Source organism: Collinsella sp. LCP21S3_C7 (assembly GCF_052118485.1).
In the GTDB taxonomy this organism is placed as follows: Bacteria; Actinomycetota; Coriobacteriia; order Coriobacteriales; family Coriobacteriaceae; genus Collinsella.
On the sequence record NZ_JBQKHC010000001.1, the window covers coordinates 1 to 114829 of the forward strand.

Genomic DNA, 114829 nt, shown 5'->3' on the forward strand with positions numbered 1-114829 from the left:
CCGTGATCGACCGCATCGTCCACCACGGGAGGCTCGTCCAGTTCCGCGGCGAGTCCTACCGCGTCCGCCATGCCCTCATGCAGGAGGGCTAGCCGCTCAAAAAGCGTGCGCTTCCGATGCCCAGACTGCTCAATTTCCGATGCTCTTTTTGCTCAAATCCTCTTGACGAAACGCACGCAACGCCACACGACGCCGGGGAACTGGTTGGAGCAGTCGTCCACGGAGTCGTCGCCGTAGAGCTCCTCGCCGCACTGCATGCATTTCCAGAATCCCTCGTCGGGGTCGAAGCCCGCTTGGTCGCCGAGGTCGGCTCCGCAGTTCGGGCAGTAGTAGTCGCTCATGGGGCACTCCTTAGGGACACGTTGGCGCTATGATATCCGCATGGCCCGCGCGCTTGTGACCGCGACGCATCATTACCACATGAACGATGTCTAGTGATTGGTGCGCAGCATGAAAACGTTGATGAGGGTTACTGGGTGCTGGAGCGCGTGAGGGAGTTTCTGCGGGCGATGGGGTTTCGGTCGCCGTTGGAGAAGATGGGGCCCCGCAAAGCAAGCATGAAACGTGACCCAGATGCCTGATTCGGAGCCAATTTGACTAATTTGGTTCCTTTAGATGGTGGCGCGATTGCGGGAGGTGGATGTTAGGTGAATCTAAAGTATACGGACGATGGGACGCTACCCGAACTCGTGGCAAACCTCGCCAGCCTCAAGCGCGAAGGCATCTACTGGGATTTCAAGCGCGAATGGCACGACAACAAGGCCGATCTACTCCATGACATCATCTGCATGGCAAACAATCCCGCGGAGACGACGGGGTTGTTGATAATCGGCGTCGATGAAGAGGCGGGCTATGAGCCGACCGGCGACGCCGACGCCTTAGGCAAGCGATTGGTTACGCAAAACCTCGTTGATATACTGCGTTCCAAGAAATGGGCCGACGGAATGCCGAGAATTCGTATTGCCACAATCGACCTCCGTGGCGCCTGCGTCGATGTCGTCCTTGTCGACCACGACAAGGACGCCATGCCTTACTACCTTGTAGAAGACTACAGAGACGGCGGTAGCACCGTGCGCGCCGGCGCCATTTACACGAGAGACGCGGACAGCAACACACCTAAGAACGGGACGGCGACCCCTCTCGCTGCCGAGCGACTATGGCGCAGGCATTTCGGGTTGGACAAGACCCCCCTTGAAAGGCTTCCGCAGCTGCTAAAAGACCCCTCGAAGTGGAAGCACACCCTTCCCGTCTTGGCACGAGATGAGGAGTACTGCGGGTACTGCTTCCATCATGTCGACTTCCCTGAGTTCACTTTCGTCCGCAAGCCCGAGGAGGATTGGGACGCCGTTGAGTACTTCATGCTCGCCAGCCCGTTCTTCTCGCATCCCAGCTGGTGGACGTGCTACTTCTACTACCATCAGACCATGATTTACCAGATGCCCGGCGCGTACTCCGACCACCTGTGGATTCCGGCGCCGACCATTTCCACGCTTCACGACCACTGCTATGCGGTTCCGCCCGAAGACGCGCACTTCTACATGTATTACCTCGAAGGCTCCATCGAGCGAGCCGCGATGATGTTCGAACTCGATGAGAGCAAAGAAGGTCCCAGCGCTCTGGAGGAAGTCCGCTGGCTCGATTCGCTCGTCCCGACCTATAAGGACGAGGGCGAGCGGATTGCCTTCGAGAGATGGGTTGAATCGAATTGGGGCATGTTCCTCGAACGTTGTAAAAACCAGACGCTTTTCCGTCGTGTGTCCGAGAAGTTGCCCGATTCCATAAAACGCTACGAAAGTGTGGAGCGTCGTGCGAGGGAATCGGCGACTTTGGTGGACTTGCTGAAGGAATACCGCGCCCTTCATACGGAGGAGCGCTGAAGGTCGTTTAGGCTGGGAATATGTCTTAGCCGCAGCCTGCCTAAGCGATGCGGGCCTTGATTGACTCGCTCATGCGCTCTGCAATCGCGCCCGGTATCTTCGAATCGGCGTTGTCGCTTTTAATCCAGTACTGGCCGGTGAAATGGACCCATGCGTTGAAGTCGACGCTGAACCCCCATTCCGAGATGTTGCTCTGGGAACGCACCGTAAATCGGGCTATGGGTCCGTCGCAGCGGCACGAGACGACCCTTTTGATGGTTTTGGCGGCGGCGTCGGCCATCTGTGCGAACTCTTCTTGGGAAATGCCGTCTTCGAAGCTGAAGGGCGTCTTGGGGCGGTTGATGTTGCGCTGTATTTGGTTGCCGATGTCGGCGACGGTGCCGCCTATTCCACAGACAACGTCGACAGCGCCCTTCGCAACAGCGCCGCCCGCCTTTGCAACCACGTCGACGGCCCCTGCGGCGATGCCGATTGGGCTGAAATCCTTGTCGAATATGTCCATGTTCTGCGACCTGCCTTCCCTGCCTTGTTGCTTCGCATTATAGCCGGCCACCTTGGCCACCTGTTGCTGTGCGAGTTAGGTTTTGCGAGAAAAGTCGGCCGAGGACCTCGCCGCGGCGATGAGATTCGTGGCGCGTTCGGCGCTGCGGATGGCCGCATTCTAGCACGACCTGGCGCGGAAGCGTGCGTTCGACCCCCCCATTGTTCAGGTCGACGCCCAGTGCGGCGGCATCCAGCCAGATGAATCTGAATCTGAATCTGCCCCATTCCCGTTGACAAGTCAATTTCCGTTTCGCATGATGCGGGCAACGGAGGATAGGAGGCAGGCATGGGAACCCCATCGCCCAAGCACACGGCCGAGTTCAAACAGAAGGCGGTTGAGCTTTACAGAAAGTCCGGGACGACCTACGCCGAGGTGGCGCGCGGGCTCGGATGCGACCCGGGCAGCCTGTCGGACTGGGTCAAGAAGGCCGACGCCCCGCGCGGCGGAAACCCGTTCCAGGCGGCCGAGGAGAACCGCAGGCCCAAGCGTGTTAGCGTCAATGCATTTTTCACCATTTGGGGCTGCGGTGGAAATCCTGGACCGTTTCGGGTTAGGCGATCTGGACTGGGACAACATAATGGACACGGAGAATCGAGCGTTTCGATTGGAAAGGAGTTCAAACTATGCCAGGAAAACGCCGCGGCAGACAATTCAAGCTCTCCGCCGCGAGATTGGTTCTCGAGGAAGAGATCCCAGCCAAGGGGCTGTCCGACCGGCCAAACGTGCCGTGCCGCGTCCTCGGAAGGCGGGCGGCGGAATATGGGGCCGAAGGCGAGGACGCGTTTCCCGGAAGCGGCAACCCCGCCGCGAACAAGGATTGCGAGACGCTGAAGCTCAAGAAGGGGAACGAGGAGCTCCGCAAGGAGGTCGCGATACTGAAAAAAAAATTCCGGGCCTTTTTGAGGCGAGCCCAAGCGTGAGGTTCGAGTCCGTGAGGACCGGCGGGCATGGGATGAGCGTCAAGAAGGCATGCGGGGCGCTGGGCGCCAGCGGGGGCGGATGCTATGCCTTCCCGAACCGCCCCAAATCATCGAGCAGATAGCCCGCGGGGCGCTGGAGCCGTTCGTCGAGGACATCTCCTGCGCCAGCAATCGCAGATACGGGTCGAGGCGAATCGTCGTCAGCGGCGATATTCCCCATCAAGTCGAGCTTTCTGCTCTACCGTTACGCCATTGCGGCCATTAACCTGGGCCCAGCCTATTAAGCCTGGACGAATATCGTTTGCCCCGTAGCGATCGCGAGCCTGAATCTGGTCGTATTCCGCCAAAATCATGGAACGCGGGCCCACTACAGACATCCCTTTTGTCAAGACGAAAAAACGCTGAAGTCGCCGACAAGTTGGATTATTGGCTTGACCTGCAGGTTTCTGTATTGCCAATGGCACTGCGGACAGCGTATTGCGCCGGCGAATCGCGGCAACCGCTTTGCGCATAATAAAAAACGCCCGACGACAATTCGAAGGGTCGGGTCGAGCCCGAAAATGGCCTCTCTCCCCTAAGCCGAATCGTCCCATTGGGGCAAATTCCCAATGGGACGATTCTCCGCAGACGGCGCGCGGCTACATGAGCCTCGACAACCGAAGCCGGCAAATGCAGCCTTGCGCCAGGGTCGGCCGCCGCAAAGCCACGGCTTCTCGTTACTTTGCCACCAGGTACCTTCCCACGGAAGGCTTCAGCTTTGGGGGAATCCAAATCGGACGAACCTCGGAGTCGACCGCCTAGCTCATGAAAAGATTTGAGTCAGCCAGTGAGCCGTCGAGCGACGTCATAATGAACGCCCCATGCTGCGCGACGATTCTCGGCTCATAGCCCCACGGCATCACGAGCAGGGGGCGCCCGCCCCGGCAACGATCGGTCTCGGGCTCCTGACCGTCGGACTGTTCTCCAATAGAGACGCGCATATCGGAGTTAACCCTATAGGAATACACGACGCCAGTCACTTCGCCATGTCTGGATGACGCGAAGCAAAGCGCAACGTCGAGGCTCGAAGCCACATCGAGCAGACGCGTCGCACCGTCGTAATGCCGCATGCAGGCCATGAACCCCAAAACGGGGCCGCCGCAGCAAAGCGGCCCGTTGGCCCGCGCCTCTAGCCGCGGTCGGACACCGCGAGCCCCTTCTCGTTGGCGAGCTTGTCGACCTGATGATCGCACGAGAGAAGGCCCTTGGCCATGAGATTTCTCCTAGTTCCAGCGGGTGCGTTTTTCGTAGCACAGAACTTACCTACGTTTGCGTTTTGTCGCGACTTGCTGAGAAGCGTCGCAAATAACAAGCACATTTGCCCAGTTAACGAGAAGCAAAATCAGCTAGACACTCACCGCTTCCGCAGCAAAACGCAAACGTAGGTAAGTTTTCCCAAACGGCCACCAGAACAGCATGGTTGAGGCTTTGACGACGATTTTCCCGAAATCAATTAGTCCAGGTGAGGCAATGGAGGCACCAACTCCGCCCCCTTGTCTCACTCCCCCAGCTGGATGACGCGATCGCAGACCTCGAGTGCGGCAGGGCGGTGGGTCACGATGATGACGGTTTTGCCCAGGTCGCGAAGACGCGAAAGCATTCTATGCTCGATGTCCTGGTCAAGCGCGGAGGTGCACTCGTCAAGCAACAGCACAGGAGCATCGCTGTAGACGGCGCGCGCAACGGCCAGTCGCTGCATCTGCCCAACGGATAGGCCAGACCCGCCCTCCCCCAGCTGGGCGTCCAACCCCCCCTCGGGCAGCTCGCGCAGAAAGTCGTCCGCGCAGGCGGCCTCGCACGCCCGCCACACGCGCCCGTCATCGACGCTCCCCCGCTCGGACATGGCCACCACCTCGCGAACGCTGCCGCTCATGAGCATGTTGCCCTGCGGCACGTAGGCAAACGCGCCCGGCGCAAGGCTCGCCGCGTCAATGGCCACCCCGCCCGCAAATGCAACCGTAACGTGCCCCGCCGCAGGCTCCACCATGCCCAGAGCCAACGCCAGCATTGTTGATTTTCCTATGCCGGACGGCCCCGTCACCGCAACAAACTCGCCTGCACGGACCTCAGCCGAGAAGTCTTTCAGCACCAGACCGGGCTCCCCTTCCGCATAGCCAAAGTCCACGTCGTCGAAGCGCAACGCCTCAAAGGCGGCGCCCACAGGCGCGGCAAGCACTTCTCGACGTTCGGGAACCAGGGCCTGGATGCGCTCTCGGCTGGCAGAGATCACGGCAAGCTGAGGCACCACGCCGGAGAGGCTGGAGAACGGCGCCCTCACCTGTCCGACCAGCTGGACCAACGCCATGAGCGTTCCATAGCTCATGCGCCCGGTGAGGATGCCCCAGCACCCGTAGCAGAAGCCCGCAAGATACGAAAGCTGCATTGCAACGCTGAACACAGCCCCGCTTGCCACGCTCGCGCCAATGCGACGCTCATAGGCGGCCAGATAGCGGTCCATGAGCCCTCGCAGCGAGGCCATCACGCGGCCGGCGGCGCCAAAGGAGCGGATGACCACCAGGTCCTCGAGGCTCTCTTGCAGGTGCCCCCGCATGGTGGCCTCAGCCTCCTGGGCCTCGCGGTGAAGACGCTTGAGCCAGCGCTTCATGGCAAGAGAGATGCCCACACAGACCAAGCCGCCCACCGCAAAGAGCAGGCCCAACGGCGGTGCCACAGCAAACATGAGCACAAAGGCGGCAACGGCGCGCACTGCCATGGAGAGGACCTCCGGGGCCATGGCCACCATTCCATTGGCCACCACCGAGACGTCCGACGTCAGCACGCTCATGACCTCACCGGTCAGGCGTCCCTCGGGGAGTCGTCCTCCCTGCATGAGAAGCTGCGCCACGTGGGCCCGCAGTGCATTGTCCACGCGCACCTGGGCGCTGCCAGACAGCCACTTTGAGATGCAAGACAACGCGACCTGCAAAAAGATAGCAGCCGAGAAGAGCGCAAGCGCAGACCCAAAGGCCGCGGCGTCCTGCGAGGTCGCGGCGTCGATGGCACCGCTCATGAGCAGGGCAAAGCTCACGGCAATGACCGCCGACGCGCAGCGCGTCGCGCACAGCACCCACACGCGGGAGAGGTCCTTCCTGCAAACGGAGCGCACCCAGCGGAGCGTCTCGAGCGCGTGGCGGGGCGCACCGTCGGCGCGTTTTTCGCCAGAGGCCGTTGTGCCCACACATTTCTTATCGCTCATCGATCCGCATCCTTGAGGACGCGCAGCTCCGCCCTGAGGCGCCGCCCGTTGACGAAGGGCCTCACCACAATGCGGTACGCATAGACTGCCGGGAGCAGCCACGGGTGCCGCTTGAGAACGGGGTAGCCAAGCTGTAGCTTCTTGAGCGGTGGAAACACCCGGTGAAGCATGTAGCGCATCCTCGGACCCCGGCCCAAGTCCAACTCAGCCTCCTGGCGCAATCTGTTGGTGACTTGGTTCTGGAGGGTGCCGTAGGTGCCGCTCTCCAGCATGTAGGCAAGCATCTGCCCAAGCTCATCGGGAAGAGCGCCCGTCTCGCCCGCAAGTACGCGGCCGCAGGCGTCCTTGCCAACGACCGCCACCGCAAGGGCGCGAAGGGACTGCTCGAAGTCCGCCATACCCAGCTCTCTGAGCTGGGCTTCCACGTACGCACGGTCCATCTGCGCATCCCAGGCCTGCATGAGGACCCACTGGTCCGCAATGCCGCGAACGCCGTGGCCACTGGCTTCAAAGTGCTTGGACATGTGCGCAATGTGATAGACGTACGTGTCCTCGCGAGAAAGCTCAAAGTCAAGGGAGCCCTCGCGCGCGGGACGGGCACGCAGCCATGAGTTCTGGTAGTACTTCCACCAGTCAACCTCAGGCACGGCCAGCTGTCGGTGCATCTCCATATTAAAGACGGGCGGCTTGAGGTAGTTGTCGCAGTTGCCGGCCCCAAAGCCCTCGGCCTCATAGCCCAGGCCCTCCATGATGCGGCGCAGCTCAAGGGCGGTGTCTTCCTCGTCAACGGCCATGTAGCCACCCTGCGCAAGAGGCTCCACGCGGCCACAGAGGATGTCGTTGTCGCACATCCAGCGCATTTCCGGACGGGGGTATTCGCGCCCGACGACAAGCCCCTTGAGCGGTAGGCGAGAAATGCCTGCCTCGTCCATCTTCTGGAAGATTGCCTCGCGCTCTACGTCAAAAAGCGCGAGGCGCATGAGGTTAGCATCGACCTGGGCCTTCCAGCGGCTGACCTCCCCTGGGGTCACGCCCGGCACGCGGGAGACCGCAAAAGCACAAGTGGACGTCACGGAGTTTGCCGCGGCAAGCCGGAAGGCGCCCTCCCAGCTTGCACCCCCTGGCAGCGGCAGCGACACCGCCCCTGTGAGCGCGCAGGAGAGCAGGTGCGTGACGTAGGCCTCGTCGTCAGTGAGGCGCATGGCCTCGGTCAACTGCGTCATGCGAGCTCCCCCGCTCCGCGCCGGCCCAAGAGAATCCTCTTGCCCACCCTCTTGACCAGGCCCCAGGCTCGGCGAGAAGCCCTTCGGACAGGACCCAACGCCACCCAGAGCCTGGAGTAGGCCCGGTAGCTGCGCGACATGCCGCAGTCAACGTAGCGATCGTCTCGGTAAAAGCCCTTGAGCACGCCAAAGACCTGGTCAAAGGGAACTCGCTCCAGGGCAATGCAGTTATCGCCGCAGATGACGTAACCGTTCTCGTAGAGGCCCAGCACGCGATGGAGCACCATCATCTGGCCCCGTCGGTAGAGCGCCACGTCGTAGCGCTTGAGGCGCTCGGACGCCGGCACCACCAGTATTGCATCGCGACGGTTGCGCAGCATGGGCCACATGGAGACGCCAACCGGAGGCCCTACGTAGAAGCCCTCGGAATCGAGCAGCTCCTTGATGCCGGCGGCGCACGCGTCGGCCACAAGGGGCTCGGCTTGGGTTTTGGGATGCTCAGAGGACATGGGAGAGTGCCTACCTTTCGACCGGGAGACTAACCGTTTTATGATACGACATCGCACAGGCAGCCCGCCTCCGGGGTACGTGGCGATTGGCGAGAAGCGCGATCAGTCGCCGCCCCAGTCATTGAGAGGGTTGTCGCAATTGACAAAACCACCGTCTTGTGGCCCCGGGAATAGGGTGCCACCATCATCAACCTTGATGTCACAGCAGCTACCAATCGTCAAAGCGCCGACTTCCTCCTCCAGTTCCACGACCTCAATCTTGGGCGCAACGTAACTTCTCATGATCAAGGTGGAATCCTTCCTCGAGGTACCAAACCAATAAGAAAGGTTACATCCTCATTGAAAAATACCAGGCTGAAATTAGAAAGGTCCTCTAAGCTCCCATTTTGCTTTTCTTTGAGTTGTAAATTGAGAGCATATTGGCTTGTATATTAGCTTTTGCCAACACGATGGTCTCCGGCATGCACACGGCAGTGGCCGGACACTTCTTAAGTCTGATACAGGTTGGGTACTCAAAGCAGTCGGCGCATCGCGGCATGGGTTCGAAACGCTCGCGGAAGCTCTGAACCACAGCCCCGTCAAGCTCATCGGAGTCAATGCTACCAACGAAGTTGTCCTCGCTATAGTGTTCGCAAAGCCCGAGGTGACCATCAGGAAGTACCGTGAGAGAGCTTCCGCTGTCTGCCATGCACTGCGACATGGGAAGTTTGTTCTTGAGACGACGACGCTTGAGAAGTCCCACCGCTTCAAGCCTCTGATCAAGAAGTCTAATATTGGCAAAGAGCTCCCGAGTCGCTTCGTCCTCCATGGGAACGATGCCAATGCCTTCAAACTCGTGCATCACCGCACAGTAAACCGTAAGCAGCTCAGATCCGGCAAAGTGTGTCTTCAAATCATCTACTAAAGTAAGTAAGTTCTTGCAGTTTGTCTTGCTCACGTTGAGACGCACCATCACGCGGACGCCCGCGTCAAGCAGACCCCGGATGTTTGCGAGCACAACCTGGTAGGGGCTCTTCTCGCCGGCGTCAACGTAGCGCTTGACGGCGTTGTAGACGCCCTCGGCGCCGTCAAGCGTGATCTGAATCTGGCGAAGCCGCCAGAGCTCGGCTGCGCGCTTGATGAGCTTCTCGTCAAAGAGGAAGCCATTGGAGATCATGGAGGACTCGTACCCGATGCCGCGCTCAACGAGGTCGTTGCAGATGAGGTCAATGACCTGAGCGTTGTACAGGGGCTCTCCGCCAAACCAGGCAAGATGGACCTTGTTGCCCCCGCAGTGGCGCACGATGTAGTCGGCCGTCTTGTGGGCGGTCTCGACGCTCATGGTCGGGCGTGCGCGGCCCTTCTCGTAGCAATAGAAGCAGCGCGCGTTGCAGTCCATGGTGGTGAAAACGTGGTAGGTGGTGACGTGCTCGGGCCTCTGGTGGAGGGACTCCAGCACCAGGCGCACGAGGTCCGCCGAGCTCTTGTCGTCTGTGCTCGCCGGAACGCGGAACCAGCGTTCCTGCAGCTCAAGGCACTCGTCCGGGCTGCCAAACTCCTCAGGCGAGAGGAGCGCGAGCTCGCGCGTCAGCGTGTTGAAGGCAAGGATGCCCTCCCCGACCTCCTGGAAGACCAGGTGGTTGGTCCACCTCCAGCCGTCCGGCGCGGCCTTGGGCTCGCCCAAGATCTTGAGCACGTTGGATACCGGTTCTTGGATGGTCTCCACGAAAATCTGCCTTCCTGTTTTGTGGAACATGCCAGGCAGGCAAAACATCTACTTGCGCAGCATGCGAGAGGGGAGTAAATTTAGTTCAGTTCAAGTGTAAATACTAACGATGGGAGCTTCTCGAAATGGACAAAAAGAACAGAGGGTACGTCTCGCCGGAGATGGACGTGATTTTGTTGGAGCAAGAGGATGTTGCATGCAGTTTTAACTGGTGCGTCTCCGAGCCAGACGGCACCAGTTTGGGTGATCAGCCAGTCATTGAGTGTCCTCCGGACAATGATTGCGCGACTGACATTAACAATTGGTGATAACCAACCCCACTAGTAGCACCCCTGAGCGGCCAACCGAATCCTTCTCGGCTGGCCGCTCTTTTATGCGTCAGTCCTCAACAAAGCCCTGCTCGCGCATGCGGGCGAGAAGTGCCTCAACGTCAGCGAGGGCACGGCCGGTCTCCACGTCGTACTCGGCTACGAGGCGCTCGGCTATGGCCTTCACGTCCAGCCCCTCCTCCACGCCGTGCCAGACGACGGCTGCGGTCTGGTTGAGCTTGACCATGCCATGGAAGTCTCGGCTGGCGTCACCGGTGGCAATGACCACGGCCTGGCCGGCGACGTCTCGCATAACAAAGCCCTGCTTAATCCTCATGGGAATTCCTTTCATCATTGTTGACTAAACATGCGTCAAAGTCTTGGCCTGTCATAGCCTCGAAGCTAGCGCGAACTGCGGTTGGTTCCATGGTGCAGGAAAGCTCGTAGACCGGAACGCGCCGCAGCAGCACATCAAGAAACTCCAGCGTGAGGACTGCGGCGGAAGCATCCGAGGGAACGTGGAGCTGCCTAAGCGCACGCTCAAGGACATCCGCCGGCTCGATGCGCCGGCAGACGTCCTTCTCGCCGCGCGAGATGAAACAGAGACCGCCAAGTGGAACGCAGACGTTGCGCTGCCAGCCCTCCTTACCAGACCACGGGGTGCCGCAGGCCATCACCTCGGCGTCACTTGCGTACAGCAGGGGCTTGTCCCCGTTGACCGCCTGGACCGCATTGCCCAGTGTATGGTGCCAAAGTCGCAGGTGGGTGGACTTGCCCGTACCGCTGGAAGCGGTGAAGGCGTAGGCACGGCCATCGTACTCAAGCACGGCAGCGTGCATGAGGAAGCGTCCGACGGCAGGGCCCTTCTCGGCAAGCTGGCGAAGAAGGGCGAGCTGGGTCAGGTAGGTGTCAGAGAAGTAGGGTTGACTGGCGATCTCTCGCTCGGCCTGAACGAGTTCCGGGGTCACGCAGAGGCTGAGGTCCGCAACGGGCGCCGGAGAAGGCACAAGGTAGTCACCAAAGAAGCGAGAATCGTCAATGCCGTCCACGTCAACGAGGATGTCCGCAAGAGACAGCTGCATAGGCTTCAAAACCCTTCAGGAAGTAGGTTTGTAACGACCTTTGCATTATACGCAAGACCTCCGAGGGGGTACATTCAACTCGCAAACACAACAGATAGGAGCCGCAATGGGGCACCAGACCTGCACCTACGAGCAGCCCCAGATGGACGTTATCGTCACAAATCCAGGTCGACCCACTCGTCGAAGGTTATGGAGTCGCGGTTGCGACGGGTTTGCCAGCAGCAGGTCATACCCGGCTTCACTAGCAACCTCTGGCGCTGGTAGTCATTATAGGTCGCAACCTCAGCCGGCAACGCGGGACGTGGGCCCACAATGCTCATCTGGCCCAGGAACACGTTGAGGAACTGCGGGAACTCGTCGATGGAGTGCTTGCGGATGAACTTGCCGATCTTGGTGACGCGAGGGTCCTCCCTCATCTTGAACATAGCGCCGGCGATCTCGTTCTGCTCCTTGAGCTCGGCGAGGCGCTCGTCCGCGTCTTTGTACATGCTGCGGAACTTCCACATGCGGAAGGTGGAAAGGCTGCCGTCGCGGTGGGTCTGGCCCACGCGGATCTGGCTATAGAAAGGGTTACCTTCGCTTTCCAGGCGAATTGCGGCGGCGAGGACCAGGCTGGGAACTGCGATGATCGCAAGCACAGCACCGCTAAACACGATGTCGAACGTGCGCTTCACGGCACGATAGGCCAGGCGCGAACGATCCCAGTCCACGATGGATTGCATAGCCTTGTAGCGGCCGACGCCCTCGCGCCGGTCCATGGCCTGAGCAATCAACGCCGCCCCCACGGGCGCATTGCTCTCTGTCATTTCCTTAGCAGCCACAGTCAAACGTACGTCCCTGCCCCCAGGGATCCCCAATCGATAAATTCAAAATGCGAACAACTTGCCGGCGCAACGTCTCCCTTTAAGTTTTGCTGGGCACGTCGAGCGGAAGCACTTCCCTAAAGCTGGAATCGCCTTCGCCCACGTCTACCAGGCACCAGCGTTTATGACGGTCGATCTTTTTAACGCGGGCCTCTTGCCCCACCAAGGGACCCTGCTCTATGTGCAACACGCCGTCTTCTATGCGCGCCACGCTGTTGCGCACCACGCCGTCGTCATCCAGCACGCTGCGGTACCAGTCCTGCGCATCATCCGGCATGGGCATGTACGCCCGCTACCTACTGCCGGCGATGCGACAGCCAAAGCTCAACTGGGCCAGGGCCCTATCGAGCGCGGCGGCATCGTGCGTGGCGACGAAGAAATATTCCTTATACATGGGTTTGGTTTGGAGCGACCAGGCGCCGTCCCGCTTAAACCAGAACTCCTTTTGCATCACAAAAGCGTCCTGCATAAGGTTGTGCGGGATAATGCGGCGAACCTTTTCGCAGGTCTCGCGCTCTTTTCCATTGGGGGTGTGGACCAGATACCAGCGGACGCGGCCGTGCTGGCTATTGGTGGTGGCGCCGTTAAATGCGCCCGGCAGCTGCTCTTGGCGCCGTGCCGTCTGCTCCATGTTCTCGCCCCCTCTTTTTGGCTTTGCGATGCACGCAAATGCAGGGACGTTTAGAACAGGCTTCTCGCTCGCAGCTAGGCGCAGTCGCAAAAGTACAGGTTTTTGTATCTTTCGACACAGGTCATTATACGAGTTAATTCAGGCCGTTTTCCCAGATTACGCAAATTGCTGCGCAAGCAGACACATCTCCATACCCCTCTACAAAACCTGTACCTTTTTGTGCAAAAAACCGCTCATCCAGCGGCTTTTTTTGTTTGGGCATTAAAAAAGGCGACCGCCCTTTGTGGACGGTCGCCTTATACGTATTGTTGTTTTGTTCGCCTTAGGCGCGAGTCTTGATCTCCTCGGTCACCTTGGCCACAAACTCATCGACACTCATCTGAACGGTCTCGTTAGAGCGATCGCGGACGGAGATGTTGCCGGCCTCGACCTCCTTCTCGCCCAGGATGAGCATATAGGGCACGCGGTCGATGCTGCGGGCCTCGCGGATCTTGTAGCCGATCTTCTCGTCGCGGTCGTCGCAGACCACGCGAATGCCGGCCTCTTCCAGCTTGGCGCACACCTCGTGGGCATAGTCGCGGCTCTTCTCGGAGACCGGAAGCGCCTTGACCTGCACGGGAGCCAGCCAGGTGGGGAACTTGCCCGCAAAGTGCTCGATCAGAATGCCAATAAAGCGCTCGATGGAGCCAAAGCACACGCGGTGCAGCATAATGGGGCGCTTCTTGGTGCCGTCGGCATCCACGTACTCCAGATCAAAGTTGAGCGGCATCTGGAAGTCGAGCTGCACGGTACCGCACTGCCAGGTACGGCCGAGCGAGTCCTCCAGATGGAAGTCGATCTTGGGGCCGTAGAAGGCGCCGTCGCCCTCGTTGACCTCGTAGTCCATGCCCAGCTGCTCAAGAGCGGTGCGCAGACCCTCTTCGGCTCGTGCCCAGTCCTCGTCAGAACCCATGGAGTCCTCGGGGCGGGTGGAAAGCTCAACGTGATACTTAAAGCCAAACTTCTGGTATACGGAGTCGATAAGGTTGACCACGCCCACAATCTCGTCGGTCAGCTGGTCGGGGCGCACAAACAGGTGGGCGTCGTCCTGGTTAAAGCAGCGCACGCGGAACAGGCCGTGCAGGGCGCCGCGCAGCTCGTGGCGGTGCACCAGGCCAATCTCGCCGGCGCGGATGGGCAGCTCGCGGTAGGAGTGCGGCTTGGAAGCGTACACCAGTACGCCGCCCGGGCAGTTCATGGGCTTAATGCAGTACTCTTCGTCGTCGATGACGGTGGAGTACATGTTGTCCTTGTAGTGGTCCCAGTGGCCCGAGGTCTTCCACAGCTGCTTGTTCATGATGAGCGGCGTGGAGATCTCCACGTAGCCGGCCTTGTGGTGGATCTCGCGCCAGTAGTCCAGCAGCGTGTTCTTAAGGATCATGCCGTTGGGCAGGAAGAACGGGAAGCCGGGGGCGTCATCGCGCATCATAAAGAGGTCCATCTCGCGGCCGATCTTGCGGTGGTCGCGCTTCTTGGCCTCTTCCAGCATGTGCATGTGCTCGTCGAGCTCTTCCTTGGTGGCAAAGGCGACGCCGTTGATACGGGTGAGCATCTTGTTGTCCTTGTCGCCCTTCCAGTAGGCGCCCGAGACGCCGGTGAGCTTAAAGGCCTTGAGGGCCTTGGTGTAGCAGATGTGAGGGCCAACGCACATGTCGATGTAGTCGCCCTGCTGGTAGAAGGTGATGCGGGCGTCGTCGTCCAGGTCGCCGATGTGCTCGACCTTGTACTTCTCGCCGCGCTCCTCCATAAGGGCGATGGCCTCGGCGCGGGGCTTCTCGTACACGGTGACTTTGAGGTTCTCCTTGCAGATCTTCTTCATCTCGGCCTCGATCGCGGGGAAGTCGTCCTCGCTGATCTTGACGCCCTCGGGCAGGTCGACGTCGTAGTAAAAGCCGTTGTCGGTCGCGGGGCCGTAGGCAAAATCGGCCTGGGGGTACAGGCGCTTGATGGCCTGCGCCATGATATGCGCGGCGGAGTGGCGGATGACGTGCGTGACCTCGTCCTGCGGGAGCTCGGCCACCGAACCGTCATTGTAGAGTGCCTTCATGGGTATGTTTTCTCCTCTCGGATGCCTTGTGCAAGTGCTGCTTGGCGCCGTGCGGTGTGCATTGCGCTTGCCGGCGCGTGCGTTTTGACTTGCATCATTATAGGCAGGTTACCTAGGTATACAAGCGCCCGCCGCACCTGAATGGCACGGCGGGCGAATTTCTACGCATGCTTCATCGCGTGGGGCGCGTGCGGAGCGCGCGGCGTTCGCGTGGCGCGCGGCGTGCCCGTGGCTTGCGGCCGGCCCGGCGATGGATGCGCTACTGAATGCGAGTTCGGCAGTAGGGGCAGACCTTCCAGTGTGCGTCGAGCGGGCGATGGCAGCTGGGGCACACGTTGCGAACCTGGGTATCGCACACCGGGCAGACCACAAAGTCCTTCTCGATGGGCGCACCGCACTGCGGGCAGGTGCCGTACTGGGCAAGCTGGCGCTCGCGCAGGGCCATGTCCAGCTCCTGCTCCTCGCGGTCGGCCGCATAGGAGTGCGGGCGCAGGACTAGGTAGGCAATGAGGCCTACAAACGGGATGAGGGCAATAATGCCCCAGGCCACGTAGGCACTGGCGCCGCGGCGGCGGGCGTCAATAAACACATAGACGACCGACAGCACGTACAGGGCGATGATAAAGCCAACAAAGGCATAGATGACGCCCATAAGCTGCGGCGACATGAGCTCGGAGATGTACTTGGACATAAGGTGGGCCTTTCGGGGTAGTTACAACTCGAGTTAGTGTAACACGGGGGTTAACGATTTGGCAGGTCGCAGGCATGGGCGGATAGAAACATCTCAATCTGTAACAGGTGAGAGCGGAATCCGGGTCCAGATGTTACAGAATTAGACAAACCGTTCTCTCCCCGACTACAATCTCGATCTGTAACATCTTGGCTCCAGAATCAGTCCCTACTGTTACAGATTAAGATGAACGGTGAGCCCTCCGTTAAATATCTCAATCTGTAACAACTAGGGGCCAGAACCCCTTCTATCTGTTACAGATCAAGACAAAGGAAAATGTCCAATCTCAATATCTCAATCTGTAACAACAACTCGGCAAAAACAGGTCTAACTGTTACAGATTTAGACATTCGAAACCGACTGATGGGTTCATCTAAATCTGTAACATCTAGACCCCAAAACGGTCCCGAGATGTTACAGATCGAGACAGATGACCTCTCCCTGACTTTAAATCTCAATCTGTAACACATAGGACCGATTTTCTAATCTTACTGTTACAAATCAAGACAAACAGAGGGCCCGCCTGGCAAACGTCTCGATCTGTAACATCTGGAACCCAACTCTTCTGCTTACCGTTACAGAACGAGACAAACCTTTGACAACAGGGGTGCCAGACGAGGTCACCGATTGACCTGAGTCTCCCCTCGCCTGCCGTTGGCGGATGCAGCGGGGCTGTTCGCCGCATTGCCGCTGCGCGGGGGATGCGCACACCGTAGGATAGCCTTATTGACAGCCTGTCAACTCTTCTGGGAGGCACTGTGACAGAAACGTTTGATATCGCGATTGTGGGCGCGGGCATCACCGGATGCGCCATCGCGCGGCAGCTCGCACGCTATGACCTGTCCATCTGCGTGGTCGAGGCGGCCAACGACATTGCCCTGGGCGCGTCGAAGGCCAACGGTGGCCTGGTGCACGCCGGCTACGATCCGGCGCCGGGCACGGTTAAGGCCCAGGTCAACGCCCGCGGCTGCGAGCTATATGGCACGTGGGCCCAGGAGCTGGGCTTTTTGTTTTGCCGCACCGGGTCCATGGTGCTGGGCTTTAGCGACCAAGACCGCGCGCAGCTGGAGCAGCTGCAAAGCAACGGGCTGGCAAACGGCGTACCCGAGTTGGCGATCATCGGGGCCGAGCGCATCCACGAGCTGGAGCCACGCGCCAGCGCCCAGGCCACGTGCGCGCTGTGGTGTCCCTCGACCGGCTATGTCGATCCGTTTGAGGTCGCCATCGCCGCGATGGAGAACGCGGTCGCCAACGGCGTGACGTTTGTGCGCTCCGCACCGGTGGAGACGATCGAGGTAGCTCCCGGCGCTAGCGACAGGAGCGGTGACGGGACCGCTCGTTTTACGCTGGTAACACCGGCCGGTGATGTGCGCTGCCGCTATTTGATTAACGCGGCGGGCAACGGCGCCGCAGACATCTCGCATATGGCGGGCGCCGAGGAGTTCCAGATGGTCTGGCGCCAGGGCAACATTGTGGTGCTGGACAAGGAGCCGCGCGCACTCATGCCGCTCTACCCCGTTCCCACGCCGGTTTCCAAGGGCGTCATCGTTACGGGCACCGTCCACGGCAACACGGTGATCACCGCGACGGCCGCTGTGCGCGAGGCGGGCGACACGCAGACCTATGCGAGCGATGTCGACGCGCTGCTGAGCGGCGCGCGCAAGCTGGTGCCCGATCTGGACACGCGCCGCGTGGTGCGAGCGTTTGCCGGCGGGCGTCCGGTCATTAAGGGAACGAACGACTTTTTTATTGGACAGTCCGCCGTGGTGCCGGGGCTGTTCCAGGCGGCGGGCATTCAGTCGCCGGGCGTAGCGAGCGCTCCGGCCATTGCCGAGAGAATGGAGCAGGTGCTGCGCGAGGCGGGCGTTGCTTTGCGCGAGCGGGCCGATTGGGATCCGATTCGTCGCGCGCCGGACGACTTTGACCGCGCGCCGCTTGCGCGCAAGGAAGAGCTGATCGAGTCCGACCCCGCGTGGGGGCAGATCGTCTGCCGCTGCGAGACGGTGCCCGAGGCCGAGATCGTGGCAGCGATCCGACGCCGCCCGGGTGCGGTTTCGGTCGAGGGCGTCAAACGCCGCTGCCGTGCCGGCATGGGTCGGTGCCAGAGCGGCTTTTGCCAGAGCCGCGTGGTGCGGATTCTGGCCCGCGAGCTGGGCTGCGACTCCAGCGAGGTACCGTTGGAAGACGATGGATCCTGGCTGGTAGAGGGACCGTTGAAGGGGGTGCGCTAGGATGGCGACGAGTATCGATATGGGTGCGGTATCGGGCGTCGAGTGCACTTGCGCAGATGCCGACAGGGCATCAATTGCTGCCGGCGCCGTGCAGACGCAGGCGTTCGACGTAGTCGTTATCGGCGGCGGACCTGCCGGCATGGCGGCCGCACTTGCCGCACACAAGGCCGGAGCGCGCGTGGCCATCGTTGAGCGCGAACAGCACCTGGGCGGCATCCTGCGCCAGTGCATCCACCCGGGCTTTGGCCTCTCACACTTTAAGCAGGAACTGACCGGTCCCGAGTACGCACAGCGCTTTATCGACCAGGTGCGCAAAACCGATATCGCACTGTTCCTGGACAGTATGGTGATTGGGATCGACTCAAGCGAGGACAAAGTCGCAGGCGCGGGCGCAAGTGGCGCGGCGAGCGAAGCCTCGGCACACACCGTCACGCTCATGAGCCCCGCCGGCATGTTGCAGCTCACCGGGCGCGCCGTCGTCCTTGCCATGGGGTGTCGCGAGCGCACGCGCAGCGAGATCAAGATTCCCGGCAGCCGCCCCGCCGGCGTGTTTACCGCCGGCCTGGCGCAGCGTTACATCAACATCGACAACCTCAAGCCCGGCTCGCGCGCCGTCATTTTAGGCTCGGGCGACATTGGGCTCATCATGGCGCGTCGCTGCACGCTCGAGGGGATTTCGGTCGAGGGCGTGTACGAGCTTATGCCATACGCCAACGGCCTGCGCCGCAATGTGAAGAACTGCCTGGACGATTTTGGCATTCCGCTGCACCTGTCCACCACCGTCACGCGCGTGATTGGGCACGACCGCGTGGAGGCCGTCGAGGTGAGCCAGGTCGACGAAAATCTGGCGCCCATTCCGGGGACCGATCGCATCGTTCCGTGCGACACGCTGCTGCTTTCGGTAGGTTTGATTCCCGAGAACGAGCTTTCGGTAGGCGCGGGTGTTGAGCTTGACCCGCGCACGCGCGGCGCCGTGGTGGACCAGAGCCTGCAGACGGGCGTGCCAGGCATCTTTGCCTGCGGCAACGTGCTGCACGTGCACGACCTGGCCGATAACGTGACGACCGAGTCCGAGCGTGCCGGCGCAGCCGCGGCGACGTACGCGCTGGGGACCGGCGCGGATGTCGAAACGGGCGCTGGCTGCCAGCTCACGGTCTCCCCTGCCGACATTGCCGGCTACGCGCTGCCGGGACGCATTACGGCCGTGGCACTCACCAGGCTCAACTTCCGCGTGCGCCGGCCGGTCGATGCCGCCCGCGTGCGCATTCTGGCGGGCGACGAGGAACTGCTTACGGGCAAGGTCCGCGCGTTTAAACCGAGCGTTATGGAAAGCTTCCCGCTGCCGGCAAAGGTGATACAGCGAGCGCTCGACCTGGGTGCCAGCGAGATTATCCTTTCCGTCGAGCCCGTCGAGGAGGCATAGCCATGAGCACAAATGCGATCGAGACGCTACAGTTCAACTGCACCACCTGCCCATCCGAGTGCCTCCTTACGGTGGAAGTGGAGCGCGGGGCCGACGACCGAGTGGCGACGGTGCGCGCCGTGACCGGCAACAGCTGCCCGCGCGGCGATAAGTTCGCACATCAGGAGCTCACCTGCCCCATGCGCGTCCTCACTACCACCGTGGCAGTATCAGGCGGCGACGAGGCACTGCTGCCCGTTCGCACGGCCGAAGCCATCCCGCTCGAACTCCATGCCCAAGCCATGGACCTCATCCGCGGCCTAGTGGTCAAAGCCCCCATCCGCATGGGCGATGTAGTCCTCCCCAACCTCCTAGACACCGGTACCGACCTCATCGCCAGCATGGACATCGACCCGGCCTAAGCAGCTCGATTGGGACGGTGCTCTTTTAGCTACCCCGCCATCCACCCCGCCCCTCCTCAATTGCGGTGAAATAATTCCCGATTTCCGCCAAAACCCCGGCATCAAGGGACTATTCCACCGCAACTTGCCTTGGGATCGGTATTTAGCTTGTGCCTACTTTAGTGCCATTTCAAAACTATGCCGGATTACGGGGGTGATTCGGAGACTCCCACCCATACCGGCAATTTTCGATTTTTGATAAGCCTTCTACCTGCGGTTTTAATTTCGCGATTTTTCCCATGGTCAAGTAATACAGGTCCAGCCCCGTAATCCGCCATAGTTTTGAAACCAGCCCATTTGGGACGGGACCATATTGACTACTTTTACCTATCAGCTCGCATGTTTGACGCAGCTAAAATAGCCCCGTCCCAAATTGACTACCCTGGCATTGGGGATACCATGGTGGCAACCTAACGAAAGGACGATGTATGGCACATGTCGATGACCAGCGCGTGGCACGCGTGCTCGATGCGCTCGAGGCTCAGCACCCCGGCGCGCAGCTGCTCGTAAACGACCCGTGGTCGATTTATTACCTGACCGGCTTTTATGCCGATATGTTCGAGCGTTTTTGCGGCGTACTGCTCGCACGCGGTAGCGAGCCCGTGATCTTGGTCAACGCGCTGCATCAGCTGCCCGAGTATGACAATGCCCGCGTCGCGTACCACACCGATACCGACGTCGTGGCCGACGCCATCGCTCGCGAGGTTGATCCGACCAAACCGCTCGGCATCGACACCGTCATGCGCTCCGGCTTCTTGATGCCCCTCATGGAGCGCCATGCCGCGAGCGAATTCTTCCTAGGCGATTTTGCCGTGACCGCCGCGCGAACCTACAAAGACGCCGCCGAGCAGGAGCTTATGCGCGTGTCCTCGGCCGCTAACGACGCCGTGATGGCCGACGCGATCGAGCTCGTCCACGAAGGCGTGACAGAGCGCGAGATCGCCGACCAGATGCTCGGCCTGTATCGCAAGCACGATTGCGAGGGCTTTAGCTTTCCGCCCATCGTGAGCTTTGGCGCCAACGCCGGCGACCCGCACCACGAGCCAGACGATACGGTACTCAAGCGTGGCGACGTGGTGCTGTTCGACATTGGCGGACGTCGCCGCAACTATTGCTCGGACATGACGCGCACGTTCTTTTGGGGCGAGCCGGACGAGGAGACGGCACGCATCTACGACATCGTGCGCCGCGCCAACGAGGCCGCCGAGGCGCTCATCGCCCCGGGCGTGCGCATGTGCGACCTGGACCGTGCCGCGCGCGACGTGATTGAGGACGCGGGTTATGGCAAGTACTTTACGCACCGTCTGGGACACTCGATCGGCCTGCAAGACCACGAGCCGGGCGACGTCTCGCTCGTCAACGAGCAGGTCGTGGAGCCGGGCATGACGTTTTCCATCGAGCCGGGCATCTACCTCCCCGGCCGCACCGGCGTCCGCATCGAGGACCTTGCCCTGGTCACCGAGAGCGGCGTCGAGATTCTCAACGCCTACCCCCACGATCCGGTCCGCCTAGACTAGGCAATGCGGCAAAGGGACAGCCCCTTTGCCGCATCACATGAATGTCGCCACGAAATGGGCCTATCTACTACGTTTAACCCGCATGGGGCGACCATGCGGGTATTTTTTGAAAATTGGCAAGCCTTCTACCTGCGGTTTTGATTTTGCGATTCTCGGCATGGTTGAGGGTAGCCGGTCAAACGTAGTAGATAGGCCCATTTCGTGGCGAGCAGGCAAACTAGCTACCCTGCGGAAGGGATCTAGCGTAGCAGACCGGCAACTTCGCCGGCCAGGGTGATGGTGCCTGCTGCTATGAAGGGCTCGCCTGCGGCCTCAAAGGCTGCGAGGGCCTCGGACACGCTGGGGTACACGCCTGCGAGCTTATCGGAATCCACCAGGGCAGCAAGCTCCTCCGCCGGCAGGGCGCGATCGGAATCGGTCTGTGTGACGACCACGCGCGGGAAGGCCGGGATCAGCACGTCGACGATACCCGCCACGTCCTTGTCTGCCAGCGCGGCGCACAGCAACGTGGGGCGATTCTCTACGCACGGATCGATCTCGTCCAAGGCGCTCACAAAGTTCTCGCAACTCTGGGGGTTATGGCAGGCGTCGATCAGCTTGAGCGGGTCGGTTCCCAGCACATCAAAACGGCCCGGCGTGGGGCAGCCCATAAGCGAAGCATCAAGCGCCTCGTGGTCGAGCTCGCGACCCAGATACCCCTCGCAGAGCATAATCGCGCACGCGGCATTCTGCGGCTGATACGCCGGCTTAACCATGCTCGACGTATAAATCGCACGCGGCGTGGTGCAGCTAAACTCAACCGTATCGCCCACATGCGCCGGCACCTTGGTCGTGGCGTGGCTCACCACCAGCGGCACCACACCACACTCGCGACAACGGTTGTCCATAACGCGCTGAACGCTCGGCTCATGCGTGCCCTCGCCCAGCACAACCAGGCGTCCGGGCTTAATGACCGCAGCCTTCTCCCCCGCAATCGCCTCGAGCGTATCGCCCAGAATGCGCGTGTGGTCGAGTCCGATGCCCGTGATGGCAACGGCAACGGGATCGGTCGCGCTCGTGGCGTCCCAGCGACCGCCCATGCCGACCTCGAGCACGGCGACATCCACGCGAGCCTCGGCAAACACCACAAGCGCGGCGGCCGTCAGCAGGTCAAACGGCGTGATGGTATAGGCACGCTCCCCCGCCACCACGCGGCGCGCATTCACTCGATGCCCCGCCTCAACAGCAGCAGAAACGCCACGGGCAAACGCCTCATCGCTCACGACGTGCCCATCGACCTCCATGCGCTCGGGATAGCGAACAAGCTGCGGCGACGTATAAAGCGCAGCCTTGAGCCCCTCGCCGCGAAGGATAGCAGCCGAAAAACGCGTGGTCGAAGTCTTGCCATTGGTACCGGCAACCTGAATGCAATCAAAGTACTCGTCCGGCCGCCCCAGCTCATCGAGCATATCGACAACCGTCTCGAGCAGAGGACCAGCATCCCCAGAAATCCGCCCCGTATCGGCAGCAAGCCCCACAGCCTCACTAAACGAAAGCAACTCAAACGAGAAAGGAACGACATACGACCCAGAACGCTTAGCCATAACCCAAAGTCCCCTCAACATAAAAAGAGGCCCGAATCAACAACGAGCCCCTCCCATTCAAAATATCAGCCAAACACCGCTTTGCAGCAGAATCAAGGCCACAGCCAAGTGGCCTAACCCACCAGTTGCAAACAACCACGTAAACGACCTGGGAGCGGTTTGGGGCTTTGCTCGATACAAGTTCCGCACGAGCCGAAGGCCACTTAATGTGGCCTTCGTGCGAGCAGGACTGTCCGCAGTAGCGAGCAATGCCCCAAACCGCGTCCCCCAGTAACGCCTACGAGAAGTCAGCAACCTGAGCAGTCAGCGCCTCCAGGATCTCCTTGAGCTCAGCTGCACGGTCCCTCTTCTTCTGGACCACCGCGGGCGCGGCCTTGGCCACAAAGCCCTCGTTGGCGAGCGTCTTCTCGCAGCCGGCGAGCTCCTTCTGGGCCGCGGCAATCTCCTTCTCCAGACGTGCCTTCTCGGCCGAAAGGTCAACCTTGCCCTCGAGCACCACAAAGACCTCGACGCCGCTGTCGACCACGGCGATGCTCGCGGCCGGCTTCTCAACATCGGTACCCATGACCAGCGAGGCGGTATTGGCCAGCGGCTCGATGGTCGAGCGCAGGCTCTCGAGCTTCTCGATGTCCTCGGCACCGGCACGCACGACCACGTCGAGCTCGGCCTTGGGGCTCAAGCGATAACGCGAACGCGTGGCACGGGCGGCAGAAACGACGGTGCGACACAGCTCAAACGCGCGCTCGGCGTCCTCATCGACATACTTGACATAGTCGGCAGGCTCGGGCCACTTGGCGATCATGAGCGCCTCGGCGCGGTCCACGTTGCCCTCGGCGTCCAGGTCGAGCACGCTCGCCGGCATGTTGTCCCAGATCTCCTCGGTGACAAACGGCATGAGCGGGTGCATCAGGCGAATAGAGGTATCGAGCACAAAGATCAGGTTTCGCTGCGCCTGCAGACGGCCCTCGCCCTTCAGGCGCGCCTTGGTGACTTCGACGTACCAGTCGCAGACCTCGTTCCAGAAGAACTGCTGAACGCCGCGGGCCATGTCGCCAAAGGTGTAATTCTCGATGCCCTCGGTAACCATCTTGACGGCCTTGGCCAGACGACTGAACATCCAGGCGTCGGCCGGCGTCTCTACGACAGGCTCGCCGGGCGTGTAGCCCTCCATGTTCATAAGCAGGAAGCGGCTGGCGTTCCAGATCTTGGTCACAAACGACTTGGCCTGCTCGGTACGCGGGCTGTCGATAAGCTTCTTGGTCTTCTTATCGATGTTCGCGTCAAACTTGACGTCCTGGTTATTGGTGCAGAGCGTCAGCAGGTTGTAACGCATGGCGTCGGCACCGTACATGCCAATGAGGTCCATGGGGTCAACGCCGTTGCCCTTGGACTTGGACATGCGGCTGCCGTCCTTGGCAAGAATCGTCGGGTAGATGACGACATCCTTAAACGGCACCTCGTCCAGGAAGTACAGCGAACTCATGACCATGCGGGCGACCCACAGCGCGATGATGTCGCGCGCGGTGACGAGCGCCGTCGTGGGGTGATGTCCCTCGAGCAGCTCCGGCTTTTGGGGCCAGCCCTGCGTGGCGAAAGTCCACAGCTGCGAGCTGAACCAGGTGTCAAGCACGTTCTCGTCCTGATGCACGTGACGACCGCCGCACTTAGGGCACACGTCGGTGTCCTCGGTAAGGGCATCCTCCCAGCCGCAGTCCTCGCAGTAGAACACGGGAATACGGTGGCCCCACCAAAGCTGACGGCTGATGCACCAGTCCTTGAGGTTCTCCATCCAGGTGGTATAGGTCTGCGTCCAACGCGCGGGGTGGAAGGTCACCTTGCCGGAGTTGACGGCATCGAGCGCCGGCCCCTTGAGCTTGTCGACGGCCACAAACCACTGCTCGGACAGCCACGGCTCCAGTGCGGAGTCGCAACGGTAGCAGTGCATGACGGAGTGATCGTGATCCTCGACGTGATCGAGCAGGTCGTGCTCCTCAAACCACTTGATGACGGCCTCGCGGCACTCCTCGCGGGTCATGCCGGTAAACTCGCCGTAGCCCTCGACGACCACCGCATGCTCGTCAAAGATGTTGATCTGCGGCAAGTCGTGGGCCTGACCCATGGCGTAGTCGTTGGGGTCGTGGGCCGGGGTGACCTTGACAAAGCCGGAGCCAAAGTTGGCGTCGACATGCCAATCCTCAAAGATGGGGATCTCGCGGTCGACGATGGGGAGCTTGACGGTCTTACCCACAAAGGCGGCCTTCTCGGGGTCCTTCGGGGAGACGGCCACGCCCGTGTCGCCGAGCATGGTCTCGGGGCGCGTAGTGGCGACGACGATGTAGTCCTGGCCGTTGACCGGCTCGGTCAGCGGGTAGCGCAGGTGCCACAGGTGACCCTTCTCGTCCTTGTACTCGGCCTCGTCGTCCGAGATGGCGGTGGTGCAGTTGGGGCACCAGTTGACGATGCGCTTGCCGCGGTAGATCAGGCCGTCGTGGTACCAGTCGCAGAACACCTTGCGCACGGCCTGGGCGTAGTCCTCGTCCATGGTAAAGCGCTCGTTATCAAAGTCGACGGAGCAGCCCATACGCTTGATCTGCTCGACGATGATGCCGCCGTACTCGTGGGTCCAATCCCAGCAGGCGTCGACAAACTTATCGCGGCCGATCTCCAGGCGGCTGATGCCCTCGCTCTTGAGCTTCTTGTCGACCTTGGTCTGCGTAGCGATGCCGGCGTGGTCGGTACCGAGCACCCAGCGGGTGGACCTGCCGCGCATGCGGGCCATGCGGATGATGGCATCCTGGATGGAGTCGTCGGTGGCGTGACCCATGTGGAGCTTGCCGGTCACGTTGGGAGGCGGAATGGTGACAGTGCAGTCGCCCACGCCCTCGCGGCGCTTGTAGTAGCCGCCGTCGAGCCACTTCTGCAGGATCGCCGGCTCGTTGGTCGACGGATCATAGTTTTTGGGCATCTCTTCCATATATCTCTCCCGTCCCACCGGGGAGGAATGTAGGCCCGCCAGGGTCTGCATTCCTCCCCTTAGGTATCGATTACTTCAGTCTGATACGACTTCGCTGAGGCTTAAACAAACACACAGAATAACACAGGTAGTTGGGGTTATTGCGTATATATAAAATAGCCTCCGACCGCGGGTGGCGGAGGCTATTCAAATTCACATTTGCGAAACCTACCATTTAGGGACAGGTTTATTTTGGTCGGTTTTATATGGGCAAACGTCATTCTCCCTGATAAAACCTGCCAAAATAAACCTGTCCCTTTTTGGCAGGTTAGCCGTAGATGCGCTGAGGCTGTTCGGTGCCCTTTACGGAGGCTTCGGTCACGATGACCTTGGCGACTCCTTCCTCGCTCGGCAGGTCGAACATCGTCTGCTGCAGCACGTCCTCGCAGATGGAGCGCAGGCCGCGGGCACCGGTCTTGCGGGCAAGCGCCATGCGAGCAATCTCGTGCAGGGCGGCGTCCTCAAACTCAAGTTCAACGTCCTCGAGCTGGAACATCTTGCGGTACTGACGCACAACGGCGTTCTTTGGCTCGGTCAGGATCGACACCAGGTCGTCCTCGTCGAGCGCCTGTGTCTGGGTGACGACGGGCGTACGTCCCACAAACTCGGGGATCATACCAAAGGCGTTGAGGTCCTGCGGGAGCACCTGACGCAGCAGGTCGTTCTCGTCGACCGAGGTGGGGCCGGCGATCTCGGAGTTAAAGCCCACGCCCTTGTTGCCCACGCGATCGGCGATAATCTTGTCCAGACCCACAAAGGCACCGCCGCAGATAAACAAGATATTGGTCGTGTCGATCTGCAGCAGCTCCTGCTGGGGGTGCTTGCGGCCGCCGGTGGGCGGAACGCTTGCCACCGTGCCCTCAAGGATCTTAAGCAGCGCCTGCTGAACGCCCTCGCCCGAAACGTCGCGGGTGATGGAGAGGTTCTCGGCCTTGCGGGCGATCTTGTCGATCTCGTCCACGTAGATGATGCCGACCTGCGCACGCTCGATATCGCCATCGGCAGCATTGATGAGCTTGAGCAGGATGTTCTCCACGTCCTCGCCCACGTAACCGGCCTCGGTGAGTGCGGTGGCGTCGGCGATGGCAAACGGCACCTCGAGGATGCGCGCGAGCGTCTGGGCGAGCAAGGTCTTACCGGTACCGGTGGGACCGAGCAGCAAGATGTTAGACTTGGCGAGCTCCACCTCGTCCATATCGTCGTCGAGCCGCGAACCCGCACCCGAGGCCTCGTCAAAGGCCGAAAGCGCGGCGCCGCCCTCGATCACGCGACGGTAGTGGTTGTACACGGCAACCGACATGGCGCGCTTGGCGTCTTCCTGACCCATGACATAGGCCGAAAGCTCGTCATAGATCTCGTGCGGGGTCGGCACGTGCGTGATGACCTGACGCACGTCGTCCTCGAGCTCAAAGCCCTCGGCCTCGGGATCCATGGCAGGCTGCCCGGCAGCCTGACCGTGGTCGTTGAGGAAGCCCGGCAGCTTGCCGTTGCAGGCGGCATCCATAAAGTCCGAAGCCAGCGACTCCTCCAAGATCTCGGAGCAGGCGGCAACGCACTCGTCGCAGATAAAGATGTTGGTGGGGCCCTTTACAAGGCGGCGCACCTGACCCTGCTCTTTTCCGCAGAAGGAGCAGCGGATGGGGTTGCCGTTCTCGTCAAAGTTGTCCTGCATGTTACCGGCCATCCTAGGCGTCCTTCGCGGCAAGATCGCGCGAGGTAACGATACGGTCGATCAGGCCATAGTCAAGCGCCTCGGCAGCGGTCAGGTAGTTGTCGCGCTCGGTATCGGCCTGGACCTTCTCGATCGGCTGGCCCGAGGCGTCGGACAAGATCTGGTTGAGCTCGCGACGGGTCTTCTTGATCTCCTCGGCCACGATCTCGATCTCGGTCTGCTGACCCTGGGCACCGCCACTGGGCTGGTGAATCATAACCTTGGAGTGCGGCAGGCAGAAGCGCTTGCCCTTGGCGCCGGCCGAAAGCAGCACGGCGGCCATAGACGCGGCCATACCGACGCAAATGGTGGAGACCTGCGGCTTGATAAAGTTCATAGTGTCCAGAATCGCCAGGCCGGAGTAGACCTCGCCACCGGGCGAATTGATGTAGAGCGAGATATCCTTCTCGGCATCCTGGCTCTCAAGATGCAGCAGCTGGGCAACGACCAGGTTGGCGCTGACGGAGTTGATCTCCTCGCCCAAGAAGATGATGCGGTCGTTGAGCAGGCGCGAATAGATATCGTAGCTGCGCTCGCCGCGCGGCGTCTGCTCGATAACGTATGGCACGAGGGCGGAATCGAACTTAGCGATCATACGCATCTCCATTTCTCTCTTGCGGACCAAATTGGTTCTAGATAAACGTACGGTGCCCGCATGCTATGCATTGGCTGGCACCGTACGAAGCAACCGAATAACCGGTTTATAACTTTACCCCATCACGGGCGCCTGCATGCGCTCGCGGGAAAGGTGGCGAGAATTACTCGGCGTCCTTGGCGGTCTCGTCGACCTCGGTCACCTTGGCGTTCTCGACCAGGTGGTCGACGGCCTTGGAGCGACGGATGGACTCGCGGACGGCAGGCATGCGTCCATCGGCGATGAACTCGGCCTTGGAAGCCTCGACGTCCTTGACGCCGGCCTTCTCGAACTCGGCGTTGACGTCGTCCTCGGTGACCTCGATCTTGAGCTCACGGGCGAGGGCGTCGAGCGCCAGGGACTCGCGGGCAACGTCGTTGGCCTGCTTGTGCAGGTCGCCGATGAACTGCTCCATGGTCAGGCCGGAAGCGGGCAGCCAGGTGTCCAGCGTCATGCCGCGGGCAGCGAGGTTGGACAGGAAGTTCTGGCCAAGCTCCTCAAAGACAGACTGCTCGTAGTCGGCGTCCATCTCCTCGAGCTGCAGGCGCTCGGCGAGAGCGGCGACGCAACGGTTCTCCTTCTCGGCCGGAAGGCGGGAAGCCTTGTCCTGCTCGATCTCGAGCTTGATGGCGTCGCGCATAGCGTCGATGCTGTCGAAGCCAAAGTCGGACTTGACAAGCTCGTCGGTGAGCTCGGGGGTGTTGCGGACCTTGATGCCCTTGACGGTGACCTCGACGGTGTGGGTCTCGGCCTCCTCGCCATCCTCGACCTCGTCGGTCCAGGTGACGGTCTTGACGTCGTCGACGTTAGCACCGATCAGAGCCTCGTTGAACTCCTTGGGGTTGCTGTCGCTACCGGCAATGAGCATGCGGCCCTCGGCAGCGAAGTTGTCGGCGTTCTCGACGGCCTTGAGGTCGACGGTAACGTAGTCCTCGGCCTCGACGGCACGATCCTCGACGTCCTCGAAGGTGGCACGGTAGTTGAGGAGCATCTCGACCTGGTTGTTGATCTCGGACTCGGTGACCTCCGCGGGAGGCATCTCGATCTCGACGGCGTCGTAGGAGGAGAGCTCGGCGGCAGGACGCAGAGAGAACTCGACGGTGTAGGTGTAGTCCTCGTGATCCTTGGCGAGGTCGAGCTCCTTGTAGTCACCGTTCTTGGTGGGGACGATGTCCAGCTCGTTGAGGACGGCGGGCTCGTTGGCGGCGATCAGATCGTTGGTGGCCTGAGCGAGGGTGGCCTCGGCGCCAAGAGCAGCGTCGATGACCGGACGGGGAGCCTTGCCGGCACGGAAGCCCGGGAAGCGGTACTTCTTGGCGGTGTCCTTGTAGGCCTTCTTGATCGCGGCGTCGACGTCGGCGGCCGGGATGGTGACCGTAGCGGTGAGCTTGGCGTCCTTGACGTCAGAAGCGGTGATGTTCAACACGTTCCTCCTCATACTGCCCAGCTTATCTGAGGTGCTGGTACCTTTATGCAACAAAGTGTCGCGACGGCCGAGGCCGACGCAGGTGCGTTGGTGCGGGCGAAAGGACTCGAACCTTCACGGGAATCCCACCAGAACCTAAATCTGGCGCGTCTACCAATTCCGCCACGCCCGCATGAGCGCACAGACTAGGAATGATAGCAGATACGAACGGCAAGCGCACGCACACCTTTTTAGGCCCACGACCTCACCACGAGTTACAGCGGAACAGGGTAGCTAATTTGGGACGGGGCTTTTTTAGCTACCCCGCTTTTGGGGGTAGCTAAAAAAGCCCCGTCCCAAATTAGCTACCCCCATCGGCTATCTCCCGCAGCCCACAATTCGGTTGAAAAGTGGCCTGCAGTTTCCTCGGGCTTGCCAAAGAGCGGCGGCTGCCGCGCCTCGCCTACTCCCCCAGCAGGGCCTTCTCGGGCGTGATCGGCAGCGAGCGAACCTGGTGGCCGGTGGCGTGCGCCACGGCCGAGGCAACGGCGGCGAGCGGTGTGTTGATGACGACCTCGCCGATCGACTTGGCGCCAAACGGGCCCGTCGGCTCGTAGCTCGGCTCAAAGGCCACGCGAATGCTGCCGATATCCAGGCGCGTGGGCAGCTTGTAGCTCATAAAGTTACCGGTGCGCAGGCGACCGCGGTCGTCGTGCTCGACAATCTCGTAGAGCGCGTGACCGATGCCCTGGGCAATGCCGCCCTCGGCCTGGACGCGCGCGAGTGCCTCGTTGATCACGGTGCCGCAGTCCACAGCCGCCGCATAGTCCACCACAGTCACCTTGCCGGTGGCCTTGTCGACCTCGACCTCGGCAATGCCAGCCATAAACGGCGGAGGCGAAACGGGCAGGCAGGCAGAAGCATGCGAGGTGAGCGCGTCGCCGCCCGCGATGTTCTTGACGCACAGGTTGGCAAAGTCGCGCAGCGTGAGGTAGCGGCCGCACTCGCGAGCGGCGCGCTCGTCAGACAGACGCACGTACTGGCCATCAAAGACCACGTCGGCGGCGTCCACGTCCCACATCTGGGCGGCCTTGGCGCAGATCTTCTCGCGCAGCTCGGTCGCGGCATTCTTGGCTGCCAGGCCCGTCACGTACGTGCCCGAGCTCGCGTACGAACCGGCATCGAACGGCGAGACGTCGGTGTCCACGCCGCGCACCACGATAAGCGAGCTCTCCACGCCCAGCTCCTCGGCGGCAATCTGCGCCAGGATCGTGTCGACACCCATGCCGTTATCGGTGGCGCCGGTGCCGATGGTAATGAAGCCGTCCTCCTCCAGGCGCATGTCGATGCCGCCGATATCCACGTTGGAGATGCCCGAGCCCTGCATGGTGAGCGCGCAGCCCAAGGCGCGCACGCGGTCGCCCAGGTCCACGGCCAGCGGCTTGTCGCGCCAGCCGATCATGTCCATCGCACGCAGCAGGCAGCGGTCGAGCGCGCAGGCGTTGAGCTTTTCGTTGTAGTACTGCGGCATAATCTCGCCCTCGCGCACGATGTTCTTAAGGCGCAGGTCGGCGGGATCCATGTGCAGCATGTCGGCGAGCTCGTTGACGGCGCTCTCCACGGCAAACTGGCCCTGGGTGGCGCCGTAGCCGCGATACGCACCGCCGCGGTTGGTGTTGGTGTAGACGGCGTCCCACCTAAAGCGGCTCGCCTTCACGTGGTTGTAGATGGGCAGGCTCTTGTGGCCCGAGAGGCCGATCGTCGTGGTGGCATGTTCGCCATACGCGCCGGCGTTGGACAACGTGTGCAGGTCGATGGCCGTGATGGTGCCGTCGTTCATGGCGCCCAGCTTGACGGTCATCTGCATCTGGTGACGCGAGTTGCCCGCAGTGATGGTCTCCTCGCGGGTGTAGCAGCAATAGCTCGGACGGCCGGTCTGCTGCGTCACGAACGCCACGAAGATCTCGCAGCAGCCCGTCTGCTTGGAGCCAAAGCCGCCGCCGATGCGCGGCTTAATAACCTGCACCTGCGACTGCGGAATGTCGAGCGACTGCGCGACCATGCGGCGCACATGGAAGGGAACCTGCGTGGAGGTGGTCACCGAGATGCGGCCGAACGCGTCGGTCGTCGCGAAGGCACGGAAGGTCTCCATGGGCGCAGTCTGCGTGGCCTGGCTGGTGTAGGTGCGCTCAAAGACGATGTCGCTCTGGGCGAAGGCCTCGTCCAGGTCGCCAAAATCGCTGGTACCGCTGCACACCAGGTTGCGAGCAACGTCGCCGCCCTGCGGGAACATAAAGGTCACGTCGCCCTCGGGGTGGACCACGATGTCGTTATCGAGCGCCTGGGTAAAGTCGAGCAGGGGCTCGAGCACCTCGTAGTCGACCTTGATGAGCTTGAGTGCCTTGTCGGCGGCCTCCTCGGTCTCGGCGGCGACGATCGCCACCTCCTCGTTTTGGTAGCGCACCAGGTTCTCGAGGATCAGGCGGTCGTAGGGGCTCGGCTGCGGATAGCTCTGGCCGGCGATGGTAAAGCGGCGCTTGGGCACGTCCTCGTAGGTGTAGACGCCCACCACGCCGGGCACCTTCAGGGCGCGCGACGTATCGATGGAGCGGATCTTGGCACGGGCATACGGGCTGCGCTTGAGCTTGACGATCAGGGCGCCGGCGGGCACCAGGTCTCCTGTGTAGACGGGACGCCCCTCGAGCAGGGCCTTCGAGTCCTTCTTGGGCTGCTTATGGGTGATCTGCTTGTACGAGACGCCATCGCAGCTGGTGTCGTTGACCGGAAGCTCGGGCATCTCAAAGCCCACCTGCACACCGGACTCGTTAAGGAAGCGGACGATGGCGCGCAGCTGGCTCTCGTAGCCGCTGCAACGGCAGAGGTTGCCGGCGAGCTGGCGCGAGAGCTCCTCGCGCGTGGCGACGAGGCTCGGGTCCTCCTTGGCGGCGCGGGCAAGCGCCAGCACGTTCATGATGAGGCCGGGGGCGCAAAAACCGCACTGCTCGGCGCCTTCGGCAGCCATTGCGTGGGCGAGCGCCTCGGACTCGGCCTTGAGGCCCTCGAGCGCGGTGACGGAGCGGCCCTCGACGCGCGCAGCGGGAACCGAGCAGCTCAGCACCGGGTCGCCATCGAGCCACACCGTGCACAGGCCGCAGTTGGTGGTTTCGCAGGCGCAGCGCACCGACGCGCAGCCCTGCTCGCGCAGCAGCGCAAAGAGCATGGTGTCGGGGGCAATCTGAACCTTGACCTTGCGGCCGTTGAGCGTAAAGGAAAGATCGATGAGTTTGGCAGCCATTAGCGCACCTCGCTAGAATCGACGCCGGGCACGCGGCGGCAGGAATACTCGTCCGTGGCAAACTTAGGCACTTGCACGCCCTCGAGCTCGCGGGCAAGCGAGGCCGAAAGCTCGATGCCAGCGGCGCGGCGCACGGCCTGCACGGCAAGCGGCGCCGAGATGCAACGGCGATAGTCGGCCGAGCCCCACAGGTTGGTGCCGTAGCTCAGTGCGCGTACGGACGCGGCCAGGGCGCGCAGCTCGTCCTCGGAAGGCTGCTCGCTCACCAGGCCGCACGCCTCGCCCTGCAGCAGGGTCGCGCGCAGCGGGCGGGCGCCCACGGTGACATGCCAGCTGTTGTCCCACCAGGCAGCGGTGACGTTTAAGGAGGGGAAGTCGGTCGCGGCCTTGCGCACGGCCTCGTAGCTTGCGCGGTAATCGTGCTTAACGACCACCACGTACTCGATCACGTCGCGCACGTAGCCCATATCCACGAACTCAGCGAGCGGCACGCGGCCGGCACCCGTCAGCTAAACGTACGAATCGAGCGCCAAAAAGGCCGAGAGCACGTCCGAGAAACCAAAGCGACCGTAGATGCTGCCGCCCACCGTGGCGGTGTTGCGCAGCTGCACGCCCACGATATCGTGGACGGCGAACTCAAAGACATGGTTGACAAGCGCGTTGAGCTCGGCATGGCGCTCGAGCTGGCGCAGGGTGCACATGGCACCGATGCGAAACTCGGTCTCGGTCTCCTCGATCTGATCGAGTCCGCAGGCCGAAAGGTCAATCGCCGTCGCCACGCGACGCGAACCCAGGCGCATCCAGATGCCGCCGCCCACAATCTTGTTGTTGCGGTTCTTCTGTAAGAGCTCATAGGCTTCGGCCGCGTTTCCAACGCGAACGTAGGTACCGAACCTGAGCACGTTCTCCCCCATCTCTTCACTTGTCCAGTACCTCTAAGTGTACCAAACGAGGGCGCACAGCCCTCGCCACCATAGAAAAAGGCTCCCAACCGGATGGCTGGGAGCCTCATCACATGCTATGTCGAGCGAAGATTTAGCAGACGCCCTGGGCGAGCATGGCGTCGGCGACCTTCAGGAAGCCGGCGATGTTGGCGCCCATGACAAAGTTGCCCTCCTGGCCGTACTCCTTGGCGGTGTCGTCCACGTTGTGGAACATGCCGCGCATGAGCTGCTCGAGCTTGCCGTCGACCTCCTCGAAGGTCCAGGACAGGTGCTCGGCGTTCTGGCTCATCTCCAGGCCGGACACGAGCACGCCGCCGGCGTTGGCAGCCTTACCGGGCATAAAGGCGACGCCGTTCTCCTGGAAGTAAGTCGTGGCCTCGATGGTCGTGGGCATGTTCGCGCCCTCGCCGACCACCTTGCAGCCGTTGGCGACGAGCGCCTGGGCGTCCTCGAGCAGCAGCGTGTTCTCGCGAGCGCAGGGCAGCGCGATGTCGCAGGGCAGCTGCCACACGCCGCGGCCGTCGCCCTCGTGCCACACGGCGTTGGGCTTCTCGTCAACATACATGGCGAGCGTGACGCCCTTGTCGTGGCCGGAGCGCTTCTTGTTGTAGACGTGCTCGAGCACGGTGTAGTCGATGCCGTCGGGATCCTCGACCCAGCCGTGGGTATCGGAGCAGGCGAGCACCTTGCCGCCGAGCTGGGCGACCTTCTGGACCGCGTAGATAGCGACGTTACCGGAGCCGTGAACGACAACGTTCTTGCCCTCGAAGGAGTCGCCGCGGCTCTTGAGGTACTCGTCCACAAAGTAGACCAGACCGTAACCGGTGGCCTCGGTACGGGCGAGCGAGCCGCCAAAGGAGAGGCCCTTGCCGGTAAGGACGCCGGTCCACTCGTTGGTCAGGCGCTTGTACTGACCGAACATGTAGGCAACCTCGCGGCCGCCAACGCCCAGGTCGCCGGCGGGAACGTCGGTGTTGGGGCCAATGTGGCGATAGAGCTCGGTCATGAAGGACTGGCAGAAGTGCATGATCTCGTTGTTGGACTTGCCCTTGGGGTCAAAGTCGGAGCCGCCCTTGCCGCCGCCCATGGGAAGGGTGGTCAGGCTGTTCTTGAGGATCTGCTCCAGACCCAGGAACTTGAGCATACCCAGGGTGACCGTCGGGTTAAAGCGCAGGCCGCCCTTGTAGGGTCCAATGGCAGAGTTGAACTCGACGCGGTAACCGCGGTTGACCTGAACCTTGCCCTGATCGTCGACCCAGGGAACACGGAACATGACGATGCGCTCGGGCTCGACGAGGCGCTCCAGCAGGGCGGCCTCCTCGTACTCGGGGTGGGCATCGAGCGCCGGCTGGATGGTGCCGAGGATCTCGGTCGCGGCCTGGATGAACTCAGGCTGCTCGGGATAGCGGGCCTTGAGCTCTTCGAGAACTTTCTGCGTGTAGCTCATGCTTCCTCCAATGATGGGAAACGAAAATGTCGGTCACGGCACCCTATGCGCCGCGAACTTTATCGTGTATGGATAATATCGCACTGTTGCAGCAAAGTTTCGCATAAGCCGACGAGCAGATGTTTCGTTTTGATTACGATGCAGGTAGAAGCGTTTTTGAGCGCCCGACGTACAAATCGCGTGTTTCGAAGCTGTTTCGTCCACATGTTCCAAACCACCACATTGGGGACACATGATGCGCCCGGGCACACCGGCGACAAGACAGACGACACGGCGGACCCGCACAAAAACAAAACAGCGCCTTTGCGGCACGCAGCAAGACCGCGAACACAAAAGCGCTGGTGGCGTGTGGCGGGAACGTATGTGAATCGAACACATCCAAGACGTTTTGCACGCCTCGCAACGGTTTTGAGGACCGCGGAGCCCACCGGAGCCCATCCGTTCCCAAGTGCGGCGGTATTTTACCAAACCGAGCAGCCAGTCTAGCGCAGGGACCTCAGGCCACCGGCTTCCTTGTCGAGCACCGTAAAGCGCACGGCATCCAGGTGCTCCAAGATGCTGATGGCACGTTTGCGCGACACGCCCAGAGCCTCGCGCAGCACACTCGTGGTGGCGGCGCCGCCGGCTGCCTCAATAGCAGCGGCGACAAGCTCGCGCGCATGGACCTCGGCGGCGGCGGACAGGGCAACGTCGCGCTCGACCTTAACGATCGAGCGGTTGAGCGAAAGCTCGCGCAGGGCGCGCGTCATGGTGTCGCGGTCGAGCTGCAGTCGCTCACCCACCTCGGGCAGCGTCGGCGCATCGAGGCCGGCCCCGTCGAGCAGCGCCACAATGCGCTCACACGCCTCGCGCACCACACGCGCCGCGGCAGCAGCGGAGTGCGGGTCGAACACCTCGGTGCCCTCGGCGGCGCACACGCCACGCGAGCAGCCCGCGGCAATCAGAGCCGCGGCAACGCCTTCATCGGCGGCAGGCCACGCAGCATGGGCAACGGTGCCGGGCGTAAAACCCGTCTCCCTGGGAGCCGCCGCGTGCATGGCAGACAGGGTAGCCGCCAGCACGTCCATGGCGGCATCGAGCACGGCGCCATTCGCATACAACGTGCCGCCCGAGCCGGCAAGCTCGCAAACAACGCCTCGCGCCACCAACTCGCCCAGCGCGGCATCGGCCTCACCGGCAACAAGATCGAGCGCCTCGGCAACATCCGCCGCCGCAACCGGCAGCGCCTGCAGCGCCAGCCACGCGTCTACGCCAGCAACGGCATCGCCGGCTTCAAGCGCCGCAAACAGCGCACGCTCGCCGGCCGAAAGCTCGCGCGAGCGACGGCAACGCGAAAGCAGCACACGCCCGCCGCCGATGAGCATAACGGGCGAATACGACAGCACCACGGCATGGTCTCCGGCGCGCAGCGGCAATGGCTCCTCCAGGCGCACCTGCACGGTACGGGTCTCGCCCACCGCCATGGGGGCCTCTCCCTCCAAAAGCATGACGCGGCCGATGACCTCGGCCGTGCCGGCCATCACGTGCACGCGCGCGCCCGACTCGAGCACGCGCGGCTTGGCGCCCTCGCGGCCCAGGTAGGTAAACGTCATCATAAAGCGCAACGTCTGACCAAAGCGACCCTCCGCGCCCAGCATCTCACCACGGTCAAGCGCCGCGACACCGTCACCGACCAGGTTAAGCGCCACGCGTTGCCCAGGCAGCGCGCGCGGCGTATCGCCATGCACCTGAATCCCGCGCACATGACAGACCGTACGCGACGGCAAAGCCATCAGCTCGTCGCCCACCGCAACCGGCGCATCGTGCAGCGTTCCCGTAACGACGGTGCCGACACCCTTGATCGTAAAGCAGCGGTCAATCGGCAGGCGAGACGCGGCATCGCTCCAATCGGAACGGTCGCGGCAGGAATCCCAGCAAGCGGCAACCTGCTCGTCGAGCACCGCAAGCAGCCCGTCGATCCCCTCGCCCGTCTTGGACGACACGGGCACCATCGGCGCGCCCGCAAACACGGTACCCGACAAAAAGTCATCGACATCGAGCTCGGCAAGCTCGGTCATCTCGGCATCGGCCAGGTCGCACATCGTCAACGCGACCACCATATGCGTAACGCCCAGCAGCTCCAGCACATGCACGTGCTCGCGGGTCTGCGGCATCACGCCCTCGACGGCCGAAACCACCAGCACGGCCACGTCGATACCCGTGGCGCCCTGCACCATGGCGCGCAGGTAGTGGGCATGGCCAGGCACGTCGACCAGGCCGACAATCTTGCCACTCGGCAGCGCCAGCTCGCCAAAGCCAAGCTCAACGGTCATACCTCGACGACGCTCAACCTCCAGACGGTCGGGATTCTTGCCGGTCAGTGCCTCGATCAATGCCGACTTACCGTGGTCGACGTGGCCCGCCGTGCCAACGATAACGGGACACTCCGCCAGCGCCTGGACCTCACTCATCGAGCAATCGCCTTCTCAACGCATGCGGCAAGCGTCGACGCCGCCGTCTCGATATCGCGGTCGCCCACGAGCGTACGAACGTCAAACAAAATGCGATCGTGCGAGGTTCGCGTGACGACCGGCGTGTCGAAGTCCTGGACAAGCGAGCGCTTGAGCGCATCGACCGTCAGGCGCGCGTCAACAAGACGCACGGCAACGCACATCGTGGGCAACTCCATGGTAGGCAGCGAGCCGCCACCGGGGGTCGACGATTCCTCGACGATCTCCACCTGAACGGCGCACGGGCAACCGGCCTTATCGAGCCCGGCGACCATACGATCGCGCAGCTTGCGGGCACGTCGCTCCAAATGGGCCTGCGGCAGCGTAAGCATGCTGAGCACCGGAATATCGCGATGGGCAACATCGGCGCCGTCCATGTAGATACGCAGCGTGGCCTCGAGCGCCGTAAGCGCCAACTTGCCCGGACGCAGAGCGCGCATGAGCGGATGTGCGCCGCAGGCCTGGACCAGATCGCGACGGCCCATGATGATGCCCGCCTGCGCCGCGCCCAGCAGCTTATCGCCCGAGCACGACACGATATCGAGCCCCGCCGCGACCGAAGCCGGCGTGGGTTCCTCGCCACCGCGCACCAGGATGTCATCGGGCAGGAGCGCGCCCGACCCCTGGTCCTCATAGAACAGCAGGCCATGCTTGTGAGCAAGCGCCGCAAGCTCCCGAGAGCTCACTTCCTCGTGAAAGCCCTCGATGCGATAGTTGGAAGGATGGACCTTGAGAATCATGGCCGTATCGGGCGTGATGGCTTGCTCATAATCTGCTAGGTGCGTGCGGTTGGTGGCGCCGACCTCGACGAGCTTGGCGCCCGAAGACGCCATGACATCGGGGATGCGAAAGCTGCCGCCGATCTCGACAAGCTCGCCGCGGCTAACGATGACCTCCTTGCCTGCGGCATGGGTCGCCAGCACCAGCAGCACCGCGGCGGCGTTGTTGTTGACCACAAGCGCGTCCTCGGCGCCGGTGAGCGAGCGGATCAGCTGCGCGGCGTGTTCCTTGCGCGACCCGCGCGAGCAGGTGTCCACGCTGTACTCGAGCGTACTGTACCCGCGCGCAACCTCGGCCACGGCCTTTGCCGCCGACTCCGCGAGCGGGGCGCGGCCCAAGTTGGTATGGATGACCACGCCCGTGGCGTTGACGGCAGGGCGCAGGCTCGGCAGCGCGGAGCGGTGCGCACGCCACTCGATCGCCGAGGCCAGGTCGCGCTTAGAGCGCGGGGCGGCACCGGCGCGAATGGCGGCGCGTTCCTCGTCGAGCTCGGCCGTGACGGCGGCATGCACCACCGCGTCGCAGGTCTCCCCCGCCGCCTTCACTACCGGCCACTCGGCGAGCAGCTCGTTGACGGAGGGAATGGCGCGCAGGCGGGCGCGAACCTCATCGGACATGTTCTGGCTATCGCTCATGTGCGGCCTTTCAAAACCAAAGGTGAATCAATCGTTCGAACGTCAAACTATCAGCCGATTCGATCGGCTGAGTCAATCAATCGCTATTATCCTCGCACGGCGACGCCCCGCGGGAGGTCCAACGTCAAACAGACGGTACCCTACGCCTCAGACTTCTTGGCGTAGATAAACCAGTAGCCGAGCGCGACCAGAACCGCACCGCCCACGATGTTGCCCAGCGTGGCGGCGGACAGGTTAAACGCAATGCCCGCGGCATTGAGCGCATCGGCGCCGGCGACGTCGGCACCATAGCCGCACGCGTGCATCACGGCACCCATGGGCAAAAAGTACATATTGGCAACGCAGTGCTCAAAACCGCAGGCCACAAAGGCGGCGATGGGCAGCAGAATGCCCACGACCTTATCGACCACGGTCTTGCCGGCGGTACCGATCCACACGGCCAGGCACACAAAGATGTTACACAGGATGCCGCGGAAGAAGATCGTCAGCCAGTCGATCGTCACCTTGCCGGCGGCGACACTCACCATGGAATTGGCGACCGCCTCGCCGTTGAGCTTGTAAACGCCGGCCATGTACACCAAAAAGACGATGAACAGGGCACCGGCAAAGTTGCCAAGCCACACGACGACCCAAGCCTTGAGCATCTGGACCAGGGTGATCTTTTTGCTCTTGAGCGCGCAGACCATAAGCGAATTACCGGTGAACAACTCGGCGCCACACACCAGCACCAGCACCAGGCCCAGGCAAAAGCACAGGCCGCCCACGACGCGCTGGGCACCCCAGCCCATCGTGCTGTCGCTCAAAAACACCGTAAAGAACAGACCGCCGAAGGCGATAAACGCGCCGGCGAACATTGCCAACAGAAAGGCCTGAGCGACCGGCAGGTTAGCCTTAGTCACACCGGCGGCCTCGGTCTTGGCCTCGATCGCGGCGGGCGCCAGGCAATCGGGAGCAGGGTACTCCACCTTGGAATCTGCCATGTCAATCACTTCTTTCCTAATCACCAGGGACAAGCGCTGCTACAGCTCCTGTCCCAAGCGGACAAAGTGGGAAAAGTCGTTGGCGGCCACGGCGTCGTACACGGCGTCAACGGCGTCAAAGACTTCCGGGGACATGGGGTTGTAGAACTCCGTGTCGCCCGGCTGAATCCCTATGAAGAAGATATCATCGCACGATTGCTCGATTTCTTCGATCAGAATCGACAAAGGGAGCGAATGCGCGGTGAACATCGACTTGCGGGCCACGTCGCGTTTGTCGAGCAGGCGGATGGTGCCACCTGCTGAGCATGCAGGCCAAAGTCGTCGTCAAACACCGAGATGCCGGCCTTGGCCGACCCGCGAAAACCGCGTTCGTCGAGCAGCGCATCGCAGGCCTCGAGTAGCGACGGCACGTGCCAACCATAATCTGCCAGATAATAGCCGGCGTTTCCTGGCCGAGCAATCTCAACCTGAAGCGCAGGTGCAAGTTGCGGTGAAATACGGACTACATGGGCCATAAAAGCCGGAAAACAGTCCGTATTTCACCGCAACTTAGGAGGGGATGTGGGGTTCCCAGCATGTATATGGAAATGCTCTGCTTCCAAAAGGAAGCAGAGCCATTCATCAATCTTATGGAGCGGGCGACGGGAAGTCCAAGGGTTTGCTTCGCAAACCCTTGTTTCGCTGCGGGCCATTGGCCCTTGCGTGCTGCGCTGGAAAATGCTCACGCATTTTCTCAGCTTCGCACCCTGCCGGGTTCGATTCCCGTCGCCCGGCACGCTTATGCAAACGGCTCTGGCACCAAATGGAGCCAAAGCCGTTAAAACTATCCTATGGAGCGGGCGACGGGAATCGAACCCGCGTCATCAGCTTGGAAGGCTGGGGTTCTACCATTGAACTACGCCCGCAAGATATGGTCGGGACGACAGGATTTGAACCTGCGACATCCTGCTCCCAAAGCAGGCGCGCTACCAAACTGCGCCACGTCCCGAAGGTGTTGAGCAGCTAAGGTCTAAACCTTGCGTGTCCCAAAGCGAAGGAAATTATAGGGGAGACTTCTCTCCTGTGCAAGCGACGATACCCTAGCTCCTCGAATGTGTGACAAACTGGCTATGGAGCAGGCCAATCACAAACGCCACCACGGCGGCCGGCGCCCACGCGGCTCCAATATCCGCCAGCGGCAGCGCATCGAACGGCAGCCACGCGCCCGCAAAGAACGCGTCGCGGACCGAGGTGATCACGCTCTGCACCGCGACGACGCCGCCGACCCAGACCCACACCTGCGGATGCGCGTCGCAAAAGCCGTGCACCAGGCCCATAAGCACCAGCACGATGGCAACGGGATACAGGGCATTGAGCATAGGCACCGAGAACATGAGGATCGCGTCGAGGCCCACGTTGGAGAGCACGCAAGAAAACGCCGCGAACACAAAGGCGAGAACCGCAAAGGGACGGCGCATAGCCTCCTCGGGAGCCTCCGCTCCCCCTTCGACCACATACGTCTCGCAGAAGTAGCGCGAGCAGCAGCTGATGAGGCCGATGCACACGTTCATGCAGGCGAGGAAAAAGATCGCAAAGACCACGATCGTGCCGGCAAGACCAAAGTGTATGGAGGCAGAGCGGGCAAGGATGGCGGCGCCGTTGGTAGCGTCGGGTATAACCGTGCCGAGCTGCATGCCGGCAAGCGCCAGGCCGCAGTAGATGATGGCCATGAGCACACCGGCGATCACACCGGAACGCGAAATCTCGAAGGCCACGCGCTTGTCATCGGTCACGCCCAGCTCGTGGATGGTCTCGGCGATGATAATGCCAAAGGCGAGCGACGCAAGCAGGTCCATGGTTTGATAGCCGGTCAAAAAGCCCTGCACGGCAGCGCCTGCATCGTAGGGAGCCTGCGGCGCAGCAGCCGGCCCCAACGGCGAGACCACGGCGGCACCCACGACCAGCACGATGAGTGCAATGAGCGCGGGTCCCGTAATGCGGCCGAGCACGCGCGTGATAACGCCCGGACGCAGCGTGAGCGCAAACGCGACGACAAAGAAGCCAACGGCAAACACCAGACGTGCCGTGCCGAGCGAGACGCCCTCCGGCAGCAGCGGCACCAGCATCTCGAAGGCCGTGGAGCTCGTGCGCGGAATAGCCAGGCACGGGCCGATGGCTAGATACACCGCCGCAACGAAGAATTCGCCAAACTTAGGATGCACACGCCCGGCCAGCTCGCGCGCCGTTCCGGCAAGCGCCACGGCGATAAAGCCCATGACGGGCAGGCCGATGGCGGCGATGAGAAAGCCGAGCATGGCGAGCGGCGTGGCAGAGCCTGCCTGCAGCGCCAACAGCGGCGGAATAATGAGGTTGCCGGCGCCAAAGAGCATCGAGAACAGGGCGATGCCGACGGTAACGACATGGTCGGAGCGCAGGCCGCGCGGGGCGGATGAGGCCATGGGACCACCTTTCGGGTCGAAACAAAACGGGACGGGCAAAAGACCCGTCCCGCAAGTATATACGCTCTAGCAGGCTAAATCGCGGAGCGCGTCAATCGCGGTGTCGACTTCCTCGTCCGTGTTGAAATACCCAAACGAGAAACGAACGACACCCTGACGCTCAGTCCCGAGCGCGCGGTGCATGAGCGGGGCACAATGGGCGCCGGGGCGCGTCGCAATCCCCCACCCCTGCATGAGCGCGTCCGAAATCTGGGCAGAGTCGATATCACCCACGTTGAGTGAGACGATCGCCGAGCGCACGGGCTGGTCAAAGACACCGTAGAGCTTAATCCCCGGAATCTCGCGCACGCCGGCAAGGAAGCGCTCTGCAAGCGAGCGCTCATGCGCCGCAATCGCCTCGACCCCGCCTTGTGCCTCGATAAAGTCGAGGCCGGCAGAAAGGCCCGCGATACCGTGACCGTTGAGCGTGCCCGCCTCAAGGCGCGTGGGCCACTCAAGCGGCTGCAGCTCATCGAAGCTGTGCACGCCCGTGCCGCCCATGGCCCACGGCGCCACGTCAATGCCTTCCACCACGGCCAGGCCGCCGGTGCCTTGAGGTCCCATGAGCCCCTTGTGGCCGGTAAAGCACACCACGTCGAGCCCCATGGCATCCATGTCAATCTTCGCCGTGCCGGCAGACTGCGAGGCATCGACGATCACCAGCGCACCTGCCGCATGGGCCATGGCCGCCACGCGCGCAATGTCGACCGCGTTGCCGGTCACATTGGAGGCGTGCGTCACCACCACAGCACGCGTGTCCGGCGTGACCAACCGCTCGAGCTCGTCGTAGTCGAGCACGCCGTTCGCGTCGCAGCCCGCATGCTCAACCGCCACACCCTGTTCCGCCGCCAGGCGATTGAGCGGGCGTAACACCGAGTTGTGCTCGAGCGCCGTCGTGACCACACGGTCGCCGGGACGCACCACGCCACAGATGGCGGTGTTGAGCGCAGCCGTGGAGTTGGGCGTAAAGCACACATGGTCCGCTCTCGGGCAACCCAAAAGGCGCGCGAGCTTGGCACGGCAACCGTGAATCGTACGAGCCGCATCGAGAGCACCCGACGTGGCGCCGCGCCCGGCATTGCCGAGCGAGCACATCGCCTGCGTCACGGCATCGATGACCGCCTGCGGCTTGAGCATGGTCGTCGCCGCGTTATCCAGATAGATCATCGCACGACCTCCCACATGTCAATCACCGTAAAGCCCTCGGTGGGAACACCAGCTGCGGCAAGCTCGGCGCGCAGCAGCTCCTCATCGGCAGGCAACGCCTTCCACGCCAAGCCGCAGCCGGCAGCGACCTCCCCGGGCACGGGAATCGTGCGCCCGGGAAGGCCGCGCTCGATGCATAGAGACTCGCAGCCCATGGCGGCCGCCGTGGTGGGAAACGTGATGACAAGCGCCGGGCGCTTCTCCCTCATGGCAACTCCAACCAATACGCTACGGGCGCACGACGCGCACGGCCTGCTCCATCTTCTCCACGATCACGTACATGTTGGTGACCTCGCCCACCGCAAGCTGGTCTTTAATGCCAAAGTGGTCCAGGCAGGTACCGCAGGTGAGAATCTCGACGCCCTGCTCGGCCAGGCCCTTCAGGTCATCGAGCACCGGCGAGCCCTCGACGGTGAGCTTGGCGCCGCCGTTGTAGAACAGCATGGTCGCGGGCAGCTCCTCCTGCTGCGTCACGGCAAAGATGAAGGCCTTCATGAGCTTGTGGCCCAGCTCGTCGTCGCCGCGGCCCATGCAGTCGGTGTAGACGGAAATGACGAGTTTGCCCTTGCCGGCGCTGGCGTCGCAGAAAGCAGCACCGTCCTGCTCGGGGTCCGCAACGGCCACGGCACCGGCGGTCGCCACGGTCACGTGCCACTCGGCGTCAGAAACCTTCTCGACCGAGGCCGTGCAGCCCTTCTCCTGCGCCATCTTGGAGATATTCTTGACGGCGGTCTCGTTATCGACCGAGGTCACGACAACGCCCTCGCCATCGAGTTGCTTGAGCGCCTTAAGCGTCTTGACGACGGGCAGCGGGCAAGCATCGCCCACGGCATTAACTTCAATCTTGGTAGACATAGCATTTCCTTTCGAAAGAACCGTTCTAGAGAACGGTAAACAGTTACATAAACGTGCGGGCTAGCGGACAACGTGGACGGCAGGACCGCCCGGCACCGGCTCGCACACGAGGCCGACGACGGAGGCGATACGTCCTTCGGCATGCAGACGGCGCGCAAGCTCATCCACATCGGCAGCAGGTGCCGCGATAAGCAGGCCGCCCGAGGTCTGCGGATCGTACAGCGCGTCGAGCATCCCCGGCTCCAGACCATCGTCGACTGCCACGCGCGGGCCAAAAAAGTCCTGGTTGCGGTAGGCGCCGGCAGGGATAATGCCAAGGCGTGCCATGTCGAGCACCTGGTCAAAGAGCGGCACCGCCCCCGACACAAGCTCAATCTGCACGCCCGAGCCCTCGGCCATCTCGCACGCATGTCCGATCAGGCCAAAGCCCGTGATGTCGGTGCAGCCATGAAGCTCGAGGTCCTCGGCCAGACGAATCGGAGCCTCGTTGAGGGTCCGCATCGAGTCAAACATGGCTGCGGCCTCGTCCTGTTCGATGAGCTCGCCCTTAATGGCCGTAGTGATGATGCCCGAGCCGATCGCCTTGGTCAGCAGCAGAACATCGCCCACGCGTGCGCCGCTGTTGGCGAGCATACGGTCAAGCGCGACAAAGCCACTCACGGACAGGCCGTACTTGGGCTCGTCGTCGTTGATGGTGTGGCCGCCCGCGATGGCACAGCAGGCCTCGACGCACTTGTCGGCGCCGCCCGCCAGAATCTGGCCGGCAACCTCAACGCCCAGGCAACTGGGTATGCAAAGCAGGTTCATGGCATGGCTCGGCCGTCCGCCCATGGCGTAGATGTCCGACAGCGAGTTTGCCGCGGCGATCTGGCCAAACAGGAACGGGTCGTCGACCATCGGTGGGAAGAAGTCGATGGACTGCACGAGGCCCAAGTTATCGCCAACGCGGAAGACGCTCGCATCGTCGGAGGTATCGAACCCCACGAGCAGGTTGTCGTTATGCACATTGGGTAAGTCGCCCAGGACCTGGGCGAGGGCTCCAGGAGCCAACTTAGCGGCTCAACCGCTCGCGGCAGTCATCTGCGTGAGCTTCATGAGATCGTCAGCCATCGATACCTCCTCTCATCGGTCAATCAGTTCCTCCCAGTATACGCATGGCGGCGCCGAGAGCGGGCAATTTATCGCACCGGCCCCCTACGCGAGCGCCTGGGCTCGAATGGCCGCGCCGATGGCACCGGCAAAGCGGGCCTGGGGCGAGGTGGTGACCGGCGAGCCCACCAATGCGCCAAGACGCTCGACGACATAGGCATTTTCGCACAGACCACCGGTCAGATAGTACGGGGCGCCCGCGGCTTGCGAGGCCATGGTCGCCACACGCGACACGACGCTCTCGATCACACCGCGGGCAATGTTCTCGCGCGGCTCGCCGCGACCGATCAGACTAATGACCTCGCTCTCGGCAAACACCGTGCACATGCTGCTGATCTTGGTGGGCTCGCCGGAACGCGCCAGGTCGGCAGCCACGTCATAGCCAGCCGCTGCCAGTGCCTCGCGCAGCCGCTCGGAAGCATCGACCGAGGAGAACCCGGTTGGCTGCACGCAGGTCCACGTCACCGAATCCACCCCATCGACCACAGCGGCCTTAGCCGCCGTAGAAGCCCTCGAGCTCCTCCTTGAGCAGGCGGCACTCCTCGTACCAGCCTTCACGCTCGTAGGCGCGGTCGCGACCCTGAGGAAGATGCAGAATGTGCGTGCGCTTAAGCTCCCCCAGCAGCTCGTACATCTTCTTCTTGCCGTCGCAGGTGGTCTCGCCGATGATCATGTCGCTAAAGTACGTAAACGGGCACTTTTGCGAGTAGGCAAAGCCGTACGTCGACTTGATGAGCGGGCAGAGGTTTGACGGCAGCACCTTCTCGGCCTCGGGAATCACCTCGTCGGACGTACCGCACAGAGCCACGCTTGCAGCCCCCGCGGCATCGTCGTACGACAGCATCGTGTGCCGTCGTTTAATAAATAATTATCTTGATTGATAAGAGTTTGTCATCCCTCATTCGGCGAACGGCAAGGCAAAGCCGCCGAGACTTATATCCCCGACGGCATTACCCGGCGCTATCGACAGACCAAATGGATCCTACTGGCATCAAAATGCATGCGCAGCGTCTCGCCCGCTTGCGGCAGCCCGTCGACAGGCACGCCCACCTTGTTGACCTTCCACTGCAGGCGCGTGGGCGCATCGACGCGCGGCACGTCCAGCAGCACCAGGCGCTCAAAACGCGAATCGCTCACACGGGCCACGTGCAAATCATAGCTATTGCGGCCCCGCTCGGCACGGTTGTCCACATGGAAGTAACTTGCGCGAATGCCCAGGTACACCACATTATCGGGAACCTCGCGACCCACGTTAAAGGTCATGCCCCAGTCGAGGGCCTCAACTTCCTCGGGCCCGATCTTTCGTGCGCGGCTTGTGTTCTTACACCCCGTCAGGCGCAGCGCCGCCAGCGTCTGCGGATGGCGAACCACGTCCTCGATGGAGCCGATCTCCTCAACATACCCGTCGTGCATCACGCAGATGCGCTGGCAGAGGCGGCACGCTTCGTCGATGTCGTGGCTCACGTAGAGCACGGTGCGGTTGCACACATCGAACAGGTCGAGCATGTTCTGCTCGAGGGCGCTCTTAAGATAGGAATCGAGCGCGCTCATGGGCTCGTCGAACATAAAGATGCCCGGATGCGCCGCCACCATGCGGGCGAGCGCCACGCGTTGCTGCTGCCCGCCCGAAAGGCGCGCGGGGTAGCGGTCGGCAAAATCGGCCAGACCGAAAATACCCAGATAGCGCTCCGCCAACCTTTTGCGCGCTGCGGCGTCGCCCGCGTCCTTTACACCAGCGCATACGTTATCGGCCACCGTCATGTTGGGAAACAGCTGATAGTTTTGGAACAGCAGGGCACATTTTCGCTCCTGGGGCGACAGGTTGATGCCCGCCGCCGAGTCAAAAAAGGTCACACCGTTGACGACGATCTTGCCCTCGTCGGGCGTCTCCACGCCGGCAATGCAGCGCAACGTACAGCTCTTGCCGCAGCCCGAGGCGCCCAGCAGCGCCACACGCTCCTCGCCGGCCTCGAGCTGCATGTCGAGTGTAAACCCGGGATAGTGCTTTTTGATATCCAGAACGAGCGACATGGCCTATCGACTTCCCTCCGAGACGGCGTCATCGCGCATGAGCTCGGCCAGCGCCTCGCGATCGATACGCAAGGCATCGCCGCCCGCCGGGTCGAGTGAATCGCCCCGTCCGGCGAGATCTTTGGCCTGCTTGCGCTCCGCACGGGAAAGGCCCCGCTCGCGATACTTTTGCGAATGAGCGGTGTACATATTGATGAACAGAATGACCAGGAAACTGAACATGATAACGACGATGACCCAAAAGAGCGCCACCGACGTGTTGCCGCCCATCCATTCAAAGTAAATGGCGATGGGAATGATCTGCGTAATGCCGGCGTAGTTGCCCGCAAAGAACAGGGTGCAGCCAAACTCGCCCATTGCGCGGGCAAAGGCGAGCACCGTGCCGGCGGCGATGGAGGGCCAGCCGAGCGGCATCATGAGCTTGGCAAAGATGCGACGTTCGGACCATCCTAAGGTTCGCGCGGCGTCGAGCATCTGCGTGTCGAGGCTCTCGAAGGCACCAAGTGCCGTACGGTAGACCAGGGGAAACGACACCACCACGGCAGATATCACCGCCGCCGGCCACGTAAAGACAATCGAGATGCCGTGCGCAATAAGCCACTGGCCCACCCCGGTCGAGCGACCAAACAGCATGAGGAGCAGAAAGCCGCAGACCGTGGGCGGCAATACCATAGGAATCGTAAAGACCGAATCGAGCAGGCCCCTGATGCGGCTCGAGGTACCCATAGTCTTCCACGCGGCGAACAGCCCCAGCGCAAAGGAGATCAGCAGGGCAAGGCCGCTCGTTTTTATGGACACCCAAAACGGGCGATAGTCGATGTCGCCCAAGAAGGCTGCGGCGCGCTCCGCCAGCGACGGCGGCACCGTCGTCGACACGTCCGCATACCGCACGAGGGCGGCGTTATCGCTCCACAGGACGCCGTCACCCAAATCTAGCTCGGCATTCGCGGCGTCGGCGGCATTCACTACCGTGTAGTAATCGCCGTTGCCGCCCTTCACCTTAAACTGATAGCGGTAATCGCTCTGCACCAGCGCGTTATCCGAGGTAAAAACCCATTCGAGATTAGAATCCTCCAGCAACGCCCCACCCATGGAGTGCGACTTGTCGAGCCCCACGAGCATCTTCTTGAGCGCCTTTTGGTCATCTGCCTTTGAGATATCGAGCCCCGCGTCTTTGGCGGCATGGGCGTCGAGCCAGACCACGATGCTCTCAGGCGTCGTCACCGTCACGAGGGTCGTCTTCTTGTAGATAGGAAAACGGTAACCCTCGGGCTGACCCGCAAACGAACGGGCCGTGCCCTTGGCATTGCGCTCAAACGCGTTGAGGCCAAACCCGACGCCATCGATAAGCGCGGAATCTTCGGTCGCCTGGCGGCCATCGGCGGTGGTGAAGAGCGCCTCGGCCCGAGCAACCCCGGGCGGTGCGGTCAGCACGCACAGAACCGCAGCCAGCACGGCGAGCAGGCGAATCGTTTTCCTTGACACGGGCGACTCCTCAAACACAGGGCAACGGCGCGCGGACACGCCGGTTCAATCAAAAGGGCGGGCGATCGCGAGAACGCCCGCCCTCAAGCATATCGTTATGCAGCGATGTTGCGAACTACGCGGAAAGCTCAAAGCCGTACTTAGCCCAAATCTTCTGGGCTTTCTTGTTGGTCAGGCAGAAGTCGATGAACGCCTTGGCCTCGTCGGCGTGCTCGGAGCTATCGGCGACAGCGCCGGGATACACGATGGGCTTGTGCGAGTCCTCGGGGCACACGAAGGTCTCCTCGATGCCGTCGTAGCGGAAGATATCGGAGCTGTAGACAAAACCGGCCACGCAATCGCCCGTAGAGACGTAAGACGCAGCGGTGCCGACCTTGTCGGCCAGAGCCACCTTGTCGGCGAAATCGGGCGCATACTCGCCGTCGTCGCCCTCGGTGCCGGTGTAGAGGCCCACGGAGGCCAGGGCCTGGTTGGCGTACTTGCCAGCGGGAACGGTCTTGGCGTCGCCGATGGCGATCTTGCCGTCCAGGTTCGCGACGTCGGCGATGGCCTCTACCTTGATATCGGAGCCCTCGGCACGAATGACCACGAGGTCATTGACGAACATGTCCTCACGCGTGTCGGCGTCGACGAGCTCGGCGGCCTCGGCGTCATCCATGGCGCCCTTGGAGGCCGTGATGAGTACGTCGACCGCAGCACCGGCGCGCATCTGCTCGACAAGGTCGCCAGACGCCTTAAACTGCGTGTCGGCAAACGTGGTGCCGGTCTGGTCGGTATAGAGCTTCTGAACCTCGGGCAGGGCCTTCTCGAGCGAGTTGGCGGCAAAGACCTGCAGCTCGACAGCCTTCTTGGACGAAATCTTGGAGGAGCCGGCATCGGAGCCAGTCGGCCCAGACGTCTTGTTGCCGGAGCAGCCGGCAAGCCCAAGGCCGGCAGCGGCGACAGCAGAGAGCGAGACGAATCCGCGGCGAGAAACCATATCGAACATGTTCATCCCTTTCGAAGGCTACGCCCGGGCACCCCGCCGCAAGCTTTATTCTGTTACTAGATTATACTTTTGCGCGAATAGTGTTTGTGATAAATATTTCTCGTCTAATAATTTTCCTTTACCGATAACCACGAGACGGCCCGCACTGTCGCTGCATAAAAAAGGCGGAGCAGCCCGTAAGGTCACTCCGCCGCAGGTAATGCGCTTATTTGGCGTGCCCGCCCCCCGCCGTCATTTGAGCTGCGTGCTCCAGCTGGTCGCTCACAGCCTCCCAGCTTTCGCGGGCCGCTTTCGTTGATCCCGGAAAGTTGATGACAAGCGTATGCCCACGCTGCATGCACACGGCGCGCGAAAGCATAGCGCGGCGCGTCTTGGTCATGGAGTACGCACGGATTGCCTCTGCAATGCCCGGTACATCGCGGTCGCAGACGGCACGCGTCGCCTCGGGCGTCACGTCGCGCATCGAAAGGCCCGTGCCGCCGCAGGTGAGCACGACATTGGCGTGGCACTCATCGGCCGCTTCCACAATGGCATCACCGATCTCGCTGACGTCGTCGCGCACGACCACATGCGAGGCGACCGTCCAGCCCTGCGCCGCGATGAGTTCCTCGAGCGCAGCACCCGCCTCGTCCTGGGCAAGATCGCGCGTATCCGAGCACGTCACAATCGATATCTTCAGCTCCATAGCATTCCTCCTATAGCACCGCGCCCTCAGGCAAGTCGACACGCACGACATCCACGACGTCGCCCGCCCTGAGGTCACACGGGCCTTCGTCAATACGCAGCAGGCAGTTGGCCCGCTGCATCGTGCCGAGCAGCGCCGAATTCTGCGTCTTGGTCTCGGTCACCAACAGCTCACCGGTCTCGGGGTCGCGCAAAACCGTGGCACGATCGAAGAAGCGGCGATGCTGTCGCTTCTTCACGCCGTGTGTGAGCTTCGCCTGCTGCACGGGACGCACGCCCTCGGCAAAGCCGCGCATCTTGCGGATTGCCGGGCGGGCGAGCATCTCAAAGCCCACATACGCCGCCGCGGGATTGCCCGAAAGCCCGAGGTAGGGCTTACCTGCGAGCAAGCCAAACGTGATGGCCTTGCCGGGACGCATCGAGATGCGGTCGAACAGCACCTCGCCCTCGCGCCGAACGAGCGCCGTCACATAGTCGTAATCACCCGCAGAGGCGCCACCACTCGTAATGACAAAATCGCACTCCTGCGCGGCGCGATGCACCAACTCGGCAATCGCCTGCTCATCATCGGGCGCAATGCCGTAGAACACGGGCTCGGCTCCTGCATCGAGCGCCTCGGCCATCAACGCCGACGAGTTGGAGTCGCGAATCTGCCCGCGCGCCGGCACGTTACTCGGTGCGACCAGTTCCGTCCCCAGCGAGATAATGCCCACGCGCGGAGCGGCATGCACCTTTACACTCGCATACCCGGCGCTCGCCAGCAAGCCGGCGCCCGCCGGAGCCACAACCTCTCCAGCGTACATCACGACGTCGCCAGCATGCGCTTCCTCGGCAGCCGATCGAACGTTCTCCCCCACCTTGGCCGGCGCCGAGAATCTCACACGCGAACCCTCGTTGCCGTCACCGTCGAGCACATCGACGATCTCGTACTTCACCACGGCATCGGCACCTTCGGGTACCGGCGCGCCCGTCATGATACGAACCGTGTCGCCCGCGCCGATTGCGCCCTCAAAGACATGGCCCGCAGCCTCGTGCCCCACGACAGAAAGCGTCACGGGCGCATCGGTGGACGCTTTGGCGAGGTCGACGGCGCGTACGGCATATCCGTCCATAGCGCTGTTAGCAAACGGCGAAATGTCGATATCGGCCACCGCGTCCTCGGCCAAGGGAAGGCCGGCGGCCTGCCACACGGGAATCTCGACGAGATCGGTCGGAGCAACGTGCGACAGAACAATCGACTGCGCGTCCTCCAGCGGAATGAGTTTCTCTGCCATATGCACCTCTTAATGCCACAGCGCACAACGGGGGCGCCAATTCTTTATGCTTATCTCAGTATAATCCCCTGCCGCACGGCGGCGAAACGACCCACGTTCTCGAATACATCTGTCGGCCGCAAGCCGCGAAATAGAACCGAAACCAACCTGCCGGTTTGTCACGTTTGGCACGTTCTATAATGCTCGTGTTGCAACCTAAAAGAGGACCGTATGGCTTTTACCGACAAACCCGAAAGCGCAAACGAGGCGCAGGATCATTCCCAGTCGCTCGACAACGGCGGCTTTTTCTCCCTTAACGACGTCATCATGGCAGGCAGGCAACAGCTCACCCGCTCCGAGCATCTCTTGGCTGCCGACACGCGCCGCAATGCCCACAACCTACTCGCGAGCGCTAAATTGCTCGTGCTCGTCGTCATCGTCTCGCTCGCCATGGGCGTTGCCGCTTGGGCGTTTTTGGCCTCGTTGAATATCGCGACCGACTATCGCGAGCACCATACGTGGATCTACGCCATGCTTCCCGTTGTGGGCGTTGCCACCGCATGGGCGTACAAAAACCACGGTCTTGCCGCCAAACGCGGTAACAACCTGGTCATCGACTCCGCTCTGGGCACACGCCTCATCCATAAGCGCATGGCCGTCCTCACCTTCGTCTGCTCCACGCTCACGCACCTAACGGGCGGATCGGCCGGTCGCGAGGGAGCCGCGGTGCAGATTGGCGGCACCATCGCCAGCAACATCTCAAGCCTCGCCCACCTCAAAAAGCATGACCACCACGACCTCATGCTCGCCGGCATCTCGTCGGCCTTTGGCGCCGTATTCGGTTCGCCCCTTGCCGGAGCTTTCTTTGGCATGGAGATGTGCTTTATCGGCAAGATCGACTACACCGCAGGGATCTACTGCCTGGTCGCCTCGTTTAGCGGCTACTTTACATCACTCGCCCTGGGTACCGAGTACGAAGCGAATGCCATCGCCAGCGTTCCCGCCATGACACCCAAAACGGTCGTTATCGTTGTTATCAGCGCCATTATCTTCGGGCTGACGGCACGCCTCTTTGCCTGGTCGGTTCGAACCGTCAAGAGCCTGTACGGTCGCTTTATCACCAATTACCTCGTTCGCGCACTTATAGGCGCACTCGTGGTTTTGGCTGTCTATGCCCTCCTCGACGCCTGGGACTACGCCGGCCTTTCCACGTGGCTTTCGGGCGCCGGGTTTGCCGGCAACACCACCCTCGCCGACGCCGCCATCAAGCTCGTCGTAACGGCACTCACCCTGGGTGCCGGTTTCCAAGGCGGCGAGGTCACGCCCCTGTTTGGCATCGGTGCGGCACTCGGTGGCTGGATCGGTTGCCTTACCGGGCTCGACCCCAGTTTTCTGGCGGCTCTCGGCATGCTCGGCGTGTTCTGTGCCGGCCTTAACGTGCCCATCACCACCTGCATGATGGCCATCGACCTGTTCCACGGCACGGCCGCCGGGTTCTTTGTCATCGTGGCCTTTATCAGCTATCTCGCCGGCGGACACCGCGGCGTGTACCCTGCCCAGCGCATCATCTCACCCAAGCGCCGTTCGCTTATAGTGGATGAGGGCGGTACGGTAGCGGATGCTATCGAGCGCCACAATGACCTGATAGAGTAGACGTAAGTATTCGCCGTGCAGCCACAATCGGGGGGCAATTCGACCCGAGCGCGACCGCACCGTCACGCCATATGCCGGGAGTCGCCCATGCACGCAACTGATTTTGGTCGCACGCTCATCATCGCCAACCCAGCCGCCCAATCGGGTGCGGCGCGCGAAGTTGCCGAGCGCCTGCAACGCTTTTTGGACATGACTGCACGCGCATCCCAGTTTGACCTGGTATTGACCGAGCGTATGAGGCACGCCAAGGAGCTGGCCGCACAGGCTCAGGGCTATCGCACCGTTATCGCCCTTGGCGGCGACGGCGTGATCCACGAGGTCGTCAACGGGCTTATGGCACAAAAGGAGGACCCCCGCCCCGCTCTTGCCATCCTACCCGTGGGTTCCGGCAACGATTTTGCCCAAACGCTCGGTATAGAAAATTTCTCCGGCAAGGATTTTGGCGCGCTGCTCACCTGCGAGCTGCAGCGTCAGGACATCGGTCGCATTCGCTCATGGAACCCTGCAAGCGGTAGCGGCGAGGCTTCCGTTGAGTACTACGACCAGACGCTCTCCGTCGGTATTGACGCCGCCATCGGCCTGGGCACCACCGAGCTGCGCAAAAAGACGGGCCTCACCGGCGCTCCGCTCTACACCCTCTCGGGACTTGAACAGTTTGGCCTGCGCTATCGCAACTACCCCATGACAGTCAGCTTTGACGGCGCGCCCGCCGAGCGCGTGAGGGCGATCATCATGGCGATTCAGCTGGGCCCCACCTATGGCTCGGGCTATCGCATCTGTCCCGATGCCGACCCGTGCGACGGCATGCTCGACGTTTGCTACGCCTGCGGCCCCGTTCCGCGCGCGGTCGCGCTTCCCATGTTCCTTTCGGCCAAGGACGGCCACCATACCAAGTTGCCGCCGGTTTGCATGCGCCGCTGCCGCCATGCCGAGCTCACCTTTGGGGAGCCCGACTACCCCATCCAGGCCGACGGCGAACCTGTTATCGCCTCGCGCATCGAAGTCGACATCCTACCCGGCGCCCTCCAAGTCTGGCGCCCAACCCGCTAACCACCCCTAAGTTGCGGTGAAATAGGGACTGTTTATGCAGGTAAAGCCGCAAAACAGTCCCTATTTCACCGCAACTTATCGAGAAGATCACTCCTCCCCGCCCGGCTTGCGGCGGTTGACCTTTTTAATGGCGTTGAAGTGCTTGTCATTAAGTCTGCGCTGGCGAGAGCGCTGAGGCACCTTGGTCTTTACGCGTCGACGCGGTGGACGCCCGCGACGCTCAAGCTCAGCGCGTAGCTTACGCAAACAGCAGCTACGATTTTGGAACTGACTGCGACTCTCGCGCGCCGTCACGGTAATCCCCGTAGGGATATGTTTCATGCGCACCGCCGAGTCCGTCGTGTTCACGCCTTGCCCACCCGGACCCGTCGCGCGAAACACCTGCACCTCGCAATCGCGCGCCAGCTCCTCGACCGACATCTCGGCATAGCGCGCATACTCACGCCATCCCATCTTGTTCTCATCCATATCAACACCTCCCCTCATACAAAAAATGTGACAAAGGGACACCCCCTTTGTCACATCGCATACCAATCGCTTGTGTTGCGCGCTTAGGCGAAGGTGATCTCGCCGTTCTCACAGTCCATATCGGCGATACGGGCCAGGCTCTCAACACGGAAGCCGCGCTCGCGGAGCTTATCGCCACCGCCCTGGAAGCCCTTCTCCACCGCAATGCCAATACCAGATACCTCGGCACCCGCAGCCTCACAAATCTTGATAAGACCCTCGAGCGCGCAGCCGTTGGCCAGGAAGTCGTCGATAATCAGGACCTTGTCGCCCTCGGACAGGAAGCGCTTGCCAACGATAACCGGGTACTCCTTCTGCTTGGTAAAGGAGTAGATGGTCGTGGCATACTGCTCGCCGTCGAGGTTGATGGACTGTGCCTTCTTGGCAAAGACCACCGGCACGCCGCCAAAATGCTGGGCCGCAATGCAAGCCATGCCAATGCCCGAAGCCTCGATCGTAAGGATCTTGTTAATCTCGACATCCTCGAACAGACGGGCCCACTCGGCGCCCATGTGGTCAAACAGTTCAACGTCGCACTGGTGGTTGAGGAAAGCATCAACCTTAAGGACATTGCCAGCCTTTACGATGCCGTCATGGCGAATACGGTCCTCAAGCTCCTGCATGGCGCAACCCCTTCTCACGGCAACGATACCGCGCGATTAATAAACGTTGTTCGATAGTCTACCACGGACCGACCCCCGCCCGCCCCACAAGCCGCATCGCACCACAAAGCCGCAAGCAGATACACCGAGCTTACCAGCTGAATGCGATCGAGGACCACGCCCAGCCCCTTTTGCATCACGGGCAGCGCCACGGTCACGACGGTCGAATCCAGACACACCATAAACGTCATGATGAGCACCGTAAACAGAATCGCCCATTTGTTCTTGCCATGGGTGTCTCCCTCAAGAGCGATGTGTTCGCGGCGCAGCTGCTCTGCGGTTTTCTCCATATCCATCCTTTCGAGTGGCGCAACACAAAAAACGGGGCCCCAATCGCCTGCAAACAGTCGCGATTGGGGCCCCGCCTACGGTATCGGAGCTAAAGGTCGCCGAAGCTTTCTGCCGGCATCGGCGCCTTGCACGAACGCTAGCCTAGCACTGCTCAAGCGCCTGCTCAAGGTCGGCAATCATATCGGCCGTATCCTCGAGACCGCACGACAGGCGCACCATGTCGGCGGAGATACCACAGGCGATAAGCTCCTCATCGTTCATCTGGCGGTGCGTGGCGTTAGCGGGATGCAGGCAGCAAGTGCGGGCGTCGGCCACATGCGTGGCGATCTGAGCGAGCTTGAGGCTCTTCATAAAGGTCTCGGCCGCCGCGCGACCACCGTTAAAGCCAAAGCTCACAACGCCGCAGGTGCCGTTGGGCATGTACTTCTGAGCCAGGTCATAGTACTTGTCGCCCTCCAGACCCGGATAGCTCACGAAGCGCACCTTGGGATGGCTCTGCAGGAACTTGGCAACAGCCAGGCCGTTCTCGCAATGACGCGGCATGCGCACATGCAGGCTCTCGAGCGAGCTGTTCAGGAAAAACGCCGCTTGCGGGTTCTGCATGGGGCCGAGGTCGCGCATGAGCTGAGCGGTTGCCTTGGTAATGAAGGCGCCCTCGCGACCGAACTTCTCGGCATAGGTCACGCCGTGGTAGCTCTCATCGGGCGTGGTGAGACCCGGGAACTTGTCCGCATGGGCCATCCAGTCAAACTGGCCGTGGTCGACGATCACGCCGCCCAGGTAGGCCGCATGGCCATCCATGTACTTGGTGGTGGAGTGCGTAACGATATCGGCTCCCCACTCAAAGGGACGGCACATCACGGGCGTCGGGAAGGTGTTGTCGACCATCAGCGGCACGCCGTGGTCATGCGCGGCCTTGGCAAAGCGCTCAATATCGAGCACGGCAAGGGCGGGGTTGGCGATCGTCTCGCCAAAGACGAGCTTGGTATTGGGCTTAAAGGCTGCCTCGAGCTCCTCATCGGTGCAATCGGGGGCAACGAACGTGCAGGTAACGCCCATACGACCCATGGTATGGGCAAGCAGGTTGTAGGTACCGCCGTAGATGGCCGAGCTTGCGACCACATGATCGCCGGCGCCGGCCACGTTAAAGATCGCGAGGAAGTTCGCAGCCATGCCCGAGCTCGTGAGCATCGCAGCGGTGCCGCCCTCCATCTCGCAGATCTTGGCGGCAACCAGATCGCACGTAGGGTTCTGCAGACGGCTGTAGAAATAGCCAGACTCCTCCAGGTCAAACAGCTTGCCCATGTGCTCGGACGTGTCGTACTTCCACGTGGTGGACTGGTAGATGGGCACCTGGCGCGGCTCCGCATCTCCCGGGTGATAGCCGCCCTGAACACATGTAGTACCGATGGTCTGCTCGCTCATATCTAGCTCCCTTGCCTGGGTTACATTTTTATCCGGTTCACGATACCGCTACCCCGCACCCCTCTCAACCCATCCCCAAGGTAGGTTATGAGACAAATCAACCGGGGGCATTTATCGCAAATCTTGGCATTTATTCGATAGATAAAAATGAGGCATACATGAGGCTTTCGATGAACAAATGCATCGGCAAGGGTACCATAGGCGAGTACACCGTTACCGAGGAGACAACGATGAAGCAAATCGATACTGCCCAGCTCGACATCACCGCCTGTCAGGCTCAGGCTGCCGAATACCACGCCCGTGGCTTTAACTGCGCACAGGCCGTCGCCTGCACGCTCGCACCCGCCGTCGGGCTCGACCCCCAGACCGCCTTTATCCTCACCGAGGGCTTTGGCGCCGGCATGGGCGGCATGACCGAGACCTGCGGCGCTATCTCGGGCGCCGTGGCCATCATGGGCTTTGTAATGAGCGACGGCATGGATAACCCCAAGACCAAGGGCCAGACTTACAAGCTGTCGCGCGAAATCGCCAAGCGTTTTAAAACGAAAAACACGACGACCGTCTGCGGCACGCTCAAGGGCATCGGATCGGACAATGGTCCGCTCCGCAGCTGCCCCGGCTGCATCGACGACGCCATCGAGATCGCCTGCGATGTGCTAAAGCAGCTCGCCGAGTAAACGGCGGCAACAGAAAACGACGGCTGGCGTGCTTGGGATTCATCCAAAAGCACGCCGGCCGTCGCCGTTAGAACTCGGCAAATTTGGGAGCGCCGACCTCAATCTCCTCGCGCCCCGCCATAAGCTCGCGCATCTTAGCGCAAAAAGGCTCCTGCTCCCCCGCCTTAAACACCAAATGAATCGTCACGGCATCCGCGTAATCGGTATCCGAAACCTTGGCACCCGAATCCTGCGCCAAACGAAGCACCTGCTCATACTGCGGATAGGCCACGTGCACGTCAACAGGCACGACGCTCGTCATCTCAACGACCTGCCCTGCCTCCTGAGCAGCTGCCACCGCCGCCTGCGTCGCCGCGGTATAGGCGCGCACCAAGCCACCGGGCCCCAACAGCGTGCCGCCAAAATAGCGCGTCACCACGCAGCAAACATTTTTGAGCCCAGCGCCGCGCAACACCTCGAGCGTCGGCATGCCGCTCGTGCGGCTCGGCTCACCGTCATCACTCTGACGCTCGCGTCCATCGACCAAAATCCACGCGGGAACATTGTGTCGAGCGTCGTAATGACGCTTGCGAACCATCTCGATGAAGGCATTCGCCTCATCCTCGGATTCAATATGGACCAGCTGGGCAATAAACCGGCTCTTGCGATCCACAAACTCGCCAGAAGCCTCAATATTCGATCGCAGAGTAAAATAGCTGTCCAACAAAGCCCCTCAACAAAACTAAGCGCGGCAACAAACAGCCTCAATAATACGGCAAAGACAGCAACGTTGTCCTCGCCAACAAGAGCGAAAACGCCAATGATGCCGTCACCAACAGCGAGAACCCGTCAGCGCGAGCAAGGTGCCTTGAAAGACGAGATTGCAACAGAAATGAAGCTGCCGATGACCAGGCAAAAACAGCGAGATGCCAAGAACGGAACCGCCGATGATTCCGTCAACGAAAGCGAGAACCCGTCAGCGCGAGCAAGGTGCCTTGAAAGACGAGGGCATTGACCTTATGGTCATGCCCGAAGGCTTGAAAGGCAGATTGTCGCGCTGACGGGTTCGCAGCGTCAACAAAGTGCCGAGTGGGCCTATAAGCCGGGTTCTGTCGTGAACGGTCATTTATCTTGTCTGCACGTTACCGTGCAGCTCCACGCACGCTACCCGAACGCGGACCGGGCCGGCCCATAGCGTTCCTATTCGCGCTTGCTCCGGATGGGGCTTGCCAAGCCGCCGTGTTGCCACGACGCTGGTGGTCTCTTACACCACCGTTTCAGCTTTTCCCTTTACGCCTTGCGGCGCAGGTGGGAGTCTTCTTTTCTGCGGCGCTTTCCGTCGGATCACTCCGCCCGGCCGTTAGCCGGCATCCCGCCCTCTGGAGCCCGGACTTTCCTCACGCGTGCCGCAAGCAGCACATCGCGCGACCGTCTGGCCCACTCAGCAGTGCAAGAGTGTAACACACCGTTGCCGCAGGCAAAGGCACAACACAAGCGTTCGACACGATATACCAAGAACCATGCCATGCAGTACAATAGGGTTGTCGATGGGCAACGTCGCCAGTCGAGACGCGACCGCGCTCCGCACCCCTCCGTCTACTCGGTGCGTTCCCGCCTCCTCCCCGAGGCGGGATGTCGGCATTTTCATGCACCGACAACCCAATAGCCTGTGAACAGCCAGGACAGCATTGCGCACGAGTAGCATTGCGCACCTCACCGGCAAACGCAAAAAGGGACCCGTCCATTGCGGACGGATCCCTTAAAGCAAGTGATCGTCAAACCGATTTACTCGGCGTCGGTCTCCTCGTCCTTCTTCTCGGAAGGCAGCGGGGTAACCTCGATCTCGACGCCCAGAGTCTCAGCGGCGGACTTCATAGACAGGGAGATACGACGACGGTCGAGGTCGATCTCCATGACCTTGACCTGAACCTTGTCGCCCACGTGGGTGACCTGAGAAGGCTGGTCGACGTGCTTGTTGGCCATCTCGGAGATGTGCACCAGGCCCTCGATGCCCTCGCCCAGATCGACGAAAGCGCCAAACGGGACAAGCTTGGTCACAGTGCCCTCGACGATAGCGCCGACGGGGTACTTCTTGACCAGTGCGCGCCACGGATCCTCGGTGGTCTGCTTGAGACCCAGGGAGATGCGCTCGCGGTTGAGATCGACGTCGAGAACCTCGACCTCGACCTCCTGGCCGACCTTGACAACCTCGGAAGGATGGTTGACGTGGTTCCAGGAGAGCTCGGAGATGTGGATGAGACCGTCGATACCGCCGAGGTCGACGAAGGCGCCGAAGTCGACGATGGAGGAAACGGTGCCCTGGAGACGCATGCCAGACTTGAGCTTGGACAGGATCTCGGAACGCTCGGCCTTACGGGACTCCTCAAGCACGACGCGACGGGAGAGAACGACGTTGTTGCGGTTGCGGTCCATCTCGATGACGCGGGCCTCGATGCGGGTGCCCATGTAGGAGGTGAGGTCCTTGACGCGACGGAGGTCGACGAGGGAAGCGGGCAGGAAGCCACGCAGGCCGATGTCGAGGATCAGGCCGCCCTTGACAACCTCGATAACCTCGCCCTCGACGTTCTCGCCGGAGTTGAACTTCTCCTCGATGCGGTTCCAAGCACGCTCGTACTCGGCACGCTTCTTGGAAAGGACCAGACGACCGTCCTTGTCCTCCTTCTGGAGAACCAGGGCCTCGATGGAATCACCGAGTGCAACGATGTCTGCAGGGTTAGCGTCCTTGCGGATGGACAGCTCGCGGACCGGGATAACGCCCTCGGACTTGAATCCGATGTCAACGAGCACCTCGTCATGCTCGATCTTAACGACAGTACCGTTAACGAGATCGCCCTCATCAAAGTCGGTAATCGTACCGTCGATGAGGTTGTTCATCTCCTCCTCGTTGACATCGTCAAGAGAGAAAATGGACGAGTTCTGAATCTCACTCAAAGGTGGACCCCTTTCGAACTACGGGGCCCCGATTGCTAGGACCTACAGAAGGGTGCGACAAGCACACAACGTTTAGGAACACTCGGGAGCCGACAGATACTAATGTGACGCTTATGCAATCACGTTCGTATAGGTTACGTGGAAATCACTTCGATTTCAAGCGTGAACTGCGATTTTTTACTCGTATGGAGACTTTTTCGCAATCTTGTGAACGACCGTCTCCATAAGTTGACGATAAGCAGTTGAGTATACGGCTTTGGGGTAAAGTATCCGGAGCCAACGTTCTAAACGATTTTTCGAGAAAGGTGCCCGCGTGCTCAAAGCAGTCGTTTTCGATATGGACGAGACGCTTCTCAGCATCAATCTCAACGCGTTTATCCTTCGCTATTTTAAGGATGTCTCGTCAATGCTCGCGGATATCGGACGATGCAGCCGCGGTGGTACGATGGCACGCCTCGGCACCATCCTGGTCGACCTCAACGCCAATCGCCGAAGCGGCACGGACAATCGCACCAATCTTGAGTTTTACCGCACCGAGGTCGAGCGCAGGTGCGGCATCTGCCTCTCGGACCCACTCATCTACGAGGCGTTTACCTACTATGAACGCGAAGTTCTCCCGTACAAGAATGACGATGCCATCAATGCCCACGCCATGCCGGGTGCACACGCCGCACTCCAGGCTGTACGGGACGCAGGACTGCGTTGCGCACTCTTTACCAACCCCAGCTTTCCCCAGGGGGCCATCGAATGCCGCATGGGTTGGGGTGACCTGGCCGACGCCCCCTTTGAGCTCGTGACGCACATGGGAAACGCCACCCGTTGCAAGCCCGATGCCACCTATTACCTGGAGCAGCTGCAGGCCATGGGGCTCGAACCGCACGAGGTCCTTATGGTGGGCAACGACCCCAAGCGCGACTTCCCCAGCCCCGCCTGCGGTATTCAAACTGCCTATGTTGGCCAGGGAAAACCCAGTCGAGCCACCTGGCGCGGAACCATGGAAGACTTCGCCCGCGACTTTAACGCCGTAATCGATGCCTTCTACGAGCACCAAGTAGCCAACGAACTAAGCTAGTCCCCAAATCAGGAATGGGGCGCACGTTTGCCCCACGCTTCGTTACGTGGGCAACGGCTTGAGGGCAAGATGCGATGCCCCAGTGTCCTAGGCCGTGATCATTTTGACGCGTTCGCCGATCTTGGAGTCGCGCCTGTCGGAAATAACAGTAAAGCCCTCCAGGTCGCACACCTTTACATTTGAAAACACGTGGAACTTGGAGCTATCGGCGAGTACGCAACTCGCTTGGGAATTCTGCATCACGATACGTTTTTTGATAGCCTCGGGATAACCTGGCGTCATGATGCCGCGGTCCTCGTCCACCGCATTGACACCTATAAACGCCCGGTCAAAGTACAGCTCGCGCAGCGCGCTCTCAACCATAGGACCGGTGAGCGAGCAGGTAACGGGGTTGAAGTCGCCGCCAATTACCACCACCTTAGCAGCAAGCTCGCCCGTAAACCGACATGCATAGCCGTTGGTGGTGTAGATAGTCACCGGCTTGTCGACGAGCAGGCTCAGGAGCGCCGTCGCGGTGGTACCGGAGTCGACAGCGAGATGAGACCGTCACGCCCGAAGACCCCGCTTTCGCCGCCGAGGAGCGCGCGGCGCACGCGGCCCATGAGGAGCGGCTCGAGCATATCGAGGGGCTCCTTCCCAAGAAGGGAAACGACCCTGCGGGACGACACGGCGAAAACCATCGTTGATTCCGGCAAGAGACGCCGTTTCTCTGGTAGCTTCATCTTCAACCAAGACCGACAATGCCGGCCAGGCACTCAACCCAAAAGGAGACAGCATGCCCAACGAGCTCAGCTATGAGGTCAGCCTCGAGCGCAGCAACCAGATCCGCGCCGACCTGCCGCAGCACTCCGAGAAGTACACCATGCTCACCGGCGACCGCCCCACCGGCCGCCTGCACCTCGGCCACTACTTCGGCACGCTCAAGAGCCGTGTCGAGCTGCAGGACATGGGCGTCCACACCAACGTGCTCATCGCCGACTACCAGGTCATCACCGACCGCGACAGCACCGACAACATCTAGGACAACGTCTACAACATGGTCATCGACTACCTGGCCTGCGGCCTGGACCCCGACAAGACGATGATCTACACGCACTCCGCCGTGCCCGCGGCAAACCAGCTCATGCTGCCGTTCTTGTCGCTCGTCTCCGAGGCCCTGCTGCAGCGCAACCCCATCGTCAAGGCCGAGATGGAGGCCAGCGGCCATGAGCTCACCGGCCTTTTGCTCACCTACCCCGTGCACCAGGCGTGCGACATCTTGTTCTGCAAGGGCAACGTGGTGCCGGTCGGGCGCGACCAGCTGCCGCACATCGAGCTCACCCGCACCATCGCACGCAAGTTCAACAACCGCTACGGCAAGGTGTTCTCCGAGGTCGACGCGCTGCTGTCCGACACGCCGCTGCTGCCCGGCCTTGACGGGCGCAAGATGAGCAAGTCCTACGGCAACGCCATCAACATCTCCATGACCGCCGAGGAGACGGCCAAGCGCATCAAGAAGAGCCAGACCGACGGCGAGCGCATGATCACGTTCGACCCCGAAGCCCGTCCCGGTGTGTCCGGCCTGCTCTCCACCGCCGCGATCTGCACCGGCCGCTCCGAGGTCGAGATCGCCGAGGAGATCGGCATGGGCGGCGCAGGCGCGCTCAAGAAGTACGTCACCGACGACGTGCGCCCCCATCCGCGCGCGCCGCGAGGAGCTCGTGCAGGATATGGACTACGTCAAGGACGTCCTGCACGAGGGCAACCGCCGCGCTAACGAGGTCGCCGAGGCCACGCTCGCCGAGGTGCGCGAGGCCATGGGCATGGTGTACTAAGCCATCCGGCTCGCGGAAACGCGCCGCGACACGCGAATGGGCCATCTTCACGTGTCCACGCCTTCGACATAGCCAAGGTCTTACGAGGTGGGCGATAATAAGCCCGCCTCGTTTTTTACGTTGTATGGGGGATTGCATGTACCGACTTGTTGCCAGCGATATGGATGAGACGTTTCTCGATGCCGACCACGCCATCCCGGCGTCCAATCTCCGAGCACTCAAACGCATGAGGGAGCTCGGTGTGCTGTTCGTCCCTTCGAGCGGGCGATGGTATTCCTCTATCATGGACAACTTCTCGGGGGAGGCCCGCGAGCTGATCGAAGACGGCTATGTGCTCTCCTATAACGGCGGCTTCATCAACCGCGTGGGAGACCCCACCCCGCTCACCACCTGCGGCCTTTCCAACGAATGCGCGAACGCGATCTATGCAAAGGGGCTCGAACTCGGACTCTGCATGCACGTCAACGTCGCCGACGGCCACGTGTTCGTGAATGACGCACCCACACGGGAGCGCGACTATCTGGAATCGATCACCGGGGTCACTCATTTTCGCGGATCTGACCATCCCGACCTCTCATTCCTTGAAGGCCGTGGCATCGTGAAGATCCTGTACGTCGACTGGGACTTCGATGAGCTGCAGGAATTGGGCCGCAAGCTCGCGCCGATGGCCGAGCGACTCGGCGTTGACATCACCTTCTCCTCCAAGCGCTACCTCGAACTCATGCCCGCAGGCGTTGACAAAGGGACGGGGCTCACGCGCCTTGCCGATATGCTGGGAATTCCGATGTCCGAGGTCATCGCCGTTGGTGATTCCGCAAACGACCTCTCCATGATCAAGGCGGCGGGACTGGGCGTCGGCGTGGCGAATGTCACCGACGACGTGCGGCCGTATTGCGATGTCGTCCTTGAAACGGCTGGGACTGAGGGTGCGTTCTCCGAACTCATCGAGCGATTCCTTGAACCCCAACGACCACATGTCACTGTGTCTTTCTATTTGTAACCCTTGATTAACTTATGGAGAGGCTGTGTGCTCGTCGGTCTACGACTTGGGTCTCAGAGAATTAGCTACAGTTAACTTAATGAAGGCACAGGCGAATTAAAGACCTTCGACACGAACGTTGCGCCTTCCCTCCCCTCGCGCAACACCTCTTTGGAAAGGCGCCCCGCGCATGTGGGGCGCCTTTCTTGACTACAATGGCGATATCGATTGAAAGTGAGGGCGGCATGGCAGACCGGGACACCGACGGATTCTTCAACCGCGTATACGACATGGTACGCCAGGTGCCCTGCGGCATGGTTGCCACATATGGTCAGATCGCCAAGCTCGTTGGTGAGCCCCGTCGAGCCCGATACGTGGGATACGCCCTGCACGTCAATCCGGAACCCGGCACCATCCCCTGTCATCGCATCGTATTCGCCGACGGACGCCTCGCGGAGGGGTTCGCCTTCGGTGGGCCCGAGGCGCAGCGCACACTGCTCGAGGACGAAGGCGTTGCCTTCCTCGCCAACGGACATGTCGACCTGCAGGCCTCTCGCTGGCCAGCGGGCCTGGTATGACAAGGGGCGCCGACAGCGCCCCTTCCCGTTTTGGATCCTTGGCAGGCAACCCAATCAAACGGTCGCCTCGAGTGCGTCCCCCGCGCGGTCGAGTGTGCTTCTGACCTTGGCACCCTGTTTGAACCACGTGCGCAGGTCCTCGAGCGTGCTGCCCGCTTGCATACACCTTGATTTTGCGACCACCCCTCGTGGTCACCGTGCAGCGGTCGCCGCTCTCGCTGTTCTCGTGCGCCGTGATCTTCTTGAGGTAATCGCGGCGAAACGCCACGACGCGGGCGTTGCTGATCTCGATGAACCAATCGTCATCGACAAGCGAAGTACCCGTGGCACCTCGGCTTGCCATCTCCTCGGAGAAGGAGAAACCGAGCGCGCGCTCCTGCCTGCCGATCTCGAGGATGCCGCGGGCCGGCATGCCGAGCATGAGCAGGGGCAGGAACCCCCCTATGAACAGGAACAGGAACGGGATGAGCACGAGCAGGCGCGCACCCTCGTCGGTGAAGACCGCCATGAAGGCGAGGACGAGCGAGAAGACGAGGGCCATGCCGTTGAAAACAATCGTCAACGGCTTGATGGCAGACCAACACAGGCCCGCCTTGGTCATGGGACCGTCGACGGCGTCCGAGACTTCGATGCCCTCTTCCTCCAGACGGGCGAGGAGGTTGAGCGAGCACACCCCCTCGAGGCTTATCGAGCAGAACTTCCGGTCGCCCTCGAACAGGTCGATCCTCATCATCTGCGCGTGAAGCGTTGCACGGGTGATGTTGCCAAACGTCGTCTCCTTGCGGATGCCGAAGGCGTTACGCGAGAGAATGCGCCCACCGTCCACGTCGATACGCGGGATGCTCAGCAAGGCCCAGATAGCCATACCCGCGAGCGCCATGGCATGACCGAACCACACAAGTTCGTGGTCCCACTCGCCCAGCGAGACGCCCTGCCAGACGTAGACACCCAGCATGAGCAGTTCGAACGCGACGGCGCAGCAGGCGATGATCGTGCGGATGGCTGCGGGCATGCGCACCGTGAAGCAATCGAGGCTGTCCGTTGCCTCGCTGCGCTCGCTCGCGCCGCGGCGGGCGACCCATGCAGTGAGCGGGCCGACGATGAACACGGTCATACCGACGCGCAGAATGGATTCGAGCAGATTACTCATAGGGGCCACCGCCTCGAGCTCTGGAGATTAACTGCAGGAAACGCTGCCAGAACGATGGGATGCGCACAACGTAAGGAGCCGCGTATCGGCAAGCGGCGGCATCGCAATCGCCCGGCGAACAGATGATGATCGGCGCCGGGCCAGACGAATTAAACAAAAGGGTGGTCGACGGCGCCCTCGCAGGCGCACCGTCGACCACCCTTCACGTCGCAGCGACCCTACGAGCCGTCCGAAACGAAACGCACTCCGCCAGAGCGCTACCCAATCTTGCGGATGCTCGGGATCGCCCAGGTGATGCCTGCTAGGATCACCATTGCAGCACCGATGAGCACGAAGCACGCGCTTACGCCGATGGCGTCCGCGAACAAGGTCGATGCGACGAGCCCCACGGGCATAGCCCAGCTGCAGACCGCTCCGTACAGACCGAAGACGCGGCCCATGCACTCGGGATCGACGCGCTCCTGCATGAGCGCCATCTGCGGCGCGCTGTACAGCGGACTCGAGACCCCCATCGCGAACGTAAGCCCCAGAAACACAACGAGCGCGGAAGGGGGCACGAGGCCGCCCGCGAGCGCGGCGGCTCCGATGAGGCCGATGGCCAGCGTGCACGAAAGAGCGCGGTTCTTAAGGCCACCCGTCGCCCCGATCCAGCCGCTCGCCGCGATCATGCCGACCGAGAACGCGATCTCCGCGATAGCCGACTGCGTAGTGGTGCCCCCAAAATGGTCGAACACCATGAGCGGGAACAGCGCGGATATGGGCGAGAACAGGACCGAGAAGGCGAAGCCGATCCAGAGCATGGCGAACAGACCGTGATGGCGTTTGAGCTCGCGGTACCCGTTGGCCGTCTCCAATAGGAAGGCCCGCACCGCGCGGTGCGACGCCTCGGCGTTCTCCTCGGGCGTATGGCGCTCGGGCGCCGGCGTCTTGATGCCGGAGGTCGCCACCGCGATGCTCGCGAGCACCGCCCCGGCGACATCGAGCGCGATCATGAAAGTCAGACCAAACGCCGGGTAGACCGCCGCGGCGATGGCGTTGCCGATGATATAGCTACCCGACTGCATGAACTGCAGCATGCCCGCCAGCTTGCCGAGCACCTCGGGCGGGGCGATGAGCGGTGTGAGCGCGTTGAAGGCGGGCGTATGGAGCGTGCTGCCCAGCGCACGGACGAACAGCACCGCCGCCACAACGGCGACAGAAAGGTCGCCCCGAAGCGAGCCGAAGACAAGCGTGAGGCTCACGGCCGCGATGAAGAGATCGGCGCCGATCATGAGACGCTTGATGGACGTGCGGTCCACGATGGTGCCCGCGAAGGCGCCGAGGAGCGCCATGGGCAAGAAGGCCGCCAGGCTCACGAACGACAGGGCGCTCGCGGAGCCGGTGGTGAGGGTGACGTGCCAGATGAGACCCATCTGCAGAATGGAGCTCGTGAGCACGGAGAAGAACTCGCCGATCCAGACGATGGCGAGCGAGCGCTTCCAAGAAGCGCAGGGGTTCGGTTGTGTCATGGAATAATCCTTTGATGCGATCGGTGGTATGCAGCGAAGTACCGGTCGCTCACGCGACCGTGGCTAGAGCCAAATGGAAGCAAGCATGGTGCAGCTCCCCTTTCCAAATCTAGAGGTAAACCTTCAGCCGTGAGTGGAGCTATTATAGGGACTTGCGAGCCAAGATGCAACAGGAAGACCTCTACGGAGCGTAGATGCCGGGCGCCCCGAACCACTTATGCCATGAGAGACGGCATCCGATTCTCCTTGACTTGGTCTCAATGTGATATCACAATGCAATCAGCAGTCGCACGGACTGCTCGGGGACTCGCCTCCTCCCCATCGCAATCTGGAGCGCGGCGCCGGGGACGTCACGCAAACGCCGGCGCAGTCGTGAAAGGAACTCACAATGAGCGTGGAAAAGCAACTCAAGGCCAAGTCGGGCTACGGCATGCTCGTCGCCGTGGCGGTGGCGCTCATCGCCATCATCGGCCTCTTTATCTGGAGCACCATCGGGCTCGCGAGCACGCCCGACGGCGTCGACGCGCCCGCAGTCTACGGATGGGGGCTCGGCCTCAGCATCCTCGCGTTTTGCCTGTGGTTCATCCCACTCAACGGATTCTTCTCGCTGCAGCCCGGCCAGGCGCGCGTGTGCATCCTGTTCGGCAAGTACGTGGGCACCGTCCGCGACGAGGGCTTCTTCTGGGCCAACCCGTTCTTTAGCAAGAGCATGGGCGGATCGGCCGGGATCGGCGAGATGATCGAGCTCGAGATGAGCGATTCCAAGGCCGCCAAGGCCGCGGCGCAGAAGGCCGCCAAGGGCAACCCCACCACCATCTCCACCCGCGTGCGCACCCTGAATGGCGAGCGCCTGAAGGTCAACGACAAAATGGGCAACCCCATCGAGATCGCAACCGTCGTGGTGTGGCACGTCGCCGATACCGCCAAGGCGCTCTTCGACGTCGACGACTACCAGAGCTATGTCGCCATGCAGGCCGAGACGGCGCTGCGCCACGTGGCGAGCGTGTACGCCTACGACCACCTGGAGGACGAGTCCGATGCCGCCGGCGCCATCACGCTGCGCGCCAATGTGGAAGAGGTCTCCGAAGCCCTGCGCCGCGAGCTCGCGATGCGCCTGGCGCCCGCCGGCGTCGAGGTCGACGATGCACGTCTCACGCACCTCGCCTACTCCCCCGAGATCGCCCAGGCGATGCTGCGCCGCCAGCAGGCCGAGGCCGTCATCGCCGCACGCAAGAAGATCGTCGAGGGCGCGGTCTCCATGGTCGACATGGCCGTGAAGGAGATGGCTGCCGGCGGCACCATCGAGCTCGACGACGAGCGCAAGGCGCAGATGGCCAGCAACCTCATGGTGGTGCTCTGCGGTGAATCCGAGGCGCACCCGGTGCTCAACGCAGGCTCGCTGTACTAACCCCAACACCAATGAGTAATTTGGGGACGGGTGCAAAATTGCACATTCGACAAGAAGGCACGTCATGGCACGCAAGCAGTATCCACTTCGTATAGACCCCGCTATCTGGGAGGCCGTCCAACGCTGGGCGGACGATGAGATGCGCAGCGCCAACGGTCAGGTGGAATGGATCTTGCGAGACGCCCTCAAACGCGCGGGAAGGCTGCCAAAGAAAGAGCCCTCGTTCAAGGGCACGCCCAAAGGCGAAGAGGGCTAAGCCGGGAAGACAGGGCTCGGCCGCTGCCGACGTCGGGGCAAAGCCGCGCTCTGCCTCGCCAGCGCCGAGGCAGAGCTGAGCCCCGCCGCTCCAAAGTCGAGCCGAGCGGCGGGGCCAACACCAACCCAAAGCAAGCTCGCCCCCTCTATACGCACCAACCGGTCCCCGGAGGCATCCGCCTTTGGGGACCGTTCTTTTCCCAGCTAGATGTCGTATATAAAGCCTTTTGACAGCTCGATTTTGCCCCGTGGGGGTCAAATATAAAGACCTTTGATGGTACGATGCTCGCGTCAATGACATGGTGGCTCTCGACAGGGGTCACCCCGACCCTCTAGGGAGCAAACGCATGGAGCTGGGCTCGCACATCAAGGAGCATCGCACGGAGCTCGGACTGTCCCAAGACGATCTGGCGGAGCGCATCTACGTGTCGCGCCAGACCATCAGCAACTGGGAATGCGGCCGTACGTATCCGGATGTCCAGAGCCTGCTGCTGCTTTCCAACGTGTTCGGGGTGACCGTGGACTCCCTCATCAAAGGAGATGTGGAAACCATGGCACAGGTAATGAACAAAGCGGTCAAGAAGTACAACGCCCTCTCCACAATCACGGTCGTGAGCGCGGTCGTGTTTTTGGTGCTGAGCGCGTGGGCGGCGTTCCAGTTCGAATGGGGCTGGGGCATGCACATCGCGCCCACCGCGGCGTTTGCCGCCGTGGCGCTCGTCGTGATGCTCGTGGCGTTCGTGTATATGGAACGCATGAAGAAGCAGCACGACCTCGTCACGTACCGCGAGGTGTTGGCGTTTAGCCGCGGCGAGCAGGTCGATCGCGACACGCTCGAGGGGCGCCGTGAGCGCGAGATGAACCCTTGGGTCAAGGGCACGCGCAACGCGGTGCAGATCATCATCGGCGCCATCGCCGGCGGACTGGTGGGCGTCGGCATCGGCATGCTCGCCAAGATGCTGAGTTAAAAGCGCGGGTACGCACCCGTTCCCCGAAATGGTATCCCCCTTAGCCCCCATTCTGAAGATGTATGCCAGAATGGGGGCGATTCCCGTTAGGAGGTGCCCCATGAACGTCACCGTACGCGCGTCCCTCATCGCATTGATCGCAATCGTTGGCGCCTGCTGGGCAATCCCCGTCCTCCTGGTGAGGGTCGTCCCATCCGATGCCGGCATGATCGCCATGATGACGCTGATCTACCTCGTGCTCCCCGTAACTGCGATCGCCCTCGGCCTGCTCGCCGCGAACTCCGCGAGGACGCTCTTCTGGGTACCCGCGGCGCTCGGAATCGGACCCGCGGTCCTGTTTCCCCTCAAGGTCGAGGGCAGCCAGGACCTTGCGTTCCATGGGGTTGCCTATACCGCAATCGGCTACGCCTCCATGGGCCTGTACACTTGGATGACTGCTCGACAACATCGCTAAGCCATCGCAGCAACAATCATGCAGGTAAACCCCGTGCAAAACAGTTTTTGCAGCGCCCGGCAAGCCATGCCGCATATGATGTACAACAGATTCGATAGCGCACCCTACGTGTTCGCGGGATGCTCCTTCACGACCGGGAGGTGACGATGGACATCAGCAACCAGATCAAGACGCGGCGCGAGGCGATGGGGCTCTCCCAAGAACAGCTCGCCGAGAAACTCTACGTGTCGCGTCAGACGATCTCGAACTGGGAGCGGGACAAGACGTATCCGGACGTCCAGAGTCTGCTCATGCTGAGCATCCTATTCGGCACCTCCATAGACACGCTCGTGAAGGGAGACGTGACCGTTATGGAAGAGGCAGTCGAAAGAGATCGCAAGCGCATGGGAACGCGGATGCTATGGCTGGCCGTGCTGATGCTCGCGTTGCTGGCGGTGGCGTTCGCACTGATACTGTCGCCGGCGTTTAACTGGATGGAGGGCACCTGGGGCGCCGGCGTCGCCGCGGCTGCGGCGTTCCTGCCGGCGATAGCGGCGCTTGTTGTCGCGACCGTCCTCGAGCGCATCAAGCGCGAGAACGACCTGGTGACATACCGCGAGATCCTCGCTGTCCGCAATGCAGACAGGTGCTTTACAGCCACAAGCGCGATAGTTTCAACAACAAGATGCAGTGCCCCAGAGCCCCTAGCAGTCGACGATGGTCTTGCCGATCATGATGTTGAGGATCTCGACGTCGGTATCTTTCATGCCCACGCGGCCTACGTAGCCCATGCTGGCAATCGTCTGCTCGACGGTATCCTGGATCAGGCCCTCGCCGGCACGGAAGCCGCGGCCCTGCATGGCCATATCGTGGCCCAGAATCGCCGCATCAACGGCAGCCGAGATCTTGGCGGCACAGCTCGCCTTGGCGCCATCGCACACGATGCCGCCCACGTTGCCGAGCGTATTCGAGACCGTCGCGCCGATCTGATCACGCGTGCCACCGCACAGCCAGGTAATCGCAGCGCCGGCACCGCACGCGGCGCAAATAGCACCGCAAAACGCCGAAAGTGCACCAATATAGCTTTTGATATGCACGGCAATAAGATCGGACAGCATCACGGCGCGCACCAAGCGCTCGTGGTCGCAGCGCAGGTACTCGGCATATTCCATAACGGGCAATGCACAGGTAATGCCCTGATTGCCCGAGCCGCACACAATGGCGACCGGCAGTGCGCAGCCGTTCATGCGGGCGTCGGACCCGGCGGCTGCACGGGCACGGGCACGGCAGGCGACGTCATCGGCACGAGCGCCCAGCAGCGTACGGCCCACCTCGGCACCCCAAGCGTGCGCCAAGCCCTCTGCGCTAATGGCACCGTTCAGCTCGATCTGACGCTCAACGGCAGCGCGAGCACCCTCAACATCGCCGTCCTCAATAAAGTCGATGATGGTCTCAATCGACATGGGCGTGTCGGCGCTATCTGCCGTGCGCTCGGCCACCACGCGCTCGGCGCAGGCGGCACACTCCCCCACCGACTTGCCGCATACCGGAATACCGTCGAGTGTATGGCACGTGACATTGGTGTGGTGGTCGGTAATCTCAACGACCGCGGTATGCCCCCCGGCTGTGGCAGTCACCTTGATGTAGAGGTTGGGCACGCCCTCGACAAGCGACACATCGCAGTAGCCGGCATCGGCGAGGAGCTCGGCTACGCGAGCACGGTCTTTATCGTCAACACTCTCGAGCACCTCGAGCGCGCTCTTGGCGTCGCCGCCCACGGCACCCAGCACGGCCGCGGCTTCAATACCATGCATACCGCCCGAGTTAGGCACGGTAACGCTCTTTACGTTCTTGATGATGTTGCCCGAGCAGGCAACATCCATATGATCGGGTTCGCCGCCGAGCGTCTGGCTCGCCAGCGCCGCTGCATAGGCAACGGCAATGGGCTCGGTGCAGCCGAGCGCACAGACAAGCTCGCGGTTCAAAACATCGCAAAACGCGGTATCACGAAGGGAATCGGCAGGCATAGGTATCTCCTACTTGTATAACGGGCTGGGCTCTCAAAATAGTTCGCTATTTTATTTGATAACAATGCATCAAAAACCACAACCATGGTTCCGGCGGACGGCGCTCGAGCACAAATTAGCGGCATTATTCATGAGAAGCCGGTCTTATTGCATGCTAAAGCGTTTGAGCAAAAAACGCCCGAGCGTTTACACAAAAGTCGCGCTATCATGCAGTCGAACGCGGTAAAACCTTTAGCAATCTCGCCGCACAGACCAGAGAGGAAGCATCCATGAAGATCGGTATCGGTAACGACCACGCCGCCGTCGAGCTCAAGAACATCATCTCCGAGCACCTGAAGGAGCGCGGCTGCGAGGTCGTGAACTTTGGCACCGACACCTCCGAGAGCTTTGACTACCCCATCGCCGGCTACAAGGTGGGTAAGGCCGTTGCCAACGGCGACGTCGACCTGGGCATCCTCATCTGTGGCACCGGCGTCGGGATTAGCCTGGCTGCCAACAAGGTCGAGGGCGTACGCGCCGTCGTGTGCTCCGAGCCCTTCAGCGCCAAGCTCTCCCGCATGCACAACAACACCAACGTGCTCGCCTTTGGTGCCCGCGTCGTGGGCTCCGAGCTCGCCAAGATGATTGTCGACGAGTGGCTCGACGCCGAGTTTGAGGGCGGCCGCCACGAGCGTCGCGTCAATCTCATCAACGAGATCGACCAGACCCGCGGACTCAAGGTCGTCGACGAGGCCTAAAGACTTACAACACCATACGTTAACGACAGCCCCCGTCCGGAACACACATCCGGACGGGGGCTGTTTAGTAGATTTTTGGGATATACCTAGAAATCTACTGGAATAAAAAGGGCGCCGCGGATGGAATTCCGCGGCGCCAAAGCCACACGCTAACAGCTTTGAGGAGTCAAAGCTGGTTTAGCCAAAGAAGCGCTTGATCTCGATCTCGGCGTTCTCCAGGCAGTCGGAGCCGTGGATCACGTTGGCGTTGACATCGACAGCGAAGTCGCCGCGAATGGTGCCGGGGGCAGCGTCAAGCGGGTTGGTAGCGCCCATAAGGGTGCGCATCTTGGAGACAGCGGAGAGACCGGAAACGACCATCTTGACGACCGGACCGCTCGTCATAAAGTCGCAGAGACCGCCAAAGAAGGGCTTGTCGGCCAGATGGGCGTAGTGCTCCTCGACGGTAGCACGCTCGAGCGTGGTCATCTCCATGCGCTCGATGACAAGGCCGCTACGCTCAATGCGAGCGACGATCTCGCCGATCTTGCGATCGCGCACAGCGTCGGGCTTAATCATGATGAAGGTCTTCTCGATAGCCATAAGGTAGCCTTTCAAGTAGGTTCGCGCGTGCCCAAGTCCCATTCCGGCACCCGCCTGGACTGCATCGTAACAGAGTTTTAGCTGCAGTTAAACAAAAAACTGTTTATTGAAACACTACAATTTATTAAAACGTTCCATATGTGTCACTTCTGTTTCGAAGCCCGATTAGAGTACCATCCGACCGCGCATCAACCGCACCGAACCGAGCGGACGGTCGGTTGCCGCCCGTGAACGTACCCCCTTCACAACCTGCCCAAAGGTCCTACAGAAGTTCTCGACAAGCCCCTTCCCCATTACAACAAAATACGGGCGCCCGCAGCAACAGACGCCCGTAAAAGCAAAAACGATTTATCAATAAATGGCCAAAGCCGCTTCAACTAAACCCTTACTTTGCCCCGTGGCCCATCTCGACGACCTTGGTCAGCGATCCAAGCACACCTTCGTCGGCAACGAGTTGTGCCTGGGCACGCTGCAGCTGCACGGCAACGGCGGCAGGGGCGGTACCGCCCTCGGTCGTGCGTGCAGCGACGATCGACGGGATGTCGAGCGCCTCGGTAATGTCGTGCTCAAAGAGCGGGCTTGCCTCTTGGAACACCTCAAACGGCAGGTCCTCAAGATTGCAGCCGCGCTTCTCGCACATCAGGACCAAATGGCCCACCACGGCGTGGGCCTCGCGGAACGGCAGGCCACGCTTGGCCAGGTAATCGGCAACATCGGTGGCGGCAAGGTGCCCCACGCCGCACTCGCGCGCCATGGCATCCTCGTTGACGGTCCAGGTCGAAATCATACCGGCCATAACGGACAGGCACTGCATGAGCGTATGGGCGGTATCGAGCGCGCCCTCCTTGTCCTCCTGCAAGTCCTTGTTATAGGCGAGCGGCAGGCCCTTCATGGTCACGAGCAGCTGCACCAGGTTGCCATAGACTCGGCCGCTCTTGCCGCGGATAAGCTCGGCAAAATCGGGGTTCTTCTTCTGCGGCATGATGGACGAGCCAGTGGAATACGAGTCGGAAAGCGTGATAAAGCCAAATTCGGAGCTCGACCACAGCACGATCTCCTCGGAAAGACGCGACAGGTGCATCGCCATGACGGAGCCGGCGTAATGCAGATCGAGGAGGAAATCACGGTCGGAAACCGCATCGAGCGAGTTGGGAATCACGCCCGCAAAGCCAAGTTCGGCGGCCGTCATCTGACGATCGAGCGGATAGCTCGTACCGGCAAGCGCGGCAGCGCCCAGCGGGCAGTTGTCGGCAGCATCAAAGGCGGCCTTCAGGCGTGTAAAGTCGCGCGCGAACATCCAAGAATACGCCAGCAGATGATGCGACAGCAGCACGGGCTGAGCATGCTGCATGTGCGTGTAACCCGGCAGAATCACCTTGTTGTACTGTTTGGCCGCATCCACCAGCACGTGGCGCAGCTCAAGATTGGCCTCCATGAGCTCCTTGGCCAGCGCCTTGACGCCCAGGCGCGTATCGGTCGCCACCTGGTCGTTGCGCGAACGCCCGGTATGCAGGCGCTTGCCCGCCTCGCCGATGCGACGGGTCAGCTCGCTCTCGATGGACATATGAATGTCCTCGTCGTTGATATCGAAGGTGAAGTCGCCGGCATCGATATCCTGTTCGATTGCGGTCAGACCCTCGGCAATCGCCTGCTCGTCCTTTGCACTGATAATGCCCTGGGCCGCCAGCATCTTGGCATGTGCCTTAGAGCCAGCGATATCCTGCTTATAGAGATGTTTGTCGACCGGCAGCGACGCGCCAAACTCCTGCGTGACCTCGGCCACGCCTGCCTCAAAACGACCGCCCCAAAGAGCCATGGAACCGTCCCCTTTCTCTAAATACCAAAACAAGCGCCCAAAGCAAAGCGCCATGTCGCTAAAGCGATTTATCAACCGCTAGTTTTGCACATTCCCCACCGAGCGCGAGACCATGTGGCTAATTTGCAAAGAAGTGACGCACCAGGCACTTGGCGCCCATCGACTCCCGCCAGCCGTTGCTTGCCGAGCCGTCAATCCATGCCTTCAGGCTCATAGGGACATCCTCGACCTTTGCAGCATCGAACTCGGGCGCGAGGGCAAGTAAAGCATGCGCGATAGCATTGAACATAATGGATACTCCTCAGATATATATAGGCGCAGAGCCGCCAAATTGATAGAAGGAGCCCCGCCGGACAACCCCGGCGGGGCTCGGACTCAGCCGCAGACGCGGCATCATATATGCGGGCGGAATGTAGGGGCCACCGATGTTAAGAAGTGTCAGCAAGCATAACGAAAGGTAGGGACCCCATGCGCCCGTTATGTATCACGCGGATGGGCCGCGCGAATACCAAGGGAGAAAGACTTAAGCCTGAGCGGCAGCAGAGCTGGGACCCTGGACCTTGGCCCACGTCTTGAGCGACAGCGTGTCGATCTCGATAAAGCCGGCGCTGGCCTTCTCGTCAAACGTGGTGTCGCGGTCGTAGGTGGCCAGACCGTAGTCATAGAGGCTGAAGGGGCTCTTGCGGCCGACAACATGGCAGTTGCCCTTAAAGAACTTCAGGCGAACGGTACCGGTCACGAACTTCTGGGTATCGGCCATAAAGGCGTCGAGTGCGTTTTTGAGCGGGCTGTACCACTGGCCGTTGTACACGGCGGTGGCCCAATCCTGCTCGAGCTTAATCTTGGTCTTGAGCAGATCGCCCTCGACACAAATATCCTCGAGCGCCTTGTGGGCGGTGATAAGCGTCAGGGCGCCGGGAACCTCATAGCACTCGCGGCTCTTGAGGCCCACCAGACGATCCTCGACCAGGTCGAGACGACCAAAGCCGTTATCGCCCGAAATCTTGTTGAGGGCGATGACGATCTCGGAGAGCTTCATCTTCTTGCCGTCGACGGCGACGGGCTTGCCGGCCTCAAACTCAATCTCGGTGTAGGTCGGGGTGTCGGGCGTGTCCTCGGGATTCTTGGTCATAACCCAGGCGTCGTCGAGCGGCTCGTTCCAGGGATCCTCCAGGTGGCCGCACTCAATGGCACGACCCCACAGGTTGTCGTCGATGGAATAGGGGTTGTCGTTGGCACCCTCGGGAACCGGCACGTTGTGGGCGTGAGCATAGGCGACCTCGTCGGGACGGCACTTCAGATCCCACTCGCGAACCGGGGCGATAACCTTAAGCTCGGGGTCGAGGGCCTTGACGGCAGCCTCAAAACGAACCTGGTCGTTACCCTTGCCGGTGCAGCCGTGGGCGACGTAGGTCGCGCCAAACTCGTGGGCGACCTCGACAAGCTTCTTGGCGAGCAGCGGGCGAGACAGAGCGGAAAGCAGCGGGTACTTGTTCTCGTACATGGAATTTGCGGCGATGGCCTTGGTCAGGAACTCATCGGAGAACTCATCGCGCAGGTCGAGCACCTGGCAATCAAGAACGCCCAGGTCGAGCGCTTTCTGTTTCTTGGCATCCAGGCCGGTCTCCTCCTGGCCCACGTTGCCGCAGACGCAAACGACATCGAGATTCTTCTCGTCCTGGAGCCACTTGACACATACGGATGTATCAAGACCACCGGAATATGCGAGAACGACTTTTTCCTTGCTCATGGCTGTTTCCTTTCGCCCTTGGTAGCTAGTTAGAACATCGGTCAGTTGCAAGTCATTTCAAGGTCACGTACCGTGCAATATCAGGTTAAATAGCAAAAATCAGCACATACATGCCCTAGAAACATGCAGAAATGTCGTGCTAAAACCCAACGACCTTAAAATGACTCTGTTGAGGCAATTCGCCCCATGCGGACAGAGACGATTGTTATCGTCGTCGGGAAATTGCGCGCTGGCGTCGGAGGGCATTGTCTGCAGTGGTGATGATCTGTACGAACTGCATCTGCCTCTCCTTTCACACATCGCCGGGCGCAATTCTAATATCGCAAACGGTACCTTTTCCTCGGTAAGCGGCTCTTTTGCCGTCTCCGTTTTCGATGGTCGCTATATTACGCTAAAGTGCCTGCTGCACAAGCGACAAATTCAAATTTCTGAAAAGTTTTTTCATTAGTTTGTGAAATGCAGTGCAAATACGCTCCGTTCCTGCGAAAATACGCCTGGTTACGAGTTGTTGGTTATAACGTCTGAAACAATTTCGAAACGAAAGGCTCGCTTTTATGCAAACTTACGAATCGGACGCCAATATCGGAAACATTAAGCTCATCGCCGTCGACATGGACAAGACGCTGCTGACCGACGAGCGCGTGCTGCCGCAAGGCCTTGACGAACGCCTGGACAAGCTCGCCGAAGCCGGCATCGTATTCTGCCCCGCCAGCGGACGTCCCGCCCCCAAGCTCGAGGAGATGTTTGAGGACATCAAGAACCGCCTCGCTTTTTGCCCCGATAACGGCGCGTGCGTGATATATCGCGGCAACTATATCTATAAGAGCAATATCGATGTGGCGCTCTACCACAAGGTCCTGGCACATGCCGTGGAGGACCCGCGTGCCGTTCCCGTCCTGTGCTGCTATGACGATGCTTACGTTTTGGCGCGCGACCACAAGTACCACGACGAGATCAGCATCTACTATTCTGTCATCAACTACATCGACACCTTTGAGGGTCTTGACGTCGAATCCAACAAGATTTCGATCTTCTTCCCCGCCTACGACGCTGAGCCTGCGTTCCGCGAGACCTATAACCCCGCGTTCTCGGATCAGCTCTACGTCACCAATGCGGGCCGCGAGTGGATCGACTTTATGAACCTGGGCGTCGACAAGGGCGCCGGCGTCGCGCACCTGTGCGAGCACTTGGGCATCGATATCGCCGATGCCGCCGCCGTGGGCGACACCTACAACGATATCCCCATGCTCGAGCGCGTCGGGCATAGCTTTATCGTGGACAATGCCGAGGAGCATATGAATGCGCACGCCAAGTGGCGCATTCCGAGCAACAACGACGGGGGCGTACTGACGCTCATCGACGCCATCTTGGCGGCTCGGTAATCTATCTCATCGCCATGCCCGGGGCCGGCCGTTTGATTTTTGCTCGGTCAGGTCCTGGGCTCGCTCGAAGGCCACATTAAGTGGCCTTCGGCTCGTGCGGAATCTACAAAAATCAAACGGCCGGCCCCGGGCATGGCTATGTTGACTTGCTTGCCGCCTAGATGGCGTCTTGGGTGTCTAGATACTTGGCTGATTTTTTGGAATGAAGGGGGCTCCTTGTTGGCAAGGAGCCCCCTTCTGCCTTTAGTTACTTTGGAATTGTGGGCGCTTTCCTATTTCGCGTCGGCCCAGGTTATGCCGGTGCTGGCTTCGGCGATGAGGGGTACGCGGAGGTCTACGACGTGCTCCATGACGTCTTGGACCATGGCGGTGAGGCGCTCGACTTCGTCGACGGGGCACTCAAAGTCCAGTTCGTCGTGCACCTGCAAGATCATGTGGGCGGCAAAGCCCTCTTCTTCCAGGCGGCGGCTTACGCGGGCCATGGCGATCTTGATGATGTCGGCGGCGGTGCCCTGCATGGGGTGATTCATGGCCGTACGCTCACCAAAGCCACGGAGTTGCGGGTTTTTGGCCTTGAGCTCCGGAATATGACGCCGGCGACCGTACATGGTCTCGGCGTAGCCCGTCTGCTTGGCGCGCGCCACCACATTGTCGAGGAACGTGCGCACGCCCGGGTAGGCCTCGTAGTAGCGATCGATCATGCCACGCGCCTCGGCCATCGAGATATGTAGCGACTGCGACAGACCGTACGCCTGCTGACCATACACAATGCCAAAATTCACGGCCTTGGCGCGACTGCGCAGGTCGGGCGTTACCTCGGACACGGAAACGCCAAACACGCGCGCGGCCGTCTCGGCATGGAAGTCCTCGCCCTCGTTAAAGGCGCGCACCAGGTGCTCATCACCCGAGAGATGCGCGAGTAGACGCAGCTCGATCTGCGAGTAGTCCACCGCCAAAAAGACACTGCCCTCGCCTGCCGAAAACGCCGTCTTAACGGTACGGCCCAGCTCAGAGCGCGTCGGGATGTTCTGCAGGTTCGGGTCGCTCGAGGACAGGCGACCCGTTGCCGTGATGGTCTGGTTGTACGTGGTGTGCACGCGACCGTCACCACGGCGCAGCGGACCTAGCGTGTCCAGATAGGTCGACTTGATCTTGGACTTCTCACGCCAGTCCAAAATCAGGCGCACGATTTCGTGGTCACGGGCAAGGTCGCTCAGCACCTTGGCGTTGGTCGAATAGTACCCGCGCTTGGTCTTTTTGAGGCCCTTGGTCGGAAGCCCCATAACGTCAAAGAGCACGTGCGAGAGCTGCATGGGACTGCCGATGTTAAACGTCTCATCACCTGCCAGGTCGCGAATGCAGCGCTCGACCTCGGTGATCTGGGTCGCCAGGCCCTCGGACAGGCTGCGCAGCCGGTCGGGATCTACGAGCATGCCCGCGCGTTCCATCTTGGCAAGCACCGGCACGAGTGGCATCTCAATGCCATCGAACACGTTGGCGGCGTTCTCGCGGGCCATGCGGTCGCGAAGCGGCGCCACGAGTGCCAGCGTCAACGCCGCGGTACGGGCAGCAGGAGCAGGAGCGTCCTCGCCAGCACCATCCGCACCGCGCGCCGCAGGCAGCGCCATCTGCAGATAGGTATCGGCCAGATATGCCTCGTCAAACTCGGAACGGTCGGAATCCAACAGGTACGCGGCAACCACGGTATCAAAGATGCGCACGGAATCGACTGCCAGCGGGTCCATGAGCTCGGGCTCAGAAGAATCGATGGGCGAAAGCTCATGCAGCAACGCCTTCATGTCCGGGCTCGCCACGCGGCCCTCCATAAACAGGCGCGCGAGCACGCCAGCGATAACGCCGTGGGCAGAATTGAAGCCCTCGACAGCGGCAGGCGTGCCGTCATCGGCTTCCTCGAGCGCAAAGAGTCCCTTGGACGTCGCCAGCCACAGCGTACGCGTCAGGCCAAAGAGCGCACCCTCCTCCTTGTCATCGTCCACCACAGCGGCGACCCACTCGCCCGCATCAATCGCGCGAGAGATCTCGGCCGCCACAGCAGCAAGTGCCTCAGCATCGCCGGCGGCGGCACGCGAAACCGCGGGTATCTCGAACGCGCTGGCAGCGGGCACGACCCCGCCCTCGCCGCCAATCAGCGCCAGGAAGCGGTTCTGCATGGCCGTAATGCCAAGTGCGCCCAGCGCCGCGGACACCTCATCGGCAGAAAACGATGGGAAGGACGTCGCGTCAAAGTCGAGCTCGACAGGTGCATCGGTGCGGATGGTCGCAACCTTGCGGCTCAGCAGCGCATCGTCGATGTGTGCACGCAGGTTCTCGCCCATCTTGCCCTTGACCTCGTCAGCATGCGCAATGACCTCGTCCAAGCTGCCGTACTGCGCGATGAGCGCGCTCGCCTTTTTGGGGCCGATGCCCGGTACGCCGGGAATGTTGTCCGACGTATCGCCCTTCAGGCCGTAAAAATCGGGCACGAGCGCCGGCGTAATGCCGTGATACAGGTCGTCCACGCTCTCGGGCGTCATGATCGCCACGTCGGACAGGCCCTTGCGAGTCGAGACCACGTTGACGTGCTCGGTCACAAGCTGATACATATCACGGTCGCCGGTCACCAGCAGCATGTCGCAGCCGGCCTCCTCACCCAGGCGCGCCATGGTTCCCAGGATATCGTCGCCCTCCCAGCCCTCGGACTGCAGAATTGGCACGTTGATCGCCGTGAGCAGCTCCTTAATCATGGGAAACTGCGCATGCAGATCGGGGTCCATGGGCGGACGCTGCGCCTTATACTGCGGCAGCATCTCCATGCGCACGCGCGGCTTGCCCTTGTCAAACGCCACGACCACACCGTCGGGGCTAAAGGCATCGATCATCTTAAGAAACATGTTCAGAAAGCCAAAGATCGCGTTGGTGGGACGACCGTCCGGCGCGTTCATGGTCGGCGGCACGGCGTGGAAGGCGCGGTGCATGAGCGAGTTGCCGTCGATAACGGCAAAGGTGCGGCGCTTGTCAGACATATTGAATACCTCGCTTTGGACTGGGCACGGCTTGCTCACTCCAGTTTACACGCTCCCCGCCCCGCGGCCACCGCACATCAAGCTCCCCGCCACCGTGAGCCCGCGCGTGATACGATGGCTCACGGTACAACAACCGGCACGATCGATCCGAAAGGAGCCTGCGTCATGGAGCGTCCCTGCGCATGGAAAAAGTACACGCCACAGCAAATCGAGGAGCTCGAGGAGCTTTGCCGCGGCTATAAGCAGTTTTTGAGCGAGAACAAGACCGAGCGCCTGTGCGTCAAGACCGGCATCAAGATGGCCGAGGAGGCGGGATACGTCGACCTGGAGACCGTGATCGCCGAAGGCCGCGAGCTCAAGGCGGGCGACAAGGTGTACGCCGCCAACCACGGCAAGGATCTTATGCTCGTCAACCTGGGCACCGCCCCGCTCGAGCAGGGCTTTAACATCCTGGGCGCCCACGTGGACTCGCCGCGCCTGGACCTCAAGCAAAATCCCGCCTTCGAGGCCGGCGACATGGCCTACCTCGACACGCACTACTACGGTGGCGTCAAGAGCTACCACTGGGTGGCCTCCCCGCTCGCACTCGTGGGCGTCATCTGCAAAAAGGACGGCACCACCGTCGACATCAACATCGGCGACAAGGCCGACGATCCGGTCTTTACCATCTCCGACCTGCTGATCCACCTCTCGAGCGAGCAGATGTCCAAGCCCGCCAAGGACGCCGTCGACGCCGAGATCCTCGACGTGATCGTGGGCGGCCGTCCCGTAAAATTTGACGAGGACGACAAGGACGCTCCCAAGGAGCCCGTCAAGCAGATGTTCCTGGATATCCTCAAGGAGCAGTACGACGTCGAGGAGGAGGACTTCCTCTCCGCCGAAATCGAGGTCGTGCCCGCCGGCCCCGCCCGCGACATGGGCCTCGACCGCTCCATGATTTTGGGCTATGGCCACGACGACCGCGTCTGCGCCTACCCCTCCATGCTCGCCCAGATCAATGTGGCCAACGTGGAGCGCACGAGCATCACGCTCATCGTCGACAAGGAGGAGATTGGCTCCGTGGGAGCCACCGGCATGACAAGCCGCTTCTTCGAGAACACCGTCGCCGAGATCATGACGCTCGCCGGCGAGGGCAGCCCGCTGGCCCTGCGCCGCGCACTCGCCCGCAGCCGCATGCTCTCCTCTGACGTATCCGCCGGCTTCGACCCGGGCTACGCCGGCAAGTTCGAGACCAAGAATGCAGCCTTTATGGGTCGCGGCCTGTGCTTTAACAAGTACACGGGCAGCCGCGGCAAGGGCGGTTCCAACGACGCCGACGCCGAGTATATGGCCCTCATCCGCGACATTATGGACGAGGCCGGCGTGGACTTCCAGACCTGCGAGCTCGGTCGCGTCAACGCGGGCGGCGGCGGCACCATCGCCTACATCATGGCCAAGTACGGCATGAACGTCATCGACTCCGGCGTTGCCGTCCTGTCCATGCACGCCCTGTGGGAGGTCGCCAACAAGGCCGATATCTACGAGGCCTATCGCGGCTACAAGGCCTTCATCGAGCGCGCCTAACCAACCCTTCATCAGTTGCGGTGAGATACGGACTAAACTGGCCCATAAACGGCCAAAACAGACCGTATTACACCGCAACTTCCTTTTTGACAGAGGAGAGTCCATGCTGCAGGTCATCATTTCGCCCGCCAAGCAGATGCGCGCGGCCCAAGATGCTTTTGAAGTCCTGGGCATTCCACCTTTTGTGCGCGAGACGGCTCGCCTCCACCGCGCACTGCTAGATATCGAGCGGAATGAAGGCAGCGGCAGCCTGCAGGCGCTGTGGAACGTGAGTGACAAACTGCTGGGGCCCTGCCTCAACACCCTGCATGAGTTCGAGCCCATCTTGCAAAACGGCGATCTCGACAATCCCGCACTCGCCCGTCACCTCTCACCTGCCGTCATGTCCTATCACGGCATTCAATACCAAAGCATGGCGCCCGAGGTGATGGATTCCGCACAGCTCGCATGGCTGCAAGACCATCTGTGGATCCTCTCGGGCCTTTACGGATGCGTACGCCCCTTTCATGCCGTTGAACCGTATCGGCTGGAGATGGGCGCGAAGCTTGCCGTCGACGATGCCCGAGACCTCTACGCGTTTTGGGGCGACAAGCTCGCACGGGTCATCGCTCCGGCAGGCTCCAACGCCACGATCGTCAACCTCGCCAGCGCGGAATACGCCAAAGCCGTTCTGACCCGCCTCACCACCGACGCCACGGTCGTCACATGTCTCTTTGGCGAAGGCATCCGCAACGGCAAGCCCATCCAACGCTCGACCGCCAGCAAAAAAGCGCGCGGCTCCATGGTGCGCTGGATGGCAGAAAACAAGTTCGAGGATGTAAGCGGGCTCACCGCGTTCGACGTTGGTTATCGTTACTTTCCCGAGCTTTCAAATAAAAACACTTTGGTCTTCCTGAACGAACAGGCCTTGTAGGACTACCGCTACTTTTGAATGTGCTGCCTAGGCACGGCGTCTATTCCGCCTGGCCGTCGGCTTTTGCAATCTCGGTCGTCGAGCCATCTTGGTAGGTAACCTTAACGTGCTCCACCTCGGACGCCTCAACACCCGACGGAGGCTCCAGGCGCCATTCCGTCAGGGCTATATCCATGGTCGTGGGTACATCCCCCTGATCTTTGAGCTCGACCGACAGCGTCCTAAGCGACGCATCGAAGGTCACGCGCTCGATCTCTTCACCAGGAATGGAACCACCGCTCAGCTGCAGTTGCATAAACTTGTCGCGCGGATACCAATAGTCGCCCGGCGCGGCAACAGTATTGCCACCCGCGACCTTCGCCGTCATAATCGGCAGGCTATCGTCCGCCTCAAACGTCCAGGAAACTCCCCCACGCCCGCCAAACGTCCAGATACAACAGGCAATCACCATCACGACAAGAATCGCGAAACCAATTGCGACCAGCCCATGATGGGCGCGGCTCTCCTCGGCCGACACATCCCACTGCGTCTCTCGATACAGATGCTTGTCTTCCATGTTCGCCTCCCCGCGGGCATGCTCGTCGCGTCAATCGTACCCATTCGAGCTATACTTGAGCCCGCCACATAAACGGGGAGCTTGCAGGACAAGACGGCAGGCTGAGACTGGGCGCGCCCGCCCTGACCCGCAAACCTGATATGGGTAATGCCAACGAAGGGAGCCGTGCCAATGAGCACACAGACCGAGCCCAAGCTCGTCACGCAAATCGATTTCGCCCGCGCCGGGCAAATCACACCGCAGATGAAGGAGGTTGCCGAACGCGAGCATCGCGACCCCGAGTACATCCGCGAGCGCGTGGCCGACGGCCGCATCGCCATTCCCGCCAACATCGTGCATATCAAAAAGGGCATGCGCGCCTTTGGTGTCGGCGAGGGCTTGTCTACCAAGGTCAACGTCAACCTGGGCATCTCGGGCGACAAGGCCGATGCCGCCGAGGAATGGAAGAAGGTCAAGATCGCCGAGGATTTTGGCGCCGACGCCATCATGGACCTCTCCAACTCGGGCAAGACGCGCCAATTCCGCCAGCAGCTCATCGACGAGACGCCGCTCATGGTAGGCACCGTCCCCATGTACGACGCCATCGGCTACATGGAAAAGCCGCTTGTCAAGCTTACCAAGGACGACCTGTTCGAGGTCGTGCGCGCGCACGCCGAGGACGGCGTGGACTTTATGACCATCCACTGCGGCATCAACAAGTCGGTCACCAAAACCTTTAAGGAGACCGGCCGTCTCATGAACATCGTCAGCCGCGGCGGCTCACTGCTGTTTGGCTGGATGGAGGTCACCGGCAACGAGAACCCCTTCTACGAGTACTTTGACGAGCTGCTCGAGATCTGCCACGAGTACGACGTGACGATTTCGCTCGGCGACTCCTGCCGTCCGGGCTGCCTCTACGACTCCAACGACGCCACCGAGACCGCCGAGATGATCGAGCTGGGCAAGCTGTGCAAGCGCGCTTGGGCCGCCGGCGTCCAGGTCATGGTCGAGGGCCCGGGTCACATGGCGCTCGACGAGATCGCCGCCAACATGAAACTGCAGAAGCGCCTGTGCCACAACGCCCCGTTCTACGTGCTCGGGCCGCTGGTGACCGATATCGGCGTGGGCTACGACCACATCACCGCAGCCATCGGTGGCGCCATCTCCGCCAGTTCCGGCGCCGACTTCCTGTGCTACGTGACACCGGCAGAGCACCTATGCCTGCCTAACGCCCAGGATGTGCTCGACGGCCTCATGGCCACCAAGATTGCCGCACACGCCGCCGACATCGCCAAAAAGGTGCCCCACGCCCGCGACATGGACGACAAGATGGGCCAGGCACGCCGCAAGCTCGACTGGGACGCCATGTGGAAGTGCGCGCTCGACCCGGTCACCGGCAAGAAGCGCTACGAGGAATCCCCTGCTGCCACCGAGGGCACCTGCACCATGTGCGGCAAGATGTGCGCCGTCCGCACCGTCAACAAGGTGTTCGAAGGCACGACGATCGACCTCGGCATGGAGGACTAACTCGTCACCGGAGCCATAATCGGCCACAAGGCGTTCGTCAATTGTTGACGTGTGAACATTTTCTTACATTTACGTAAAGATTGCACCACCCGCCCGGGATCGGCATACAGCCGGCCCGGGCAACTTTATAATGTGGGCAGGAGACCCATTTGAATCCGACCGAACAAGGGAGCGAACATGGATCGCAGTAAGGTACCAGCCGTTCTATCCATCGCAGGATCCGATTCCAGCGGCGGTGCCGGCATTCAGGCCGACATCAAGACCATCACGGCGCACCGCCTGTATGCCGAGACGGTCATCACGGCCATCACCGCACAGAACACCCTAGGCGTCACCGCCGTGCAGAACATCTCCCCGGATATTGTCGCGGCGCAGATCGATGCCGTTTTTGACGATATCCGCCCCAGTGCCGTCAAGATCGGCATGGTTTCTTCTGCCGAGATTATCGAAGTCATAGCCGACCGCCTGAGCGCCTGGGACGCACAAAATATCGTCGTCGACCCCGTCATGGTCGCCACTTCGGGCGCTCGTCTCATCGCCGAGGACGCCGCCGAAGCGCTTACACGCCGCCTGTTCCCACTGGCAAGCGTTATCACGCCCAATATTCCCGAGGCCATGGCGCTGCTCGACTACGAGGTCGATTCCGAGCGCACACAGCAAAACGCTGCCATGCTCCTCACCCGCCGCTTTGGCTGCGCGTCCCTCGTTAAGGGCGGGCATTTTGTCAACGAGGCCAACGATGTGCTAGCAGAGCCCGCGCCGCTCGATGACGAGGGCAACCACCTGGGCGATCCGCTCACCACGTGGTTCCGCCACAAGCGCATCGAGACCGACAACACGCATGGTACCGGCTGCACGCTTTCGTCCGCCATCGCCTGCGCGCTGGCCCAGGGCATGGATCTTGCCGATGCCGTCAACGCCGGCAAGGCCTACCTAACCGGCGCTCTCGCCGCCGGCCTGAACATGGGCAAGGGCTCCGGCCCCGTCAACCACATGTGGCAGTACTAAAAAGCCAGCAACCAAAACCACCGCACAAACCACCGCAAAGGCGCCCGTCCCTTTGTGGTGGTTTGGGGCTGCGCTACTGACCGAGCATCTCTTGGAGCTTGGCTGCCACGGCGTGGCCCAGGCTCTCGTGGCTTTCGGGCATCATGTGCAGATAATCGATATCGCCCGGCTCGCGCTGGGCCACGCCGCACCAGCGCACATCGTGCGCATAGCGCACCGCGGTGCCATCGCGCATGCCCGCCGGCTCGTAGCCATAGGTATTGCTGTCACCAAAGCACAGGACGTTTTTCATCGCAAACCCCTCCTTCAGCAAAAAGCCGACGGGAGCAGCCCCTCCCGCCGGCTCGACCTATCTGTCAGCGCGCACCGATTACAGATACTTGCGCCAGTCGTCATCATCCTCGTCGTCCTCGGCAGCGGCATGAGCCTGCTCGGCGGCACGGGCGGCTGCGGCACGGGCGGCAACCTGGGCATAGGACTCCTCGTTGCGCTCGGGGAAGCTTGCCAGCACGTGCTCGAACTTGGCAAAATCCTCGTCCCAGCGCGTAGAGGGCACGGCAAAGAAGACCTGCTTGACCTTAAAGTCGCCCGATGCGAGCTCCTTGCGGAAGAGCTCGGCCACGGCCTCGGCGTCAAAGCCGTTGTTGTCACAGCCCCAGGCGCCCAGCACGAGCTTCTCGCGACCAAGCTCGTCGCAGATGGCCAGCACAAAGCGGATACGATCGCGCAGGGCGTCCAGCAGGGCATCGTCACCCACGCGATACTCCTGGCGAGCGCGCTTGGCGTTGGGCGCAGCGGCAACGATCACGTCGGCGTACGCATGCACGTGGTTGCGGTCGAAGCGCACCGCAGGCACCACCAGCGCGCGGTTGCGGTACAGCTCACAGTTGATGTTGCGGCGACGGTTCTCGCCGTACCATTTGCGCTGCTTATCGAGCACATTGTACAGATACGAATCGGCACAGAGCGTGGCCTCCTGACCCAGATAGCCCTGGATGTAGCCACCGCCCGGGTTGGTGAACGAGGCAAAGGCGAGCACGGCCATGTCGCAGAACTGCGCGTAGCCTCGGCCGTTATCCAGAATGGCCTGCGTGGCAGAGGCGTCGAGCACGGTGACCTCGGGCAGGACCGGAGCGGGCTCCTCGGCAGCAGGCGCGGGATCGGTCTCCGTGGCTTCCTCTGCGGGCACAGGCTCGGCCACGACCTCGGTCTCGGCAGGCGCAACCTCGGCGGCCTCAGACTCATCGGCAACCTGCTCTTCGGCAGCAGCCACCTGGGCCTTAGCCTTCATCGCCGCGACAAATCCGGCAGGCATGCCCTCGAACTCGCGCACGCCGGCAAGCGAGCGCTCGATATCCTTTGCGCACGCTTCGGACACAGTCGCCACGTGACGCTCAGCGGCCTTGGCACGGGCCTCGCGCTTGGGATTGGGCTGTCCCGCGCGGTTGGGCCTACGGTTACGGTTCCTGTTGTCGACGTCTGCCATAAGTGGTCACCTTTCTCGGTCGCTGCCGCTATCGGCTTTTCCCATCCATGATACCCCGCCGCGTACAAAAAAGGCGGCCCCGGAGAACCGCCTTTCGCATCGATTTGCGCGCGGCAAGCACCGCTGCAATCTGGCACTAGTCGCGACGACCAAGGATGTTCAGAATGCGCAGGAACACGTTGATAATGTCCACGAACAGGTTGGACGCCATGAGCACGGCGTTGGGCAGCGTGGGCGGCACCGTCGTCGCCACGTAGGTGTCGTAGCCAATAAAGCCGGCGAACACCACAATCACGATCAGGTCGGTGATGGTCTGCGAGACGCCCATGAACATCAGCACGATCTCGACCAGAATCGTGGCAAGCAGAATGCCAAAACCAATGCCGTACACACGCTGGAAGAATTTGGGGAAGGTCACGCCCAGTGCGCCAAAGACAAAGGTGATGGCGGCAGTGGCGATAAAGGCGGTGTTGATGGTGGGCAGGTCGTAGTTGGCAAGGCCAAACGACGCGGTCAGACCAAAGGTGCTCGCAAAGATCGCGTAACCCGCGAGCGACAGGCCCACGGACTGCTTGCTGGCGGCGGCCGACATCATGACGATGCCGACAATGGTCAGGATAAACGAGCCAAAGACCAGCGGCAGGGCGGCGCCACTCATCATCATGCGCGCAAACGACATGGTGCCCGTAAAGTAGGCGCCAGCGCCCATAGCGCAAAAACCCAAAAAGATCAGGGCAGACATGGCAAGGTTGTACGCGCGCGGCGACATCTCCTTGGCACGGCTTGCGCCGGTCTCGATGGGGCCGTTCTGATAGCCCTGGATATCGTTCATAATTTCGTCCTTTCAAAAAGCGCCGCGACAGCGCCGTAGGTGACAAGATTCCTGCCATTGTACCCGAATGGCGCGCGCTCTTACCCGCGGCGCTCACTCTCGAGTGTGCGGTCGAACGCCCACACCCACCACCGCATCAGATGAGCCTGCGAGCCATCCGGTCGCTCACGCGCCTGGTCTTCCAGATACAGCTCGGTCGTATGTCCGCCAAAACGAACCTTATAGGTTGCCGTACGAATGCCGTGAACCGTCAGGCCAAAACCGGTAGACGAGACAATCTCGTCAATCGTAAAGCAGCGACCGTCGACCCAGCAGACGGTAACCGGCACAACTTGTCCGCCCGCGAGGATGCGGGCCACGACGTCCACATACTGCTTGTGCACGCGCCGAGTTTTGCCATCTGTCTGTCGATATTCCATGCCCCTATTATCGAACGCATGTTTGTATATTGTAAAGCGAACAGACTGTGGTTTTGGGGTGTCGGAGCGAGCGCACGTGTCCTCACGGCGTGTTAGCAAAAAGAACACCCGCGGTCAACAGGGCTAATATTCAATTTTAGTGCCAAAAAATTCACTTCTCCCGTCAGAACTCGGTAAAGAAACCCGCAGGAGGTGATACGATTTATCATGTTTTTGTAACGTTTCTGCAAACTTCGAGAAAGCCCATATATGGACGTAACGTTCTCAGCCTTCCTCGGCCAACTTGTTTCGAACCCAGTCCTTGCCGTCACCGTGTTCCTCGCGCTCGGCGCCATCTTCGTCAACGGATGGACCGACGCGCCCAACGCCATCGCGACCTGTGTCACCACGCGTTGCATGCCCGCCCGCGCCGCCATTCTCATGAGTGCCGCGTTCAACTTTTTGGGCGTGCTCATCATGACGCACTTTAATGCCAGCGTTGCCAACACCATCTCCCATATCGTCGACTTTGGCGGAAACAGCACCATGGCGCTCGCGTGCCTCTGCGCGGCCCTGTTCTCCATCGTCGTCTACGGCGCCACGGCATCGCGTTTTGGCATCCCCACCTCGCAGAGCCACAGCCTCATCGCCGGCCTGACCGGCGCTGCCATCGCCCTCGGCGGCGCCAGCAGCGTCAATGTCCATGAGTGGATGAAGGTCATCTACGGCCTGGCGCTCTCCATCGGTCTGGGCTTTGTCATGGGCTGGGTCCTGTGCAAGCTCGTCTCGATTCTTTTCGCTGCCGCCAACAGGCGACGTGCCAACGTCTTCTTTAAATATGCTCAGATCGCGAGCGCCGCGGCCATGAGCTTTATGCACGGCGCGCAGGATGGACAAAAGTTCATCGGCGTGCTCTTTTTAGGTGTCGCCTTTGCCAACGGACAGACCGGCGTCGGCGACGCCGGCATCCCCATCTGGATCATGCTGCTGTGCTCGGCCACCATGGGCATCGGCACCAGCGTGGGCGGTGAGCGTATCATCAAGTCCGTCGGCCAGAGCATGGTTAAGCTCGAAAAGTATCAGGGCTTCTCTGCCGACCTGGCAGGAGCCGCAAACCTGCTGCTTGCCACGCTCACCGGTATCCCCGTGTCCTCCACGCACATCAAGACCTGCGCCATCATGGGCGTCGGCGCCGTCAAGCGCCTCTCGGCCATCAACTTCGGCGTGGTCAAGGACATGATGTTCACGTGGTTCTTCACCTTCCCCGCCTGTGGACTCATCAGCTTTGTCATGGCCAGGCTGTTCATGATGTTCCTCTAGTCAAACCGAACGTCCATCCGGACCGCATTACCTCGCCCACCCGTCTTCGCCCCGAAAGGATCACTCATGGCAAAGAAACCCGATTCGTTCTACTTTGACAACTACGTCGCCTGCGCCGACTTCGCCGTTCAGGCAGCCGAGCTGCTCACCAAGATTTTTGAGAACTTTGACCCCGCGCAGATCCACGACATGCTCGAGAAGATGCATGCGATTGAGCATGCAGCAGACAAGAAGCACCATGAGCTCGAAGACGCCCTACTCACGGCCTTTATCACCCCGCTTGAGCGCGAGGACCTTAACCTAATGAGCTGCTCGCTCGATACCGTGCTCGACCGTATTGAGGGCGTCGTGCAGCGCCTCTACTTCACCAACATCCAGAGCATCCACCCCGATGCCATCGTGATCGCCCACAAGGTGACCGACGCCTGCCGCGCCATGAAGGACCTGATGGTCGAGTTGCCCAACTACCGCAAGTCCAAAACGCTGCGCGAGCTCGTCATCCAGATCAACACCATCGAGTCCGAGGCCGACGAACTCTACATCAACGCCATGCGTAACCTGCACGTCAACGGCAAGGACCCGCTCGAGGTCATCGCCTGGCGTGACGTGTACGCCTTCTTGGAGTACTGCGCCGACTGCTGCGAGAATGTGGCCGATGTCGTGGATTCGATTGTCATGAAGAACAGTTAATTGGGGGTACGCGTCCCACCGGTCGCGGGCCCGACCACTGATAACCTTTTTTCACTCCGGCTGCAAGCAGAGTCGTTCAAAAGGTTATCAGTGGTCGGGCCCGCTCCCTTGTGTATCACCATTGGAACTTTGGCTGATAGTTTTAGCGCAATGGGGGTTTGGCTGAAAGGCCCTTTGGTACCCGCTCGGACACTTTGGCCCTTGGTGAGAGTTTGACTGATTGCTGCTTTGGGTACTCTTTGGGTTACTTTGGGTTTGTTTGATTTTTAATTGTTGGAGGGCTTGTATGTCGTATTTGGATCTGGCTCGGTCTCGGTATTCTTGTCGTGAGTTTGAGGATCGTTCTGTTGAGCAGGCTGTGGTGGATACCATTGTTGAGGCTGGACGCATTGCTCCTTCTGCTTGCAATAATCATCCAACCCGTGTGATGGTGTTGGATACGCCTGAGCTTCTGGAAAAGGCAGCTGCTTGTCAGCCTCGGTTTGCTCGTGATGGGTCCATCTTTGGCGCTCCGCTCATCTTCCTCGTTTGCAGCGTTACCAACAATGCCTGGGTGCGTCCCTATGACCAGATGAACTCCAACGCTATCGACACCTCGATTGTTTGCGATCAGATGATGATGGAGGCCGAGGAACAGGGCCTGGGAACGTGCTGGGTATGCCATTTTAAGCCCGAGCTAGCCCGCGAGCAGTTCAACCTGCCCGAGGGCGTTTATCCCTACCACATGCTCGTCTGCGGCTATCCCGCCGACCATATCGCCGAACCCGAGCATCGCGAGGCCCGCACCATTCCCCTATCCAATTTCCTCCTCAAGTAGTTTTTGGCCCATGCCCTAAAATCTACCTTTTACCGCTCAAACGTTCGCCGAGTTCTGCCCTATCGCACGCAGAGCTCGGCGTTATGTTTCCCAACCCGTATACAGCTAAAAAAAGGAGCTCGCAAGCGCGAGCTCCTTTTAAGAGCTAGATTGTAGTTTTGGCGCTAGTCCAGGTCGTCCGCGGCAAAGTTGTCAATCGGGGCGAAGGGGTCGGCCACGGGGACAACCGGATCAGCGACAGGCAGCGGCTCGGCGGCAGGCATGGTCACGGCAGGAGAAGCCGCGGAACCGACCGGCGTAGAAGCCAGCAGATCGGCCGGGAAGGAATTCTGAGCATCGTCCATAAAGTGCTGAATGAGCTTGAGATACTCGGCCTTGAACTCCTCGCGGGAAGCCTTCAGACGGTCAATCTCCTCGAGCTCGGCCTGCTTCTCGGTCAGGGCCTGACGGATGACCTCGCGGGCCTTGGCGTCGGCCTCGTTGCGGATGCGGTCAGCATTCTCGTTAGCGTCGTTGACAATCGCCTCGGCGGTCTGCTGAGCCGCAATGAGAGCGGCGGAAATCTGACGCTCCTGAGCGGAGAAATCGGGAGCGGGAGTGGCGACAGGGGCAGCCTGAGCGGCAGAATCCTGGGCCTGCGCAAGCTGAGCCTGCGTATCGGCAAGCTGCTGCTCGGTGGCGGTCAGGCGACCCTTAAGATCAACGATCTTGGCAAGCATAGCGTCGACCTCGGAGGACAGGGTCTCCAGGAAGACGTCGACCTCGGCGGGATCGTAGCCGCGCTTGGCCTCAGAGAAGGTCTGAGCCTGGATGTCAGCAGGGGTAATAGCCATAACAAGTTCTCCTTTATCATCGCCTTGGCGCTAAGCGCCCGACATAGGTTACTGAGCCAGTCCTATACGAGTATACCTATAAGTAGCTGCAGAATGAGCTTCTGCACCAACTGCAACGCAATAATCGCAACGACCGGTGAAAAATCGATACCGCCCATCGGCGGCATAAACCGGCGAAACAGGTTGAGCCAAGGGCCGCAAACGCTGTCGAGCACCGCCGCGATATCCTGTAGCAAACCACCCTGCTTCATGGGAATCCACGTCATAAAGCAGTAGACCACAATCAACGTGGAATAAAAATTAAACAGCGTGTTGACAAGCTGAACGATGGTGTAGATGTTGATGGGAATCTCCTCGCCTTGTCTTTACTTGAGATAGCCGTCGGCACGGAGCTTCTTGAGGTCGGAATCCTTGACCTCGCAGCCGGCGGGCAGCACCATAAACACGCGATCGCCCACTTCTTTGACCGAAGCGCCCAGGCCGCAGGCAAAGCCATAGCTAAAGTCCAGGACGCGTTTGGCGACCTCGGTGCGAACGCCCACAAAGATCAGCGCGACAGGCTGCTTGGTACGCACGCGGCGCACGACCGTCTCCACGTCGTCATAGCTCTCCGGACGAAGAACGTAGGCCGGCAACTGAGGCGTGGCGTTGATGATATTGCTCGCATAGGCAGAGGCATCGCTCGGCGTTGAAGCAGGAGCGGGCACAGCGGCAGCGCGGACCCGAGCGTTCTCGGCGTAGCTTGACGGCGTGTCATAGGCGCCGGGACGATAACCGCCCGCAGCGGCATCCTGAGAGCGCGAAGGCGGATTGTACGTCGTAGCGTGACGGGAGTCGTCGCCGATCAGTTGACCGGAACGCGTGTACACAGCAACCGACTCAGCCTCTCCGCGGCGTGTCTGCCCCAGCAGTCCATTGCTCGGTTCATCTTGCGTGTAGAAGCCCTCGCCCGAAGCACCGCTGTAGCCGTTGTTCTGATAGCCGTCGTCATAGCCGTCATCGTAACCGTAGTCATCATCCTGGCCATAACCCTGGTCATAACCCTGCTGGCCGCCTAGGTGCATTTTATTTTTTATTTCGTCAAGGAAACCCATGGTTGTGTCCTCTCACGGTCTAATGCAGGCGCTCTGACAATCAGCGCGCACTTCAGGCTCTTATTTTACTTCAAACTCCGGGCTGAATACTACCCTGCCCAGGCGAACAAGCGTCGAGCCTTCCTCAAGGGCAGGCTCAAAGTCCTCGCTCATGCCGCAAGAAAGCTCAGGCAGACACAGATCGGGGTGTGCCGTCTCCAGCTCATCCCTCAACTCACGCAGCCCGGCAAAGGTTCGGCGCGCCACATCCTTATTCCCCCGGGGTGCCATGGTCATAAGCCCCTGCACACAAATTCCCTCAAGTTCCGCAAGCTCGCCAGCCGCGGCACGAACCTCATCGGGCGAAAAGCCGCCCTTGGACTCCTCCCCGCTTACATTAACCTCTATCAGCACATGCTGAGGACCGGCAAGCTCGCCCGCCTCAATCTTGCGGACGGCACGGCTCGAGATAGCCTGCGCCAAATGAAGCGACCCCACCGAATGAATCAGCTCGGCCGCACCCAGCACCGCATTGATCTTGTTGGTCTGAAGATTACCGATCATATCGAAGCGCACCTTGGGCAGCTCCGGATGCTCCGCCAACCCCGCAAGCTTGCGAACAAGCTCCTGCGGACGGTTCTCGGCAAAATGACGATACCCTGCCTGGATGGCGGCAACGGTCTCATCGACGCCAACGGTCTTGGAGACGGCAATCAGACGTGCGGCATCGTGAGAACGGCCCGCGCGATCGAGTGCGGCATAAAAGCGTTCGAGAATCTGCTCGCGGCGAGCGCGCATCACGTTCAAATAATTATCCATTGCCAATCGCCTCCGCTAACAGCCATACAAGTAGTCCCATGCTAACGCAAGAGCGCGGCCCTGCATGTGCAAGGCCGCGCTCACTTAGGTATTTACAATCTTTCGACGAACGGAGCTACCCTACTCCTCGTCATCCTCGGTATCGTCCTCGTCCTCCAGGTGCTCGAGCAGGTAGCGAAGACCCTCGCTCACCTCGTTAGCGGGCACCTTGGCAACAAAGCGCGCATCGACAGCTGGCCTCATGATGACGCCCTCGCCCGAAGGTACGCGCATGCTCTCGAGCTCATCCTCGTCCGTACGGGCGATATCGCCGGCGTTCATGCGCTGGCCGGTCAAAAGGAAGGTCAGACGGCAGGCGGCATCGATGGAAATCGAGGCGATGCGATCGAGGTAGCGTGAAACCATGATGGCGCGGCGCAGATCGTCATAGTTGCTGTCGTCGTCCATAAACTCGCCCGCGTCCATGCGGTTGAAGGTACGGAAGAACTTCTCATAGGCCGCATGCACCGGCTCGTCCTCGACGGCCAGGTTGCAGATGATGGACATATCGTTGGTGACGAGCGCGGAAAGCGACGAGCCCAGCACCTGGTATACGGCTTCGGCCTCGGCCTCAACCGTACCGACGAGCTCCTGGGGCAGCGAGATATCGGCCTTGACCATATGACGCGTGGCGCGGCAGATCTGGCGAACCTTATCGGTCATGCGCTGCAGGTTAAAGTCGACGTAGATGATTGTCTGCAGCAAGCGGAAGTCGGAGGCGACCGGCGACTGCGTAGCGATCAGGTTGTAGCACACGGCCTCCAGGTTGGCGCAGCGCGCGTCAATCGAAAGCGTGCGCTTCTTGGTCTTGGTGGCGAGCTTGCGGTCGTCGGTCACATAGGCCTTCACGGCGTCGTGAAGAGCCAGGTCTACAGCCTCGTAGATGCTCAACATCTCGTGACGAGCCTCGACGAGCTGACGGGAAAACAGTTTGCGCATGGTTCACTCCAATCAGTTGGGTGCGGTCATGCCGCCCGCACAGTGAATACGCACCGGACCAGGTCCGATCGGCTTGGGACTAGTCGCACCGATCAGCCAAAGCGGCCGGTGATATAGTCTTCCGTCCGCGAATCCACCGGGCTGGTGAAGATCGCGTCGGTTTGACCATACTCGATGAGCGTGGCGGGCTCGCCGGCAACCTCCTGCAAGAAGAAGGCGGTGTAGTCGCTAATGCGAGCTGCCTGCTGCATTGAATGTGTGACGATGATGATCGTCATCTCGGGCGCCAGCTCGGCCATCAGATCCTCGACCTTGGAGACGGACGTGGGGTCGATGGCGGAGCAGGGCTCGTCCATCAGAAGGACATCGGGCTGCACCGCGAGCACACGCGCGATGCACAGACGCTGCTGCTGACCGCCCGAAAGCGCCAAACCATCCTTGTTGAGCTGATTGGATACCTCTTTCCAGAGGTTGGCGCGCTTGAGCGATTCTTCCACGATGTCATCGAGGTCGCTTTTGCTAGTCACGCCCTGCAGACGAGGGCCAAAAGCAACATTCTCGTAGATGGATTTAGGGAACGGGTTGGGCTGCTGAAAAATCATGCCCACGCGGCGGCGAAGGTCGACCGGGTCGACGCCCTCGGCATAGATATCGTTGCCGTCGAGCGTCATGGTGCCCTCGACGCGCGTGCCCTCGATAAGGTCGTTCATACGGTTGATACAGCGCAAAAACGTCGATTTGCCGCAGCCCGAAGGGCCGATAAACGAGGTAATGGCGTTTTTGGCGATGTTGAGGTCGAGACCCGTCAGCGCATGAAAGTCACCGTACCAAAAGTTGAAATCCTTGGCCGTGATGGCCGCTTGCTCCAGCGTGGGAGCGGACTGATAGACGGACATGGGACTCCTTAACTAGCGGCGTTTGCGCGACAGATAACGCGCAAACAGGTTGAAGGCCAGAATAATCGCCATCAGCAAAAGCGCGGTGCCGTAGGCTGCGTTCATGTTGATGCCGTCATTGGCAAGCAGATAAAGGTGAACGGTCATGGGGCGGCCGGAATCGAGCGGCGAAATAGGCAGGTTGATGGCCTGGCCCATGGTGTAGAGCACCACGGCGGTCTCGCCGATGGCGCGGCCGATGGCAAGTACGATGCCGGTGGCGATGCGGCCAAAAGCCGAAGGAAGCACGATCTTGGAGACGACCTGCCACTTGGTGGCACCCAGGCCATATGCGCCCCAACGGATATAGCGCGGAACGGCGCGGATTGCCTCCTCGGTGGTACGCATGACAATGGGCAGCATCAGAAGTGCGAGCGCCAGGGCGGCCGAAACCATCGAAAGACCCAGGCCCATGGCCTCGACAAACAAGGCGTAGCCAAAAAGGCCCATAACAATGGAGGGCACCGAGGCCAGGGCATCGGCAGCATAGCGAATGATGTCGACAACCTTGCCCTGCTTGGCATACTCGGCCAGATAGACCGCAGCCAAGACGGCAACCGGCGTGCAGATGAGCATGGCGAGCGCCGTCACGTAGACGGTCGAGACGATAGTGGGCCAAATGCCGCCCTCGGCGTTTACTCCCTGCGGCCAGCCAAAGATAAAGTCGAGCGAGATGTGCGGCAGACCGTTGATAACTACATAGGCGATGATGGCGACCAGCACCAGCGTGGTGATATAGGCCGCGGCGCGAAACACGCCGAGCATAATCTTGTTGGACAGATCCTTGTTGATGCGGCCCTTCTTACCATGGGAAAGGGCACGCTTGATGCGTTCGCGCGACGAGGTCGTATCGACCGTCGTGTCAACGGAATCGGACATAGCCTACCCCCTCTTCTTCTTGGAAATCAGACGGACGATGCCCACCAATGCGGCGGAAATGATAAACAGGACCACGCCCATGCCAAACAGAGCCGAGCGGTGCAGGCCCGAGGAATAGCTCATGTCGAGCGCGATCTGGCTCGTGAGCGTCGAGATGGGGCTCGAGATGCTGTCCGGGATGACCGGAGCGTTGCCAACGACCATGAGCACGGCCATGGTCTCACCGATGGCACGACCCATGCCCAAGACAATCGCATCGACGATGCCCAACTTGGCTGCAGGCAGCACGACCTTGTAGATGGTCTGCCACTTGGTGGCACCCATGGCATAGGATGCCTCGCGAATGCCCATGGGAATGGAATTGAGGGCATCGATGGTGAGCGTGGTGATGGTGGGAACGATCATGATGGCGAGCACGAGCCACGCTGTCAGCGCACCAAAGCCAAGACCGCCGGTCAGCTGCGCGATAAACGGACGGATGATGACCATGCCAAAGAAACCGTAGATGATGGAGGGGATACCCGCCAGCAGGTCGACGGCGGGGCTGATGAGACTGCGCACGCGCTTGCCGGCGATCTCGACCAGATACACGGCCGTGCCCACACCCAGGGGCACACCCATGGCGAGCGCACCGACCGTCACCAGACCAGAGCCCGCCAGCAGCGACATAATGCCGTAGTGGCCCTCGGAGGGCGCCCACGTAAAGCTAAAGAAGTCCGCCAGACCGATGTCGGTAAAGACGGGCAACGCCGAGTACGTGGTAAAGACAAAAATCAGGATGACGGTGACGACCGCCAAGAACGCGCAAGCAAAGAAGATCCACTGCAGCGCCTTCTCTTTGAGATAGGTGCTGCGCGACACCAACGCCAACTCACGCTTTTTGGGCGCCTGAGCCTCTCGCTCAATCTGGGGGGTTTCCTGTGCTTCCATGCTACTCACTCCCCTTTCCGTCGTTGGTGACGGGAATAAAGCCCGCCTCGCGAATCTGCTTGTCCATCTTCTCCGACGTCACATAGTCAATGTAGTCCTGTGCACGCTGCGAAGGCGTACCCTTCACAAAGAAGTAAAGGTCGCGCGAGATGGGGTAGCCGCCACTTGCGACCGTCTTCTCGGATGCCTCGACATGGTTGACCGAAACAGCCTTAACCGAAGTCTTAGCGTTGAGGCTCTCGACAAAACCCAGCGAGATGTAGCCAATAGCACCACGCGAACGGGACACGACATCGCGTACCTGGCCCGTGCCCGAAAGAACGGCAGAGCGACGATCGAACGGCGTGCCGTCCATCACGATGGTACGGAAGGCCTCGCGCGTACCGGACGCCTCATCGCGGTTAATAACCTGAATCTTCAGGTCCTCTCCGCCGACTTCCTTCCAGTTGGTAATCTTACCGGCGTATATGTCGCGAAGCTGCTCGGTCGAGAGGTTGTCGACCGGATTATCGTCGTTCACGATGACTGCGATGCCGTCGTGCGCGATTACAATCGGGGTCAGGCCCAGATTCTGCTCGTCGGCATTGAGGCCACGAGACGAGCTGGCGATGTCAGCCGTGCCGTTGCTGACGGCCTCGATACCGGCAGAAGAGCCAAGGCCAGAGACGAGCACGTCGGTGCCGGTCTCCTCCTTAAAGCCCTCGGCCGCAATCTCGGCAATGGGAAGGCAGGTGGTCGAGCCGGCCACGGTGATAGAAGACGTGGAAGATCCCGAGGAGCAGGCACACAGCGTAAGCGTGAGCACTGCCGCGCTTAGGACCGATGCGATCTTTCTCATAGCATCACGCCGATCGCAGCATGGCGCCCACAGGTGCCGCCCTCGTTGCGGTAGGAATAAAAGAGGTCGTTCTGACGAACGGTGGAGAGCTTGGTGTCCACAATGCCGTTCGCTTCGACGCCGGCGTCTATCAGCGCCTCGCGAATGGCGGCGGAAAGATCGAGCATACGAGAAGCGGCAGCATCGATGCACGCGAACTCGGAGGCAAAGCGGTCCATAAGTTCTTGGGACACCTCGTACTCGTCACCCAGGATATGGGGCCCAATATAGGCAGAGATGTCGTCTGGCTTGCAGCCAGCCGCCTCGCAGAGCGCTTGGCACGCTTTGGCGGAAATGCGCGCAATCGTGCCCTTCCAACCAGAATGCACCACGGCAAAGCCGCCGGGAGCCACCAGCACAACGGGAACACAATCGGCAAAGCAAAGCATCACGGGCACCTCATGCGCCGTGCAGACGAGGGCATCGCAGCCCTCGGCAATCTGCTCGCGAATGTTCTCGAGATCATCGGCGCCGTTCGAGGTCACCGTCACGACATTGTCACCGTGTACCTGATTGGGGACAAGCAGGTTGTGCTCGCACTCGGCGGCACCCATGGCCTCGAGTACGCGGCGACGATTTTCTTGAACGGCAAAGGGGTCATCGCCAACATGCGAGCCCAGATTGAGTGAGGAGTACGCATCTTCGGAAACACCGCCAGTGCGTTCGGTGAAGGCAAAGCGGACATCGTGCGTCGCGCCCTCTACCAACGTAACTCCATCATGGTCGACACGCGAAACGTTGTCCGCACGTGCTGCCATACTAAAGCCTCCTAATAACACGAGTATCGCGGCCAAGCCGCAGCAGTCCGTGCCATACGGCTGCCATACTTCTACAAAAGGATACCCACAGCGGTAGGGACCAAACGTAAGGGGAACGTAAAGAGATTGGAGACTTTCGTTTACAAACGAGAAACAAAACGGGGTGCATCCAAATGGATACACCCCGTGCAGGTCGTTGGGAAAAACGAACTAGAAGCTACCACGCTTAAGGAAGTCGGGAAGCTCAAACTGGTCGTTACCAAAATTGGGAAGCTCCGTACCGCCGACGTTGCGGGTCGGGGCAGACTGAGCAGAGCTTGCAGCGGGAGCGGTATGCTGAGACTCGGCAACGGAAGCCTTGCTCTGGGACTGCTGAGCAGCGAAGAGCTCGTCCTGACGGTTGACATTAGAGTCGGAGAAGCCCGTAGCGATAACGGTGATGCGCACCTGATCGCCCAGGGACTCGTCGACAACGGTACCGAAGATGATGTTGGCCTCGGGATCGACGGCGTTGGCGACAACGTCGGCAGCGTCGCTGATCTCCTGGATGCCCAGATCCTTGGAGCCGGCGATGGAGAGCAGGACGCGCGTAGCACCATCGATAGAGCTCTCGAGCAGCGGGCTGGAAATAGCCTGCTGGGCGGCGTCGACGGCACGGGTGTCCCCAGAAGAAGTACCGATACCCATCATGGCGGTGCCGGCCTGCTTCATGATGGTCTTAACATCAGCGAAGTCCAGGTTGATGATGCCCGGGACGGTGATGAGGTCGGTGATGCCCTGGGTACCCTGGGAAAGGACGCCATCGGCAATCGCGAAGGCCTCGAGCATGGTGGTCTTCTTCTCGGCGATGTCGAGCAGCTTGTCGTTAGGGATAACGATCATGGTGTCGACGCAATCGGAAAGGGTCTTAATGCCCTCTTCGGCGCTCTTCTTACGCTTGCGGCCCTCGAAGGTGAAGGGCTTGGTCACGACGGCGACGGTCAGCGCACCGACCTCGTTCATCGCGATATCGGCAACGATGGGAGCGGCGCCGGTGCCGGTGCCACCGCCCTCACCGCAGGTGATGAACACCATGTCGGCGCCAGCGAGCGCCTCGGCGATGTCATCGCGGGACTCATCGGCAGCCTTGCGACCAACCTCGGGGTTGGCGCCAGCGCCCAGGCCGCGGGTAAGGTCGGTACCGATGTGGACCTTGATATCGGCATCAGAGATCGCGAGCGCCTGAGCATCGGTGTTGATGGCAACAAACTCGACGCCACGAATGCCCTCTTCGATCATTCGATTGACCGCGTTGGTACCGCCGCCGCCGACGCCGACCACCTTAATGACGGCAAGGTAGTTGTTGATCTCTGTCTCGTGCATGTCGGTCCTCCGAACAAAGGTTATAGCCATAGCATGGGTTGACCCCTGCGCACATTAACCTTCAGGTTGAAAGTAAATGCAAAGGTAAACCGTATTATGTTTGCACATTATGAACGTATCAGTCAAATAATTGACCGTGAAAACCAAACAAACCAGATAAACGGCGTGGTATGGCCCCTCAACAAAGCCACGCACCGACGCTAAGCGGTCGGTGCGTTTCTAAACGTATAGTTGCCGGGAGACCGAACGTTAATGTAGGTTACGCCCTCTACCTGCGACAGAAGCTTGGTCACGACGCGTTCCTTCTTGGCGATATCATCAGAATCGCCCAGCGAGACCTCAACGCCATTATCAAGATTCGCCGAGATGGCCTCGACCGAAGGTATAGAAATATCCTTGATCTGCGCCAAGAATTCGCCGGAAAAACCACGCACGTAATCCAGGCCCGCTTTAACGGCCTTGGAAGAAACAGCCCGCCCCGAGACCGGCTCGACATCAGCCGAGACATCGGTAAGCAGCACGGCCCCGTAGTGCTTGGCCAGCGCCAACGCAGCATCGATACCGCTCAATGTGTTGGCGCCCTCACCCGAAGTGACGACATTTCCCTGGTCGTCCACCTCCACAGAGGTCGAAAGCGGTGCGATCCAGGTGTCATCGTCGCCGATGGCCCAGGCAAGATCGTCGGAACTTATATAAGCGATCGCGGTGACCTTGCGCTCCGTCGGCGTAATGACGAGCGTGTGGGGAAACTGCCGTTGAACGTCCACGCCCGAAACCCACGGGTTCTGCTTGAGATCTTCGGTAATCTGGTCGGGATTTACGTTGAAGAGCGATGTGTTCTCGGGCAGGCTGATCAGCTGCATGGCATCGTGCTTGGTCACATGCTCGCTGCCCTCGATCTGAATATCGGTAGCGGCAAACAGGCCGGAATTGATAACGACGATGGCAACGACGGCAAGCACGGCCACAGCCGCCAAGATTCCGCCCACGATTTTGCCCTTGCCCTTAACGGCAGAGGCGGCCTCGGACGTCTTACTCGCCATGGCGCCAAGCGACGACAGCGGATTGATACCCTTATTGGTCGCAGGTGCCTTAGTGGCGGGTACCGACGTCAACGAGCGCGGCTTGGCAGCGCCCAACGTACGACCGGGATGCGTCGCTTTAGCCCCCAGCGAGGGCTTGGGCGTCACTATGGGGCGAGAGGGCTTGGCACCCATCGCCGACTTAGACGTCACCGAGGGGCGCGGAGCCGGGTGAACCGTCTTTTTTGCGGCAGGGCGTCCACCAAGTTGCGAGCCGACGACCGGACGTTTGGCGGACCGTACGGATCCAGCGGACTTGGAGGACACAGGGGGCTTGCGTTGAGGCTGGACGGGTGCGCCGGAACGCCCTCCGGCGCGGCGGAAGGTAGGTTTCGATGCTCTAGAAGCCGAGGAATTTGACTTCCGGTCTGAGCTCGATGCCATACGCCTCCCTCACCTTTCCGTGCACATGCCTGATAACCGCGGCCACGTCATCGGCCGAGGCGGTACCGTTATTAACGATAAAATTAGCGTGTACGGGCGAAACTTCCGCACCGCCAACCGAAAAACCCTTTAATCCACAATCCCCAATCAGCTTGCCAACGCTCGCGTCGGGTGGATTGCGAAAGACCGACCCGCAAGAAGCGCGACCCATGGGCTGCGTGCGTTTGCGCCTCGTCAGGTACCGCTCCATACGCTCGCGAATGTCGGCCTTAGGCGCAGGCTTGAGCTTAAGCACGCACTCGAGAATAATCTCGTTACGCGGCAGGCTGCACTCACGGTAGCCCCAGGCAATCTCGGACCCCGCATAATGCTTAATGCCGGATGCCGGGTCAAACGTGACCACATCCTCGACAAGCGAACCTATCCACTCGGTACGCGTACCGGCGTTCATAGATACGGCGCCGCCGACCGAGCCGGGGATGCCAACCGCAAACTCAAGGCCCGAAAGCCCGCGCGACAGGGCATCGTTGACCAAACGTGCGAACATAACGCCCGCGCCAACGGTCAGCGTGCAACCGTCCTCGGCAACAACGGTGCGCTGAAACTCACGCCCCAGCGAAATGACGGCGCCGCGATAGCCCGCATCGGCAACGAGCAGATTAGATCCCTTGCCGATAATGACCCACGGCACCTGCTCACGGTCGAGTACTGCCACGGCACGACGAAGGGCATGATAGCTATGGCACGTCACGAAGAGGTCGGCCTTGCCGCCGATACGATAACTCGTATGACGCGCAAGGCGTTCATCCTCGACGACATCCGTGTCAATCATGCCCGAAAGCGCCATGACGGCGTTAAACAGACCCATAGGGGCTAAGCGTCTTTCTTGGCAGTCAGATACTCGATGAACTCAGGGCCAACGGTCGTAACGTCGCCGGCGCCCATAGTAAGCAGCAGATCGCCCTCACCTACCATTTTCTCGAGCTCACGATTGAGCTCGAGACGGCTGGAGCAGTACACGACCTCCTTGCCAGGGTGCTTGGCGCGCACAGTATCAGCGAGCATCTTGGAGGTAACGCCCGGAATCGGCATCTCGCCGGCAGAGAACACATCGATGAGCAGCAGCTTATCGGCATTGGCGAAGGCATCGGCAAAGTCATCGCACAGCGCCTGCAAACGCGAATAGCGGTGCGGCTGGAACACGACGTCAACATGCTTATAGCCCAGCGACGAGGCGGCGGCAAGCGTCGCCTTGATCTCGGTGGGGTGATGGCCGTAGTCATCGACCACGGTGATGCCGTCAATATCGCCCACATGGGTAAAGCGGCGGCGGACGCCCTCAAAGCTCGAAAGCGCCTCGGCTGCGGCATCGACGTCGAGACCCAGGACATGGGCAACGGTTAGCACTGCCGTGGCGTTGAGCATGTTGTGGCGACCGGGGTTGCTCTTGATCTCGACAGCATGCTCGGTCCCATCCTCAAAGCGAACGATAAAGTCGCTCTGAATGCCCTTGACATCCGGATGCACGCAGACGACGTCGTTGGTTTCGGCAAAGCCATAGGAAAGCACGTGGCGACCCGTCGACTTGGCGAGTTCGACCAGATGCGGGTCCTCACCGCAAACGATGACGGTACCGCTCTCTCCAACCAGGCCCATAAACTTGGCAAAGGTGGCCTCGATCTCCTCGATGCCCGAGTAGTGGTCGAGATGGTCGGCCTCGACGTTGGTCACGATGACCACGTTGGGGTTCAGGAACAGGAACGAGCTGTCGGACTCATCGGCCTCGGCGACAAAGTAGTCACCCGAGCCGTTCTTTCCGTTGGTATCGTAACCCTCGACGATACCGCCGATCAAAAAGCTGGGATCCAGACCCATGCGGTCGAGCATGGTGGCACACATCGAGGACGTCGTGGTCTTGCCGTGCGTACCGGCAACAGCGATGGTGGTGTAGCCGTGGCCCAGAGCCGAGAGCATCTTGGCGCGGGGCCACACAGGAATACCGAGCTCGCGAGCACGCACAAGCTCGGGGTTGGACTCGGGAATAGCGGTAGAGACCACGACCACGTCGGGCTTGACCTCATCGATCGTGGCGGCCTCGTGGCCCACATGAACCTTCACGCCAGCACGGGTAAGCTGACGAATGTAGCGCGAGGTCTTAAGGTCGGAACCGGTAACGGCATAGCCACGCTCGTGCAAAACGAGAGCGATGCCGCTCATGCCGGCGCCACCGATACCGATAAAGTGGGCGCTCTTGAACTCGGGCGCGGAGGTTGCAGTCTGGGAATCAGCCATGTGCTCGTGTACTCCTTGCGTAAACACTGCCTGTAACCCGTTAACTGTACCGCACCTACCGCATCCGCGCGAGCGCAAGCTCGATATCCCGTCTAACTAACGCAAACCCTCTACCGCATCGGCCAAAAGTGCGGCGGCGCGGTCCTGAGCCAACCCGCGCGCCGCCTGACGCATGGCATCGCGCGCTGCAGCGTCATCGACCAGATGCAGCAGCTCCTCGGCAAACGCCGGAGCATCGATATCGGCATCGGCACAAAGCACGCCGGCACCGGCATCGACCAGATAACGCGCATTGGTCGTCTGGTGGTCGGCCGTGGCATGCGGATACGGCACGAGCACCGAAGGCACGGCGAGGGCGGCAATCTCGGCCACGCTCGAGGCGCCGGAGCGCGAGAGCACCAGGTCAGCTGCAGCTAGCATGTCGCCCATGTCGTCAATGTAGGGCTGGACGCGATAGCGCTTCATCTCATCGGACGTCAGCGCCAAAGCACGCTCGGTGTCCTCAAAGCCGTCGGCACCCGTCGAATGCAAAATGTAGAGATTCTCGCGGGTCAGCAGCTCACTCTTGAGCGAGGCTACGCGCTCGTTGAGATGCTGGGCACCGAGCGAACCGCCAAAGACGAGCAGCAGCACAGCGTCCTCGGGCACGCCAAGTGCCTCGCGGCCGCGGGCGCGATCGCCCTCAATGACCGAGCGGCGCACCGGATTACCGGTCATGAGCACATGCTCGGGGTCGCCCCCGCGCTCAAAGACAGAGCGCGCAGCCGGCACCGAGATGCACACGCGGGCGGCATGGGAGCTCATCATCTTATTGGCCAGGCCCGGAACAGAGTTCTGCTCGTGCAGCAGATACGGAACGCCCGCATCCTTGCACCAGCCCAGCAGCGGGACCTCGACGTAGGCACCAAAACCGATAGCCGCATCGGGCTTGCCAACCTTTGAGAAATGGCTGGCGAGCGAGCGCTTGGCCTTATTGACGCGCCACAGCGAGCTCAGCGCGGTCCAAGGACGGGAGCGGTCGAAGCCCGTGACCGTGATAGGTACAAAATCGAACCCGGCCTCGGGAACCAAACGACCCTCGAGCTTGTGCGACTGGCCCACGAACACAACATGATGTCCGCGGTCGCGCAACTCCTCAGCCAAGGCAAGCGCAGGGTTGATATGTCCCGCCGTGCCGCCGGCTGCGATAGCAACGGTCATCTTATCGGTCATGAAAATCCCTTCGTACGCGCGGTCCCTGATCGTCGGTGCGCAGACGCGCCGACGGGTCCGAATTCAAATTGATTCGATTATATCCGCCGCCCGAGCTTCGGGGGTTCGGGCGTTGGGGACGCCCCTGCGGAGCCGTTCGCGGGCGCGGACGAACCGCCGGCTCGGACGCAGAGCCATCCAAGACGGTAAAACCGTTGCGCGAAGGGCGATCGCCGCGCACATGGGGCACGCCGGCGGTGCTCTCGTCCATAACGGCAAAGCTCTCGCGGCGACGGTCGTACTCATCACGACGGGCGCTCTCGTGCGAGACGCGCAAGATCAGCCCCGCAAGCATAAGCGATACGATAATCGACGAACCGCCGTAGCTGATAAATGGCAGCGGCTTACCCGTCATGGGAAACACGTTGAGGATGCCCAGCGCATTGATCAAAAACTGTACCGCGAGAATGACTGCGGAACCCGATGCCATGAGCGCTCCGCGACGGTCCGCAGCCTGTTCGGCAATGCGAAACGCTGAGTAAATCAGCATCGCAAAGACCAGGAAGAGCAGCGCGGTCCCGACAAAACCGACCTCCTCTCCGATAATGGCCAGAATATAGTCGTTGTGTGCCTCGGGCAGATACGAATACTTCATGGTGGAGTTACCGATGCCGCGGCCGAACAAGCCGCCCGAAGCAAACGCCATGATGGCAAGCGTTGCCTGATAGCCATCGCCATACTCGTCGGCCCAAGGGTTCAGGGCAACCTGAACACGCACCATGCGGTACGGCTCTGCAACAAGCGCAAACACACTCATGACAATGACGAGAATGATCACGCCGATGATAAACTTGGGGTCTAGGCCCGCAAATAACGCCATACACATGAGGGTCAGTGAGATGATCAAGACGGTGCCATAATCGGGCTGGATAAAGATCAAAAAGAGCGAAATGCCCAAGTAGACGACCATCTTACGAAGGAACTCGTTGATGTTGCCACCGGGCGAAAAGAAACGGTCGAGTATGATGGCCGAATACGCGATGGCAAACGGCTTTAAAAACTCAGACGGCTGGAACTGAATACCGGCGATGTTGAGCCAGCGCGTGGCGCCACGGCTGCCACTGCCGACAAGAAATACCGCAAACAGCAAGAGAATCATGCCGATAAGGAAGACCCTAAGTACATCTTCCCCAAACCAGCTGTCCGGCAAGACGCGAACGATCGCAACCATGGCAAGCACGCCAACCCCGGCAAAGGTAGCCTGTCGAACCAGGAAAAACGTCGCCGAGCCGTTCTCGTGCAATGCCTCGACCGATGACGCCGAGTACACCATCAGCAGACCAAAGCACACTAAAGTAAACAGGCACGCCATGAATATCAAACGAGGGCGCATGATGCGGGCGGGGACGCCGGCAATATAGCGTTCGCTGAGCGTCTGCCCGCCGCGACCGGAACGCGGCGTACTGCGCTGCGAGGAAGCACGGTCCGAGTCGGGCCTCCTCATACCTTGTCGGGGGCTCTCCTCTCTCACCGGCGGCCCCTATTCCATTTGCGATTTCGCTGCGGCGGCAAGCTGGGCCACGTAGTCCTTAAACACGCGGCCGCGCTCCTCGTAGCCCGAGAACTCATCGAACGAAGAACAGGCGGGAGAAAGCAGGATCACGTCGCCTCGGCTCGACAGCGAACGGGCAACGTCGACGGCGTCGCGCAGGTCGTCAGCCTGAGCGATATCAACGTCACCATCGACATCGGCCTCGTCCATAGCGGCGGTAAAGCGCTCGCGCGCATCGCCAAAGCAGACGACCGATCGCACGTTGTCCATGACAACGCGGGCGAAGGACTCGAGTGGCGTGCCCTTATCGTGACCACCGAGCAGCAAGATCACGTCGTCGTCGGGAAACGCCGTCAGGGCCTTTTCGACCGCATCGGTGTTCGTTGCCTTGGAATCGTTGACGAAGCGCACGCCATCGATCTCGCCACAGGGCTCAACGCGGTGCTCCAGCGGCTGGAATGAGGCCAGGCCGCGACACACACCGTCGACATCGGCACCGACGGCCAGGGCAGCCGTGGCAGCGCACAGGGCATTGATGACATTGTGATGTCCGGAGATTTTGAGCTCGGACGTGGCGATGAGCGGGGTCTCGACGCCCTTCAGGCGAATGACCATCTTGCCATCGCGCACAAATGCGGCGTCCTCGCCCGCAGGCTCGTCAAAGGCGACCTTGCAGATGCGACGACCCGGCGTGTAGACATACTCATCGAATTCATGGATACCGGCATCCTCGACGTCGATAACCACAAGGTCATCATCGACCATATTCTCGAAGAGCTTAATCTTGGCGAGCGCATAGTTCTTATGGCTCTTGTGCCAGCCCAGATGGTCGGGGGTGATGTTGAGCAGCACCGCCACACGGGGGTGAAGCTCCTGGGTCGTTGCGATCTGATAGCTCGAAAGCTCAGCTACAAACCACTCGTTATGCGCGCGGTCGTCGATTTCGTTCACCGGAGGCTCACCGATATTACCGACAGCAACGCTCGCCTCGCCCGCTGCCTTAAGCAGGTAGTCGGTCAGCGACGTGGTGGTCGTCTTGCCATTGGTGCCCGTAATGGCGATCCAATTTTTGGGAGACAGGCGGTAGGCAAACTCGGGCTCACCCATGATCTGGGCAGCGTGATCGCGGCCAGCCTTAAAGAATGCCGAGAACTCCGAGATGCCCGGACACGTCACACATACATCAAACGCGCCCTCGACCTGCTCGGTTCCGTAGACAAACGATACCCCGCGCGCCTCGAGCGAGCGCGTGGCATCATTGGGCTCGGACGTGCCGCCACCGTACACGGTAACGGTACTCACGCGCTCGGGGTGCGCAAGCGCCCAGCGAGCGACATCAAGACCGGACTTACCCTGGCCCAAGACGAGCAGGCTAAAGGAATCTGCAAGAGGCATGAAAAACCACTATCCCAACTGGAAAAACAGGGCAAGGCCCAGAGCGCCAAAAGCGGCAGCGACAATCCAAAAACGGATGACGACCTTAGTCTCGGCCCATCCCTTCTTCTCGAAATGATGATGAATGGGCGCCATAAGGAAGACGCGCTTATGCGTAAAGTGGAAGTAGACGACCTGAATCATGACCGACAGGGTCTCGACGATAAACAGGCCGCCGATGATGAGCGAGACGACCTCGGTGTTGGTCATAATGGACGTGCAGGCAAAGGCTGCACCCAAGGCAAGAGAGCCGGTATCACCCATAAAGATGCTCGCCGGATAGCAGTTGAACCAAAGGAAGCCCAGGCAAGCACCAGCACATGCGGTACAGAAGATAGACAGGTTTACGTCACCGTGCAAAAACGCCATGGCAGCCATGGCAAGCATGGCAATCATAGAGGTGCCACCGGCAAGGCCGTCCAGGCCATCGGTCAGGTTCACGGCATTAGAAAGACCGGCGATCATCAGCCAGCAAAAGACGATGTAGAGCCACGGAAAGGTAAGGCCACCAATGGTGGTCGAGAAGATACCGAGGTCAATCGTCAGACCGCCGGGAAAACGAATCTCGGGGGCAACGCCGCACCAGCTGACGGCAAGCACGGTAAACGTGACGCAGATGATGGTGAGACCGATCATCTTGGCGTGGGGCGTCAGGCCGAGCGAACGACCGTGCGTGACAGATGTCAAATCGTCGATAAGGCCCAGAACGCCGGTTGCAAGCGTGGCAAGCAGCACGAGCACAAGCTCGGTGGTGAGCTTGCCCATCAAAAGGCACGTCAGCGAAACGGCTACGAGAATGACAACGCCGCCCATGGTGGGCGTGCCCTGCTTAATCAGGTGGCGTTTGGGTCCATCGGCGCGGACCTGCTGGCCGATACCCTCGACCTTAAGAAGCTTGATCCACCACGGCATGAGCAGCAGCGCAATGGCGGCGGCGATGCCAAGTCCCAAAAAGGCCTGGTATGTAGGATACGCGGGGTTCCCGAACATGGGCTAGCACACACCTTCCACAAAGCGGTCGAGCTCGACAAAGCGAGAGCCCTTGACCAGCACAACGTCATGTTTCTCAAGTGCGCCGGCCATACGGTCGAGCACCTGCTGATAATCGGAGAACACCTGGATGCGGTCCTCGTCCATGCCCATCATGCGCGCGGCTTCGGCCATACGAGCGGCCAGCTCACCGCCCACGCACGCCAGCATATCGAGCTTCTTAGCCGCGGCATAGGCGCCCACCAGCTCATGCATGCGGGGGGCCTCGTCGCCCATTTCGCCCATCTCGCCCAGAATCGCCATTCGAGAGCCAGAACACGAAAGCGAGCACAGCAGGTCAAGGCCAGCAGCCATGGATTCGGCGCTGGCGTTATACGAGTCGTCGATAATGCGGGCACCGCTCTTGGCGTGTTTGATCTCCTGACGATGACCGGTAATCGCGATACCCCTAAAGGCAGCGTCGATCTGCTCGGGGGTCACACCCAAACGATAGGCAACTGCGGCGGCTTTAACGGCATTGGGAACGGACTGGACGCCGGGAATGGCGAGCATGGTGTCAACGGACTCACCCATGCCAAAGTCAAGCGTAAAGACCGGGCGGCCCTCGTCATCAATGTGAATGCCGCGGGCGCAAACCTCATCAACATCCGAAACACCCGCCAGCATCACGTCGATACCCGCGGGCTCGGCAAACGTCTCACGAATGAACGGGGTGAAGTCGTCTTCGCCGCCCAAAACCAGCAACGGGAGAAGGTCGTCGGCGGCACACATGCCCCCAACAATCTCGGACTTAGCGCGGGCGATATTCTCGCGACTTCCCAGGATTCCAATATGAGAGGTGCCGATCTTGGTCACGATGGCAAGGTTGGGATTGGCGGACCGAGAAAGGCGCTCGATCTCGTGAAAATGGTTCATACCCATCTCGAGAACCAGCACCTCGGTGTCGGCAGGAGCGGCCAAAACCGTGAGCGGCATACCGATCAGATTGTTGAAATTACCCTTGGTGGCCCAAACGCGATAGCGCTTGGCAAGCACTGCCGCAAGGACATCCTTGGTCGTCGTCTTACCGATAGAGCCGGTAATGCCAACCACGAGGCAGCCAAGCTGCGTGCGATAGGCATGTGCCAGGCGCAGCAAAAATTCCTCGGGATCATCGGTGTGTAGGATGGCGCAGCCCTTACGCTGAGCCAGCGATACAAGCTCGGCATTGGGCTCGCGCGTCATCACAACAGCGCCGGCGCCCGATTCGATGGCGCGGGAAGCAAAATCGTTGCCGTCGACTTTTTCACCCGGAAAGGCAACAAAAATCGTGCCTTCCTCAACCTGGCGCGAGTCGATAACGCACCCACGGCATACCCGATCGGCTTCTCCCGTCACGGTCCGGGCCCCTGTTGCGGCCGCGAGGTTGTTGACGGCGATCTCTATCATTGCAGCTCCCCTGTAAACCTAATAATGCTATCGGCGTATTGTATCCCAGCGCCGCGCATGCGTGGTGCAGGGCATGTGAACACCCTCCAGATTAATCGACAGCCCTTTTCAGGATTGTAACCCCCTACTTGGTGCGTGGGATACCCAACACATCGAGCGCGTTAGCCATAATGATCTGGAACGGCACGGCGGCAGCATCCGAACCGCTCGGCGTTCCGTCGAGCGTGATATAGCACAAAACCTTGGGTGCTTGCGCCGGGGCAAACCCCATAAAGGACGACATATAGCTCGCTTTGAGGTAGCCGCCTTTTTCATCGGCGCGCTCGGCCGTACCGGTCTTACCCGCCACGTCGTAACCGTCGACGGCGCCCCCGACACCCGTGCCCTCGGAAACGACCGTCTGCATGCACGATATCACCTGGGCGGCGGCGTCCTCAGAAATCGCCTGCTCGCCCTCGCCCCAGTCCTTCTCCTCGCCTTTGCTGGATTTATAAAAGTGCGGCGTCATCATCACGCCGCCGTTGGCAATGCCGCCCACGGCGCGCGCAATCTCGATCGGCGAGACAGACAGCGCTTGGCCAAAACTCATCGAGCCCAACGTGGCACCGTCATACTGGTCACGCTCCTTGACAATGCCAAGGCTCTCGCCGGGAAAATCGATGCCCGAACTGTGTCCAACGCCCCATTTGTCCACGTACGCGGCAAAATCGTCCGCGCCGATCTTACGCCCGACCAATACAAAGCCAACATTGGATGAGCGGCGCATCATCTCGCGCACATCCATGGTCATGGCGTAGTCACGCTTATCGACATCGGTGACGGTATCGTCGCCGACCTTAATGCTCGCCGGCACCTCAAACGACGTACTCGAGCGCACGACGCCCAAGTCGAAACCCG

Annotated in this window: 106 protein-coding genes, 4 tRNA genes, 1 other RNA gene and 4 pseudogenes (1 of these 115 cut by a window edge); 29 read left to right on the forward strand and 86 right to left on the reverse strand. The window is 61.0% G+C overall.

The genetic code is table 11. The features are described 5' to 3' along the window. Positions 1–92 (forward strand): annotated as a pseudogene (locus tag ACTQ1E_RS00005) (ATP-binding protein); the annotation flags it as partial. Between the two features lie 60 nt (positions 93–152). On the opposite strand, the gene ACTQ1E_RS00010 reads toward ACTQ1E_RS00005, so the two are convergent. Then, positions 153–341 carry a hypothetical protein gene (locus ACTQ1E_RS00010; protein WP_441564326.1) on the reverse strand — a complete coding sequence of 63 codons (189 nt, stop codon included), beginning with the start codon at positions 339–341 and terminating at the stop codon, positions 153–155. A gap of 306 nt (positions 342–647) precedes the next feature. On the opposite strand from ACTQ1E_RS00010, the gene ACTQ1E_RS00015 reads away from it, so the two are divergent. Next, entirely contained in the window at positions 648–1877 is a 1230-nt protein-coding gene (locus ACTQ1E_RS00015; protein ID WP_441564327.1) for an AlbA family DNA-binding domain-containing protein, read from the forward strand. 40 nt (positions 1878–1917) lie between these two features. Here ACTQ1E_RS00015 and ACTQ1E_RS00020 read toward each other — a convergent pair whose 3' ends face one another. Further along, entirely contained in the window at positions 1918–2430 is a 513-nt protein-coding gene (locus tag ACTQ1E_RS00020) for a hypothetical protein (protein ID WP_441564328.1), read from the reverse strand. A 276-nt stretch (positions 2431–2706) separates the two neighbouring features. Between ACTQ1E_RS00020 and ACTQ1E_RS00025 the strand changes: the two are divergent. After that, positions 2707–2889, forward strand: a pseudogene (locus tag ACTQ1E_RS00025) (transposase); the annotation flags it as partial. A 155-nt stretch (positions 2890–3044) separates the two neighbouring features. Beyond that, complete coding sequence (locus tag ACTQ1E_RS00030) at positions 3045–3341, forward strand: hypothetical protein (protein ID WP_441564422.1); 297 nt, start codon at positions 3045–3047, stop codon at positions 3339–3341. Between the two features lie 200 nt (positions 3342–3541). Here ACTQ1E_RS00030 and ACTQ1E_RS00035 read toward each other — a convergent pair whose 3' ends face one another. The 14 genes from ACTQ1E_RS00035 to ACTQ1E_RS00100 form a co-directional block, all read right to left on the reverse strand. Continuing rightward, entirely contained in the window at positions 3542–3934 is a 393-nt protein-coding gene (locus ACTQ1E_RS00035; RefSeq protein WP_441564329.1) for a sugar transferase, read from the reverse strand. A 204-nt stretch (positions 3935–4138) separates the two neighbouring features. Next, on the reverse strand, positions 4139–4459 hold the full coding sequence (locus tag ACTQ1E_RS00040; RefSeq protein ID WP_441564330.1) for an FRG domain-containing protein: 321 nt from the start codon (positions 4457–4459) through the stop codon (positions 4139–4141). A gap of 419 nt (positions 4460–4878) precedes the next feature. After that, the gene (locus ACTQ1E_RS00045) at positions 4879–6576 is read right to left on the reverse strand and encodes an ABC transporter ATP-binding protein (RefSeq protein WP_441564331.1); all 1698 of its coding nucleotides are present in this window, start codon (positions 6574–6576) and stop codon (positions 4879–4881) included. Next, entirely contained in the window at positions 6573–7799 is a 1227-nt protein-coding gene (locus ACTQ1E_RS00050; RefSeq protein WP_441564332.1) for a nucleotidyltransferase family protein, read from the reverse strand. Before ACTQ1E_RS00050 ends, ACTQ1E_RS00045 begins: the two co-directional genes overlap by 4 nt. Then, entirely contained in the window at positions 7796–8308 is a 513-nt protein-coding gene (locus ACTQ1E_RS00055; RefSeq protein WP_441564333.1) for a hypothetical protein, read from the reverse strand. The genes ACTQ1E_RS00050 and ACTQ1E_RS00055 overlap by 4 nt, the downstream gene beginning before the upstream one ends. 102 nt (positions 8309–8410) lie before the next feature. Further along, on the reverse strand, positions 8411–8590 hold the full coding sequence (locus tag ACTQ1E_RS00060; protein ID WP_441564334.1) for a hypothetical protein: 180 nt from the start codon (positions 8588–8590) through the stop codon (positions 8411–8413). A 91-nt stretch (positions 8591–8681) separates the two neighbouring features. Further along, positions 8682–10013 (reverse strand): radical SAM protein, encoded by a 1332-nt coding sequence (locus ACTQ1E_RS00065; protein WP_441564335.1) that lies wholly within the window; start codon positions 10011–10013, stop codon positions 8682–8684. 378 nt (positions 10014–10391) lie between these two features. Further along, complete coding sequence (locus tag ACTQ1E_RS00070) at positions 10392–10658, reverse strand: PqqD family protein (protein WP_441564336.1); 267 nt, start codon at positions 10656–10658, stop codon at positions 10392–10394. Further along, positions 10648–11403 carry a hypothetical protein gene (locus ACTQ1E_RS00075; RefSeq protein ID WP_441564337.1) on the reverse strand — a complete coding sequence of 252 codons (756 nt, stop codon included), beginning with the start codon at positions 11401–11403 and terminating at the stop codon, positions 10648–10650. The genes ACTQ1E_RS00070 and ACTQ1E_RS00075 overlap by 11 nt, the downstream gene beginning before the upstream one ends. 155 nt (positions 11404–11558) lie before the next feature. Next, positions 11559–12209 carry a sugar transferase gene (locus ACTQ1E_RS00080; RefSeq protein ID WP_441564338.1) on the reverse strand — a complete coding sequence of 217 codons (651 nt, stop codon included), beginning with the start codon at positions 12207–12209 and terminating at the stop codon, positions 11559–11561. A gap of 97 nt (positions 12210–12306) precedes the next feature. Beyond that, positions 12307–12549, reverse strand: a complete 243-nt coding sequence (locus ACTQ1E_RS00085; RefSeq protein WP_441068048.1) for a hypothetical protein — start codon at positions 12547–12549, stop codon at positions 12307–12309. Between the two features lie 9 nt (positions 12550–12558). Further along, complete coding sequence (locus ACTQ1E_RS00090; protein WP_441068050.1) at positions 12559–12897, reverse strand: hypothetical protein; 339 nt, start codon at positions 12895–12897, stop codon at positions 12559–12561. A 322-nt stretch (positions 12898–13219) separates the two neighbouring features. Then, positions 13220–14983 carry a threonine--tRNA ligase gene (thrS, locus tag ACTQ1E_RS00095; RefSeq protein WP_441564339.1) on the reverse strand — a complete coding sequence of 588 codons (1764 nt, stop codon included), beginning with the start codon at positions 14981–14983 and terminating at the stop codon, positions 13220–13222. Between the two features lie 259 nt (positions 14984–15242). Next, positions 15243–15674, reverse strand: a complete 432-nt coding sequence (locus ACTQ1E_RS00100) for a double zinc ribbon domain-containing protein (RefSeq protein ID WP_006234085.1) — start codon at positions 15672–15674, stop codon at positions 15243–15245. Positions 15675–16471: 797 nt separating this feature from the next. On the opposite strand from ACTQ1E_RS00100, the gene ACTQ1E_RS00105 reads away from it, so the two are divergent. The 4 genes from ACTQ1E_RS00105 to ACTQ1E_RS00120 all read left to right on the forward strand — a co-directional run bounded on the left by ACTQ1E_RS00105 (position 16472) and on the right by ACTQ1E_RS00120 (position 21324). Further along, a complete protein-coding gene (locus tag ACTQ1E_RS00105) occupies positions 16472–17944 on the forward strand; it encodes an NAD(P)/FAD-dependent oxidoreductase (protein WP_441564340.1) in 1473 nt (490 codons plus the stop codon). A gap of 1 nt (position 17945) precedes the next feature. Then, entirely contained in the window at positions 17946–19367 is a 1422-nt protein-coding gene (locus tag ACTQ1E_RS00110; RefSeq protein ID WP_441564341.1) for an NAD(P)/FAD-dependent oxidoreductase, read from the forward strand. Positions 19368–19369: 2 nt separating this feature from the next. Next, entirely contained in the window at positions 19370–19768 is a 399-nt protein-coding gene (locus ACTQ1E_RS00115; protein WP_441564342.1) for a DUF1667 domain-containing protein, read from the forward strand. Positions 19769–20235: 467 nt separating this feature from the next. Continuing rightward, on the forward strand, positions 20236–21324 hold the full coding sequence (locus ACTQ1E_RS00120; protein ID WP_441031795.1) for a M24 family metallopeptidase: 1089 nt from the start codon (positions 20236–20238) through the stop codon (positions 21322–21324). A gap of 239 nt (positions 21325–21563) precedes the next feature. Here the strand turns inward: ACTQ1E_RS00120 and ACTQ1E_RS00125 are convergent, their stop codons facing one another. The 30 genes from ACTQ1E_RS00125 to ACTQ1E_RS00270 all read right to left on the reverse strand — a co-directional run bounded on the left by ACTQ1E_RS00125 (position 21564) and on the right by ACTQ1E_RS00270 (position 52389). Further along, positions 21564–22907 (reverse strand): bifunctional folylpolyglutamate synthase/dihydrofolate synthase, encoded by a 1344-nt coding sequence (locus tag ACTQ1E_RS00125; protein ID WP_441564343.1) that lies wholly within the window; start codon positions 22905–22907, stop codon positions 21564–21566. 277 nt (positions 22908–23184) lie between these two features. Beyond that, on the reverse strand, positions 23185–25881 hold the full coding sequence (locus tag ACTQ1E_RS00130) for a valine--tRNA ligase (RefSeq protein WP_441564344.1): 2697 nt from the start codon (positions 25879–25881) through the stop codon (positions 23185–23187). 307 nt (positions 25882–26188) lie between these two features. Further along, positions 26189–27604: an ATP-dependent Clp protease ATP-binding subunit ClpX gene (gene clpX, locus ACTQ1E_RS00135; protein ID WP_154515377.1), complete on the reverse strand. Its 1416-nt coding sequence runs from the start codon at positions 27602–27604 to the stop codon at positions 26189–26191. A 1-nt stretch (position 27605) separates the two neighbouring features. Beyond that, positions 27606–28226, reverse strand: coding sequence for an ATP-dependent Clp protease proteolytic subunit (locus tag ACTQ1E_RS00140; protein WP_022095182.1), 621 nt, complete (start codon positions 28224–28226; stop codon positions 27606–27608). A 163-nt stretch (positions 28227–28389) separates the two neighbouring features. After that, entirely contained in the window at positions 28390–29691 is a 1302-nt protein-coding gene (tig, locus tag ACTQ1E_RS00145) for a trigger factor (protein ID WP_370450562.1), read from the reverse strand. An 88-nt stretch (positions 29692–29779) separates the two neighbouring features. Continuing rightward, positions 29780–29863: transfer RNA gene (locus ACTQ1E_RS00150), tRNA-Leu, on the reverse strand. 270 nt (positions 29864–30133) lie between these two features. Then, positions 30134–32965 carry a molybdopterin-dependent oxidoreductase gene (locus tag ACTQ1E_RS00155; protein WP_441564345.1) on the reverse strand — a complete coding sequence of 944 codons (2832 nt, stop codon included), beginning with the start codon at positions 32963–32965 and terminating at the stop codon, positions 30134–30136. Next, the gene (locus ACTQ1E_RS00160) at positions 32965–33456 is read right to left on the reverse strand and encodes a hypothetical protein (protein ID WP_441564346.1); all 492 of its coding nucleotides are present in this window, start codon (positions 33454–33456) and stop codon (positions 32965–32967) included. Before ACTQ1E_RS00160 ends, ACTQ1E_RS00155 begins: the two co-directional genes overlap by 1 nt. 18 nt (positions 33457–33474) lie before the next feature. After that, positions 33475–33867 (reverse strand): FAD binding domain-containing protein, encoded by a 393-nt coding sequence (locus ACTQ1E_RS00165; RefSeq protein WP_441564347.1) that lies wholly within the window; start codon positions 33865–33867, stop codon positions 33475–33477. 133 nt (positions 33868–34000) lie between these two features. Continuing rightward, complete coding sequence (gene gdhA / locus ACTQ1E_RS00170; RefSeq protein ID WP_154515369.1) at positions 34001–35356, reverse strand: NADP-specific glutamate dehydrogenase; 1356 nt, start codon at positions 35354–35356, stop codon at positions 34001–34003. A gap of 349 nt (positions 35357–35705) precedes the next feature. Then, positions 35706–35802, reverse strand: a tRNA-Sec gene (locus ACTQ1E_RS00175). Positions 35803–35838: 36 nt separating this feature from the next. Then, a complete protein-coding gene (gene selB / locus ACTQ1E_RS00180; RefSeq protein WP_441536936.1) occupies positions 35839–37806 on the reverse strand; it encodes a selenocysteine-specific translation elongation factor in 1968 nt (655 codons plus the stop codon). Beyond that, complete coding sequence (gene selA / locus ACTQ1E_RS00185; protein ID WP_441564348.1) at positions 37803–39260, reverse strand: L-seryl-tRNA(Sec) selenium transferase; 1458 nt, start codon at positions 39258–39260, stop codon at positions 37803–37805. The genes selB and selA overlap by 4 nt, the downstream gene beginning before the upstream one ends. A 140-nt stretch (positions 39261–39400) precedes the next feature. Beyond that, entirely contained in the window at positions 39401–40240 is an 840-nt protein-coding gene (locus tag ACTQ1E_RS00190; RefSeq protein ID WP_441564349.1) for a formate/nitrite transporter family protein, read from the reverse strand. 39 nt (positions 40241–40279) lie between these two features. After that, positions 40280–40489: a hypothetical protein gene (locus ACTQ1E_RS00195; RefSeq protein ID WP_441048643.1), complete on the reverse strand. Its 210-nt coding sequence runs from the start codon at positions 40487–40489 to the stop codon at positions 40280–40282. Next, positions 40453–40650, reverse strand: coding sequence for a hypothetical protein (locus ACTQ1E_RS00200; RefSeq protein ID WP_441562726.1), 198 nt, complete (start codon positions 40648–40650; stop codon positions 40453–40455). The genes ACTQ1E_RS00195 and ACTQ1E_RS00200 overlap by 37 nt, the downstream gene beginning before the upstream one ends. A 421-nt stretch (positions 40651–41071) precedes the next feature. Further along, positions 41072–41145 (reverse strand) — tRNA-Gly (locus ACTQ1E_RS00205). A 6-nt stretch (positions 41146–41151) separates the two neighbouring features. After that, a tRNA-Pro gene (locus ACTQ1E_RS00210) sits at positions 41152–41228 on the reverse strand. Positions 41229–41319: 91 nt separating this feature from the next. Further along, positions 41320–42678: a branched-chain amino acid transport system II carrier protein gene (gene brnQ, locus ACTQ1E_RS00215; protein WP_441564350.1), complete on the reverse strand. Its 1359-nt coding sequence runs from the start codon at positions 42676–42678 to the stop codon at positions 41320–41322. A gap of 66 nt (positions 42679–42744) precedes the next feature. Next, positions 42745–43884, reverse strand: a complete 1140-nt coding sequence (locus ACTQ1E_RS00220; RefSeq protein ID WP_441564351.1) for an aminotransferase class V-fold PLP-dependent enzyme — start codon at positions 43882–43884, stop codon at positions 42745–42747. Beyond that, complete coding sequence (locus ACTQ1E_RS00225; RefSeq protein WP_427727546.1) at positions 43881–44132, reverse strand: DUF3343 domain-containing protein; 252 nt, start codon at positions 44130–44132, stop codon at positions 43881–43883. Before ACTQ1E_RS00225 ends, ACTQ1E_RS00220 begins: the two co-directional genes overlap by 4 nt. Positions 44133–44151: 19 nt before the next feature. After that, positions 44152–44778: a sulfurtransferase-like selenium metabolism protein YedF gene (gene yedF / locus ACTQ1E_RS00230; RefSeq protein ID WP_441564352.1), complete on the reverse strand. Its 627-nt coding sequence runs from the start codon at positions 44776–44778 to the stop codon at positions 44152–44154. A 60-nt stretch (positions 44779–44838) separates the two neighbouring features. Beyond that, on the reverse strand, positions 44839–45888 hold the full coding sequence (gene selD, locus ACTQ1E_RS00235) for a selenide, water dikinase SelD (protein ID WP_441564353.1): 1050 nt from the start codon (positions 45886–45888) through the stop codon (positions 44839–44841). An 84-nt stretch (positions 45889–45972) separates the two neighbouring features. Next, positions 45973–46413, reverse strand: a complete 441-nt coding sequence (locus ACTQ1E_RS00240; protein ID WP_427747749.1) for a BadF/BadG/BcrA/BcrD ATPase family protein — start codon at positions 46411–46413, stop codon at positions 45973–45975. A gap of 7 nt (positions 46414–46420) precedes the next feature. Beyond that, a complete protein-coding gene (locus ACTQ1E_RS00245; RefSeq protein WP_441031830.1) occupies positions 46421–46771 on the reverse strand; it encodes a 2-hydroxyacyl-CoA dehydratase in 351 nt (116 codons plus the stop codon). A 116-nt stretch (positions 46772–46887) separates the two neighbouring features. Further along, complete coding sequence (locus ACTQ1E_RS00250; protein WP_441564354.1) at positions 46888–47958, reverse strand: sulfate/molybdate ABC transporter ATP-binding protein; 1071 nt, start codon at positions 47956–47958, stop codon at positions 46888–46890. 3 nt (positions 47959–47961) lie between these two features. After that, positions 47962–49443: a molybdate ABC transporter permease subunit gene (gene modB, locus ACTQ1E_RS00255; protein WP_441564355.1), complete on the reverse strand. Its 1482-nt coding sequence runs from the start codon at positions 49441–49443 to the stop codon at positions 47962–47964. Positions 49444–49558: 115 nt separating this feature from the next. Continuing rightward, complete coding sequence (modA, locus tag ACTQ1E_RS00260) at positions 49559–50431, reverse strand: molybdate ABC transporter substrate-binding protein (RefSeq protein WP_441564356.1); 873 nt, start codon at positions 50429–50431, stop codon at positions 49559–49561. A 205-nt stretch (positions 50432–50636) separates the two neighbouring features. Beyond that, positions 50637–51116, reverse strand: coding sequence for a MogA/MoaB family molybdenum cofactor biosynthesis protein (locus tag ACTQ1E_RS00265; protein WP_427794485.1), 480 nt, complete (start codon positions 51114–51116; stop codon positions 50637–50639). A 10-nt stretch (positions 51117–51126) separates the two neighbouring features. Further along, positions 51127–52389, reverse strand: a complete 1263-nt coding sequence (locus ACTQ1E_RS00270) for a molybdopterin molybdotransferase MoeA (protein WP_441564357.1) — start codon at positions 52387–52389, stop codon at positions 51127–51129. 210 nt (positions 52390–52599) lie between these two features. On the opposite strand from ACTQ1E_RS00270, the gene ACTQ1E_RS00275 reads away from it, so the two are divergent. Beyond that, positions 52600–54021 carry a chloride channel protein gene (locus tag ACTQ1E_RS00275; protein WP_441564358.1) on the forward strand — a complete coding sequence of 474 codons (1422 nt, stop codon included), beginning with the start codon at positions 52600–52602 and terminating at the stop codon, positions 54019–54021. 87 nt (positions 54022–54108) lie between these two features. After that, positions 54109–55071 carry a diacylglycerol/lipid kinase family protein gene (locus tag ACTQ1E_RS00280; RefSeq protein WP_441564359.1) on the forward strand — a complete coding sequence of 321 codons (963 nt, stop codon included), beginning with the start codon at positions 54109–54111 and terminating at the stop codon, positions 55069–55071. 87 nt (positions 55072–55158) lie between these two features. On the opposite strand, the gene ACTQ1E_RS00285 is transcribed toward ACTQ1E_RS00280, so the two are convergent. The 4 genes from ACTQ1E_RS00285 to ACTQ1E_RS00300 all read right to left on the reverse strand — a co-directional run bounded on the left by ACTQ1E_RS00285 (position 55159) and on the right by ACTQ1E_RS00300 (position 57956). Next, complete coding sequence (locus ACTQ1E_RS00285) at positions 55159–55557, reverse strand: peptide chain release factor family protein (protein WP_441564421.1); 399 nt, start codon at positions 55555–55557, stop codon at positions 55159–55161. A gap of 65 nt (positions 55558–55622) precedes the next feature. Then, complete coding sequence (locus tag ACTQ1E_RS00290) at positions 55623–56201, reverse strand: xanthine phosphoribosyltransferase (protein WP_427727567.1); 579 nt, start codon at positions 56199–56201, stop codon at positions 55623–55625. Between the two features lie 14 nt (positions 56202–56215). Continuing rightward, positions 56216–56530, reverse strand: a complete 315-nt coding sequence (locus ACTQ1E_RS00295; RefSeq protein WP_441564360.1) for a hypothetical protein — start codon at positions 56528–56530, stop codon at positions 56216–56218. Between the two features lie 142 nt (positions 56531–56672). Further along, positions 56673–57956 (reverse strand): O-acetylhomoserine aminocarboxypropyltransferase/cysteine synthase family protein, encoded by a 1284-nt coding sequence (locus tag ACTQ1E_RS00300; RefSeq protein WP_441053935.1) that lies wholly within the window; start codon positions 57954–57956, stop codon positions 56673–56675. 170 nt (positions 57957–58126) lie between these two features. On the opposite strand from ACTQ1E_RS00300, the gene ACTQ1E_RS00305 reads away from it, so the two are divergent. Continuing rightward, on the forward strand, positions 58127–58633 hold the full coding sequence (locus ACTQ1E_RS00305) for a C-GCAxxG-C-C family protein (protein WP_427727569.1): 507 nt from the start codon (positions 58127–58129) through the stop codon (positions 58631–58633). Between the two features lie 67 nt (positions 58634–58700). Here ACTQ1E_RS00305 and ACTQ1E_RS00310 read toward each other — a convergent pair whose 3' ends face one another. The 3 genes from ACTQ1E_RS00310 to rpsA form a co-directional block, all read right to left on the reverse strand. Further along, entirely contained in the window at positions 58701–59339 is a 639-nt protein-coding gene (locus ACTQ1E_RS00310; protein ID WP_195838524.1) for a YigZ family protein, read from the reverse strand. A 355-nt stretch (positions 59340–59694) separates the two neighbouring features. Continuing rightward, positions 59695–60056, reverse strand: an RNA gene (gene rnpB / locus ACTQ1E_RS00315) — RNase P RNA component class A. Positions 60057–60397: 341 nt separating this feature from the next. Further along, positions 60398–61564 (reverse strand): 30S ribosomal protein S1, encoded by a 1167-nt coding sequence (gene rpsA / locus ACTQ1E_RS00320; RefSeq protein WP_154515317.1) that lies wholly within the window; start codon positions 61562–61564, stop codon positions 60398–60400. A 313-nt stretch (positions 61565–61877) separates the two neighbouring features. On the opposite strand from rpsA, the gene ACTQ1E_RS00325 reads away from it, so the two are divergent. After that, a complete protein-coding gene (locus ACTQ1E_RS00325) occupies positions 61878–62636 on the forward strand; it encodes an HAD family hydrolase (protein ID WP_427719687.1) in 759 nt (252 codons plus the stop codon). An 87-nt stretch (positions 62637–62723) separates the two neighbouring features. On the opposite strand, the gene ACTQ1E_RS00330 is transcribed toward ACTQ1E_RS00325, so the two are convergent. After that, positions 62724–63113, reverse strand: a complete 390-nt coding sequence (locus ACTQ1E_RS00330) for a hypothetical protein (protein WP_441048626.1) — start codon at positions 63111–63113, stop codon at positions 62724–62726. A 298-nt stretch (positions 63114–63411) separates the two neighbouring features. On the opposite strand from ACTQ1E_RS00330, the pseudogene trpS reads away from it, so the two are divergent. The 3 genes and pseudogenes from trpS (at position 63412) to ACTQ1E_RS00345 (ending at position 66007) form a co-directional block, all read left to right on the forward strand. Continuing rightward, positions 63412–64450 (forward strand): annotated as a pseudogene (gene trpS / locus ACTQ1E_RS00335) (tryptophan--tRNA ligase). Positions 64451–64586: 136 nt separating this feature from the next. After that, positions 64587–65450: an HAD-IIB family hydrolase gene (locus ACTQ1E_RS00340; RefSeq protein WP_233540280.1), complete on the forward strand. Its 864-nt coding sequence runs from the start codon at positions 64587–64589 to the stop codon at positions 65448–65450. A 194-nt stretch (positions 65451–65644) separates the two neighbouring features. Then, the gene (locus tag ACTQ1E_RS00345; RefSeq protein WP_199407147.1) at positions 65645–66007 is read left to right on the forward strand and encodes an MGMT family protein; all 363 of its coding nucleotides are present in this window, start codon (positions 65645–65647) and stop codon (positions 66005–66007) included. A 1407-nt stretch (positions 66008–67414) separates the two neighbouring features. Here the strand turns inward: ACTQ1E_RS00345 and ACTQ1E_RS00350 are convergent. After that, positions 67415–68665, reverse strand: a complete 1251-nt coding sequence (locus tag ACTQ1E_RS00350; protein WP_427719692.1) for an MFS transporter — start codon at positions 68663–68665, stop codon at positions 67415–67417. Between the two features lie 388 nt (positions 68666–69053). Here ACTQ1E_RS00350 and ACTQ1E_RS00355 point away from each other — a divergent pair, with 388 nt between their 5' ends. From ACTQ1E_RS00355 to ACTQ1E_RS00375, 5 genes and pseudogenes are all read left to right on the forward strand, one after another. Continuing rightward, entirely contained in the window at positions 69054–70073 is a 1020-nt protein-coding gene (locus ACTQ1E_RS00355; RefSeq protein WP_117734981.1) for an SPFH domain-containing protein, read from the forward strand. A gap of 64 nt (positions 70074–70137) precedes the next feature. Then, complete coding sequence (locus tag ACTQ1E_RS00360) at positions 70138–70329, forward strand: Arc family DNA binding domain-containing protein (protein WP_117734980.1); 192 nt, start codon at positions 70138–70140, stop codon at positions 70327–70329. 346 nt (positions 70330–70675) lie between these two features. After that, entirely contained in the window at positions 70676–71296 is a 621-nt protein-coding gene (locus ACTQ1E_RS00365; protein WP_427727582.1) for a helix-turn-helix domain-containing protein, read from the forward strand. Positions 71297–71396: 100 nt separating this feature from the next. Beyond that, entirely contained in the window at positions 71397–71750 is a 354-nt protein-coding gene (locus ACTQ1E_RS00370) for a hypothetical protein (RefSeq protein ID WP_441564361.1), read from the forward strand. Between the two features lie 146 nt (positions 71751–71896). Beyond that, positions 71897–72067: pseudogene (locus tag ACTQ1E_RS00375) on the forward strand (helix-turn-helix transcriptional regulator); the annotation flags it as partial. Between the two features lie 366 nt (positions 72068–72433). Here the strand turns inward: ACTQ1E_RS00375 and ACTQ1E_RS00380 are convergent. Further along, complete coding sequence (locus ACTQ1E_RS00380; protein WP_441564362.1) at positions 72434–73756, reverse strand: L-cysteine desulfidase family protein; 1323 nt, start codon at positions 73754–73756, stop codon at positions 72434–72436. Between the two features lie 269 nt (positions 73757–74025). On the opposite strand from ACTQ1E_RS00380, the gene rpiB reads away from it, so the two are divergent. Then, complete coding sequence (rpiB, locus tag ACTQ1E_RS00385; protein ID WP_427719257.1) at positions 74026–74493, forward strand: ribose 5-phosphate isomerase B; 468 nt, start codon at positions 74026–74028, stop codon at positions 74491–74493. Positions 74494–74670: 177 nt separating this feature from the next. On the opposite strand, the gene ndk is transcribed toward rpiB, so the two are convergent. From ndk to ACTQ1E_RS00405, 4 genes are all read right to left on the reverse strand, one after another. Continuing rightward, positions 74671–75075, reverse strand: a complete 405-nt coding sequence (ndk, locus tag ACTQ1E_RS00390) for a nucleoside-diphosphate kinase (protein ID WP_055251725.1) — start codon at positions 75073–75075, stop codon at positions 74671–74673. Between the two features lie 385 nt (positions 75076–75460). Next, on the reverse strand, positions 75461–76891 hold the full coding sequence (argH, locus tag ACTQ1E_RS00395; RefSeq protein ID WP_441564363.1) for an argininosuccinate lyase: 1431 nt from the start codon (positions 76889–76891) through the stop codon (positions 75461–75463). A gap of 118 nt (positions 76892–77009) precedes the next feature. Further along, positions 77010–77180: a hypothetical protein gene (locus ACTQ1E_RS00400; RefSeq protein ID WP_154515301.1), complete on the reverse strand. Its 171-nt coding sequence runs from the start codon at positions 77178–77180 to the stop codon at positions 77010–77012. Positions 77181–77414: 234 nt separating this feature from the next. Further along, positions 77415–78641 carry an argininosuccinate synthase gene (locus ACTQ1E_RS00405; RefSeq protein WP_035138001.1) on the reverse strand — a complete coding sequence of 409 codons (1227 nt, stop codon included), beginning with the start codon at positions 78639–78641 and terminating at the stop codon, positions 77415–77417. A gap of 554 nt (positions 78642–79195) precedes the next feature. Here ACTQ1E_RS00405 and ACTQ1E_RS00410 point away from each other — a divergent pair. Next, a complete protein-coding gene (locus ACTQ1E_RS00410) occupies positions 79196–80023 on the forward strand; it encodes an HAD family hydrolase (protein ID WP_441564364.1) in 828 nt (275 codons plus the stop codon). A 272-nt stretch (positions 80024–80295) separates the two neighbouring features. Here the strand turns inward: ACTQ1E_RS00410 and polA are convergent, their stop codons facing one another. Further along, positions 80296–83046, reverse strand: a complete 2751-nt coding sequence (gene polA, locus ACTQ1E_RS00415; RefSeq protein WP_441564365.1) for a DNA polymerase I — start codon at positions 83044–83046, stop codon at positions 80296–80298. A gap of 165 nt (positions 83047–83211) precedes the next feature. Here polA and ACTQ1E_RS00420 point away from each other — a divergent pair, with 165 nt between their 5' ends. Continuing rightward, complete coding sequence (locus ACTQ1E_RS00420; protein WP_441031862.1) at positions 83212–84609, forward strand: aminopeptidase; 1398 nt, start codon at positions 83212–83214, stop codon at positions 84607–84609. A gap of 103 nt (positions 84610–84712) precedes the next feature. Then, a complete protein-coding gene (locus ACTQ1E_RS00425; protein ID WP_427747771.1) occupies positions 84713–85522 on the forward strand; it encodes a YaaA family protein in 810 nt (269 codons plus the stop codon). Positions 85523–85562: 40 nt separating this feature from the next. On the opposite strand, the gene ACTQ1E_RS00430 is transcribed toward ACTQ1E_RS00425, so the two are convergent. After that, complete coding sequence (locus ACTQ1E_RS00430; RefSeq protein ID WP_441564366.1) at positions 85563–86078, reverse strand: hypothetical protein; 516 nt, start codon at positions 86076–86078, stop codon at positions 85563–85565. A 171-nt stretch (positions 86079–86249) separates the two neighbouring features. Here ACTQ1E_RS00430 and thiC point away from each other — a divergent pair, with 171 nt between their 5' ends. Continuing rightward, the gene (gene thiC / locus ACTQ1E_RS00435; RefSeq protein ID WP_099431544.1) at positions 86250–87584 is read left to right on the forward strand and encodes a phosphomethylpyrimidine synthase ThiC; all 1335 of its coding nucleotides are present in this window, start codon (positions 86250–86252) and stop codon (positions 87582–87584) included. Between the two features lie 177 nt (positions 87585–87761). Further along, on the forward strand, positions 87762–88592 hold the full coding sequence (gene thiD / locus ACTQ1E_RS00440; RefSeq protein ID WP_441537981.1) for a bifunctional hydroxymethylpyrimidine kinase/phosphomethylpyrimidine kinase: 831 nt from the start codon (positions 87762–87764) through the stop codon (positions 88590–88592). Between the two features lie 73 nt (positions 88593–88665). Here thiD and ACTQ1E_RS00445 read toward each other — a convergent pair whose 3' ends face one another. From ACTQ1E_RS00445 to ACTQ1E_RS00460, 4 genes are all read right to left on the reverse strand, one after another. After that, positions 88666–88884, reverse strand: coding sequence for a hypothetical protein (locus ACTQ1E_RS00445; RefSeq protein WP_441564367.1), 219 nt, complete (start codon positions 88882–88884; stop codon positions 88666–88668). A 78-nt stretch (positions 88885–88962) separates the two neighbouring features. Beyond that, positions 88963–90078, reverse strand: a complete 1116-nt coding sequence (locus ACTQ1E_RS00450; RefSeq protein WP_441564368.1) for a TIGR02452 family protein — start codon at positions 90076–90078, stop codon at positions 88963–88965. A gap of 136 nt (positions 90079–90214) precedes the next feature. Further along, entirely contained in the window at positions 90215–90910 is a 696-nt protein-coding gene (locus tag ACTQ1E_RS00455) for a Bax inhibitor-1 family protein (RefSeq protein WP_154515280.1), read from the reverse strand. An 80-nt stretch (positions 90911–90990) separates the two neighbouring features. Beyond that, the gene (locus ACTQ1E_RS00460) at positions 90991–91329 is read right to left on the reverse strand and encodes a hypothetical protein (protein ID WP_154515278.1); all 339 of its coding nucleotides are present in this window, start codon (positions 91327–91329) and stop codon (positions 90991–90993) included. 249 nt (positions 91330–91578) lie between these two features. Between ACTQ1E_RS00460 and ACTQ1E_RS00465 the strand changes: the two genes are divergently transcribed. From ACTQ1E_RS00465 to ACTQ1E_RS00475, 3 genes are all read left to right on the forward strand, one after another. After that, positions 91579–92628, forward strand: coding sequence for an inorganic phosphate transporter (locus ACTQ1E_RS00465; protein ID WP_427719222.1), 1050 nt, complete (start codon positions 91579–91581; stop codon positions 92626–92628). 66 nt (positions 92629–92694) lie between these two features. Then, positions 92695–93318 carry a DUF47 domain-containing protein gene (locus tag ACTQ1E_RS00470; protein ID WP_427719219.1) on the forward strand — a complete coding sequence of 208 codons (624 nt, stop codon included), beginning with the start codon at positions 92695–92697 and terminating at the stop codon, positions 93316–93318. Positions 93319–93604: 286 nt separating this feature from the next. Then, positions 93605–94135: a nitroreductase family protein gene (locus ACTQ1E_RS00475; protein ID WP_441564369.1), complete on the forward strand. Its 531-nt coding sequence runs from the start codon at positions 93605–93607 to the stop codon at positions 94133–94135. Positions 94136–94299: 164 nt separating this feature from the next. Here ACTQ1E_RS00475 and ACTQ1E_RS00480 read toward each other — a convergent pair whose 3' ends face one another. The 20 genes from ACTQ1E_RS00480 to ACTQ1E_RS00575 form a co-directional block, all read right to left on the reverse strand. Next, a complete protein-coding gene (locus ACTQ1E_RS00480; RefSeq protein ID WP_154515270.1) occupies positions 94300–94968 on the reverse strand; it encodes a DivIVA domain-containing protein in 669 nt (222 codons plus the stop codon). 62 nt (positions 94969–95030) lie between these two features. Beyond that, the gene (locus ACTQ1E_RS00485; protein ID WP_427727642.1) at positions 95031–95318 is read right to left on the reverse strand and encodes a YggT family protein; all 288 of its coding nucleotides are present in this window, start codon (positions 95316–95318) and stop codon (positions 95031–95033) included. Between the two features lie 15 nt (positions 95319–95333). Continuing rightward, positions 95334–96062, reverse strand: a complete 729-nt coding sequence (gene sepF, locus ACTQ1E_RS00490; RefSeq protein ID WP_154515266.1) for a cell division protein SepF — start codon at positions 96060–96062, stop codon at positions 95334–95336. Positions 96063–96122: 60 nt separating this feature from the next. Continuing rightward, positions 96123–96860, reverse strand: a complete 738-nt coding sequence (locus ACTQ1E_RS00495) for a YggS family pyridoxal phosphate-dependent enzyme (RefSeq protein WP_441564370.1) — start codon at positions 96858–96860, stop codon at positions 96123–96125. A 120-nt stretch (positions 96861–96980) separates the two neighbouring features. Beyond that, complete coding sequence (locus tag ACTQ1E_RS00500) at positions 96981–97838, reverse strand: phosphate signaling complex PhoU family protein (RefSeq protein ID WP_427719211.1); 858 nt, start codon at positions 97836–97838, stop codon at positions 96981–96983. 92 nt (positions 97839–97930) lie between these two features. Continuing rightward, on the reverse strand, positions 97931–98734 hold the full coding sequence (gene pstB / locus ACTQ1E_RS00505; protein ID WP_089571588.1) for a phosphate ABC transporter ATP-binding protein PstB: 804 nt from the start codon (positions 98732–98734) through the stop codon (positions 97931–97933). Positions 98735–98746: 12 nt separating this feature from the next. Continuing rightward, positions 98747–99652 carry a phosphate ABC transporter permease PstA gene (gene pstA, locus ACTQ1E_RS00510; RefSeq protein ID WP_427727613.1) on the reverse strand — a complete coding sequence of 302 codons (906 nt, stop codon included), beginning with the start codon at positions 99650–99652 and terminating at the stop codon, positions 98747–98749. A 3-nt stretch (positions 99653–99655) separates the two neighbouring features. Next, positions 99656–100582 carry a phosphate ABC transporter permease subunit PstC gene (gene pstC / locus ACTQ1E_RS00515; RefSeq protein WP_441033191.1) on the reverse strand — a complete coding sequence of 309 codons (927 nt, stop codon included), beginning with the start codon at positions 100580–100582 and terminating at the stop codon, positions 99656–99658. A 1-nt stretch (position 100583) separates the two neighbouring features. Then, positions 100584–101420, reverse strand: coding sequence for a phosphate ABC transporter substrate-binding protein (locus ACTQ1E_RS00520; RefSeq protein ID WP_154515256.1), 837 nt, complete (start codon positions 101418–101420; stop codon positions 100584–100586). After that, entirely contained in the window at positions 101417–102217 is an 801-nt protein-coding gene (locus ACTQ1E_RS00525; protein WP_441564371.1) for a polyphenol oxidase family protein, read from the reverse strand. The genes ACTQ1E_RS00520 and ACTQ1E_RS00525 overlap by 4 nt, the downstream gene beginning before the upstream one ends. Positions 102218–102427: 210 nt before the next feature. Further along, positions 102428–103579 carry a cell division protein FtsZ gene (gene ftsZ / locus ACTQ1E_RS00530; protein ID WP_441564372.1) on the reverse strand — a complete coding sequence of 384 codons (1152 nt, stop codon included), beginning with the start codon at positions 103577–103579 and terminating at the stop codon, positions 102428–102430. A gap of 200 nt (positions 103580–103779) precedes the next feature. Then, positions 103780–104814, reverse strand: a complete 1035-nt coding sequence (locus ACTQ1E_RS00535) for a cell division protein FtsQ/DivIB (RefSeq protein WP_441016687.1) — start codon at positions 104812–104814, stop codon at positions 103780–103782. A gap of 187 nt (positions 104815–105001) precedes the next feature. Then, positions 105002–105913 carry a UDP-N-acetylmuramate dehydrogenase gene (gene murB / locus ACTQ1E_RS00540; protein WP_441564373.1) on the reverse strand — a complete coding sequence of 304 codons (912 nt, stop codon included), beginning with the start codon at positions 105911–105913 and terminating at the stop codon, positions 105002–105004. 5 nt (positions 105914–105918) lie between these two features. Next, positions 105919–107337 carry a UDP-N-acetylmuramate--L-alanine ligase gene (murC, locus tag ACTQ1E_RS00545; protein ID WP_154515246.1) on the reverse strand — a complete coding sequence of 473 codons (1419 nt, stop codon included), beginning with the start codon at positions 107335–107337 and terminating at the stop codon, positions 105919–105921. A gap of 96 nt (positions 107338–107433) precedes the next feature. Further along, positions 107434–108549 (reverse strand): undecaprenyldiphospho-muramoylpentapeptide beta-N-acetylglucosaminyltransferase, encoded by a 1116-nt coding sequence (gene murG / locus ACTQ1E_RS00550; RefSeq protein ID WP_441564374.1) that lies wholly within the window; start codon positions 108547–108549, stop codon positions 107434–107436. Then, positions 108539–110059 carry a putative lipid II flippase FtsW gene (gene ftsW / locus ACTQ1E_RS00555; protein ID WP_441564375.1) on the reverse strand — a complete coding sequence of 507 codons (1521 nt, stop codon included), beginning with the start codon at positions 110057–110059 and terminating at the stop codon, positions 108539–108541. The genes murG and ftsW overlap by 11 nt, the downstream gene beginning before the upstream one ends. A 9-nt stretch (positions 110060–110068) precedes the next feature. Continuing rightward, positions 110069–111475, reverse strand: a complete 1407-nt coding sequence (gene murD / locus ACTQ1E_RS00560) for a UDP-N-acetylmuramoyl-L-alanine--D-glutamate ligase (RefSeq protein ID WP_441564376.1) — start codon at positions 111473–111475, stop codon at positions 110069–110071. Positions 111476–111484: 9 nt separating this feature from the next. After that, positions 111485–112504: a phospho-N-acetylmuramoyl-pentapeptide-transferase gene (gene mraY / locus ACTQ1E_RS00565; RefSeq protein WP_154515238.1), complete on the reverse strand. Its 1020-nt coding sequence runs from the start codon at positions 112502–112504 to the stop codon at positions 111485–111487. 3 nt (positions 112505–112507) lie between these two features. Next, positions 112508–113932 (reverse strand): UDP-N-acetylmuramoyl-tripeptide--D-alanyl-D-alanine ligase, encoded by a 1425-nt coding sequence (locus ACTQ1E_RS00570; protein ID WP_427719184.1) that lies wholly within the window; start codon positions 113930–113932, stop codon positions 112508–112510. A gap of 124 nt (positions 113933–114056) precedes the next feature. Next, positions 114057–114829 carry the final stretch of a peptidoglycan D,D-transpeptidase FtsI family protein gene (locus ACTQ1E_RS00575; RefSeq protein WP_441537967.1) on the reverse strand. It continues 871 nt past the right edge of the window, so only the last 773 of its 1644 coding nucleotides appear in the window; its start codon lies off the right edge, out of view; it ends in the stop codon at positions 114057–114059.

Excerpts from the sequence above, each read along its gene's own strand:
- ACTQ1E_RS00360 (WP_117734980.1), top strand. The coding sequence starts at position 70,138 with ATGGCACGCAAGCAGTATCCACTTCGTATAGACCCCGCTATCTGGGAG.
- ACTQ1E_RS00085 (WP_441068048.1), bottom strand. The coding sequence starts at position 12,549 with ATGCCCATGCCGGATGATGCGCAGGACTGGTACCGCAGCGTGCTGGAT.
- ACTQ1E_RS00195 (WP_441048643.1), bottom strand. The coding sequence starts at position 40,489 with ATGTTCACCGCGCATTCGCTCCCTTTGTCGATTCTGATCGAAGAAATC.
- ACTQ1E_RS00305 (WP_427727569.1), top strand. The coding sequence starts at position 58,127 with ATGAACAAATGCATCGGCAAGGGTACCATAGGCGAGTACACCGTTACC.
- ACTQ1E_RS00460 (WP_154515278.1), bottom strand. The coding sequence starts at position 91,329 with ATGGAATATCGACAGACAGATGGCAAAACTCGGCGCGTGCACAAGCAG.
- ACTQ1E_RS00480 (WP_154515270.1), bottom strand. The coding sequence starts at position 94,968 with ATGGCTATTACCCCTGCTGACATCCAGGCTCAGACCTTCTCTGAGGCC.
- ACTQ1E_RS00470 (WP_427719219.1), top strand. The coding sequence starts at position 92,695 with ATGGCAAAGAAACCCGATTCGTTCTACTTTGACAACTACGTCGCCTGC.
- ndk (WP_055251725.1), bottom strand. The coding sequence starts at position 75,075 with ATGGCTATCGAGAAGACCTTCATCATGATTAAGCCCGACGCTGTGCGC.
- ACTQ1E_RS00290 (WP_427727567.1), bottom strand. The coding sequence starts at position 56,201 with ATGCAGGAGCTTGAGGACCGTATTCGCCATGACGGCATCGTAAAGGCT.
- pstC (WP_441033191.1), bottom strand. The coding sequence starts at position 100,582 with ATGGAAGCACAGGAAACCCCCCAGATTGAGCGAGAGGCTCAGGCGCCC.
- modA (WP_441564356.1), bottom strand. The coding sequence starts at position 50,431 with ATGTTCGATATGGTTTCTCGCCGCGGATTCGTCTCGCTCTCTGCTGTC.
- ACTQ1E_RS00275 (WP_441564358.1), top strand. The coding sequence starts at position 52,600 with ATGGCTTTTACCGACAAACCCGAAAGCGCAAACGAGGCGCAGGATCAT.
- ACTQ1E_RS00040 (WP_441564330.1), bottom strand. The coding sequence starts at position 4,459 with ATGGCCTGCATGCGGCATTACGACGGTGCGACGCGTCTGCTCGATGTG.
- ACTQ1E_RS00130 (WP_441564344.1), bottom strand. The coding sequence starts at position 25,881 with ATGGAAGAGATGCCCAAAAACTATGATCCGTCGACCAACGAGCCGGCG.
- ACTQ1E_RS00010 (WP_441564326.1), bottom strand. The coding sequence starts at position 341 with ATGAGCGACTACTACTGCCCGAACTGCGGAGCCGACCTCGGCGACCAA.
- selB (WP_441536936.1), bottom strand. The coding sequence starts at position 37,806 with ATGAGTGAGGTCCAGGCGCTGGCGGAGTGTCCCGTTATCGTTGGCACG.
- pstB (WP_089571588.1), bottom strand. The coding sequence starts at position 98,734 with ATGTCCGTCTATCAGTCCGCTCCCACGCTGGAGCAAGCGGCCATCACG.
- murC (WP_154515246.1), bottom strand. The coding sequence starts at position 107,337 with ATGGCTGATTCCCAGACTGCAACCTCCGCGCCCGAGTTCAAGAGCGCC.
- ACTQ1E_RS00425 (WP_427747771.1), top strand. The coding sequence starts at position 84,713 with ATGCTGCAGGTCATCATTTCGCCCGCCAAGCAGATGCGCGCGGCCCAA.
- thiD (WP_441537981.1), top strand. The coding sequence starts at position 87,762 with ATGGATCGCAGTAAGGTACCAGCCGTTCTATCCATCGCAGGATCCGAT.
- ACTQ1E_RS00445 (WP_441564367.1), bottom strand. The coding sequence starts at position 88,884 with ATGAAAAACGTCCTGTGCTTTGGTGACAGCAATACCTATGGCTACGAG.
- ACTQ1E_RS00295 (WP_441564360.1), bottom strand. The coding sequence starts at position 56,530 with ATGGAGAAAACCGCAGAGCAGCTGCGCCGCGAACACATCGCTCTTGAG.
- sepF (WP_154515266.1), bottom strand. The coding sequence starts at position 96,062 with ATGGGTTTCCTTGACGAAATAAAAAATAAAATGCACCTAGGCGGCCAG.
- ACTQ1E_RS00090 (WP_441068050.1), bottom strand. The coding sequence starts at position 12,897 with ATGGAGCAGACGGCACGGCGCCAAGAGCAGCTGCCGGGCGCATTTAAC.
- ACTQ1E_RS00410 (WP_441564364.1), top strand. The coding sequence starts at position 79,196 with ATGCAAACTTACGAATCGGACGCCAATATCGGAAACATTAAGCTCATC.
- ACTQ1E_RS00100 (WP_006234085.1), bottom strand. The coding sequence starts at position 15,674 with ATGTCCAAGTACATCTCCGAGCTCATGTCGCCGCAGCTTATGGGCGTC.
- ACTQ1E_RS00030 (WP_441564422.1), top strand. The coding sequence starts at position 3,045 with ATGCCAGGAAAACGCCGCGGCAGACAATTCAAGCTCTCCGCCGCGAGA.
- murD (WP_441564376.1), bottom strand. The coding sequence starts at position 111,475 with ATGCCTCTTGCAGATTCCTTTAGCCTGCTCGTCTTGGGCCAGGGTAAG.
- ACTQ1E_RS00455 (WP_154515280.1), bottom strand. The coding sequence starts at position 90,910 with ATGAACGATATCCAGGGCTATCAGAACGGCCCCATCGAGACCGGCGCA.
- ACTQ1E_RS00075 (WP_441564337.1), bottom strand. The coding sequence starts at position 11,403 with ATGCAGCTGTCTCTTGCGGACATCCTCGTTGACGTGGACGGCATTGAC.
- ACTQ1E_RS00420 (WP_441031862.1), top strand. The coding sequence starts at position 83,212 with ATGGAGCGTCCCTGCGCATGGAAAAAGTACACGCCACAGCAAATCGAG.
- ACTQ1E_RS00405 (WP_035138001.1), bottom strand. The coding sequence starts at position 78,641 with ATGAGCAAGGAAAAAGTCGTTCTCGCATATTCCGGTGGTCTTGATACA.
- ACTQ1E_RS00190 (WP_441564349.1), bottom strand. The coding sequence starts at position 40,240 with ATGGCAGATTCCAAGGTGGAGTACCCTGCTCCCGATTGCCTGGCGCCC.
- ACTQ1E_RS00570 (WP_427719184.1), bottom strand. The coding sequence starts at position 113,932 with ATGATAGAGATCGCCGTCAACAACCTCGCGGCCGCAACAGGGGCCCGG.
- ACTQ1E_RS00140 (WP_022095182.1), bottom strand. The coding sequence starts at position 28,226 with ATGATCGCTAAGTTCGATTCCGCCCTCGTGCCATACGTTATCGAGCAG.
- ACTQ1E_RS00220 (WP_441564351.1), bottom strand. The coding sequence starts at position 43,884 with ATGATCTATCTGGATAACGCGGCGACGACCATGCTCAAGCCGCAGGCG.
- thiC (WP_099431544.1), top strand. The coding sequence starts at position 86,250 with ATGAGCACACAGACCGAGCCCAAGCTCGTCACGCAAATCGATTTCGCC.
- gdhA (WP_154515369.1), bottom strand. The coding sequence starts at position 35,356 with ATGAGCTACACGCAGAAAGTTCTCGAAGAGCTCAAGGCCCGCTATCCC.
- ACTQ1E_RS00110 (WP_441564341.1), top strand. The coding sequence starts at position 17,946 with ATGGCGACGAGTATCGATATGGGTGCGGTATCGGGCGTCGAGTGCACT.
- ACTQ1E_RS00265 (WP_427794485.1), bottom strand. The coding sequence starts at position 51,116 with ATGGAGCTGAAGATATCGATTGTGACGTGCTCGGATACGCGCGATCTT.
- rpiB (WP_427719257.1), top strand. The coding sequence starts at position 74,026 with ATGAAGATCGGTATCGGTAACGACCACGCCGCCGTCGAGCTCAAGAAC.
- ACTQ1E_RS00280 (WP_441564359.1), top strand. The coding sequence starts at position 54,109 with ATGCACGCAACTGATTTTGGTCGCACGCTCATCATCGCCAACCCAGCC.
- brnQ (WP_441564350.1), bottom strand. The coding sequence starts at position 42,678 with ATGGCCTCATCCGCCCCGCGCGGCCTGCGCTCCGACCATGTCGTTACC.
- murG (WP_441564374.1), bottom strand. The coding sequence starts at position 108,549 with ATGACCGATAAGATGACCGTTGCTATCGCAGCCGGCGGCACGGCGGGA.
- ACTQ1E_RS00225 (WP_427727546.1), bottom strand. The coding sequence starts at position 44,132 with ATGAGGGAGAAGCGCCCGGCGCTTGTCATCACGTTTCCCACCACGGCG.
- ACTQ1E_RS00430 (WP_441564366.1), bottom strand. The coding sequence starts at position 86,078 with ATGGAAGACAAGCATCTGTATCGAGAGACGCAGTGGGATGTGTCGGCC.
- ACTQ1E_RS00045 (WP_441564331.1), bottom strand. The coding sequence starts at position 6,576 with ATGAGCGATAAGAAATGTGTGGGCACAACGGCCTCTGGCGAAAAACGC.
- ACTQ1E_RS00500 (WP_427719211.1), bottom strand. The coding sequence starts at position 97,838 with ATGCGCAAACTGTTTTCCCGTCAGCTCGTCGAGGCTCGTCACGAGATG.
- murB (WP_441564373.1), bottom strand. The coding sequence starts at position 105,913 with ATGGGTCTGTTTAACGCCGTCATGGCGCTTTCGGGCATGATTGACACG.
- ACTQ1E_RS00155 (WP_441564345.1), bottom strand. The coding sequence starts at position 32,965 with ATGGCTGCCAAACTCATCGATCTTTCCTTTACGCTCAACGGCCGCAAG.
- ACTQ1E_RS00365 (WP_427727582.1), top strand. The coding sequence starts at position 70,676 with ATGGAGCTGGGCTCGCACATCAAGGAGCATCGCACGGAGCTCGGACTG.
- polA (WP_441564365.1), bottom strand. The coding sequence starts at position 83,046 with ATGTCTGACAAGCGCCGCACCTTTGCCGTTATCGACGGCAACTCGCTC.
- ACTQ1E_RS00340 (WP_233540280.1), top strand. The coding sequence starts at position 64,587 with ATGTACCGACTTGTTGCCAGCGATATGGATGAGACGTTTCTCGATGCC.
- selA (WP_441564348.1), bottom strand. The coding sequence starts at position 39,260 with ATGAGCGATAGCCAGAACATGTCCGATGAGGTTCGCGCCCGCCTGCGC.
- thrS (WP_441564339.1), bottom strand. The coding sequence starts at position 14,983 with ATGAAGGCACTCTACAATGACGGTTCGGTGGCCGAGCTCCCGCAGGAC.
- ACTQ1E_RS00400 (WP_154515301.1), bottom strand. The coding sequence starts at position 77,180 with ATGTTCAATGCTATCGCGCATGCTTTACTTGCCCTCGCGCCCGAGTTC.
- ACTQ1E_RS00350 (WP_427719692.1), bottom strand. The coding sequence starts at position 68,665 with ATGACACAACCGAACCCCTGCGCTTCTTGGAAGCGCTCGCTCGCCATC.
- ACTQ1E_RS00285 (WP_441564421.1), bottom strand. The coding sequence starts at position 55,557 with ATGAGGGGAGGTGTTGATATGGATGAGAACAAGATGGGATGGCGTGAG.
- ACTQ1E_RS00115 (WP_441564342.1), top strand. The coding sequence starts at position 19,370 with ATGAGCACAAATGCGATCGAGACGCTACAGTTCAACTGCACCACCTGC.
- ftsZ (WP_441564372.1), bottom strand. The coding sequence starts at position 103,579 with ATGCACGAGACAGAGATCAACAACTACCTTGCCGTCATTAAGGTGGTC.
- ACTQ1E_RS00475 (WP_441564369.1), top strand. The coding sequence starts at position 93,605 with ATGTCGTATTTGGATCTGGCTCGGTCTCGGTATTCTTGTCGTGAGTTT.
- ACTQ1E_RS00270 (WP_441564357.1), bottom strand. The coding sequence starts at position 52,389 with ATGGCAGAGAAACTCATTCCGCTGGAGGACGCGCAGTCGATTGTTCTG.
- yedF (WP_441564352.1), bottom strand. The coding sequence starts at position 44,778 with ATGTCTACCAAGATTGAAGTTAATGCCGTGGGCGATGCTTGCCCGCTG.
- ACTQ1E_RS00070 (WP_441564336.1), bottom strand. The coding sequence starts at position 10,658 with ATGAGGATTAAGCAGGGCTTTGTTATGCGAGACGTCGCCGGCCAGGCC.
- ACTQ1E_RS00055 (WP_441564333.1), bottom strand. The coding sequence starts at position 8,308 with ATGTCCTCTGAGCATCCCAAAACCCAAGCCGAGCCCCTTGTGGCCGAC.
- ACTQ1E_RS00450 (WP_441564368.1), bottom strand. The coding sequence starts at position 90,078 with ATGGCAGACGTCGACAACAGGAACCGTAACCGTAGGCCCAACCGCGCG.
- ACTQ1E_RS00035 (WP_441564329.1), bottom strand. The coding sequence starts at position 3,934 with ATGGGACGATTCGGCTTAGGGGAGAGAGGCCATTTTCGGGCTCGACCC.
- ACTQ1E_RS00345 (WP_199407147.1), top strand. The coding sequence starts at position 65,645 with ATGGCGATATCGATTGAAAGTGAGGGCGGCATGGCAGACCGGGACACC.
- ACTQ1E_RS00080 (WP_441564338.1), bottom strand. The coding sequence starts at position 12,209 with ATGACAGAGAGCAATGCGCCCGTGGGGGCGGCGTTGATTGCTCAGGCC.
- mraY (WP_154515238.1), bottom strand. The coding sequence starts at position 112,504 with ATGTTCGGGAACCCCGCGTATCCTACATACCAGGCCTTTTTGGGACTT.
- ACTQ1E_RS00120 (WP_441031795.1), top strand. The coding sequence starts at position 20,236 with ATGGCACATGTCGATGACCAGCGCGTGGCACGCGTGCTCGATGCGCTC.
- ACTQ1E_RS00370 (WP_441564361.1), top strand. The coding sequence starts at position 71,397 with ATGAACGTCACCGTACGCGCGTCCCTCATCGCATTGATCGCAATCGTT.
- ACTQ1E_RS00525 (WP_441564371.1), bottom strand. The coding sequence starts at position 102,217 with ATGGCAGCACGTGCGGACAACGTTTCGCGTGTCGACCATGATGGAGTT.
- ACTQ1E_RS00380 (WP_441564362.1), bottom strand. The coding sequence starts at position 73,756 with ATGCCTGCCGATTCCCTTCGTGATACCGCGTTTTGCGATGTTTTGAAC.
- ACTQ1E_RS00060 (WP_441564334.1), bottom strand. The coding sequence starts at position 8,590 with ATGAGAAGTTACGTTGCGCCCAAGATTGAGGTCGTGGAACTGGAGGAG.
- ACTQ1E_RS00125 (WP_441564343.1), bottom strand. The coding sequence starts at position 22,907 with ATGGCTAAGCGTTCTGGGTCGTATGTCGTTCCTTTCTCGTTTGAGTTG.
- ACTQ1E_RS00465 (WP_427719222.1), top strand. The coding sequence starts at position 91,579 with ATGGACGTAACGTTCTCAGCCTTCCTCGGCCAACTTGTTTCGAACCCA.
- ACTQ1E_RS00520 (WP_154515256.1), bottom strand. The coding sequence starts at position 101,420 with ATGAGAAAGATCGCATCGGTCCTAAGCGCGGCAGTGCTCACGCTTACG.
- clpX (WP_154515377.1), bottom strand. The coding sequence starts at position 27,604 with ATGGCCGGTAACATGCAGGACAACTTTGACGAGAACGGCAACCCCATC.
- ACTQ1E_RS00245 (WP_441031830.1), bottom strand. The coding sequence starts at position 46,771 with ATGCTGTCGTACGACGATGCCGCGGGGGCTGCAAGCGTGGCTCTGTGC.
- ACTQ1E_RS00050 (WP_441564332.1), bottom strand. The coding sequence starts at position 7,799 with ATGACGCAGTTGACCGAGGCCATGCGCCTCACTGACGACGAGGCCTAC.
- argH (WP_441564363.1), bottom strand. The coding sequence starts at position 76,891 with ATGGCTCTTTGGGGCGGTCGTTTTGAGGCAGGCGTGGCCGAGGTCACG.
- ACTQ1E_RS00355 (WP_117734981.1), top strand. The coding sequence starts at position 69,054 with ATGAGCGTGGAAAAGCAACTCAAGGCCAAGTCGGGCTACGGCATGCTC.
- ACTQ1E_RS00495 (WP_441564370.1), bottom strand. The coding sequence starts at position 96,860 with ATGGATAATTATTTGAACGTGATGCGCGCTCGCCGCGAGCAGATTCTC.
- ACTQ1E_RS00300 (WP_441053935.1), bottom strand. The coding sequence starts at position 57,956 with ATGAGCGAGCAGACCATCGGTACTACATGTGTTCAGGGCGGCTATCAC.
- ACTQ1E_RS00250 (WP_441564354.1), bottom strand. The coding sequence starts at position 47,958 with ATGTCGCTCGTTCTGGATATCAAAAAGCACTATCCCGGGTTTACACTC.
- pstA (WP_427727613.1), bottom strand. The coding sequence starts at position 99,652 with ATGTCCGATTCCGTTGACACGACGGTCGATACGACCTCGTCGCGCGAA.